This is a genomic window from Rubrivivax albus (assembly GCF_004016515.1).
In the GTDB taxonomy this organism is placed as follows: Bacteria; Pseudomonadota; Gammaproteobacteria; order Burkholderiales; family Burkholderiaceae_C; genus Rubrivivax; species Rubrivivax albus.
The window spans coordinates 1-113,071 of the sequence record NZ_SACT01000002.1 but is presented as its reverse complement, the minus strand read 5'-3'; the positions used below and the strand labels follow the sequence as shown (position 1 = coordinate 113,071).

General features: G+C 70.8%; 104 protein-coding genes, 1 tRNA gene and 2 pseudogenes (1 of these 107 cut by a window edge). 75 read left to right on the top strand and 32 right to left on the bottom strand.

Features of this window, described 5'->3' with window-relative positions:
• The 3 genes in view from prmA to ENE75_RS06720 are tightly spaced (at most 34 nt apart) and all read left to right on the top strand, a layout consistent with a single transcriptional unit that may run on beyond the window.
• Positions 1–774, top strand: partial view of a 50S ribosomal protein L11 methyltransferase gene (gene prmA / locus ENE75_RS06730; protein WP_128197121.1) — the 3' portion only. It extends 129 nt beyond the left edge of the window; only the last 774 of its 903 coding nucleotides appear in the window; its start codon lies off the left edge, out of view; its stop codon occupies positions 772–774.
• Positions 771–1,781: a zinc-ribbon and DUF3426 domain-containing protein gene (locus ENE75_RS06725; protein WP_128197119.1), complete on the top strand. Its 1,011-nt coding sequence runs from the start codon at positions 771–773 to the stop codon at positions 1,779–1,781. The genes prmA and ENE75_RS06725 overlap by 4 nt, the downstream gene beginning before the upstream one ends.
• 34 nt (positions 1,782–1,815) lie before the next feature.
• Positions 1,816–2,727 carry a carbohydrate kinase family protein gene (locus ENE75_RS06720; protein WP_128197117.1) on the top strand — a complete coding sequence of 304 codons (912 nt, stop codon included), beginning with the start codon at positions 1,816–1,818 and terminating at the stop codon, positions 2,725–2,727.
• 128 nt (positions 2,728–2,855) lie between these two features.
• Here the strand turns inward: ENE75_RS06720 and ENE75_RS25260 are convergent.
• The 8 genes and pseudogenes from ENE75_RS25260 to ENE75_RS06680 all read right to left on the bottom strand — a co-directional run.
• Positions 2,856–3,233, bottom strand: a pseudogene (locus ENE75_RS25260) (histone); the annotation flags it as partial.
• Positions 3,234–3,425: 192 nt separating this feature from the next.
• Complete coding sequence (locus ENE75_RS06710; protein ID WP_128197112.1) at positions 3,426–4,580, bottom strand: ribonucleotide-diphosphate reductase subunit beta; 1,155 nt, start codon at positions 4,578–4,580, stop codon at positions 3,426–3,428.
• A 117-nt stretch (positions 4,581–4,697) separates the two neighbouring features.
• Positions 4,698–7,589: a ribonucleoside-diphosphate reductase subunit alpha gene (locus ENE75_RS06705; protein ID WP_375138478.1), complete on the bottom strand. Its 2,892-nt coding sequence runs from the start codon at positions 7,587–7,589 to the stop codon at positions 4,698–4,700.
• A 226-nt stretch (positions 7,590–7,815) separates the two neighbouring features.
• The gene (gene ampD, locus ENE75_RS06700; protein ID WP_128197109.1) at positions 7,816–8,514 is read right to left on the bottom strand and encodes a 1,6-anhydro-N-acetylmuramyl-L-alanine amidase AmpD; all 699 of its coding nucleotides are present in this window, start codon (positions 8,512–8,514) and stop codon (positions 7,816–7,818) included.
• Positions 8,495–9,967, bottom strand: a complete 1,473-nt coding sequence (locus tag ENE75_RS06695; RefSeq protein ID WP_128197107.1) for a sigma-54-dependent transcriptional regulator — start codon at positions 9,965–9,967, stop codon at positions 8,495–8,497. Before ENE75_RS06695 ends, ampD begins: the two co-directional genes overlap by 20 nt.
• On the bottom strand, positions 9,967–11,631 hold the full coding sequence (locus ENE75_RS06690; protein ID WP_233258966.1) for a sensor histidine kinase: 1,665 nt from the start codon (positions 11,629–11,631) through the stop codon (positions 9,967–9,969). The genes ENE75_RS06695 and ENE75_RS06690 overlap by 1 nt, the downstream gene beginning before the upstream one ends.
• Before the next feature lie 197 nt (positions 11,632–11,828).
• Positions 11,829–12,059, bottom strand: a complete 231-nt coding sequence (locus ENE75_RS06685; RefSeq protein ID WP_128197104.1) for a PP0621 family protein — start codon at positions 12,057–12,059, stop codon at positions 11,829–11,831.
• A complete protein-coding gene (locus ENE75_RS06680) occupies positions 12,056–12,871 on the bottom strand; it encodes a cytochrome C assembly family protein (RefSeq protein ID WP_128197102.1) in 816 nt (271 codons plus the stop codon). Before ENE75_RS06680 ends, ENE75_RS06685 begins: the two co-directional genes overlap by 4 nt.
• A gap of 46 nt (positions 12,872–12,917) precedes the next feature.
• Here ENE75_RS06680 and ffh point away from each other — a divergent pair, with 46 nt between their 5' ends.
• Both ffh and ENE75_RS06670 read left to right on the top strand, forming a co-directional pair.
• Positions 12,918–14,270 carry a signal recognition particle protein gene (gene ffh / locus ENE75_RS06675; protein WP_128197100.1) on the top strand — a complete coding sequence of 451 codons (1,353 nt, stop codon included), beginning with the start codon at positions 12,918–12,920 and terminating at the stop codon, positions 14,268–14,270.
• A gap of 165 nt (positions 14,271–14,435) precedes the next feature.
• Positions 14,436–15,128, top strand: coding sequence for a DUF2726 domain-containing protein (locus tag ENE75_RS06670; RefSeq protein WP_128197098.1), 693 nt, complete (start codon positions 14,436–14,438; stop codon positions 15,126–15,128).
• Positions 15,129–15,229: 101 nt separating this feature from the next.
• On the opposite strand, the gene ftsY is transcribed toward ENE75_RS06670, so the two are convergent.
• Complete coding sequence (gene ftsY, locus ENE75_RS06665; protein WP_128197096.1) at positions 15,230–16,306, bottom strand: signal recognition particle-docking protein FtsY; 1,077 nt, start codon at positions 16,304–16,306, stop codon at positions 15,230–15,232.
• A 61-nt stretch (positions 16,307–16,367) separates the two neighbouring features.
• Between ftsY and ENE75_RS06660 the strand changes: the two genes are divergently transcribed.
• From ENE75_RS06660 to miaB, 3 genes are all read left to right on the top strand, one after another.
• Positions 16,368–16,444 (top strand) — tRNA-Met (locus ENE75_RS06660).
• Between the two features lie 68 nt (positions 16,445–16,512).
• Entirely contained in the window at positions 16,513–16,908 is a 396-nt protein-coding gene (locus tag ENE75_RS06655; RefSeq protein ID WP_128197093.1) for a hypothetical protein, read from the top strand.
• A complete protein-coding gene (gene miaB, locus ENE75_RS06650; protein WP_128197091.1) occupies positions 16,905–18,275 on the top strand; it encodes a tRNA (N6-isopentenyl adenosine(37)-C2)-methylthiotransferase MiaB in 1,371 nt (456 codons plus the stop codon). Before ENE75_RS06655 ends, miaB begins: the two co-directional genes overlap by 4 nt.
• Here the strand turns inward: miaB and ENE75_RS06645 are convergent.
• The gene (locus ENE75_RS06645; RefSeq protein ID WP_128197088.1) at positions 18,238–18,516 is read right to left on the bottom strand and encodes a hypothetical protein; all 279 of its coding nucleotides are present in this window, start codon (positions 18,514–18,516) and stop codon (positions 18,238–18,240) included. The genes miaB and ENE75_RS06645 overlap by 38 nt on opposite strands.
• Positions 18,517–18,590: 74 nt before the next feature.
• On the opposite strand from ENE75_RS06645, the gene hemA reads away from it, so the two are divergent.
• From hemA to ENE75_RS06600, 9 genes are all read left to right on the top strand, one after another.
• On the top strand, positions 18,591–19,907 hold the full coding sequence (gene hemA, locus ENE75_RS06640; RefSeq protein WP_128197086.1) for a glutamyl-tRNA reductase: 1,317 nt from the start codon (positions 18,591–18,593) through the stop codon (positions 19,905–19,907).
• A gap of 53 nt (positions 19,908–19,960) precedes the next feature.
• Positions 19,961–21,043 carry a peptide chain release factor 1 gene (gene prfA / locus ENE75_RS06635; protein WP_128197084.1) on the top strand — a complete coding sequence of 361 codons (1,083 nt, stop codon included), beginning with the start codon at positions 19,961–19,963 and terminating at the stop codon, positions 21,041–21,043.
• Entirely contained in the window at positions 21,040–21,879 is an 840-nt protein-coding gene (prmC, locus tag ENE75_RS06630; RefSeq protein WP_128197077.1) for a peptide chain release factor N(5)-glutamine methyltransferase, read from the top strand. Before prfA ends, prmC begins: the two co-directional genes overlap by 4 nt.
• 71 nt (positions 21,880–21,950) lie before the next feature.
• The gene (locus ENE75_RS06625) at positions 21,951–22,526 is read left to right on the top strand and encodes a hypothetical protein (RefSeq protein ID WP_128197074.1); all 576 of its coding nucleotides are present in this window, start codon (positions 21,951–21,953) and stop codon (positions 22,524–22,526) included.
• Between the two features lie 120 nt (positions 22,527–22,646).
• Positions 22,647–22,964 carry a Grx4 family monothiol glutaredoxin gene (grxD, locus tag ENE75_RS06620; RefSeq protein WP_128197072.1) on the top strand — a complete coding sequence of 106 codons (318 nt, stop codon included), beginning with the start codon at positions 22,647–22,649 and terminating at the stop codon, positions 22,962–22,964.
• 13 nt (positions 22,965–22,977) lie between these two features.
• Positions 22,978–23,541: a UbiX family flavin prenyltransferase gene (locus ENE75_RS06615; RefSeq protein WP_128197069.1), complete on the top strand. Its 564-nt coding sequence runs from the start codon at positions 22,978–22,980 to the stop codon at positions 23,539–23,541.
• A 24-nt stretch (positions 23,542–23,565) separates the two neighbouring features.
• The gene (locus ENE75_RS06610) at positions 23,566–23,991 is read left to right on the top strand and encodes a hypothetical protein (RefSeq protein ID WP_128197067.1); all 426 of its coding nucleotides are present in this window, start codon (positions 23,566–23,568) and stop codon (positions 23,989–23,991) included.
• Positions 23,992–24,004: 13 nt separating this feature from the next.
• Positions 24,005–24,475 carry a DUF6152 family protein gene (locus tag ENE75_RS06605; protein WP_128197065.1) on the top strand — a complete coding sequence of 157 codons (471 nt, stop codon included), beginning with the start codon at positions 24,005–24,007 and terminating at the stop codon, positions 24,473–24,475.
• A gap of 83 nt (positions 24,476–24,558) precedes the next feature.
• Positions 24,559–26,274 carry a PAS-domain containing protein gene (locus tag ENE75_RS06600; RefSeq protein WP_128197063.1) on the top strand — a complete coding sequence of 572 codons (1,716 nt, stop codon included), beginning with the start codon at positions 24,559–24,561 and terminating at the stop codon, positions 26,272–26,274.
• On the opposite strand, the gene hemL is transcribed toward ENE75_RS06600, so the two are convergent.
• Both hemL and thiD read right to left on the bottom strand, forming a co-directional pair.
• Entirely contained in the window at positions 26,265–27,503 is a 1,239-nt protein-coding gene (gene hemL, locus ENE75_RS06595) for a glutamate-1-semialdehyde 2,1-aminomutase (RefSeq protein ID WP_375138477.1), read from the bottom strand. The two genes, ENE75_RS06600 and hemL, sit on opposite strands and share 10 nt — an antisense overlap.
• A 52-nt stretch (positions 27,504–27,555) precedes the next feature.
• Positions 27,556–28,521: a bifunctional hydroxymethylpyrimidine kinase/phosphomethylpyrimidine kinase gene (thiD, locus tag ENE75_RS06590; RefSeq protein ID WP_233258965.1), complete on the bottom strand. Its 966-nt coding sequence runs from the start codon at positions 28,519–28,521 to the stop codon at positions 27,556–27,558.
• A 201-nt stretch (positions 28,522–28,722) separates the two neighbouring features.
• Between thiD and ENE75_RS06585 the strand changes: the two genes are divergently transcribed.
• The 7 genes from ENE75_RS06585 (at position 28,723) to ENE75_RS06555 (ending at position 40,048) form a co-directional block, all read left to right on the top strand.
• Entirely contained in the window at positions 28,723–28,875 is a 153-nt protein-coding gene (locus ENE75_RS06585; RefSeq protein ID WP_128198207.1) for a rubredoxin, read from the top strand.
• A gap of 39 nt (positions 28,876–28,914) precedes the next feature.
• A complete protein-coding gene (locus ENE75_RS06580; protein ID WP_128197057.1) occupies positions 28,915–29,340 on the top strand; it encodes a response regulator in 426 nt (141 codons plus the stop codon).
• A 66-nt stretch (positions 29,341–29,406) separates the two neighbouring features.
• Positions 29,407–29,772, top strand: coding sequence for a response regulator (locus tag ENE75_RS06575; protein WP_128197055.1), 366 nt, complete (start codon positions 29,407–29,409; stop codon positions 29,770–29,772).
• Positions 29,773–29,784: 12 nt separating this feature from the next.
• Complete coding sequence (locus ENE75_RS06570; protein WP_128197053.1) at positions 29,785–30,336, top strand: chemotaxis protein CheW; 552 nt, start codon at positions 29,785–29,787, stop codon at positions 30,334–30,336.
• A gap of 57 nt (positions 30,337–30,393) precedes the next feature.
• Complete coding sequence (locus ENE75_RS06565; protein ID WP_128197051.1) at positions 30,394–32,712, top strand: methyl-accepting chemotaxis protein; 2,319 nt, start codon at positions 30,394–30,396, stop codon at positions 32,710–32,712.
• A 34-nt stretch (positions 32,713–32,746) separates the two neighbouring features.
• Entirely contained in the window at positions 32,747–38,914 is a 6,168-nt protein-coding gene (locus ENE75_RS06560) for a hybrid sensor histidine kinase/response regulator (RefSeq protein ID WP_128197049.1), read from the top strand.
• A 99-nt stretch (positions 38,915–39,013) separates the two neighbouring features.
• Complete coding sequence (locus ENE75_RS06555; RefSeq protein WP_128197047.1) at positions 39,014–40,048, top strand: DUF2157 domain-containing protein; 1,035 nt, start codon at positions 39,014–39,016, stop codon at positions 40,046–40,048.
• 6 nt (positions 40,049–40,054) lie between these two features.
• Here the strand turns inward: ENE75_RS06555 and ENE75_RS06550 are convergent, their stop codons facing one another.
• A complete protein-coding gene (locus tag ENE75_RS06550; protein ID WP_128197045.1) occupies positions 40,055–41,527 on the bottom strand; it encodes a cryptochrome/photolyase family protein in 1,473 nt (490 codons plus the stop codon).
• A gap of 32 nt (positions 41,528–41,559) precedes the next feature.
• Between ENE75_RS06550 and ENE75_RS06545 the strand changes: the two genes are divergently transcribed.
• From ENE75_RS06545 to ENE75_RS25685, 9 genes and pseudogenes are all read left to right on the top strand, one after another.
• On the top strand, positions 41,560–42,135 hold the full coding sequence (locus tag ENE75_RS06545) for a YqgE/AlgH family protein (RefSeq protein ID WP_128197042.1): 576 nt from the start codon (positions 41,560–41,562) through the stop codon (positions 42,133–42,135).
• Positions 42,128–42,541: a Holliday junction resolvase RuvX gene (gene ruvX / locus ENE75_RS06540; protein WP_128197040.1), complete on the top strand. Its 414-nt coding sequence runs from the start codon at positions 42,128–42,130 to the stop codon at positions 42,539–42,541. The genes ENE75_RS06545 and ruvX overlap by 8 nt, the downstream gene beginning before the upstream one ends.
• The gene (pyrR, locus tag ENE75_RS06535; RefSeq protein ID WP_128197038.1) at positions 42,538–43,035 is read left to right on the top strand and encodes a bifunctional pyr operon transcriptional regulator/uracil phosphoribosyltransferase PyrR; all 498 of its coding nucleotides are present in this window, start codon (positions 42,538–42,540) and stop codon (positions 43,033–43,035) included. The genes ruvX and pyrR overlap by 4 nt, the downstream gene beginning before the upstream one ends.
• Positions 43,035–43,997, top strand: a complete 963-nt coding sequence (locus tag ENE75_RS06530; RefSeq protein ID WP_128197035.1) for an aspartate carbamoyltransferase catalytic subunit — start codon at positions 43,035–43,037, stop codon at positions 43,995–43,997. Before pyrR ends, ENE75_RS06530 begins: the two co-directional genes overlap by 1 nt.
• On the top strand, positions 43,994–45,316 hold the full coding sequence (locus ENE75_RS06525; RefSeq protein ID WP_128197033.1) for a dihydroorotase: 1,323 nt from the start codon (positions 43,994–43,996) through the stop codon (positions 45,314–45,316). Before ENE75_RS06530 ends, ENE75_RS06525 begins: the two co-directional genes overlap by 4 nt.
• Positions 45,316–46,047 carry a lysophospholipid acyltransferase family protein gene (locus tag ENE75_RS06520; protein WP_128197030.1) on the top strand — a complete coding sequence of 244 codons (732 nt, stop codon included), beginning with the start codon at positions 45,316–45,318 and terminating at the stop codon, positions 46,045–46,047. The genes ENE75_RS06525 and ENE75_RS06520 overlap by 1 nt, the downstream gene beginning before the upstream one ends.
• Before the next feature lie 9 nt (positions 46,048–46,056).
• Positions 46,057–47,625 (top strand): thymidine phosphorylase family protein, encoded by a 1,569-nt coding sequence (locus tag ENE75_RS06515; RefSeq protein WP_128197028.1) that lies wholly within the window; start codon positions 46,057–46,059, stop codon positions 47,623–47,625.
• An 11-nt stretch (positions 47,626–47,636) separates the two neighbouring features.
• Entirely contained in the window at positions 47,637–48,503 is an 867-nt protein-coding gene (locus tag ENE75_RS06510) for a ribose-phosphate diphosphokinase (RefSeq protein ID WP_128198206.1), read from the top strand.
• Positions 48,504–48,571: 68 nt separating this feature from the next.
• Positions 48,572–49,396: pseudogene (locus tag ENE75_RS25685) on the top strand (HD-GYP domain-containing protein); the annotation flags it as partial.
• Positions 49,397–49,670: 274 nt separating this feature from the next.
• Here ENE75_RS25685 and gpmA read toward each other — a convergent pair.
• On the bottom strand, positions 49,671–50,420 hold the full coding sequence (gene gpmA, locus ENE75_RS06500; protein WP_128197024.1) for a 2,3-diphosphoglycerate-dependent phosphoglycerate mutase: 750 nt from the start codon (positions 50,418–50,420) through the stop codon (positions 49,671–49,673).
• Between the two features lie 50 nt (positions 50,421–50,470).
• Here gpmA and ENE75_RS06495 point away from each other — a divergent pair, with 50 nt between their 5' ends.
• From ENE75_RS06495 to ENE75_RS06480, 4 genes are all read left to right on the top strand, one after another.
• Positions 50,471–50,878, top strand: a complete 408-nt coding sequence (locus ENE75_RS06495; RefSeq protein WP_128198205.1) for a rhodanese-like domain-containing protein — start codon at positions 50,471–50,473, stop codon at positions 50,876–50,878.
• Positions 50,879–50,938: 60 nt separating this feature from the next.
• Positions 50,939–51,202 carry a glutaredoxin 3 gene (grxC, locus tag ENE75_RS06490; RefSeq protein ID WP_128197023.1) on the top strand — a complete coding sequence of 88 codons (264 nt, stop codon included), beginning with the start codon at positions 50,939–50,941 and terminating at the stop codon, positions 51,200–51,202.
• Positions 51,203–51,283: 81 nt separating this feature from the next.
• Entirely contained in the window at positions 51,284–51,757 is a 474-nt protein-coding gene (gene secB / locus ENE75_RS06485; RefSeq protein WP_128197021.1) for a protein-export chaperone SecB, read from the top strand.
• A 31-nt stretch (positions 51,758–51,788) separates the two neighbouring features.
• Entirely contained in the window at positions 51,789–52,790 is a 1,002-nt protein-coding gene (locus ENE75_RS06480) for an NAD(P)H-dependent glycerol-3-phosphate dehydrogenase (RefSeq protein WP_128197019.1), read from the top strand.
• On the opposite strand, the gene ENE75_RS06475 is transcribed toward ENE75_RS06480, so the two are convergent.
• Positions 52,772–53,242 (bottom strand): tRNA (cytidine(34)-2'-O)-methyltransferase, encoded by a 471-nt coding sequence (locus ENE75_RS06475; protein WP_128197016.1) that lies wholly within the window; start codon positions 53,240–53,242, stop codon positions 52,772–52,774. The two genes, ENE75_RS06480 and ENE75_RS06475, sit on opposite strands and share 19 nt — an antisense overlap.
• Positions 53,243–53,255: 13 nt before the next feature.
• Positions 53,256–53,771, bottom strand: coding sequence for a ComF family protein (locus ENE75_RS06470; RefSeq protein ID WP_233258964.1), 516 nt, complete (start codon positions 53,769–53,771; stop codon positions 53,256–53,258).
• A gap of 208 nt (positions 53,772–53,979) precedes the next feature.
• Here ENE75_RS06470 and ENE75_RS06465 point away from each other — a divergent pair, with 208 nt between their 5' ends.
• From ENE75_RS06465 to ENE75_RS06435, 8 genes are all read left to right on the top strand, one after another.
• A complete protein-coding gene (locus ENE75_RS06465) occupies positions 53,980–54,852 on the top strand; it encodes a methyltransferase domain-containing protein (RefSeq protein ID WP_233258963.1) in 873 nt (290 codons plus the stop codon).
• A 126-nt stretch (positions 54,853–54,978) separates the two neighbouring features.
• A complete protein-coding gene (locus tag ENE75_RS06460; RefSeq protein ID WP_128197008.1) occupies positions 54,979–55,563 on the top strand; it encodes a DUF2244 domain-containing protein in 585 nt (194 codons plus the stop codon).
• Positions 55,560–56,726, top strand: a complete 1,167-nt coding sequence (gene coxB / locus ENE75_RS06455; RefSeq protein ID WP_128197006.1) for a cytochrome c oxidase subunit II — start codon at positions 55,560–55,562, stop codon at positions 56,724–56,726. The genes ENE75_RS06460 and coxB overlap by 4 nt, the downstream gene beginning before the upstream one ends.
• Positions 56,727–56,751: 25 nt before the next feature.
• Positions 56,752–58,392, top strand: a complete 1,641-nt coding sequence (ctaD, locus tag ENE75_RS06450) for a cytochrome c oxidase subunit I (RefSeq protein ID WP_128197003.1) — start codon at positions 56,752–56,754, stop codon at positions 58,390–58,392.
• A 10-nt stretch (positions 58,393–58,402) separates the two neighbouring features.
• Complete coding sequence (locus ENE75_RS25250; RefSeq protein ID WP_233258962.1) at positions 58,403–58,516, top strand: cytochrome oxidase small assembly protein; 114 nt, start codon at positions 58,403–58,405, stop codon at positions 58,514–58,516.
• Between the two features lie 7 nt (positions 58,517–58,523).
• Positions 58,524–59,162, top strand: a complete 639-nt coding sequence (locus ENE75_RS06445) for a cytochrome c oxidase assembly protein (RefSeq protein WP_128197001.1) — start codon at positions 58,524–58,526, stop codon at positions 59,160–59,162.
• Entirely contained in the window at positions 59,159–59,389 is a 231-nt protein-coding gene (locus ENE75_RS06440; protein ID WP_128196998.1) for a DUF2970 domain-containing protein, read from the top strand. The genes ENE75_RS06445 and ENE75_RS06440 overlap by 4 nt, the downstream gene beginning before the upstream one ends.
• 45 nt (positions 59,390–59,434) lie before the next feature.
• Entirely contained in the window at positions 59,435–60,319 is an 885-nt protein-coding gene (locus tag ENE75_RS06435; protein WP_128196996.1) for a cytochrome c oxidase subunit 3, read from the top strand.
• A gap of 52 nt (positions 60,320–60,371) precedes the next feature.
• Here the strand turns inward: ENE75_RS06435 and ENE75_RS06430 are convergent, their stop codons facing one another.
• The gene (locus tag ENE75_RS06430) at positions 60,372–60,593 is read right to left on the bottom strand and encodes a DUF2909 domain-containing protein (RefSeq protein ID WP_128196993.1); all 222 of its coding nucleotides are present in this window, start codon (positions 60,591–60,593) and stop codon (positions 60,372–60,374) included.
• Between the two features lie 48 nt (positions 60,594–60,641).
• Here ENE75_RS06430 and ENE75_RS06425 point away from each other — a divergent pair, with 48 nt between their 5' ends.
• Genes ENE75_RS06425 through ENE75_RS06405 form a run of 5 tightly spaced genes read left to right on the top strand, consistent with a single transcriptional unit; the run spans position 60,642 to position 64,669 of the window.
• Positions 60,642–61,340, top strand: coding sequence for an SURF1 family protein (locus ENE75_RS06425; RefSeq protein ID WP_310733621.1), 699 nt, complete (start codon positions 60,642–60,644; stop codon positions 61,338–61,340).
• Positions 61,294–62,001, top strand: a complete 708-nt coding sequence (locus tag ENE75_RS06420) for an SCO family protein (protein ID WP_128196989.1) — start codon at positions 61,294–61,296, stop codon at positions 61,999–62,001. The genes ENE75_RS06425 and ENE75_RS06420 overlap by 47 nt, the downstream gene beginning before the upstream one ends.
• A 4-nt stretch (positions 62,002–62,005) precedes the next feature.
• Positions 62,006–63,139: a COX15/CtaA family protein gene (locus tag ENE75_RS06415; protein WP_128196987.1), complete on the top strand. Its 1,134-nt coding sequence runs from the start codon at positions 62,006–62,008 to the stop codon at positions 63,137–63,139.
• Between the two features lie 22 nt (positions 63,140–63,161).
• Positions 63,162–64,067, top strand: a complete 906-nt coding sequence (gene cyoE, locus ENE75_RS06410) for a heme o synthase (RefSeq protein ID WP_128196985.1) — start codon at positions 63,162–63,164, stop codon at positions 64,065–64,067.
• Positions 64,055–64,669 carry an SCO family protein gene (locus ENE75_RS06405; RefSeq protein ID WP_128196983.1) on the top strand — a complete coding sequence of 205 codons (615 nt, stop codon included), beginning with the start codon at positions 64,055–64,057 and terminating at the stop codon, positions 64,667–64,669. Before cyoE ends, ENE75_RS06405 begins: the two co-directional genes overlap by 13 nt.
• 112 nt (positions 64,670–64,781) lie before the next feature.
• On the opposite strand, the gene rpoH is transcribed toward ENE75_RS06405, so the two are convergent.
• From rpoH to ENE75_RS06365, 8 genes are all read right to left on the bottom strand, one after another.
• Positions 64,782–65,714 (bottom strand): RNA polymerase sigma factor RpoH, encoded by a 933-nt coding sequence (gene rpoH, locus ENE75_RS06400; RefSeq protein WP_128196980.1) that lies wholly within the window; start codon positions 65,712–65,714, stop codon positions 64,782–64,784.
• Positions 65,715–65,804: 90 nt separating this feature from the next.
• The gene (locus ENE75_RS06395; RefSeq protein ID WP_158288874.1) at positions 65,805–68,969 is read right to left on the bottom strand and encodes a CHASE domain-containing protein; all 3,165 of its coding nucleotides are present in this window, start codon (positions 68,967–68,969) and stop codon (positions 65,805–65,807) included.
• A gap of 42 nt (positions 68,970–69,011) precedes the next feature.
• Positions 69,012–69,884: an aldo/keto reductase gene (locus ENE75_RS06390; protein WP_128196976.1), complete on the bottom strand. Its 873-nt coding sequence runs from the start codon at positions 69,882–69,884 to the stop codon at positions 69,012–69,014.
• 4 nt (positions 69,885–69,888) lie between these two features.
• Positions 69,889–70,983, bottom strand: a complete 1,095-nt coding sequence (gene ychF, locus ENE75_RS06385; RefSeq protein ID WP_128196973.1) for a redox-regulated ATPase YchF — start codon at positions 70,981–70,983, stop codon at positions 69,889–69,891.
• Between the two features lie 64 nt (positions 70,984–71,047).
• Positions 71,048–71,845, bottom strand: coding sequence for a GTP cyclohydrolase FolE2 (gene folE2, locus ENE75_RS06380; RefSeq protein WP_128196971.1), 798 nt, complete (start codon positions 71,843–71,845; stop codon positions 71,048–71,050).
• A 153-nt stretch (positions 71,846–71,998) separates the two neighbouring features.
• A complete protein-coding gene (dxs, locus tag ENE75_RS06375; protein ID WP_128196969.1) occupies positions 71,999–73,903 on the bottom strand; it encodes a 1-deoxy-D-xylulose-5-phosphate synthase in 1,905 nt (634 codons plus the stop codon).
• Position 73,904: 1 nt separating this feature from the next.
• Positions 73,905–74,795: a polyprenyl synthetase family protein gene (locus ENE75_RS06370; protein WP_128196967.1), complete on the bottom strand. Its 891-nt coding sequence runs from the start codon at positions 74,793–74,795 to the stop codon at positions 73,905–73,907.
• Complete coding sequence (locus ENE75_RS06365; RefSeq protein ID WP_128196965.1) at positions 74,792–75,049, bottom strand: exodeoxyribonuclease VII small subunit; 258 nt, start codon at positions 75,047–75,049, stop codon at positions 74,792–74,794. The genes ENE75_RS06370 and ENE75_RS06365 overlap by 4 nt, the downstream gene beginning before the upstream one ends.
• A gap of 269 nt (positions 75,050–75,318) precedes the next feature.
• On the opposite strand from ENE75_RS06365, the gene ENE75_RS06360 reads away from it, so the two are divergent.
• The 4 genes from ENE75_RS06360 to ENE75_RS06345 all read left to right on the top strand — a co-directional run bounded on the left by ENE75_RS06360 (position 75,319) and on the right by ENE75_RS06345 (position 78,742).
• Positions 75,319–76,434 carry an aromatic ring-hydroxylating oxygenase subunit alpha gene (locus tag ENE75_RS06360; protein ID WP_128196962.1) on the top strand — a complete coding sequence of 372 codons (1,116 nt, stop codon included), beginning with the start codon at positions 75,319–75,321 and terminating at the stop codon, positions 76,432–76,434.
• A gap of 33 nt (positions 76,435–76,467) precedes the next feature.
• Positions 76,468–77,361, top strand: a complete 894-nt coding sequence (locus ENE75_RS06355; protein ID WP_233258961.1) for a DMT family transporter — start codon at positions 76,468–76,470, stop codon at positions 77,359–77,361.
• 10 nt (positions 77,362–77,371) lie between these two features.
• Positions 77,372–78,220, top strand: a complete 849-nt coding sequence (locus ENE75_RS06350; protein ID WP_128196960.1) for a sulfurtransferase — start codon at positions 77,372–77,374, stop codon at positions 78,218–78,220.
• Between the two features lie 87 nt (positions 78,221–78,307).
• The gene (locus tag ENE75_RS06345) at positions 78,308–78,742 is read left to right on the top strand and encodes a universal stress protein (protein ID WP_128196958.1); all 435 of its coding nucleotides are present in this window, start codon (positions 78,308–78,310) and stop codon (positions 78,740–78,742) included.
• 37 nt (positions 78,743–78,779) lie between these two features.
• On the opposite strand, the gene ENE75_RS06340 is transcribed toward ENE75_RS06345, so the two are convergent.
• Positions 78,780–79,661, bottom strand: coding sequence for a dienelactone hydrolase family protein (locus ENE75_RS06340; RefSeq protein ID WP_128196956.1), 882 nt, complete (start codon positions 79,659–79,661; stop codon positions 78,780–78,782).
• A gap of 79 nt (positions 79,662–79,740) precedes the next feature.
• On the opposite strand from ENE75_RS06340, the gene ppx reads away from it, so the two are divergent.
• Positions 79,741–81,252, top strand: coding sequence for an exopolyphosphatase (gene ppx, locus ENE75_RS06335; RefSeq protein ID WP_128196954.1), 1,512 nt, complete (start codon positions 79,741–79,743; stop codon positions 81,250–81,252).
• Positions 81,253–81,303: 51 nt separating this feature from the next.
• Here the strand turns inward: ppx and ENE75_RS06330 are convergent, their stop codons facing one another.
• Positions 81,304–81,765, bottom strand: coding sequence for a SixA phosphatase family protein (locus ENE75_RS06330; protein ID WP_128196951.1), 462 nt, complete (start codon positions 81,763–81,765; stop codon positions 81,304–81,306).
• A gap of 10 nt (positions 81,766–81,775) precedes the next feature.
• Positions 81,776–83,815, bottom strand: coding sequence for a polyphosphate kinase 1 (gene ppk1 / locus ENE75_RS06325; protein ID WP_128196949.1), 2,040 nt, complete (start codon positions 83,813–83,815; stop codon positions 81,776–81,778).
• A 50-nt stretch (positions 83,816–83,865) separates the two neighbouring features.
• Here ppk1 and ENE75_RS06320 point away from each other — a divergent pair, with 50 nt between their 5' ends.
• Both ENE75_RS06320 and ENE75_RS25680 read left to right on the top strand, forming a co-directional pair.
• A complete protein-coding gene (locus ENE75_RS06320) occupies positions 83,866–84,741 on the top strand; it encodes a pirin family protein (RefSeq protein ID WP_128196946.1) in 876 nt (291 codons plus the stop codon).
• A gap of 178 nt (positions 84,742–84,919) precedes the next feature.
• Entirely contained in the window at positions 84,920–86,656 is a 1,737-nt protein-coding gene (locus ENE75_RS25680) for an ATP-binding protein (protein WP_128196943.1), read from the top strand.
• A gap of 18 nt (positions 86,657–86,674) precedes the next feature.
• Here ENE75_RS25680 and ENE75_RS06310 read toward each other — a convergent pair whose 3' ends face one another.
• A complete protein-coding gene (locus ENE75_RS06310) occupies positions 86,675–87,556 on the bottom strand; it encodes a DMT family transporter (RefSeq protein ID WP_128196941.1) in 882 nt (293 codons plus the stop codon).
• Positions 87,557–87,575: 19 nt separating this feature from the next.
• Positions 87,576–88,427: an MOSC domain-containing protein gene (locus ENE75_RS06305; RefSeq protein WP_128196939.1), complete on the bottom strand. Its 852-nt coding sequence runs from the start codon at positions 88,425–88,427 to the stop codon at positions 87,576–87,578.
• Between the two features lie 66 nt (positions 88,428–88,493).
• On the opposite strand from ENE75_RS06305, the gene ENE75_RS06300 reads away from it, so the two are divergent.
• From ENE75_RS06300 to ENE75_RS06275, 6 genes are read left to right on the top strand one after another with little or no spacing between them, the layout of a single operon-like run.
• Entirely contained in the window at positions 88,494–89,609 is a 1,116-nt protein-coding gene (locus ENE75_RS06300) for an FAD-dependent monooxygenase (RefSeq protein ID WP_128196937.1), read from the top strand.
• 21 nt (positions 89,610–89,630) lie between these two features.
• Positions 89,631–90,350 (top strand): DsbC family protein, encoded by a 720-nt coding sequence (locus ENE75_RS06295; RefSeq protein ID WP_128196935.1) that lies wholly within the window; start codon positions 89,631–89,633, stop codon positions 90,348–90,350.
• The gene (locus tag ENE75_RS06290) at positions 90,347–90,793 is read left to right on the top strand and encodes a DUF3429 domain-containing protein (RefSeq protein WP_128196932.1); all 447 of its coding nucleotides are present in this window, start codon (positions 90,347–90,349) and stop codon (positions 90,791–90,793) included. Before ENE75_RS06295 ends, ENE75_RS06290 begins: the two co-directional genes overlap by 4 nt.
• Positions 90,793–92,538 (top strand): M61 family metallopeptidase, encoded by a 1,746-nt coding sequence (locus ENE75_RS06285; protein ID WP_128196930.1) that lies wholly within the window; start codon positions 90,793–90,795, stop codon positions 92,536–92,538. The genes ENE75_RS06290 and ENE75_RS06285 overlap by 1 nt, the downstream gene beginning before the upstream one ends.
• Positions 92,539–92,541: 3 nt before the next feature.
• On the top strand, positions 92,542–93,807 hold the full coding sequence (locus tag ENE75_RS06280) for a DUF3108 domain-containing protein (RefSeq protein ID WP_128196928.1): 1,266 nt from the start codon (positions 92,542–92,544) through the stop codon (positions 93,805–93,807).
• A complete protein-coding gene (locus ENE75_RS06275; RefSeq protein WP_128196926.1) occupies positions 93,807–94,595 on the top strand; it encodes an enoyl-CoA hydratase in 789 nt (262 codons plus the stop codon). The genes ENE75_RS06280 and ENE75_RS06275 overlap by 1 nt, the downstream gene beginning before the upstream one ends.
• 24 nt (positions 94,596–94,619) lie before the next feature.
• Here the strand turns inward: ENE75_RS06275 and ENE75_RS06270 are convergent, their stop codons facing one another.
• Both ENE75_RS06270 and lysS read right to left on the bottom strand, forming a co-directional pair.
• Positions 94,620–95,171, bottom strand: a complete 552-nt coding sequence (locus ENE75_RS06270) for a pyridoxamine 5'-phosphate oxidase family protein (protein ID WP_233258960.1) — start codon at positions 95,169–95,171, stop codon at positions 94,620–94,622.
• Positions 95,172–95,187: 16 nt separating this feature from the next.
• The gene (gene lysS / locus ENE75_RS06265) at positions 95,188–96,696 is read right to left on the bottom strand and encodes a lysine--tRNA ligase (protein WP_128196923.1); all 1,509 of its coding nucleotides are present in this window, start codon (positions 96,694–96,696) and stop codon (positions 95,188–95,190) included.
• A 142-nt stretch (positions 96,697–96,838) separates the two neighbouring features.
• Here lysS and ENE75_RS06260 point away from each other — a divergent pair, with 142 nt between their 5' ends.
• The 12 genes from ENE75_RS06260 to ENE75_RS06205 all read left to right on the top strand — a co-directional run.
• Positions 96,839–98,137, top strand: a complete 1,299-nt coding sequence (locus ENE75_RS06260; RefSeq protein WP_158288873.1) for a lipopolysaccharide biosynthesis protein — start codon at positions 96,839–96,841, stop codon at positions 98,135–98,137.
• Positions 98,130–98,798, top strand: coding sequence for a methyltransferase domain-containing protein (locus ENE75_RS06255; RefSeq protein WP_128196919.1), 669 nt, complete (start codon positions 98,130–98,132; stop codon positions 98,796–98,798). Before ENE75_RS06260 ends, ENE75_RS06255 begins: the two co-directional genes overlap by 8 nt.
• Positions 98,795–100,159, top strand: a complete 1,365-nt coding sequence (locus ENE75_RS06250) for a glycosyltransferase (RefSeq protein WP_128196916.1) — start codon at positions 98,795–98,797, stop codon at positions 100,157–100,159. The genes ENE75_RS06255 and ENE75_RS06250 overlap by 4 nt, the downstream gene beginning before the upstream one ends.
• On the top strand, positions 100,152–101,228 hold the full coding sequence (locus tag ENE75_RS06245; RefSeq protein WP_128196914.1) for a glycosyltransferase: 1,077 nt from the start codon (positions 100,152–100,154) through the stop codon (positions 101,226–101,228). Before ENE75_RS06250 ends, ENE75_RS06245 begins: the two co-directional genes overlap by 8 nt.
• A gap of 9 nt (positions 101,229–101,237) precedes the next feature.
• Positions 101,238–102,266: a glycosyltransferase family 2 protein gene (locus ENE75_RS06240; RefSeq protein WP_128196912.1), complete on the top strand. Its 1,029-nt coding sequence runs from the start codon at positions 101,238–101,240 to the stop codon at positions 102,264–102,266.
• 4 nt (positions 102,267–102,270) lie between these two features.
• A complete protein-coding gene (locus ENE75_RS06235) occupies positions 102,271–103,008 on the top strand; it encodes a class I SAM-dependent methyltransferase (protein ID WP_128196910.1) in 738 nt (245 codons plus the stop codon).
• Positions 103,005–104,171, top strand: coding sequence for a DegT/DnrJ/EryC1/StrS family aminotransferase (locus tag ENE75_RS06230; protein WP_128196908.1), 1,167 nt, complete (start codon positions 103,005–103,007; stop codon positions 104,169–104,171). The genes ENE75_RS06235 and ENE75_RS06230 overlap by 4 nt, the downstream gene beginning before the upstream one ends.
• Positions 104,172–104,178: 7 nt before the next feature.
• Positions 104,179–104,778: a sugar transferase gene (locus ENE75_RS06225; protein WP_128196905.1), complete on the top strand. Its 600-nt coding sequence runs from the start codon at positions 104,179–104,181 to the stop codon at positions 104,776–104,778.
• Complete coding sequence (locus ENE75_RS06220) at positions 104,775–106,691, top strand: polysaccharide biosynthesis protein (RefSeq protein WP_128196903.1); 1,917 nt, start codon at positions 104,775–104,777, stop codon at positions 106,689–106,691. The genes ENE75_RS06225 and ENE75_RS06220 overlap by 4 nt, the downstream gene beginning before the upstream one ends.
• Before the next feature lie 37 nt (positions 106,692–106,728).
• The gene (wecB, locus tag ENE75_RS06215) at positions 106,729–107,844 is read left to right on the top strand and encodes a non-hydrolyzing UDP-N-acetylglucosamine 2-epimerase (protein ID WP_233258959.1); all 1,116 of its coding nucleotides are present in this window, start codon (positions 106,729–106,731) and stop codon (positions 107,842–107,844) included.
• Between the two features lie 231 nt (positions 107,845–108,075).
• Entirely contained in the window at positions 108,076–111,312 is a 3,237-nt protein-coding gene (locus ENE75_RS06210) for an ATP-binding protein (protein ID WP_158288872.1), read from the top strand.
• A 322-nt stretch (positions 111,313–111,634) separates the two neighbouring features.
• The coding region (locus ENE75_RS06205) for a Calx-beta domain-containing protein (RefSeq protein ID WP_310733618.1) at positions 111,635–113,071 on the top strand (1,437 nt) is incomplete at its 3' end.

Here is a 113,071-nt window from a genome sequence, read left to right as displayed (position 1 = left end):
CTGTTCGGTGAGCCCGGGATGCCAGCACCGGAGCCGGCCTGGGCGAGCTCGACGGTGCGTGCGCTGTTCGAGACCGAGGCTCAGGCCGAGGCGGCGGCGGCGCTGCTGCTGGCGCAGGACTGGACAACGGGTCTGCGGGTGCTGGCGATGATGCCGGTGGTGGAGCAGGACTGGGTGCGCCTGACGCAGTCGCAGTTCGAGCCGGTGTCGATCACCGAGGAATTCTGGGTCGTGCCCAGCTGGCACGAGGCGCCGGCTGCAGCGAAGACGGTGATCAGGCTCGACCCGGGGCTGGCGTTCGGCACCGGCACGCACCCGACGACGCTGATGTGTCTGCGTTGGCTGGCCACGAATGCCCGCAGCTGGCCCCGGATGCTGGATTACGGCTGCGGCTCCGGCATCCTGGCCATCGGTGCACTGCTGCTGGGCGCGCATACGGCCGATGCCGTCGACATCGATGCGGCCGCCATCCAGTCCACGCAGGACAACGCTGCCGCCAACGGTGTGACGGTGAGGGCCGGTGATCCGGCGATGGCGAGCGGCTGTTATCCGCTGGTGGTGGCGAACATCCTGGCGCAGCCGCTCAAGCTGTTGGCCCCGCTGCTGTGTGGACACGTCGAAGCGGGTGGCCGCCTGATCCTGGCCGGCATCCTGGAGCGCCAGGTCGACGAGCTTCGGCAGGCCTATGCGCCCTGGCTGACGCTGGAGGTGCTGGACAGCCTGGACGGCTGGGTGCTCATGGGCGGGCAGCGCGCGTCCCACGACGATCGATGAGCCTGGCGACGCGCTGCACCGCCTGCGGCACGGTGTTCAGGGTCGTGCAGGACCAGCTGCGCGTGTCGTCCGGCTGGGTTCGCTGCGGGCGTTGCGGCGAGGTCTTCAACGCCATCGAGAGCCTGGTCGACGCTGCGCCGGAACGGCCCGAAGGCGTGCCCAGCCAGCACGGCCCGCGCATCATGGCCGAGCTTGCCCGAGTCTCGGGGAGCGACTTCGCTCCGTCCGAGGAGGCCATCGAGCGTCCAGCGACAGCGGAGGCGGCCGCTGTCAACGGCCATGGTCTGCCTCGGGCTGCGTCTGACGCACCGACGGTGCCTGAATCGCAACAAGGCGACGGGCCGGGTCCGGACGCAGAGGCCTCTGAGCCAGCCCAAGGCCGGCGACCGTCGACATCCACCGCAGCAACGATGGTTGCGAAGGCACCGGCCGAGGTGACGGCTTCCCAGCGGCTCGGACCGCCCCCGGTGGCAGCGGGCGTCGCGGACATGGCGACGCCTGCGTTCGTCGTGCAGGCGGACCGTGCGGCTCGTTGGCGGCGTCCGTTCGTCCGCGTGGTGCTGACGACGCTGATCCTTGTCTCGGCGTCAGGGCTGGCGGCGCAAATCCTGACGTCACACCACGACTGGCTGGCTGCCCGCTGGCCGTGGATGCAGCCTGTCAGCGCCCGGTTCTGCGCGCTGCAGGGGTGCCGTGTTGGTGCGCCCCGACTGCTCGAGGGGCTTTCGGTGGACAGCAGCACGCTGACGAAAGCGCCTGCGGATGGGATCTACACGCTGACGGTGACGGTGCGCAATCGCGCCGGGCTGAGCGTCCTGACTCCGGCACTGGACCTGGTGCTCAGCGATGCAACAGGCCAACCCACGGTGCGTCGGGTGCTGACGTTGTCGGAGCTTGGCGTCGAAGCATCTGCCATTGGTGCACGCAGCAATCTGGTCGCGTCGGCCCGGGTGCGCATCGGTGCAGCGCCCGTGCTCGGCTACACGATCGAACTCTTCTACCCTTGACCCACCAGGCGACAGCCTGAACACGGAGGTTCCCATGCCAGCGCTGATCTGCGGATCGCTCGCCTTCGACACCATCACCAACTTCCCGGGCCGATTCGCTCAGCAGATTCTTCCCGACCAGGTGCACATCCTGAACGTGTCCTTCCTGGTGCCTACGCTGCGGCGTGAGTTCGGAGGGTGCGCCGGCAACATCGCCTACAACCTGCATCTTCTCGGCGGCGCACCGGTGGTGATGGCGGCGCTTGGCACCGACGGAGCAGAGTATCTGGCCCGGTTGCAGTCCTGGGGCGCGGACACGACGCTGGTGCGCCAGGTGCAGGAGATCTATACCGCTCAGGCCATGATCATCACCGATCAGGACAACAACCAGATCACGGCCTTTCATCCAGGGGCCATGCAGCATGCCCATGAGACGAGGGTCCCTGTTGATCGTTCGGACCTGAACATCGGGATCATCGCACCGGACGGCCGCGATGCCATGTTGAGCCATGCCCAACAGATGCACGATGCGGGCATCCCGTTCATCTTCGATCCGGGACAGGGCCTGCCCATGTTCAACCCGGACGAGCTCAGACACTTCGTGGCCCTGGCGCGCTGGATTGCCGTCAATGACTACGAAGCTCGCATGCTATGCGACAGGCTGGGAACGGACCTGGCCGACTTGTCCCGTGCGCCCGGCATCGAGGGGGTTGTTGTGACGCGGGGCGCCGAAGGCAGCGAGGTGTGGATGGCTGGTCATCTGACCCAATGCCCGCCGGTGGTGGCGACAGCCATTGCCGACCCTACAGGGTGCGGAGACGCCTTTCGGGCTGCACTGCTGTACGGTCTGGAAAGAGGGTGGACGCTCCAGCGCTGCGCGGCGATCGGCAATCGGCTCGGGGCCTGCAAGATCGCGTGCCACGGGCCGCAGAATCACCGGCCAAGTTCAGCCGAACTCCTGCAGTGAGCTTCAGCGGCTCTGCGCGCTCGATGCGATGCCATCCACATGAAAACACCCGGCTGGCCGTGGCCAGTCCGGGTGTCGGTGCCCCACGCTTCATTCGTCCCGGGGCAGTAGCTCTGGCAGGCCGGCTGTCAGGGCTTGTTGCCGGTCGGGAACGGCCAAGCCGCCGCTGGTGCAAGGGCAGTCTTTGCTGTTGTTGACGCCTTCGTCGGCGTTGATTTCGCAGAGGGCTTTCGGCTTGCTGCGGCCTTCTTAGCCGGGGTGGCCTTCTTAGCCGGGGCGGCCTTCTTTGCCGGGGCGGCCTTCTTGGCCGGGGCGGCCTTCTTGGCCGGAGCGGCCTTCTTGGCCGGAGCGGCCTTCTTGGCCGGAGCGGCCTTCTTGGCCGGAGCGGCCTTCTTGGCCGGAGCGGCCTTCTTGGCCGGAGCGGCCTTCTTGGCCGGAGCGGCCTTCTTTGCCGGGGCGGCCTTCTTGGCCGGAGCGGCCTTCTTGGCCGGAGCGGCCTTCTTCGCAGTTGCCATTGTTTTCTCCTTGATCAAGTTGCAAAGAGCGCCATGCAGCGGGAAGCCGCACGGTTGCTCGTCAAGGTCGACAGGTGCCCGACCTCGACGAACTCAGGTCGAACGCTGGGCGTGCTTCTGGCGTCACGAACAAGCGTCCGAATCTTTACTGCAGGCTGCCTGGCCACGAACACTGGCCAGCCTTCAATCCCATGTCAGTGCGCCCCCGGTCTGGTAGTCGATGACACGCGTCTCGAAGAAGTTGCGTTCCTTCTTCAGGTCGATCATCTCGCTCATCCAGGGGAACGGGTTCTCTTCGTTGGGGAACAGCGCTTCCAGACCGATCTGTGTCGCACGCCGGTTCGCGATGTACCGCAGATAGCCCTTGAACATCGACGCGTTCAGGCCGAGCACACCGCGTGGCATCGTGTCCTCGGCATACCGGTACTCCAGATCGACCGCCTTCATGAACAACTGTGTGATCTCGTCTCGGAACGCAGGCGTCCAGAGGTGCGGATTCTCCAGCTTGATCGCGTTGATGAGGTCGATGCCGAAGTTGCAGTGCATCGACTCGTCACGCAGGATGTACTGGTACTGTTCGGCCGCGCCGGTCATCTTGTTCTGCCGGCCCAGGGCCAGGATCTGCGTGAAGCCGACATAGAAGAACAGGCCTTCCATCAGGCACGCGAACACGATCAGGCTCTTCAGCAGCGTTTGATCGGCCTCCATGGTGCCCGTGCGGAAGTGCGGGTCCATGATGGCATCGATGAACGGGATCAGGAACTCATCCTTGTCACGGATCGACGAGACCTCGTGATACGCGTTGAAGATCTCGCTCTCGTCCAACCCCAGGCTCTCGACGATGTACTGGTAGGCGTGGGTGTGGATGGCTTCCTCGAACGCCTGACGCAACAGGAACTGGCGGCATTCGGGCGCAGTGATATGACGATACGTGCCCAGCGTGATGTTGTTCGCCGCCAGAGAATCCGCGGTGACGAAGAAGCCGAGGTTGCGCTTGATGATCCGCCGCTCGTCGTCGCTCAGACCATTCGGGTCCTTCCACAGCGCGATGTCGCGGCTCATGTTCACTTCCTGCGGCATCCAGTGATTGGCGCAGGTGGCGAGGTACTTCTCCCAGGCCCACTTGTACTTGAAGGGCACGAGCTGGTTGACGTCGGTCTGCCCGTTGATGATGCGCTTGTCGGCGACGTTGACGCGGCGCGCCGATGCGGCCGCAGCCACATCGGTCACAGACTTCGTCTCCGCAGGCGCCCTGCGGTAATCCGCTACGACGGAAGGCGTAGCCTTCACCGACGGGGCAGCGGCAGCTCGACCGCGATCTTCTTCCCAGACCAGCATGGTTGGATTCCTGATGTCTTGATTATCGGAGTGTGTGCAAGCAACACCAAGTGATGCCGCGAGCGTGGCAGATGGTGCTGTTGCGCCACCGCATCGCACCACGCTCACCGAATGCGCTCACTGGCAGGCTTCGCAGTCCGGGTTGTCGATCGAACAGAACTTGACGTCACTGCCTGGCGCGTTTCCAGCGGCCATGTCCGTTCGCGTCGCTGGCCCACCGCCCTGCGGCACGGCGTTGAGCTGCCCGCGGGACACGGTTGACTTCTCGGCCGCCGTGGCACTGGTGGTGCGCAGGTAGTAGGTGGTCTTCAGGCCACGTTGCCAGGCGAGCTTGTAGGTCTCGTCGAGCTTCTTGCCCGATGCGCCCGCCATGTAGATGTTCAGGCTCTGCGCCTGATCGATCCACTTCTGCCGACGCGCTGCGGCCTCCACCAGCCAGGCTGGTTCCACCTCGAAGGCGGTCGCATACAGCTGCTTGAGCTCTTCCGGCACCCGATCGATGGCCCGCAGCGACCCTTCGAAGTGCTTCAGGTCCATGACCATCACCTCGTCCCACAGACCCAGCCGCTTCAGGTCCCTGACGAGGTACTCGTTGATCACCGTGAACTCACCGGACAGGTTGCTCTTGACCGACAGATTGCCGAAGCACGGCTCGATCGAGGCGTCGACGCCGATGATGTTGGAGATCGTCGCCGTCGGTGCGATCGCCACGCAGTTGGAATTGCGCATGCCGTGCGTGCCGATGCGCTCGCGCAGAGCGGCCCAGTCCAGGGTGCTGCTTCGATCCACGTCCACATGGCCGCCGCGCTCCTGCGCCAGCAGGTCCAGCGAGTCCTGCGGCAGGATGCCGCGATCCCAGAGGCTGCCGCGGTAGCTGCTGTAGCGTCCCCGCTCGGCTGCCAGTTCCGTGCTCGCCCAGTAGGCGTGGTAGCAGATGGCTTCCATCGACCGATCCGCGAATTCCACCGCGGCATCGCTCGCATAGGGCAGGCGCAGCTGGTAAAGCGCATCCTGGAAGCCCATCACGCCCAGGCCGACCGGGCGGTGACGTAGGTTGCTGTCGCGCGCCTTCTTCACCGCGTAGTAGTTGATGTCGATGACGTTGTCGAGCATGCGCATCGCCGTCGACACCGTGCGCCGGAGCTTGTCATGGTCGATGTCACCGTCCTTGACATGCTGGGCGAGGTTCACACTGCCGAGGTTGCAGACCGCGATCTCGTCGTCGGAGGTGTTCAGCGTGATCTCGGTACACAGGTTCGACGAGTGCACCACGCCCGCGTGCTGCTGCGGGCTGCGCACGTTGCAGGCATCCTTGAACGTGATCCAAGGGTGGCCGGTTTCGAACAGCATGGTCAGCATCCGGCGCCAGAGATCCTTGGCGGGCATGCGCTTGTAGAGCTTGAGCTCGCCGCGGTCGACCTTGTCCTCGTAGGCCGTGTAGGCCGCCTCGAACGCGCTGCCGAACTTGTCGTGCAGATCGGGGCAGGTGCTGGGGCTGAACAGGGTCCAGTCGCCGCCCTCGATCACCCGCTTCATGAACAGGTCGGGGATCCAGTTCGCCGTGTTCATGTCGTGCGTGCGCCGGCGGTCGTCACCGGTGTTCTTGCGAAGCTCCAGAAACTCCTCGATGTCCAGGTGCCAGGTCTCCAGATAGGCGCAGACCGCGCCTTTGCGCTTGCCGCCCTGGTTGACGGCCACCGCCGTGTCGTTGACCACCTTGAGGAACGGCACAACGCCCTGGCTCTTGCCATTGGTGCCCTTGATGTAGCTGCCCAGCGCGCGCACGCGCGTCCAGTCGTTACCCAGGCCACCCGCGAACTTCGACAGCAGCGCGTTTTCCTTCAGGGCTTCGTAGATGCCGTCCAGGTCGTCGGACACGGTCGTCAGATAGCAGCTCGACAGCTGCGAGCGGCGCGTCCCGCTGTTGAACAGCGTGGGCGTGCTGCTCATGAAGTCGAAACTCGACAGCACGTCGTAGAACTCGATCGCACGCGCCTCGCGGTCGATTTCATTGAGCGCCAGGCCCATCGCCACGCGCATGAAGAAGGCCTGCGGCATCTCGATGCGGTGCTCGTCGATGTGCAGGAAGTAGCGGTCGTACAGCGTCTGCAGGCCCAGGTAGTCGAACTGCAGGTCACGGTCCGCCTTCAGCGCGGCGCCCAGCTTGGCCAGGTCGTACTGCAGCAGCCGCTCGTCGAGCAGTTCCGCCTGGACACCTTGCTTGACGAAGGACGGGAAGTAATCGGCATAGCGCGTGTGCATCTGCGCCTGGGTCACCTCCTCACCCAGGATCTCACGCCGGATCGTGTGCAGCAGCAGACGCGCCGTGGCCCGCGTGTAGCCGGGGTCCGACTCGATCAGGGTGCGCGCGGCCAGGATCGCGGCCTTGTACACCTCGTCCATCGGCACACCGTCGTACAGGTTGCGGCGGGTCTCGTTGACGATCGGCTCGGCCCTGACCTCGTCGCCGAGGCCTTCGCAGGCCGACTCGATGAGCGCGCGCAGCGCCGCCTGGTCCAGCGGCACGCGGTGCCCGTTGTCGACGACGCTCAGTTCCGGTGCACGCGGCTCCGTGGCAGCGGGCTGATGGCGCGAGCGCTCCTGCGCGCGGCGCTCGCGGTAGAGCACGTAGGCCCGCGCCACCTCGTGATGCCCGCCTCGCATCAGACCCAGTTCGACCTGGTCCTGTACATCCTCGATGTGGAAGGTGCCGCCGCCCGGCCGCGACCGCAGCAGGGCACGCACCACCGCCTCGGTCAGGCCGTCCACCGTCTCGCGTACGCTGGCCGAAGCCGCACCCTGCGTGCCGTGCACCGCCAGGAACGCTTTCATCAGCGCCACGGCGATCTTGTTCGGCTCGAACGACACCACGGCGCCATTGCGCCGGATGATCTGGTAGCCGGCATAGGCCGACACAGCGGGAACGGTACCGCTGCGGGTCAGGGCAGGTGCAAGTTTGCTGTGCTGGGCGGCGACGGTCTGCGGCATCTCTTCCCCTCGGGTCTGCATGTCGTTCGGTTCGGTGTGCATCGTGGCAATGGCTGTGCGGCCGGCTGGCAGTGGCGCGCCGGCGGGCGGCTGGTCAGATGGGAGCGCTGAAAAGCGGCGTGTCGCCGGGGACCGTCTTGGACGACGTCTCCGCACCCCGCAGAATGCGGTGGGCAAAGGGGGTCACGGGGGCCGGCGCGTTCATGAGCTTATCACGAGCGCACACTATATCTGGGGTACCGGTGCCCTACAAGCCACTAGCGGTAGTGTGTCGGACCGTGCTTCTACCTATGCCGCCTGTACGCCTGCCCGTTCGGCTGGCGGCACGCGCCGGCCTTGGTGACGCTCCATGCACCCAGAGCTGACGCATGCGCAGCAGGCGTCGAAGCCGCGCCCAGTCGAACCCTGATCCCGGGTCGCCCTTTCGGCCGGGGGCGACGTGCTCGTGGCCGACCACCGCCTCGATTTGGAGCGACCCCGCCAGCGCCCGGAGCAGGCGTGCCAGTGCGCCGTACTGCGCGGACTCGAAGGTGTCGCCCTCCAGCCCCTCGAGTTCGATCCCAACGGAGAAGTCGTTGCAGTTCGCGCGGCCCAGCCAACTCGACACGCCGGCGTGCCATGCCCGCCGGCGGGTGTCGACGAACTGCAGCACGCGCCCGTCGCGGCGGATCAGGAAGTGGGCGGACACGCGCAGACCGGCCAAGGCCGTGAAACTCTCGTGCGCCCGCGTGTCCAGCCGGCCGAGGAAGAGGTCGGTGATCCAGGGGCCCCCGAACTGCCCCGCGGGCAGGCTGATCGAGTGCAGCACCACGAGATTCACGGGCAGGTTGGCCGGCCGGGTGTTGTGATGCGGCGAGCGGACGCGCAGTGCCCAACGCCACCAGCCGCCCCGCCACGCCCCGGGCCGTCGGGCCTGCCGTGACGGGTCAGTCCGTGGTGCCGCCATCGATGCCCAGGCGTGCCATGCGGTAGCGCATCTGGCGCAGGGACAGGCCAAGGCTGGCGCCGGCTGCCGTTCGGTTGTAGCGGTGACGGTCCAGGGCCTTGATCAGGATCTCCCGCTCGACGTCGTCGAGGTGCGCCTGAAGGTCCGCCGGCAGCGCCTCGTCGGCCACCTCCGCAGACTCCGGCAGCGCGGCGTGCGTCGGGGCCACGACCTGCTGTGGCGCTGTCGTGATGTCCGCCAGGCCGAGATCTCGGGCTTCGATGCGGTCGCTGTTCGACAAGGCCAGCGCACGATGCAGCAGGTTCTCGAGCTCGCGCACGTTGCCCGGGAAGGCGTACCCGGCAAGATGTGCCAGTGCGTCGGGTGTCACCGTCGGCGCCGGTGCGACGCCCGCGTCACGGGCAATGCGCTCCAGCAACGCGCGGCAGATCGTCGGCAGGTCGGCCAGCCGCTCGCGAAGTGGCGGCACGTCGATGCGGATGACGTTGAGGCGATAGTACAGATCCTGACGGAAGCGACCTTCACGGACCTCGCGCGTGAGATCCTTGTGCGACGCGCTGACCAGACGTGCGTCGACCGCGATCTCGCTGACACCACCAATGGGGCGCACGGCCCGCTCCTGGATCGCGCGCAGCAGCTTGCTCTGCATAGCCAGGGGCAGGTCGCCGATCTCGTCGAGGAACAGGGTCCCACCGTTGGCGGCCTGGAAGAAGCCTCCGCGGTCTTCCTGTGCACCGGTGAACGCCCCCTTGCGGTAGCCGAAGAACTCGGCCTCGAGCAGCTGCTCGGGGATCGCGCCGCAGTTCACCGCCACGAAGGCACCTGCGCCGCGCGGCGACGCCGCATGCACCGCGCGCGCCACGAGTTCCTTGCCGGTGCCCGATTCCCCGTGGATGAGCACCGGCGCCATGCTGCGCGAAACCTTCTGCACCAGCGCCCGCACCTCGCGCATGGCGGCCGAGTCGCCGACCAGCCGGGCCAGTGCGGGCGCCGCCGCGCCATCGACACGCGGTGCCGTGCCTGGTGCCTGCGCCGGCTCCGGCGCTGGCCGTGCCGGCGACATCGTGGCGCTGCCCGTGCGCCCTAGCGCCGAGGCGACCACGGCCCGGAACTGCCGCAGGTCGACCGGCTTGGTCAGGTAGTCGTACGCCCCGGCCTTCAGGGCCTCGACGGCATTCTCCGGCGAGCCATAGGCCGTGATCACGATGGCCTTCTCGGGCCGCTGCGCCGACTCCAGGCGCGTCAGCAAGTCCAGGCCCATGCCATCGGGCAGCCGCATGTCGGTGATCAACAGGTCGTAGCGCTCGGCCTGCAGCACCTGCCAGGCCTCCTCGACCGAGCCGGCGCTGTCCACGTGGTATCCCTCGCGCATCAGCGTCAACTCGTAGAGCGTGCGCAGATCGGGTTCGTCGTCGACGACGAGCAGTCGAGGGGGTGGCGAGTTGGCGGTCATCAGGTCAGCGCAAGCATGGCATCGGGGGCGGGTAGCGTCGCCTGCCGCATGGTCACCACGAACTCGTTGCGTCTCGGTTCATGGGCGGGCCTTGCCCTGTACTCGATGTTGGCGCCATAGCGTTCGCACAGTTCACGGCAAATATACAGACCCAGCCCCGATCCCCGGCTGCGCGTGGAGAAGAACGGCTCGAACAGGTGCCGCTCCACCTCCGGTACGATGGGCTCGCCACTGCTGAGGACCTGAAGCACGACGGCATGGCCGTCGTGCGGCGCCAGCCGCAGCAGCACCGCCCCGGCTTCCGGGCCGGCGTGCCGCGACGCGTTGTCCAGCAGATTCACGAGCACGCGCCGGAGGTGTTCGGCGTCGAAGTGCACGCCGACGGGCTCGGCCGTCAGCTCGGTGTGGAGCCGGCTGGCCGGCCCGAGATCGATCGTCTCGGTCTGTGCCCAGTCCACCGTCGTCGCCGCCACGACGGCGCGCGCATCGATGATGCTCTCGGCCTCGTCGCGCGCCGGCGCCAGTTCCATCACGTCGTCCACGATGCGTTGCAGCCGTCGCACGTTGTCCGACACCATGCGCGCCAGCCGCTGCTGATCGGCGCGCAGATCATCTTCCAGCAGCAGCGCGTTGGCCTGCGAGATGGCGGCCAACGGATTGCGGATCTCGTGCGCGATGCCGGCCGACACCCGGCCCATGGCCGCGAGCTTTTCCTGCCGCAGGCGTGCCTGTGCCGTGCGCAGGTCCTCCAGCAGCAACACGCAATAGGCATCACCCAGGTCGCCGTGTGTGTTGCCAGGGGTGAAGCGCGCACGCAGACGCAGTCGCCGTGCCTGACCATCGTCCAGCACGAGTTCGATGTCGCGGCCCACCGAGGGCCATCGCCGGTCCGCGATGGCCTGGCGCGCGGCCTGGGCCAGTGGCCGCCACTGCGCGCGATCCTCGAGCCCGAAGGGTACGGACGGGCCCGGGCCGCTGACGACCAGCAAGGCCCGACCGGCCGGGTTGGCGGCGCGCACGCGGAGCCCGGCGTCGACGATGAGCACGCCGTCGGCCAGTTCCTGGATCACGAGCCGGTTCAGCTGGGCCTGCCGGCGCGCCAGTTCCATGCTTTCGCGGGCAGCAGTCTCCTCGCGCACCAGGCGGGCGGCCAGTTCGCCCGCAAGCACGGCGATCGCGAACAGGCCGATACCCGCGAGTCCGGCGCGTGTCAGTGCCAGCGTGGTCGCGTCCAGCCCGGTGGGGCTGTCCCAGGCCCCGAACAGCAGCAGTAGCGCCGACGCCGCCGCGGCGGCCAGCGCGGCGATGCGCGGCAGCAGCACGCCAGCCATCAGCACCGGCAGCACCAGCAGCGCGGCGAAGTTGAACCCGGAGGCCCGGTCGAGCAGGTGCAGCGCCACGAACGTGGCGATGTCCACACCGATGGTGGTCACCCACCGTTGACGCCCCGCGCCACCGGTGGCGGATGCGCGCACCATCGACTCCGTCAGGCCACGGAACCTGGGCAGCAGCCAGATGATCAGGGCCTGCCCGGCGTAGGCCACGCACAGGGTCGCGACCAGGGCGTTGCTGCCTTGCCCGGCCATCGAAGCCGCTGCCTGGGCAAGCACCAGGGCCACACCGAGCAGGGCGCGCGCAGCGGCGTAGGTGCGCGCGACCCGCAAGAGGGCAGGGTCGCCCTGCGTCGGTGGTGCGTCGCTGCGCGGCGCGAATCTTGAGTCGGCGGCCTGGGTGTCCGGGCCGGCGTCGCCAAGGCCGGCATGGCCTGCGTCGGCGGTGCGGCGGCCGCCCTGCCGTCGGTCGCTTCGCCGCCGGTCGCCTTGACGCCGGTCGGCGTATCGACGGTCGATCCCGCCAGTGCTCACCGTGGCCCGGAACGCCGATGGGCGTCGCCGCAGTACGGCCGCCCCTGCGGGTCGAACAGTGCGTCGGCGCGCGGCAGCCGCAGATCGCAATGCGCGCAGGCCACCATCTCGGCGGGCCGAGTGCGCCCGGTGCCGGTTCGGCCGCGTCCGGCAGCTTGCCCGGGCTTCGGGCGCCAGAGCAGCCACAGGACCACGACCACCACCAGCACCACCAGCAGGTACTTCATCCCGCGCGCTCCAGCACCACTTCCAACACGAAGCGCGACCCTGCATAGGCCAGCAGCAGCAGCGCGGCGCCGGCGTAGAGCCAGCGTGTGGCCTGCCGCCCACGCCAGCCGTTGCGCCGGCGTCCGGTCAACAGCGCGGCGAAGACGGCCCAGCCCAACAGTGAGAAGACCGTCTTGTGATCCCAGGTCCAGTGGGCACTGGTCAGCATGCCGAGCAGCAGCGTGGCCGAAAGCACGGCAAAACCAGCCTCGACGAACCGGAACGTCATGCGCTCGAGTTGCAGCAGCGGCATGCCCCCACCGGCGGGTTCGGCCAGGCGCAGCCGCAGTCGGCGCTCGGCACCGTCCAGGAGCAGCGCGTGCAGCACGGCCGCCCCGAACAGGCCGTAGGAAGCGACGCCCAGCACGAAGTGCAGCGGCGCCCAGGGGGACGACATGACCCGCGGTTCGCCCGGGAACAGCCACGCCAGCGCCACCGCCGCAGTGCCGGACGCCGCGAGCATGCGACGCACGCCGGGCAGCGGCACGAGCCGGCTCTCGATGCCGTGCACCGCGATCACGAGCCACACCGTGATCGACAGCACCGGCGCGAACCCCAGGCGTGCGCCTGGCGCCTGCTGCCCCCAGCCGCCGATGTCCAGCAACAGCAGGACAAGGTGCAGCCCCCAGCCGGCCACCAGCACGGGTGCCGACCAGCCCGCCGTGCGACCGGCGGGTGGCAGGGCCACCGCGAGGTAGGCCAGCAAGGCCAGGGTGGCCACTGCCAGCGGGGCAGGGCCGCTCCAGGCGGCAGGCCCGGTCGATAGAATCATGCGCTGAAGTGTACCGATCCGGGCCCTGCCAAACGGGCCCCAGCGCATGGCCTCCACCCTCACCGACCGCCTGTCGCGCCTGGTCAAGACCATGCGCGGGCAGGCCCGTATCACCGAGAGCAACGTGCAGGACATGCTGCGCGAGGTGCGCATGGCCCTGCTCGAGGCCGACGTGGCGCTGCCGGTGGTCCGCGACTTCATCCAGCGTGTCAAGGACAAGGCGCTGGGCCAGGAGGTCGCCGGTTCGCTGAACCCGGGCCAGGCCCTCGTCGGCATCGTGCACAAGGAACTCGCGGCGACGATGGGCGCGGGCGTGGCCGACCTCGACCTCGCCACGCAGCCGCCCGCGGTGATCCTGATGGCCGGTCTTCAGGGCGCCGGCAAGACCACCACCACCGCCAAGCTGGCGAAGCTGCTGATCGAGAAACGCAAGAAGAAAGTGCTGACGGTCTCGGCCGACGTCTACCGCCCGGCCGCCATCCAGCAGCTCAAGACCGTGACGGGCCAGGCCGGCGCCGAGTGGTTCGCGTCCACACCCGAGCAGCAGCCGCAGGACATTGCACGAGCCGCGCTCGACCACGCCCGGCGCCACCACTTCGACGTGCTGCTGGTCGACACCGCGGGCCGCCTGGCCATCGACGAGGCGCTGATGGCCGAGATCCGCGCGCTGCACGCCGCGGTGCATCCGGTCGAAACGCTGTTGGTGGTTGACGCCATGCAGGGCCAGGATGCGGTCAACACCGCCAAGGCCTTCAAGGAGGCGCTGCCGCTGACCGGCATCGTGCTGACCAAGCTCGACGGCGATGCGCGTGGCGGTGCCGCGCTGTCGGTCCGCCAGGTCACCGGCGCGCCGATCAAGTTCGCCGGCGTCTCCGAGAAGATCGACGGGCTGGAGGTCTTCGACGCCGAGCGCCACGCCGGTCGTGTGCTGGGCATGGGCGACATCGTGGCCCTGGTCGAGGAGGTCCAGAAGGGCGTCGACTTGGCGTCGGCCCAGCGGCTGGCCGACAAGGTCAAGAGCGGCGGCTTCGACCTCAACGACTTCCGCGACCAGATCTCCCAGATGAAGAAGATGGGCGGCCTTTCCGGCCTGCTGGACAAGCTGCCCAACCAGATCGCCCAGCGCGCCCAAGGGGCCGACATGGACCGTGCCGAGCGCGACGTCCGCCGCATGGAGGGCATCATCTGCGCGATGACGCCGCTGGAGCGCCGCAAGCCCGAACTCATCAAGGCCAGCCGCAAGCGCCGCATCGCCGCTGGTGCCGGCGTGCAGGTGCAGGAGGTCAATCGCCTGCTCAACCAGTTCGAACAGATGCAGGGCATGATGAAGAAGATGAAGGGCGGCGGCCTGATGAAGATGATGAAGCGCATGGGAGGCCTGCCGGGCATGCCGCGCTGAGCACGTGGGCCAGTCAGTGACGGCCGGGCGGCTGCGTGCGAAAGTGCACGGGTGGCTGGTTCTGGCAGCGGCCTGTTGCGACTGGATACGCCTTTTCCCCGGGCAAGGCTGGAGTTGAGGCTGGAGCGGCCGTAATTTCCGTCACTCACCCCGTACAGCCGACGCATGGAACTCCTCGACCCTCTCTTCGCCGTGGCGCTGGCTGTCGCCGGCTTGCTGATGCTGAGCCTGATGGCCCTGCGCCGTCGCCAGCGTCATGGCCGCGGGGGGGCGACGGCGCGGCAGGAGGCGCTGGATACGGTGGCTGGCTGGCCGCCCGAGGCGGCGCGCATCCTCAGCGTCACCGAGCGCCAGGCGTTCGACCTGCTCAAGCGTGCCCTGCCCGGTTTCATGGTGCTGGCGCAGGTGCCGTTGTCGCGCTTCGTCCGGGTGCCGATGCGGCACTCCTACAACGACTGGCTGCAGCGCGTCGGTCAACTCAGTGCCGACCTCGTGATCTGCGACATCGGCTCGCGTGTACTGGCCGTCGTCGACATCCGATCTGCCGAGGAATCGCCCCGGAGTCGCAAGCGTCACGAACGCATGGCCCGCGTGTTGAAGGCGGCCGGGATACGGGTGCACGTCTGGCGCGAGGGCGACCTACCGTCGGCCAGCGAGGTGCGCAACGTGATCGGTGCGGCCCTGGTCGACAACGCGCCGCGACCGGTGGGAAGCACCTCGCGGCCGGTGCCGCTGATCCCGGTGGCCGAAGCCGCCGAGATCGACGACCTGCTGGCCGCCGGTGACAAGCTCGACTACGGTGCCGGCATGGAGCCGGTGGCCTCCGCCTTCTTCGACGAGCTCGAGACGGTCAAGTAGCCACCGTCGCCGTGCGGCTCGGCGCTCCCACGGTCTCGCAGAGCCCGACCGCTTCGGCAGGCTGATGCCACCCAGCAGCAGGGACTGGCTTCAGTTCAGCCTCAGCCCAGCAGCGCCTGCGCGAACTCGCGGGCGTCGAACGGTTGCAGGTCCTCGAGCTGCTCGCCGACCCCGATGAAGTAGACCGGCACCTCGCGCCCGGTCTCCTTCTGCCAGGCGGCGATTGACGCCAGCACCCCGCCCTTGGCCGTGCCATCGAGCTTGGTCACCACCAGGCCCGTGAGCTGCAGCGCCGCGTCGAAGGCCTGAACCTGCGCCAGGGCGTTCTGCCCCGTGTTGCCATCCACCACCAGCAGCACCTCGTGCGGCGCGCCGTCCATCGCCTTGCCGATCACGCGCTTGATCTTCTTCAACTCGTCCATCAGGTGAAGCTGAGTCGGCAGTCGACCGGCGGTGTCGGCAATGACGACATCGCAGCCGCGCGCGCGGCCGGCCTGCACGGCGTCGAAGCTCACGGCCGCGGGGTCGCCGCCTTCCTGCGCCACGATTTCCACCCGGTTGCGGTCGGCCCAGACGCCGAGCTGTTCGCGCGCCGCCGCGCGGAAGGTGTCGGCCGCGGCCAAGAGCACCTTGCAGTCACCTTCGGCCAGGTGGCGGGTCAGCTTGCCGATGGTCGTGGTCTTGCCGGCGCCATTGACGCCGGCGACCATGATCACGGTGGGCGTCGTCTCACCGATCTCGAAGGGCCGCTGCAGCGGCGAGAGCCAGTCGGCCACGACGTCGGCCAGCAGCGCCTTGACCTGCGCCGGGTCGGTGGCCTTGGCGGCCTTGACGCGCCGCTTCAGGTCGTCGAGCAGCGCGGCGGCGGCCTTGACGCCGGTGTCGGCCATCAGCAGCGCGGCTTCCAGTTCCTCGTACAGCGCCTCGTCGATGCGGGTGCCGGTGAAGACTTGGGCGATGCCGCTGCCGGTGCGCGACAGCCCTTGCCGCAGGCGGCTGAACCAGCCGGGCCGGCTGGCGGCGGGCGAAGGCTCGACGCTTGCCGGCTCACTGGCGGCAACGGGTGGCGACGGTGGCGTCGGGGCACTGGCCGCCGCCGGGATCGCGGCGACGGCGGGGGGCGGTGGTGCGCTCGGTTCGGCAGCGGCCGGTGCCTTCTTGCGGAAAAAGCTGAACATGCGTGGAAAGTTTGAGGCGGGCCTTTGCACCGGGCTGCGCCCCGCTATAATGCGGAGTTCAGGCGCTTTAGCTCAGTCGGTTAGAGCGACGGAATCATAATCCGCAGGTCCGGGGTTCGAGTCCCTGAAGCGCCACCAAGATCCCGGCCCGAGGCTGCCACCGCAGTTCCTCGGGCTTTTTGTTTCACAGCCCCTGGATCCACACCATGCCCCGCTGTGCTTCCCTGGCCCTCGCGGCCGTGCTCCTGGCCGGCGTCGTCACCGTGCCGCCCGCCGTCGCCCAGATGCAGCGCCCGTTCCCGGCCACCGCGCTGCGCGGCGACATGCGCTTCGATCAGCCGCCGCAGGTGCTGCTCAACGGCCAGCCGGCGCGGCTGGCGCCCGGGGCGCGCATCCGCGGCGCCGACAACCTGCTCAAGCTCTCCGGCGCGCTGGCGGGCCAGGCCCACACCGTGCACTACACCGTGGACCCGTACGGCCTGGTGCTGGACGTGTGGTTGCTCACCGATGCCGAACGTGCCCGCCAGCCCTGGCCGCGCACCCCCGCGGAGGCGGCCAGCTGGCGTTTCGACGCCGCCGCGCAGGCCTGGAGCCGGCCATGAAGAAGGTCTACATCCGCACCTTCGGCTGCCAGATGAACGAGTACGACTCGGACAAGATGGCCGACGTGCTGCGCGCCGCCGACGGCTACGAACCGACGCCCGATCCCGAGCAGGCCGACCTGATCCTCTTCAACACCTGCTCGGTGCGCGAGAAGGCGCAGGAGAAGGTGTTCAGCGACCTCGGCCGCGTGAAGCACCTGAAGAAGAACGGGGTGCTGATCGGTGTCGGCGGCTGCGTGGCCAGCCAGGAGGGCGATGCCATCGTGCAGCGCGCGCCTTTCGTCGACATCGTCTTCGGCCCGCAGACCCTGCACCGCCTGCCGCAGATGATTGCGCAGCGCCAGGTGCAGCAGCGGCCGCAGGTGGACATCAGCTTCCCGGAGATCGAGAAGTTCGACCATCTGCCGCCGGCCCGGGTCGAGGGCGCCTCGGCCTTCGTGTCGATCATGGAAGGCTGCAGCAAGTACTGCAGCTACTGTGTCGTGCCCTACACCCGCGGCGAGGAGGTCAGCCGGCCGTTCGACGACGTGCTGACCGAGGTCGCCGGCCTGGCCGACCAGGGCGTCAAGGAAGTGACCCTGCTGGGCCAGAACGTCAACGCCTACCGCGGGGCGATGGGCGACAGCGGCGAGATCGCCGACTTCGCGCTGCTGCTGGACTACGTGGCCGAGGTCCCCGGCATCGAACGCATCCGCTACACCACCAGCCACCCCAACGAGTTCACGGGCCGGCTGATCGAGGCCTACGCGCGCATCCCCCAGCTGGTGAACCACCTGCACCTGCCGGTGCAGCATGGCTCCGACCGCATCCTGATGGCGATGAAGCGCGGCTACACGGCGATGGAGTACAAGTCCACGATCCGCAAATTGCGCGCCGTGCGGCCCGACATCAGCCTGTCGTCGGACTTCATCGTCGGCTTCCCCGGCGAGACCGAGGACGACTTCGGCCGCATGATGAAGCTGATCGAGGACGTCGGCTTCGACGCCAGTTTCAGCTTCATCTTCAGCGCGCGGCCCGGCACGCCGGCGGCCAGCCTGGCCGACGACACGCCCAAGGACGTCAAGCTGCAACGCCTGCAGCACCTGCAGGCCACGATCGAGGCCAATGTCCGACGCATCTCGGCGGCCCGTGTGGGGACGGTGCAACGCATCCTCGTCGAAGGCCCGTCACGCAAGGACCCGCGTGAACTGATGGGGCGGACCGAGTGCAACCGCATCGTCAACTTCGACGGTGGCCCGCTGCGCGACCGCCTCGTCGGCCAGATGCTGGACGTGCAGATCACCGAGGCATTGCCGCACTCGCTGCGCGGCCGCGTGGCCACGGCCGAACTCAGCGCCGGCGCAGGAACACCCGCCACCACAGCGTGAGCGCCGCGGCGAGCACCATCGCGCCGTAGGTGGCCATGCGGCCGTCCTGCCCGTAGAACAGCAGGCCGGCGACGGTCACCCCCGCGGCTGCCACGGCCGTGGGCACGGCCAGCCGCCACCAGGCCAGACCGCGCGTCTCCTGCCGCCACAGCAGCTTGGTGGCTGCAGCGGCCACGGCACCCAGCCCGGCAGCGGGCAGGAACAGGTTCAGCAGGTGCCAGAAGGCGTCGATCGGGCCCATCGCGAGGTCTCGGCTTGACGCCGGTCAAGCCGAAAGGCTGGGCGTCCGCAGGGGCTGGATCCTACAATCGGGTCGTGAGCGTTGTTGCCCTCGGTTTGAACCACACCACCGCGCCGCTGGATCTGCGTGGCCGGTTCGCGTTCGCGCCCGACCAGCTGCCGATGGCGCTGCGAGGGTTCCGCGACCGGCTGCAGCGCGTGGCGCCGGAGGCGGCGCTGGTTTCCACCTGCAACCGCACCGAGCTCTATGTCGCGGCCGACCCGCGCGTGGCGCAGGAGATCGCGCGCCCGGCGCTGGACTGGCTGGCCGAGCAGGGCGGTGTCCAGGGCAGCCTGTTGCAGAGCTACACCTACGTCCGCGAGGACCGTGAAGCGGCCCGCCATGCCTTCCGCGTGGCCGCCGGGCTGGATTCGATGGTGCTGGGCGAGCCGCAGATCCTCGGCCAGATGAAGGAAGCCGTGCGCCAGGCCGACGAGGCGGGCACGCTGGGGTCCACGCTGCACCAGCTGTTCCAGCGCAGCTTCTCGGTGGCCAAGGAAGTGCGCACCGCCACCGAGATCGGCGCGCATTCGATCAGCATGGCCGCCGCCTCGGTGCGCCTGGCGGCGCAGCTCTTCGAGGACCTGCGCGACATCCGCGTGCTCTTCGTCGGCGCCGGCGAGATGATCGAGTTGGTGGCCACCCACTTCGCCGCCCGCCAGCCCAAGGCGATGGCGGTGGCCAACCGCACGTTGGAGCGCGGCGAGAAACTGGCCGGCCGCTTCGGTGCCCAGGCGCTGCGCCTGTCGGACCTACCTGACCGCCTGCACGAGTTCGATGCCGTGGTGTCGTGCACCGCGAGCTCGCTGCCCATCATCGGCCTGGGTGCGGTCGAGCGTGCGCTCAAGGCGCGCCGCCGCCGGCCCATGTTCATGGTCGACCTGGCCGTGCCGCGCGACATCGAGCCCGAGGTGCAGGCGCTGTCGGACGTCTACCTTTACACGGTGGACGACCTCTCCGCCCTCGTGCAGTCGGCCGGCGAGAAGCGGCGTGCCGCCGTGCAGCAGGCCGAGGCCATCATCGATGCCGGCGTGCTCAGCTTCGAGCACTGGCTGGACCAGCGCGCCGCCGTGCCGCTGATCCAGGCCCTGCACCAGCAGACTGACGACTGGCGGCAGGCGGAGATCCAGCGCGCGCGCAGGCTGCTGGCGCGCGGTGCCGATGTCGACGCGGTGCTGGAGGCGCTGTCCCGGGGCCTCACGCAGAAGCTGCTGCATGGCACGATGGCTGAACTGCGCAGCGCCGAGGCGCGTGACCGCGAGCAGCTCGCCGCCACCGTCTCGCGCCTGTTCCTGCGCAGCCGCGGCGCGGCCGAAGGCCCGGACGCCGGCGACGCCGGCGAACCCCGCTAGCGCCCCTGCGGCCGCGCCGGCACCCCGCGGTGCCGGTCCACCGTGCAGTGCCCATGGATCTTCCCCGCCCCCCGTTCGAACGCCTGGAGATGCGCCTGGCGGAGCTCGATGCCGCGCTGGCCGACCCGCAGGTGCTCGCCGACGTCACGCGCTGGCGCCGGCTGTCCCAGGAGCAGGCCGAGGTGGCGGAGGTGGTCACGCTGTGGCGTCGCTTCCGCCAGCGCGAGGACGATCTGGCCACCGCGCGGGACATGGCCGCCGACCCGGAGTTCGCCGAGATGGCGGCCACGGAGATCGCCCAGGCCGGCGAGGACATCGCCGCGCTGCAGGCGCGTCTGCGCCTGGCCCTGGTGCCGCGCGACCCCGACGACGAGCGCAACGCCTTCCTCGAGATCCGCGCCGGTACCGGTGGCGACGAATCGGCCCTGTTCGCCGGTGATCTGGCGCGCATGTACCTGCGCTGGTGCGACCGCCAGGGCTGGCGGGTGGAGGTCCTGAGCGAGAGCCCGGCCGAGCTGGGCGGCTACAAGGAGGTGGTGTTCCGCGTCGAAGGCCGTGGCGCCTACGGGCGTCTGCGCTTCGAGAGCGGTGGCCACCGCGTACAGCGGGTCCCAGCCACCGAGAGCCAGGGGCGCATCCACACCAGCGCCTGCACGGTGGCCGTGCTGCCCGAGCCGGACGAGGCCGAGGAGATCACCCTCAACCCGGCCGACCTGCGCATCGACACCTTCCGTGCCAGCGGGGCTGGTGGCCAGCACATCAACAAGACCGACAGCGCGATCCGGATCACCCACCTGCCTACCGGCCTGGTGGCGGAGTGCCAGGACGACCGCAGCCAGCACCGCAACAAGGCCAAGGCGATGGCCGTGCTGCAGGCGCGGCTGCGTGACCAGGATCGCAGCGAACGCGCCGCGAAGGAAGCCGCCACGCGCAAGGGTCTGGTCGGCAGCGGCGACCGCAGCGACCGCATCCGCACGTACAACTTCCCCCAGGGTCGCGTCACCGACCACCGCATCAACCTGACCCTCTACAAGCTGGGCATGGTGATGGACGGTGACCTCGACGAGCTGGTCGATGCGCTGGCGTCGGCGCGCGCCGAGCAGCAACTGGCGCAGCTGGAGACCGGCGGCGCATGACGCCCACCGTGGCAGGTGCCCTGGCCGAGGCGCGCCGGCGCGGCGTGGACCGGCTGGACGTGCAGTTGCTGCTGAGTGCGCTGCTGGGCCGGCCGCGTGCGTGGCTGATTGCCCACGACGACACGCCGCTGGACGCAGCCCAGGTGGCCCGGCTCCAGGCGGCCTTCGACGCCCGCCTGGATGGCGTGCCGCTGGCCTACCTGACTGGCGAGCAGGTCTTCTGTGGTCTGACCCTGGCCGTAGGTCCGGGCGTGCTGGTGCCGCGGCCGGAGACCGAGGGGCTGGTCGAGTGGGTTCGGTCTTGTCTGCACGACCGGGCCGACGCGGCCGTGGCCGACCTGGGCACCGGCAGCGGTGCCATCGCGCTGGCGATCAAGGCGACGTGCCCGGCGGCGCGGGTCACGGCGGTCGAGCGCAGCCCGCAGGCGCTGGCCATCGCGCGGGACAACGGCAGACGTCTGCAACTGGACGTGGACTGGCGCCACGGTGACTGGTGGCAGCCGCTGGTGGGCCAGCAGTTCGACGTCGTCGTGGCCAACCCGCCCTATGTGGCCGACGGCGACCCGCACCTGGTGGCCCTGCATCACGAGCCGGCGTCGGCGCTGGTGGCGGGTGCCGACGGTCTCGACGACCTGCGTGACATCGTGGCCACCGCACCGGCTCATCTGCGGCCCGGGGGCTGGCTGTTGCTGGAGCACGGCCACGACCAGGGCGCGGCCACGCGCGGGTTGCTGGCTGCCGCGGGGTTCGTGTGCGTGTGCACCCGGCCCGATCTGGCCGGCCTGGACCGTTGCAGCGGCGGGCAGATGCCGGAACTGGGTGTGGAAACGGCCTGAAACCGTGCCCCACGGGCTCCGGCCCCGGGTCTACGATGTTCCCGTGCTAGCTGCTCTCGCGGGAGGTCACGATGCGGATTCCAACCCCGGCCCGGGTGGTGCTGTCCACGGCGGCGCTGTCCGCGGTCATGGCTGCCCAGGCGGCCGATGGGCTGCAGCTGACATCGGCCCAGGCCTGGCCGGTCCTGCAGGCGCGCGTGAACCTGCTGCTGGCGCGCCCCGAGTCCGGCCGCAGCCTGACGCTGCAGCATGCCGCACTGCTGGGGGATGTCTATCTGGAGCGTCACGGCGGTGATCCTGACGCGCGCTGGCGTGGCGGCTTCCGTGCCACCAGCGGGGTCGTGCTCGGCGGCATCGGGCCGTCGGTGGCAAGCGCGGCCGGGCCATGGTCGCCATCGCTGCTGGCCGTGCCACAGGACGCCCCGTCCGCCGACCGTGAGGTCTGGCCCTACGTCGGCTTCGGCTATTCCGGGCTCGCGCCGCGCGGCGGGTGGGGGTTCTCGGCCGACCTGGGCATCGCCTTGCGCCAGGGCGCGGCGGCCGCTGAACTGGGTCGCGCGATCTTCGGCCTGCGCGGCTGGGAGGGTACGCTGCGCCGGCTCGACGCCATGCCAATGTTGCAGCTGGGCGTGCACTACCGCTTCTGACGGTCGCATCGGCGCCTCCCGGTACCGACCGCGCCAGCGGGGGTTTCGACGGTGCGGCGTGGCGCCCACGGCTTCTGTGTGTACAGTGCTGCCTTTCGATCCCTGACCACCGCCTCCGCCATGTCCGACACGCAGCAACGCATCGACGAGATCGTCAAGGGCCACCCCGTGGTGCTCTTCATGAAGGGCACGGCGCAGTTCCCCATGTGCGGCTTCTCCGGCCGCGCCATCCAGATCCTCAAGGCCTGTGGCGCGCAGAACGTGGCCACGGTCAACGTGCTCGAGGACGAGGGCATCCGCCAGGGCATCAAGGAATACGCCAACTGGCCCACCATCCCGCAGCTGTACGTGAAGGGTGAGTTCGTCGGTGGTTCGGACATCATGATGGAGATGTACGAGTCGGGCGAACTGCAGCAGGTGCTCGGCCAGGGCACCTGATCACCGACCCCGGATGACACGCCGCCTCGTCGTCGGCATCACCGGCGCGACGGGCGCGGTCTACGGCCTGCAACTGCTTCGCCGGGCACGCGTGCTCGGGCTGCGCACCCACCTCGTGGTCACGCCGGCCGGCGTGCTCAACGCCCACCACGAGCTCGGCCTGGACCGCCGGGCGCTGGAAGCCGAGGCCGATGAGTCGCACGCCCCGGGCGACGTCGGCGCCTGCGTGGCCAGCGGCAGCTTCGACGCCGCGGCCATGGTGGTCGCACCGTGTTCGATGAAGACGCTGGCCGCCGTGGCGCACGGGCTGTCGGACAACCTGCTCACGCGTGCGGCCGACGTCATGCTCAAGGAGCGGCGTCGGCTGGTGCTGATGGTGCGCGAGACGCCGTTGAACCTGGCCCATCTGCGCAACATGACGGCCGTCACCGAAATGGGTGGCGTGATCTTCCCGCCGCTGCCGGCCTTCTACCACCGGCCTGCGAGCATCGACGAGATGGTCGCGGACACCGTCGAGCGTGTGCTGGCGCTGGTCGGGGCCGATGGCGCCCAGCCGCAGCGCTGGCAGGGGCTGTAGCGACCTACGGCCTGCGGGCCAGCCATGCAGGGCCTGACCGCGATCGCCGAGCACCCCTGGGCCTACCCGGCGCTGGAGGTGGTGCACATCGTGGGCATTGCCCTGCTGCTGGGCAACCTCGTGCTGGTGGAACTGCGCCTGTGGGGCGCTGCGCCGGCACTGCCGCTGCGCCCCCTGGCCCGTCTGGCGCTCGCGATCGCGGTGGCCGGCTTCGGCCTTGCGGCGGCCAGCGGCCTGCTGATGTTTGCCGCGGCGCCGGGTGAACTGCTGGCCAACCGGCTGTTCCTGCTGAAGATGGGGTTGCTGGCCGCAGCCGGGGTCAATGCGGGCCTGTTCCATGCCCGCGATGGACTGCATCGCGCGGACGCCGTGGCGCGGGCGCAGACCGTACTCTCGCTGGGGTTGTGGCTGGCGGTCATCATGGCCGGCCGCTTCATCGCCTACCTCTGAAGGAGAGACCGCCATGCAACGACGATCCCTGCTGCTGGCTGCCGGCATGGCGCCATGGGTACACACCGCGCAGGCCCACCACGGCTGGAGCAGCTTCGACCAGAACCGGCCGATCTACCTGGAGGGCACGGCGGCGGACGTCCGCTGGCGCAACCCGCATGTCGAACTCATGCTGGTGCCCGCCGCCGAGATGGCCCTGCCGGCCGACCTCACCAGCCGGGCGCTGCCGGCGCAGACGGCCCCGGTCGACGGTGCCGCCTTGTTGAAGGCGGCGCGTCTGTCGCAGCGGCGTCACCCGCGCTGGACGATCGAACTCGCCCCGCTGTTCCGCATGAACGCCTGGCAGGTGGCCGAGATCCGGGATGGTGACAGTCTGGCGGTGATCGGCTTCACCTTTGCCGGGGAGCAGGGTGACCCGGTGCTGCGGGTGGAGTACCTGTGGTCAGGTGGTGGCACCTACGGGCTGCGCTCGTCGCCGGCCTGACGCGCGCGGGAGGACATGCCGCGCAGGGCTGTTCCGACGAGGCAGAATGAACAGACACCACCGACCGAACGGCCCCCGACGCGATGGAAGCGCTTGCCCTCCTCCGACCGGTCTGCGACACGCTCGACAGCCTGGGGGTGGCGGCCTGCGTGCTCGATGAACACGACAGGACACTGACCTGGAACCGGAGCTTCCTGCGGTTCTTTCCGGAGCATGGCGGGCACATCTATTCCGGTGAGCCGTACGAGGCCAACCTGCGCCGGTTCTTCGAGGCGCGCACGCCAGGCCTGCCCATGGCACAGCTGGCACAGCGGGTGACGGACGCATTGGCGCGCCACCGGGCGCAGCACCGCGCCCTTGCCTTCGACCATCGGGGAAGGCGGCTGCGCGTGGGTTCGCTGCCGCTGCCGGGCATCGGCCGCATCCGCATCTGGACCGAGCATGCCATGCCTGTGCTGGGCGGCCCGGTGGATCCCGGCCGGACCGAACTGGGTCTGTTCGACCACCTGCCCGATGCAGTCATGGTGACGACCGAAGACGGCCTGATCGCCTGGGTCAACGAGACCTTCGTCCATGCCTACGGCCTGCCCGACCGCGAGGCTGCAGTTGGTCAGCGTTTTGAGGTCCTGTACGCCGAGGTCTGGAGCGACAAGCCCGATCGTCATCGGTACCGCGAAGGCAGCGCCGCCCTCGTCGATCGCCTGCGCCACATCGGCGCCCCCTTCGAGTTGCCGTTGCCGATGGACCGCTGGGTCCGCATCGTCGGCCAGGCCGGGCCGGAGGGGCGCGGCATCTACGCCCATGTCGACATCACCGAGCTCAAGCGCAATGAACGCCGGCTGATGGAGGCGGAACAGCGCACCAAGGCGAGTGAGGCCGCACTGCAGCACAAGTCCACGCTGCTGGAGGCCATGCTTGCGCGCATGGAGCAGGGCGTGATGATGGTCAATGCCGACCACGTGGTCGAGGTGTGCAACCCGCGGGCGATCGAACTGCTGGGGCTGCCGCCGGACCTGATGGCCTCACACCCCCGGTTCCAGGACGTGCTCGAGTACCAGTGGTCGACCGACGAGTTCCGTGACACGTCGGAGGACCTGAAGGCCTTTGTCCGAGCCGGTGGCATCCTGGACATACCCCAGATCTACGACCGCGCGCGCCCCGACGGCCGCATCATCGAGGTGCGCAGCGTGCCGCTCGAAGGCGGCGGCGTGCTGCGCACCTACACCGACGTCTCCGACCGCCGGCGGCGCGAGGACAGCATCCGCCAGCTCGCGCAGCGCGACGACCTCACTGACCTGTTGAACCGCGCGTCTTTCCGTGAGCGGCTGGCAGGCCTGCTGCCGGTGACGGCCGAGGATGGCTTCGCGCTGCACTTCATCGACCTTGACCACTTCAAACCGGTGAACGACCGCCATGGCCATGTCGTCGGCGACCGGGTCCTGGCGGCGCTGGCCGATCGCCTGCGCGGCTTGGCGCGCGATGGCGACACCGTCGCACGTCTGGGAGGCGACGAGTTTGCCGTGCTGCAGATGGGGGTCCGGCGCGCTGACCACGCCCTGGGCCTGGCCCATCGCATCGTCTCCATGCTGTCTCAGCCGCTGGTCGTCGACCGCATCATGGTGCAGGTCGGGGCCTCGGTGGGCGTGGCACTGGCCCCGCACGCCGGTGGCGATGTCGAGACGCTGATCCGCCATGCCGACGATGCCATGTACGCTGCCAAGGCGTCGAGGCGTGGCACGGTCCGCATACATGGCCATGATGGCGCGGCCGCCGTGCCGGCCGCGGGCGATCAGCCCTGACGCAGTGCCTCGCGCGCTGCCTGCAGCGTGGCGGCGATGTCGGCCTCGGTGTGGGTGGCGCTGACGAAGCCGGCCTCGTACAGCGCCGGCGCCAGGTAGACGCCGCGGTCGAGCATGGCGTGGAAGAAGCGGTTGAAGCGCTCCTTGTCCGTGGCCATCACGGCCGGGTAGTTCTGTGGCAGGTCAGCGGCAAAGAAGAAGCCGAACATGCCGCCTTCGCTGTCCACCGCCATCGGCACGCCGGCATCGCGCGCCTCCGCGGCCAGGCCGTCGACCAGCGCTCGCGTGCGGGCGGCCAGGGCGTCGAAGAAGCCGGGGCGCGAGATCTCGCGCAGCGTGGCCAGCCCGCAGGCCGTGGCCACCGGGTTGCCGCTGAGCGTGCCGGCCTGGTAGACCGGGCCCAGCGGAGCCAACTGGGCCATCACGTCCCTGGAACCGCCGAAGGCGGCCAGCGGCATGCCGCCGCCGATGACCTTGCCGAACACGCTCATGTCCGGCTGGAAGCCCGGGATCAGCCGCGCGTACAGGCTCTGCGCACTGCCCAGCGCGACGCGGAAGCCGGTCATGACCTCGTCGAACACCAGCAGCGCACCGTGCTGCGTGCAAAGCTCGCGCAGGCGGGTCATGAACGGCACGCTGGCGCGCACGAAGTTCATGTTGCCGGCGATGGGCTCGATCATCACGCAGGCGATCTCGTGCCCGCGTTCGGCGAAGGCCTGCTCGAGTTGGCCGACGTTGTTGTACTCGAGCACCATCGTGTGCTGCACCACTTCCGGCGGCACGCCGGCGCTGGTGGGGTGGCCAAACGTGGCCAGGCCGGAGCCGGCCTTGACCAGCAATGCATCGGCGTGGCCGTGGTAGCAGCCCTCGAACTTGACGATGGCCGAGCGCCCGGTGGCGCCGCGCGCCAGGCGCAGGGCGCTCATGCCGGCCTCGGTGCCGCTGGAGACCAGGCGCACCTGCTGCACCGACGGCACCTGCGCGATGATGGCTTCGGCCAGTTCCGCCTCCGCCTCGGTGGGCGCGCCGAAGCTCAGGCCGTCGCGTGCCGCCTTCATCACCGCGTCGAGCACCGCCGGATGGCCGTGGCCCAGGATCATCGGCCCCCAGGAGCCGATGTAGTCGATGTAGCGCCGGCCCTCGACGTCCCACAGGTAGGCGCCCTCGGCGCGGCGGATGAAGCGCGGCGTGCCGCCGACAGCGCGGAAGGCCCGCACCGGCGAGTTCACGCCGCCCGGGATCACGCGCTGCGCGCGCTCGAAGGCCTGGACGTTGCTGCGTTCAGTGGACACGGCGGGAAGCTCCCTTGCTCTTGGGTTCGTCGGCGGCTGCGGCTTCGGGTGGCGTGGCGTCGTCCGCCTGGCCGGCGGCGTCCTCGTCGGCCGGCGGCAGGGCCCAGAAGAAGCGGTCGGGCACCACATGCCCCATGCCAGGGCGGAAGCCGGCATCCAGGCTCTGGTCCAGGAAGGCCAGCGCCTCCCCCACCGCGGCCTGCAGTTCGCTGCCGGCAGCCAGCAGCGCCGCGAGCGCGGCGGCCAGGGTGTCGCCGCTGCCGACGAAGCTGGTGTCGAAGCGCTCGAACTTCTCCCCCGTGAGTGCGCCCTGCGGCGACGCGAGCACGTTGTCGATGAACTGCTCCGTGCCCTTGCTCGGCAGCAGCACGCCGGTGACCAGCACGTAGCTGGTGCCATGTTCGCCGGCGGCCACGGCCAGTTCGCGCGGCGACGGCGGGCGTTCGCTGTCCCAGTCGGGCAGCAGCAGTTCCATCAGCGTCTGGTGGTTGCCCACCAGCACCTCGGTCGCTGGCAGGATCAGTTCGCGGAAGGCTTCCAGGTAGTTTTGCTGCTGGTCCTCCTCGAGCCACGACAGGCTGGGCAGGTAGGACACCAGGGGGGCGTCGGGGTAGTCCGACAGCACCTCGGCCACGGCGCCGAGCACCTCGGCACTGCCGAGGAAACCGACCTTGAAGCCGGAGAGCGTGACGTCCTCGAGCACGCCACGGGCCTGTTCGACCACCACCTCGGGGTCGAGCAGGTGCTGGTCGAACACCTCCGCGGTGTCGCGCATCACGATGCTGGTCACCACCGGGAGCGCGTGTGCCCCCATGGCCGCCACGGTGGCGATGTCACCAGGCAGGCCGCCTGCGCCGCTGGGGTCGCTGGCGTTGAAGCACATCACGCAGGCCGGTGGCGGGGCCTCCTGACCCGGATCGAGGGTGTCGGCGACCGGGGGGGATTCGGGGTTCATGGGAAATTCCAACGGGCGTGCCGGACCGGCGTTCGGCATCGGGAAACAAGGTGTGGCAATCGGCCTGCAAACTTCCAGCGAAACTCGAGGAGTGTTGCCTATGTGCTCACAATTCCTTGATTTTCGGGCAGACGCCGTCGCTACAATGCATCGTCATTGTAGTGATCGAAGTGCCCTCACGTGAGCGAACCTCGCACCTGGATGTGCCTGATCTGCGGCTGGATCTACGACGAGGCGGCCGGTGACCCCGAGCACGGCATCGCCCCGGGCACGGCCTGGGCCGACGTGCCGATGAACTGGACCTGTCCCGAGTGCGGTGCCCGCAAGGAGGACTTCGAAATGGTCCGCATCTGACCCGGCAGGCCCAGCGGCGTGTCGGAACGAGGAGTCCAAGTGGAACTTCCAGCGGAGTCTGAGGCGGCCGGCGCGGCTGCGGCACCGGCCGCGGGTGCGCGCGTGCTGGTGGTGGACGACAGCAACACCATCCGCCGCAGCGCCGAGATCTTCCTGCGCCAGGGCGGGCACCAGGTGGTGCTGGCCGAGGATGGCTTCGACGCGCTGTCCAAGGTCAACGACCACGCCCCCGAACTGATCTTCTGCGACATCCTGATGCCGCGCCTGGACGGCTACCAGACCTGCGCCATCATCAAGCGCAACCCCCGCTTCGCGCACGTGCCGGTGATCATGCTGTCCTCCAAGGACGGCCTGTTCGACAAGGCGCGCGGGCGCATGGTCGGCTCGGAGGACTACCTGACCAAGCCGTTCACCAAGGAACAACTGCTCAAGGCCGTGGAGGCCTTCCGGCGGCAGCCGACCTGAGGCCGATCGCGGCCCGCGTTCCATCGGCCACGCCGCCCCGCGCCGAGCACCACGAGGAATCCAGCCATGCCCATCCAGAAAGTCCTGGTCGTCGACGATTCCAAGACCGAGCTCTACCACCTGTCCGACCTGCTCGGCAAGAAGGGCTACGCGGTCCGCACCGCCGAGAACGGCGAGGAGGCACTGCGCCGCCTGGCCGAGGAGAAGCCCGACCTCATCCTGATGGATGTGGTCATGCCGGGCCAGAACGGTTTCCAGCTCACGCGCACGATCACCCGCGATCCGCGGTGGGCCGACGTGCCGGTCATCATGTGCACCAGCAAGAACCAGGAAACCGACAAGGTCTGGGGCATGCGCCAGGGTGCGCGCGACTACATCGTCAAGCCGGTCAACGCGGACGAACTGTTCGCGAAGATCAAGGCCTTCGACTGAACCCGGCAAGCGATGGCACGCCACGACGCGCTCCGTGACCTGCAGGCCCGTCTGGCCGAGCGGCTGCAGGCCGTGCAGTCGACGACACAGCGCACGGCCTGGCTGGCGGTCGAGTGCGAGCGGCAGGGGCTGTTGTTCCCGCTCGCGACGGCCGGGGAGATCTTCGCCGTGCCCACCCTGCTGCCGGTGCCGCACACCTTGCCGTGGTTCGTGGGCGTGGCCAACCTGCGCGGCGGTCTGCACGGCGTTGTCGATTTCGCGGCCTTCCTCGGTCTGCGCGGCCCGCGCCCGGCTGGCGAACCCTGGCGTGAACAGGCCCGCGTGCTCGCTCTGAACCCTGCGCTCGGCAGCCATGCCGCGCTGATCGTCGACAGGCTGGCCGGCCTGCGCAGCCCCAACCAGTTGCAGGCCGAAGCCGCGGCCGACGGGCCGCGGCCCGCGTTCGCCGGAGGGCGCTGGCGGGACGAAGCCGGCCGGGTATGGCAGGAGATCGACCTGGCGGCGCTGGCCGTGCACCCCCAGTTCCTGGGCATTGCCCAGGCGTTGCCGACCGTTCACGCCTGAAGCCGGCTCGCCGCCCCCCCACAGAGACGAACACAAGAGCACCGAGAGAGGACCTCCATGAGCTTCCTGGACAGGATCAAGGGCAAGTCGCGCAGCAATCCGGCCCCCGACTCGGTGCCACCGGTGCCGTTCGAAGAGGTCGCCGACGCGGCATCGCCCATGGAGCAGACGGTGCGGCTGGGCCCCGGCGGCGCCACCCTGGCGCCCGACGAGGGCCGCAGCACGATCGGCGAGACCTCCATCATTTCCGAGGCCGCACCCTCCGAACTCGCGCCCGACTACGGCGAGGCCGCGGCGGCCGCCGCGGCTGGCGCCACGGCTAGGCCGCTGCCGCTGATCGGCCACCTGCCGGCGGCGCGCCAGCAGCGCCTGCTGGTCTTGGGTGCCGTCGCTGGGGTCGCGCTGCTGGTGGCGGCGGCATCGCTGGCGCTGGTGGCGGCCAACCGCAGTGCGGCGCAGGTGGATGCCACGGGCCGTGCGCAGACGCAGTCTCAGCGGCTGGCCAAGTCCGTCTCCCAGGCTCTGGTCGGTTCCGCCACCGCCTTCCCCGAGGTGAAGGAGAGTGCGGCCATCCTCGCCGGCAACCTGCGTTCGCTGAAGGACGGTTCGGGCGCCGCACCGGCGGTAGCGACGGGTCTGCAGTTACTGGTGGACCCGCTGCTGCCGCTGGTGGATCGTGCCGAGAAGAACGCGCAGGTCGTGCTGGCGCAGGAAAAGACGCTCACGCAGGTCGGCCAGGCGCTGCGTGCCATCAACCGCCAGTCGGCCGACCTGCTGGAGATCGCCGAGACGCTGTCCTCCCTGAAGCTGCAGCAGGGCGCTTCGCCCGCGGAACTGTCGGCCGTGGGCCAGTTGGTGATGCTGACCCAGCGCATCGGCAAGAGCGCCAACGAGTTCCTGACCATGGAGGGCGTCAGCCCCGAGGCCGTGTTCCTGCTCGGCAAGGACCTCAACAGCTTCCGTGAGATCGCCGACGGCCTGGAGTCCGGGAACCCCGAACTGCGCCTGCCTGGCACGCGCGACCCGCAGACACGCGAGGTGCTGGCCGAACTGGTCAAGCAGTACGAGCAGACGCGCACGCAGGCCGGCGCCATCCTCGGCAACCTGCAGGGCCTGGTGCAGGCCCGCGAGGCGCAGACCAGCATCGTGGCCGACAGCGAACCGCTGCGCCAGGGTCTGGATGCGCTGCAGGCGCAGCTGACCGGCACCGGCGGCCTGTCGCTGCCCTACCTGGCCGCCGGCCTGCTGGGCCTGGCACTGCTGGCCGGCAGCGGCTGGGGCCTGCTGCAGCTGTTCGTGCAGGACCAGACCACCCGGGCGCGTGCCGCGGAGGCCCAGCGCCAGGAAGCCGAACGCCAGGAGCAGGAGGCCAAGCGCGTCAACGACGCCAACCAGGCCGCCATTCTTCGCCTGATGAACGAACTGCAGACGGTGGCCGAGGGCGACCTGACGCAGCAGGCCACCGTGACCGAGGACATCACCGGCGCCATCGCCGACTCGGTGAACTACACGGTGGAGGAACTGCGCACCCTGGTGTCGCAGGTGCAGACCACGGTGGAGCGCGTGACCGAGACGACGCAGCAGGTGGAGCAGACCTCCACCGAACTGCTGGCCGCGTCCACCGAGCAACTGCGCGAGATCCGCGAGACCGGCGAATCGGTGCTGCAGATGGCCGGCCGCATCAACGACGTGTCGGCGCAGGCGCAGGAAACGGCCCAGGTTGCGCGCCAGTCGCTGCATGCGGCCGAGACCGGCCTGCAGGCGGTGCAGAACACCATCGGCGGCATGAACACGCTGCGTGACCAGATCCAGGAGACGTCCAAGCGGATCAAGCGGCTGGGCGAGTCGTCGCAGGAGATCGGCGAGATCACCGAGTTGATCTCCGACATCACGGAACAGACCAACGTGCTGGCGCTCAACGCCGCCATCCAGGCCGCCAGCGCCGGCGAAGCAGGCCGAGGCTTCTCGGTGGTGGCCGAGGAAGTGCAGCGGCTGGCCGAACGCTCCGGCGACGCGACGCGGCAGATCGCGGCCATCGTGCGCACGATTCAGACCGACACCCAGGACGCCGTGGCCGCCATGGAGCGCTCGACGCAGGGCGTGGTCGAGGGCGCGCGCCTGTCCGACGCCGCCGGCACCGCGCTGGCCGACATCGACCGCGTGACGCGCGAACTCTCCGACCTCATCGAGCGCATCTCGCGCCAGGCGTCCGAGGAGGCCAGTTCGGCCAACGTGGTGGCCGAGAACATCCAGCACATCTTCGCCGTGACCGAGCAGACCGGCGACGGCACGCGCTCGACGGCGCAGATGGTGCGCGAACTGTCGCGCACCGCCGAGGAGCTGCGCCAGTCGGTGGCGCGCTTCAAGGTCAGCTGAACGGCGGGCGCGCAGCGCACGCGAAAGAGGCCCCATGAGCCAGGAAGCCGAACCGATCGCCGGCGACGACCTCAGTGCCCTGGCGTGGGTGCAGGGGGAGTTGCGGCGCACCTTGGAGACTGCGCACAAGGCGCTGCGACGCTATGTTCGCGAGGTCGAAGGGGTCGGTGGTTCCGACGTCGACAGCGCCGACCCGGCTGTGCTGCGCAACGCGCGCGTGCAGCTGCACCAGGGTGTCGGTGCGCTCGAACTGGTTGGCCTGCCTGTGGTGGCACAGGTGCTGCGCGCCGGCGAGGCTGCCGTGCAACGCATGGTGGCGCGGCCCAAGCTGGCCACGCCGAAAGCCGTGGAGACCATCGAGCAGGCCTCGTTCGCCGTGCTCGACTACCTGGGGCGCGTGCTGGCGGGCAAGCCGGTGTCCACGCTGGCGCTCTTCCCGCAGTACGCGGCCGTGCAGGCCCTGGCCGGTGCCGAGCGCGTGCATCCGGCCGACCTGTGGTCCAGCGACTGGCAGTGGCGCCAGCTGCCTGTCGACGCGCGGGTCACCCCGCGTGCCGCCGACGACGCAGCGCGCGGCGAGATGGAAGGGTTGGTGCTGGCGCTGATGCGCGGCACCGACCCGGCCGCGCCACTGCGCATGAGCCACCTCTGTTCAGAGCTCGGCGCGGGCACCCAGGGCGAACTGGCCACGCTGTGGCACCTGGCAGCGGCCTTCTTCGAGGCCCAGGCGGCCCGCCTGATCGAGCAGGACCTCTACACCAAACGCATCGCGTCCAGGCTGCTCGCGCAGCTGCGCGGTGCGATCAAGGGCGATGCGGCCGTGTCCGAGCGCCTGGCGCAGGACCTGCTCTTCTACTGCGTGCGCGCGGAACCCACCGATCCGGCCAACCAGCTGCGCCTGATGGCCGTGCAGTCGGTTTGGCCGGGCGACGACCAGGCGCGCGCCGACTACGACACCCCGCGTCTGGGCCTGTTCGACCCGGCCGTGATGCTGCAGGCGCGCAAACGCGTGGCTGGCGCCAAGGATGCCTGGTCCGCCGTCGCCGGCGGCGAACTGCAGCGCCTGGCGGGCCTCGGCGAGTCCTTCGCGCTGCTGGCCGATTCCGTGCAGCGCTTGTTCCCTGGTGGCGAGGCGCTCGCGCAGGCCCTGCAGGCGGCCGCGGGCCGCAGCGTGCAGTCCCAGCGCCAGCCCGAGCCGGAACTGGCCATGGAAGTGGCCACCGCCGTGCTCTACCTCGATGCCGTGCTCGAGGACGGCGAGCTCGACCAGCCCGTGCTGGCCGAGCGCGTGCAGCGGCTGGCCGAACGCATCCGTGACGTCGATGCCGGCAACGAGCCGCAGCCGCTCGAGTCGTGGATGGAGGACCTGTACCGGCGCATCTCCGACCGCCAGACCATGGGCAGCGTCGTGCAGGAACTGCGCTCGTCGCTGTCCGAGGTCGAGAAGCAGATCGACCAGTACTTCCGCAACCCGGCCCAGCGCGAACTGCTGATCCCGGTGCCGGCGCAGCTGTCGGCGATGCGTGGCGTGCTCACCGTGCTCGGCATGGACCAGGCTTCGCAGGCCGTGCTGCACATGCGCGACAGCGTCGATCAACTGGCGCAGACCGAGGTCGACCCGCAGCGGGCGGTGCAGGCCGGCACCTTTGACCGCCTGGCCGACAACCTGGGCGCGCTGAGCTTCCTGATCGACATGCTCAGCGTGCAGCCGCAGCTGGCCAAGACGCTGTTCCGCTTCGATTCCGCCACTGGCACGCTCAGTGCAGTGATGGGGCAGAGCGAGCGCACCTCGGCCTTCGCCGCCTTCGAGCCGACGGCGCTCGAACCGGTGGCGACGAACGTGGTCCCCCTGGCCGAGGGTGAGGCCCCGACGGTCGCGCCTGCGACGGTGGCGCCGGCACCCGTGGCGGCACCGACGCCAGCACCCGCGCCTGCACCCGCCGCGGCGGCGAACAGCGGCCTGGAAGACGACGCCGAGATGCGCGAGATCTTCCTCGAGGAGGCGCGCGAGGTGATCGCCGGTGCCCGCGCGTCGCTGGCGCACCTGGGTCAGTCGCCGGACGACGTGGCCGAGCTGACCACCGTCCGGCGCGCCTTCCACACGCTCAAGGGCAGCTCGCGCATGGTCGGCCTCAAGGCCTTCGGCGAGGCGGCGTGGGCGTGCGAGCAGCTGTACAACGCGCGCCTGGCACAGAACGCACGCCTGGACGACCCGCTGGCCCAGTTCAGCACCCAGGCGCTGGACTACTTGGCCGACTGGGTAGAGGCCATTGCCGACGGCGTCGACCGCGGCCATGAGACCGCTGCCGTGGCCGAGGCGGCGGACGCCTTGCGCATCGACGGCCGATCGGTGCCGGTGCGTGCCGTGGCGACGCCGGCCGACAGCGACGATGCCGCTGCGCTGCCGGACTGGCCGGTCGAGGAAGAATACGGCGACATGGAGCGCACGGCGGTGCTGCCACCTGCCGTGGAGCCGCTGGTGGACCGGGTGCCCGACCTGCCCTCGGCCGGCGACCTCGACCTGCTGTCGCTGGATCTCGAGCCAGCGTCGGAACCCGGGGCTTCGGCGGATGCGGTGCCGACGACGGCGGAGGCGCCGCTGGCCGACACGCTCGACCTCTCGGCGGTGCCTGGCACCGAGTCGGCGATGGACGGCGGCACCGACGATCTGCTGCCGACGCTCGACGAGGTGGCCGAAGAGTTGGCAGAAGAGGTGGCCGAAGCGGTACCCGCCGCGGAAGCCCCCCTGGCGCCCGACGACCAGACGGCCGACTTCACGCTCGACCTGGAGGCGCTGGACGACGCCGAGCCCGCCACGCCGGCCATGACGGAACTGCCTGTCGAGGCCGCGCAGCCCGAGTCCGCGCCGGAAAACCTGACGGCGCTGCCCGACCTGCCCCTGCCCGAACCGGAGGCGCTGGAGGAGGTGGAGCTGTCGGTCGCCGAGTTCGACCTCGTGTTCGACACGCCGGCCGAAGTGACCGCGGTACCGTCGGAGGTCGTGCCAGTCGAGGCCGCTGCGCCTGCACCGCTGGACGAACCGCACGAGCTTCCCGAGGCGACACCCGTTGCACCGGAGATCGGGGCCGAGGCCGAGGTCGCGGTGGACGCGGGACCGCCACCCGAGACCGAACCCGCCGTCGAAACGGAAGCCGCCCAGCCACCGGTTACCGATGCGGCGGCGGAGCCCGCCGACGACGAAGTCAAGATCATAGGCCCGCTGCGCATCGCGATCCCGCTGTTCAACATCTTCCTCAACGAGGCGGACGAGCAGTCGCGCCGGCTGGGCACCGAGATCGCCGAATGGTCGCTCGAGCCGCATCGGCCGGTCGGCGATTCCACGATCGCGCTGGCGCACTCGCTGGCCGGCAATTCCGGCACCGTCGGCTTCACCGACCTGTCGGTGCTGGCGCGTTCGCTGGAACATGCGCTGATGCGCAGCCGCGCCATCGGCCACGCCAGTGAAGGCGAGCCGTCACTCTTCAGCGACGCGGCCGAGGAGATTCGGGCGCTGCTGCACCAGTTCGCCGCCGGGTTCCTGAAGCCGGTCAGCGAACCGCTGATGGCGCGCCTGCTCGACCACGAGGTGGCCACGTCGAATCCGGAGCGCGACACCGAGTCGCCGATGCTGGACGACGACGAACTCGCCGACCTCACGCCCGCGCCGACCGCGCCGGTGGCGACGACAGTGGCGCCGCCAGTCGAGCTGGATTGGGCCGACGAGGTCGATGCCGTCGATGCCATCGACGCCGACCTGTTCCCGATCTTCGAGGAGGAAGCCGACGAACTGCTGCCGCAACTGCGCGCCCGGCTCGGCGAGTGGGCGCGGCATCCCGGCGACGACGGTGCGGCATCGGCCTGCATGCGTACGCTGCACACCTTCAAGGGTGGCGCACGACTGGCGGGCGCGATGCGCGTGGGCGAACTGGCCCACCGGCTGGAAGGCGAGATCGAGCGCCTGATGGCGCGCGAGGACGTCGACGCCCAGTCCGTGGAGCGGCTGCTGGCCCGCGCCGACACCATGGCCGCGGTCTTCGAGCGGCTGCGTACCGCGCCCGCCCCGCAGCCGGTGGCGCCGGCGCCTGTCGTCCCGCCCGAACCCGAGGCCATCGTGGCACCGGCGCCGACCCAGCCAGAGGACGAAGCCGAGGTCGAGGCCACGCTGCCGCTGCCGCCAACTTCGGAGGCTCCTGCCGAACCTGCATCGGCGCTGGCGCCTGCGGTCGATGCCGCGCCCGCGGGTCAGCAGGCCGAGCGTGCGCCGGCACCGGCCGCGGAGATCGACTGGTCGCGCTTCGCCGAGATTGAAGCGCTGGTGGCGCCGGAGACGGAATCGGCAGAGGCCACGGCCGGCTCCGGCCAGGCGGCCACGGTGCGCGTGCGCGCCCCGCTGCTCGACCGCCTGGTCAACCAGGCCGGCGAGGTGAGCATCACGCGGGCGCGCATCGAGTCGGAGATGCGCACGCTGCAGGGCTCGCTCGGCGACCTGACCGACAACCTCGAGAAGCTGCGGCGCCACCTGCGCGACATCGAACTTCAGGCCGAGACCCAGATCACGTCGCGCATGGAGGCGGCCAAGGCCGCGGCCGAATCCTTCGACCCGCTGGAGATGGACCGCTTCACGCGCTTCCAGGAGCTCACGCGGATGATGGCCGAGTCGGTCAACGACGTGGCCACCGTGCAGCGCGGGCTGCAGCGCGCGCTGCAGGCCTCGGAAGACGAACTGGCGATGCAGGCGCGCCTGACGCGCGAACTGCAGGGCGACCTGCTGCGCACGCGCATGGTCGAGTTCGAGAGCCTGTCCGACCGCCTGTACCGCGTGGTGCGGCTGGCTGCCAAGGAGACCGGCAAGTCGGTGCGGCTGGACATCGTCGGCGGCTCGATCGAAGTCGACCGTGGTGTGCTGGAGCGCATGGTCGGCCCGTTCGAGCACCTGCTGCGCAACAGTGTGGCCCACGGCATCGAAGGTGCCACCGAGCGGCACAAGGCCGGCAAGCCGGAGGCCGGCGCCATCACCATCACCACGGTGCAGGAAGGCAACGAGGTGGCGGTGGAGGTGCGTGACGACGGCGCCGGGCTCAACCTCGCGCGCATCCGCGCCCGGGCCATCGAGCGCGGACTGCTGGCCGCCGATGCCGATCCCAGCGACGCCGAGGTCGCGCAGCTGATCTTCGTGCCCGGGTTCTCCACCGCTGATGCCGTCACCGGCCTCTCCGGCCGTGGCGTGGGCATGGACGTGGTTCGGGCCGAGGTGCTGGCCATGGGCGGCCGCATCGAGACCGACACCCGGGCCGGGCAGGGCACGGCCTTCCGCCTGCTGCTGCCGCTGACGACGGCGGTGACGCAGGTCGTGATGCTGCGTTTCGGCGAACGCCAGGTGGCCGTGCCGTCGACGCTGGTCGAGGTGGTGCGGCGCGAGAAGCCGGCGGTGGTCGAGGCCAGCTATGCCAGCGGCCACTTTGCCCACGATGGCGAGGACGTGCCGTTCTACTGGCTCGGTGCCCTGCTGCAGGCCGAGGGCCGCGGTGTGGGCGGAGCCCGCTCGCAGACCGTGATCGTGCTGCGCTCGGCGGCGCAGCGTGTGGCGGTGCACGTCGACGAGGTGCTGGGCAACCAGGAAGTGGTGGTCAAGAACGTCGGCCCGCAGCTGTCGCGCCTGCCGGGCCTGGCCGGGGTGACCCTGCTGCCGTCCGGCGCCGTGGCCACCATCTACAACCCGGTGGCGCTGGCGGCGGTCTACGGCGACGAGGCGCGCCGGCGCATGCAGGCCATACCTGAGCCGCTGGCAGCGGTTCCGGAACAGGCCGCGCTGCCGGTGGCGCTGTCGCCGCTGGTGATGGTGGTCGATGATTCACTGACCGTGCGCCGGGTGACCCAGCGCCTGCTGGTCCGCGAGGGCTACCGCGTGGTGCTCGCCAAGGACGGGATGGACGCCCTGGAGCGCCTGGCGGAGGAACGGCCGGCGATCCTGCTGTCGGACATCGAGATGCCGCGGATGGACGGCTTCGACCTCGTCCGCAACGTGCGCGCCGATCCGCGGCTGGCCGACCTGCCGGTGATCATGATCACCTCGCGCATCGCGCAGAAGCACCGCGACTATGCGGCCGAACTGGGCGTGGACCACTACCTGGGCAAGCCCTATTCGGAAGACGAGTTGCTGGCGCTGGTGGCGCGCCATGTGCAGGCCGACATCGCGTTGTGAGCGGCCCGTGAGAGCGCCTTGGGCCGGGTTGTCCGCAATCCGGTCTGGTTTGCAGTGCACGGCTGAACGTCGGGCACCACCACCTCGCCCGGGCCGACCGTGGACCTGAAACGCACCGACTTGCAGGCCGCCGAAGCGCAGGGGTTGATCCCGGCTGGCCAGGCCGACGCCCTCTGGACGTTCCTGCAGGCGCGGCACGCTGACCGGCCGGGCTTCCGCACGTCGCACATCCTCTACTACCTCGGGGGGCTGATCGCGATCAGCGCGATGTCGCTGTTCATGACCCTGGGCTGGGAGCGCTTCGGTGGCACGGGCCTGGCCGCCATCGCGGTCGCGTATGCCGTGGCGGCCCTGGCCACGGCCGATCACCTGCTGCGCTCCCGTGGCCAGCCGATCCCGGCAGGCCTGCTGGCGGCGCTGGCCGTGGCGCTGGTGCCGCTGGCCGTGTACGGCCTGCAGCAGGCCGCCGACTTGTGGCCCGAGGGCGAGGCTGCGCGCGACTACCACCGCCACATCGACGGCCGCTGGCTGCTGATGGAACTGGCCACGCTGGCTGCTGGCGCCGCGGTGCTGTGGCGCTGGCGGCTGCCGTTCTCGGTGATGCCGGTGGCCGTGACGCTGTGGTACCTGACGATGGACTTCGCGCCCTTCCTGGCCGGACAGCCCGACGTGGACTGGGAACTGCGCAAGCTGGTGTCGCTGGTCACCGGCCTGGCCCTGATCGGCCTGGCCTTCTGGGTGGACCTGCGCAGCCGGCACGGGCCCGATTTCGCCTTCTGGCTCTACCTGGCCGGCGTGCTGGCGTTCTGGGGCGGCCTGTCGCTGATGCGCTCGGACAGCGAGTGGTCGAAGCTGGCGTACTGCGGCATCAACCTGGTCATGATCGGCGTCGGCGCGCTGCTGTCGCGCCGGGTCTTCGCGGTCTTCGGTGGGCTGGGCGTGGCCGGCTACCTCGGCTACCTGGCGCAGGTGCTGTTCAAGGACAGCCTGGTCTTTCCCTTCGCGCTGACACTGGTCGGCCTGGGCGTCATCGGCGCCGGCCTGTGGTGGCAGAAACACGAGCAGTCCCTGGCCGCCCGGCTGCGTGCGCCGCTGCCGCGCGCACTGCGCGAACTGCTGGAAGCCCGCGGCTGACCTGTTTCAACCGCCCTTGACCACCGCGTAGCGCTGCAGCGTCTGCGCCCGCGCTTCGGCATGGTCGACGATGGGCTCGGGGTAGTCCACGCCCAGCCGCAGGCCTGCGGCGGCCAGGTCCACCGGCCGCGCCAGCCAGGGCGCATGGATCAGCTTGTCGGGCAGTTTCGCCAGCGCCGGCAGGTAGCGGCGGATGAAGCGCGCCTCGGGGTCGAATTTCTGGCTCTGGCTGACCGGGTTGAAGATGCGGAAGTAGGGCTGGGCGTCGCAGCCGCTGCTGGCGGCCCATTGCCAGCCGCCGTTGTTGGCGGCCAGGTCGAAGTCGTTGAGGTGCAGCGCGAAGTAGGCCTCGCCCCGCCGCCAGTCGATGCCGAGGTCCTTGGTCAGGAAACTGGCCACCACCATGCGCAGCCGGTTGTGCATGTAGCCGGTCTGGTTGATCTGATGCATTGCCGCGTCCACCAGCGGGTAGCCGGTGCGGCCCTCGCACCAGGCGTCGAAATGGGCGTCGGCCGCCTTGCCATGGGCCCAGCGGATGCGGTCGTACTCCGGGCGGAAGGCATGGCCCACCACGTGCGGGTGGTGGTGCAGCACCTGGTGGTAGAAGTCCCGCCAGACCAGTTCCGACAGCCAGACCTCGGCGCCGCGCTGGCCGGCCACCATGCGCTGGTGCGCCTCCCGCGCCAGCCGGCGGATCGATACCGTGCCGAAGCGCAGGTGCGTGCTCAGGTAACTGGGGCCCTTGACGGCCGGGAAGTCGCGCGCCTCGTGGTAGCGGTCGATGCGGCCCAGGAAGTCGTCCAGCAGTTCCTGGGCGCCGGCCGGGCCGCTGGGCAGCTTCAGCTGGTGCAGGTTGGTGCGCTCGAACCCCAAATCCTCCAGCGCCGGCACGCCCGCTTCGCCCGGCGGCCGCGGTGCCAGTGCGCTGGCGTGTCTGGCCACCGGGTAGGCCTTGAGGTAGAACGGGGTCAGCTTCTTCAGCCACGCGTTCTTGTACGGCGTGAAGACCGAGAAGGCGCCGCCGGCCTGCGTCAGGACCTCTTCGCGCTCGAAGACGACGTGGTCCTTGCTGGTGTGCAGCACCACGCCGGCCTCGGCCAGCGCACCGCGGGCCGCGGCGTCGCGGGTCAGCGCCGCCGGCTCGTCGTCGTGGCTGGCGTACACCGCCTGCACGTGCAGTGCACGCGCCAGCGCGACGATCTCCGCCACCGCCTGGCCGTGGCGCACGATCAGCCCCGCGCCGTCCACGCCGTGGGACGCCGCCAGCGCGCGCAGTTCGGCGTCCACGCCGACCAGGCTGTCGCGGATGAACTCCACCCGCCGGTCGCGGCGCGGCAGCGGGTCCAGGATGGCGCGGTCGAAGACGAACACGCACCACACCTGGCGGGCGGCGCGCAGCGCGTGGTACAGGGCGGCATGGTCGTCGGCGCGCAGGTCGCGGCGCAGCCAGACGAGGGCGCGGTCGATGGGCTTTTCCACGGCAGGAGTGTGCCCGCGCCTAGAATCCCTGCATGCCCGGCAATGACTTCACCAACCAGTTCCTGATCGCCATGCCCGGCATGGTCGACGAGAACTTCGCCGGCAGCGTGGTCTACCTGTGCGAGCACAACGACAAGGGCGCGCTGGGCCTGGTCATCAACAAGCCCATCGACATCACGCTGAAGAACCTGTTCGAGAAGGTGGAACTGCCGCTGGACCGTGACGAGCTGGCCCGCCAGCCGGTGCTCTTCGGCGGCCCGGTGCAGACCGAACGCGGCTTCGTGTTGCACGAGGGCCATGCGCCGGACGAGGAGAGCGGCTACAGCTCCACGCTCAACATCCCAGGCGGCCTGGCCATGACGACGAGCAAGGACGTGCTCGAGGCCGTGGCCGATGGCGCCGGCCCGAAGAAGCTGCTGATCACCCTGGGCTGCAGCGGCTGGGAGCCGGGCCAGCTGGAGGACGAGATCGTGCGCAACGGCTGGCTCACCGTGCCGGCCGACCCGGCGGTGATCTTCGACACCCCGATCGAGCAGCGCTACGACCGCGCGCTCGGCCTGCTCGGGGTCGACCCGCGCATGCTCAGCGGCGAGGCGGGGCATGCCTGAGGGCAGTCCTGCCGTTGCCCGTGCCCCGCAATCCTTCCTGGCCTTCGACTTCAGCCTCCGCCGGGTGGGCGTGGCCGCGGGCAATGCCCTCACCGGCACGGCCCAGCCACTGAAGACGCTGACCGCCGAGGGCGATGCGCGATTCGCTGCCATCGCCGCCCTGATCGCCGAGTGGCAGCCCGACGCCCTCGTGGTCGGCGTGCCGCGTCACCCCGACGGCGCACCGAACGACAATACGGCGCGCGCCCAGCGCTTTGCCCGCCAGCTGCACGGCCGATTCCGCCTGCCGGTGCACGAGGTGGACGAGCGCTGGACGACCACCGCCGCCGCCGAGGCCGGCGCCCGCGACCTCGACGCGGCGGCGGCGGCCCTGATCCTGGAACAGTTCCTGGGGGAGTCCCGATGAACCTCTCGCTCGATGCCGAGGCGCTGGTGAGCCAGCTGCGCGACGGCGTGCGCGGCCTGATGTCGCCGGCCACGCAGCTGGTCGGCATCTGGTCCGGCGGGGCCTGGCTGGTGCAGCGGCTGCAGGCCGACCTGGGCCTGGACGCCGTGGGCACGGTCTCCAGCCGGATGCACCGCGACGACTTCGGTGAGCGTGGCCTGGCCGCCGGCGCCGACGCCACCGCGCTGCCGTTCGCGGTCGACGGCGCCGACATCCTGCTGGTGGACGACGTGCTCTACACCGGCCGCACCATCCGCGCCGTGCTCAACGAGCTCTACGACTACGGTCGCCCGGCCCGTGTGCGCCTGGCGGTGCTGGTGGACCGCGGCGGGCGCGAGCTGCCGATCGAAGCCGCGTTCGCCGCCGCCCGCGTGACCCTGGCGCCGACCCAGCGGCTGCGCCTCGCACGCGACGATGCCGGTCGCTTCAGCTTCGACACCGAGGAGGGCCGCTGATGCTGAGCAAGCGCAACCCCCAGCTCAACGCCCATGGCGAGCTCATCCACCTGCTGTCCATCGAAGGCCTGCCCAAGGCCGTGCTGACGCAGATCCTGGACACCGCCGGCACCTTCCTCAGCGTCAACGAGCGCGACGTGAAGAAGGTGCCGCTGCTGCGCGGCAAGAGCCTGTTCAACCTGTTCTTCGAGAACAGCACGCGCACGCGCACCACGTTCGAGATCGCGGCCAAGCGGCTGAGCGCCGACGTCATCAACCTCGACATCGCGCGCAGCAGCACGGCCAAGGGCGAGAGCCTGCTCGACACCATCGCCAACCTGTCGGCGATGCAGGCCGACCTGTTCGTGGTGCGCCACAGCGAAAGCGGTGCGCCCTACCTGATCGCCCAGCACTGTGCGCCGCACGTGCACGTGGTCAATGCGGGCGACGGGCGCCACGCCCACCCCACGCAGGGGCTGCTGGACATGTACACGATCCGGCACTTCAAGCAGGACTTCACCGGGCTGACGGTGGCCATCGTCGGCGACATCGTGCACTCGCGCGTCGCGCGCAGCGACATCCACGCGCTGGCCACGCTGGGCGTGCCGGAGATCCGTGCCGTGGGCCCCAAGACCCTGGTGCCGGGCGACCTGCGCGAGATGGGCGTGCGCGTGTGCCACGACATGGCCGAGGGCATCCGGGACGCCGACGTGATCATCATGCTGCGGCTGCAGAACGAGCGCATGAGCGGCGCCATGCTGCCCAGCGCCGGCGAGTTCTTCAAGAGTTTCGGCCTGACGCCGGAGAAGCTGGCGCTGGCCAGGCCGGACTGCATCGTCATGCACCCGGGCCCGATCAACCGCGGCGTGGAGATCGCGTCGGAGGTGGCCGACGGCGCGCACAGCGTGATCCTGCCGCAGGTGACCTTCGGCATCGCGGTGCGCATGGCGGTGATGTCCATCATTGCGGGGAACGACGCATGAATATCCTGGTGCAGGGTGGCCGGGTGGTGGACCCGGCTTCGGGCCGCGACGAGGCCGCCGACATCGCCATCGCCTCCGGCCGCATCGTCGCCATCGGCGCCGTCAGCCCCGACTTCACGGCCGACCGCCGCATCGACGCCCGCGGCTGCATCGTCGCCCCGGGCCTGGTGGACCTGGCGGCTCGGCTGCGCGAGCCGGGCCACGAGCACGAGGGCCTGCTGGAAAGCGAACTGGCCGCGGCCGCCGCCGGCGGCGTGACCAGCCTGGTCTGCCCGCCCGACACCGACCCCGTGCTCGACGAGCCGGGCCTGGTGGAGATGCTGAAGTTCCGCGCCCGCAAGCTCAGCCGCTGCCGTCTGTTCCCGCTGGGGGCGCTCACGCGTGGCCTGGGGGGCGAGGCGCTGACCGAGATGGCCGAGCTCACCGAGGCCGGCTGCATCGGCTTCTCGCAGGCGGAGTCGCCGGTCACCGACACCCAGGTGCTGTGGCGCGCGCTGCAGTACGCCAGCACCTTCGGCTACACCGTGTGGCTGCGCCCGCAGGACCGATGGCTCGGCAAGGGCGTGGCTGCCAGCGGGCCGGTGGCCACGCGGCTGGGGCTGTCGGGCGTGCCGGTGGCCGCCGAGACGGTGGCCCTGGCCACACTGTTCGAACTCGTGCGCGCCACCGGTGCGCGTGTGCACCTGTGCCGCCTGTCCAGCGCCGCGGGCGTGGCCATGCTGCGCGCCGCCAAGGCCGAAGGCCTGCCGGTGACGGCGGACGTGAGCATCCATTCGCTGCACCTGACGGACATGGACATTGGCTACTTCAACCCCGCGATGCGCCTGGTGCCGCCGCTGCGCAGTGCGCGCGACCGCGACGCGCTGCGGGCGGCGCTGGCCGACGGCACCCTCGACGCGCTGGTCTCCGACCACATGCCCGTGAGCGCCGACGAGAAGACGCTGCCCTTCGCCGAGGCCGTGCCCGGCGCCACCGGGCTGGAACTGCTGCTGGGCCTGGCGCTGCACTGGGGCGAGGCCAGCGGGGTGGGGCTGCAGCGCGCGCTGGCCGTCATCACCCAGGGCCCGGTGCAGGTGCTGGGCAAGGCACTGGGCTCGCTGGCCGCGAGCGCCGGGCGGCTGGCGGAAGGCGGCGTGGCCGACATCTGCGTGTTCGACCCCGACGCGCGCTGGCCAGTGAAGCCGGAACTGCTGAAGAGCCAGGGCACGCACACGCCGTTCGCCTTCGAGCACAGCGGTTTCGAGCTGCCGGGCCGCGTGCGTGCCACGCTGGTGGCCGGCACCGTGGCCTACGAGGCGACCTCGGCTCCTGACGCCTGATGCTGCGCGCCGTTTGGCGGCTGCTGCGTGCGCTGGGCCATGTGCTGCACGGCATGGCCATCGTGCTGCTGCGCTTTCCGTCGCTGGCGCCGGCCGCGCGCGAGGCACGCGTGGGCTGGTGGGCGGCGAAGATGCTGCGCTGCCTGGGCCTGGAACTGCGCGTGCAGGGGCGGTTCAAGCCAGGCGCCAAGCTGATCGTCGCCAACCACGTCTCGTGGCTGGACATCATGGCGGTGCACGCGGTCTGTCCCGAGGCGCGCTTCGTCTCCAAGGCCGACGTGCAGGGCTGGCCGCTGCTGAACCGGCTGATCGACAGCGCACGCACGCTCTACATCCGCCGCGAGAGCCGGCGCGATGCGCTGCGCGTGGTGCACGACATGGCCGCGGCGCTGCAGGCTGGCGACACGGTGGCGGTGTTCCCCGAAGGCACCACCGGCACCGGGCCCGACCTGCTGCCGTTCCACGCCAACCTGCTGCAGGCAGCGATCGCCACCGGCGCGGCCATCCAGCCGGTGGCGCTGCGCTATGCCGACCCTCGGCACCGCTTCAGCCCAGCGGCCACCTGGGTCGGCGACGCGACGCTGCTGGACAGCCTGTGGGCGCTGGCGCGCGCCGACGGCCTGGTCGTGCACCTGGACGTGATCGAACCGCAGGCCAGCGCACACGCCGACCGGCGCGCGCTGGCGGCCTCGCTGCAGACCCTGATCGGTGAGCGCCTGGCGGCGCAGTAGAGTCGCGCGATGAACGGCAAGGGCCCGGCGCAGACGCTGCAGATCCGCCGGGTGGGCATCGACACCTGGCGCGAGAGCGTGGTCTACCTGCACCGCGACTGTCCGGTGGTGCGTGCCGAGGGCTTCCAGGCGCTGTCCAAGGTGACGGTGCACGCCAACGGCACCACGCTCACCGCCGTGCTCAACGTGGTGGACGATGAACGCATCGTCGCGCGCTGCGAGCTCGGCGTCAGCGAGGACGCGTTCGCTCGCCTGCAGGTGGCCGAAGGCCACGCGGCCCGGGTCGACCATGCCGAGCCGCCGCCGTCGATCGCGGCGCTGCACCGCAAGATCGCCGGCGACCGGCTGGGGCGCGAGGACCTGCAGGCCATCGTGGCCGACATCGCCGCGGCCCGCTACTCGAAGATCGAGCTCGCGGCCTTCGTCGTCGCCACCCACCAGTTCGAGCTCGACCGCGACGAGGTGCTGCACCTGACGCAGGCCATGGCCGCCGTCGGCCAGCGCCTGGATTGGGCCCACGACGTGGGCGCTGGCCCGGTGGTGGACAAGCACTGCATCGGCGGCATCCCGGGCAACCGCACCTCGATGCTGGTGGTGCCCATCGTGGCCGCCCATGGACTGTGGTGCCCGAAGACCTCGTCGCGTGCCATCACCTCGCCCGCCGGCACGGCCGACACCATGGAAGTGCTGGCCGACGTGGCCCTGCCCACGCAGCGCCTGGCGGAGATCCTGCGCGCCACGCGCGGCTGCCTGGCCTGGGGCGGCACGGCGGGCCTGTCGCCGGCCGACGACATCCTGATCTCGGTGGAACGCCCGCTGGCGCTGGACTCCCCCGGGCAGATGGTGGCCTCCATCCTGAGCAAGAAGCTCGCGGCCGGCTCCACCCACCTGCTGCTGGATATTCCGGTGGGCCCGACGGCCAAGGTGCGTTCCATGCCCGAGGCGCAACGGCTGAAGAAGCTGTTCGAGTTCGTGGCCGACCGCCTGGGCCTGCATCTGGACGCAGTGATCACCGACGGCCGCCAGCCCATCGGCCGTGGCATCGGCCCGGTGCTGGAGGCGCGCGACGTGATGCAGGTGCTGGGCAACGCCCCGGACGCGCCCAACGACCTGCGGCAGAAGGCGCTGCGACTGGCCGGCCGCATGATCGAGTTCGACCCCGACGTGCGCGGCGGCGACGGCTGGCGCATCGCGCGCGACATCCTCGAATCGGGCCGCGCGCTGGAGCGCATGAACGCCATCATCGACGCCCAGGGCCGGCGCACGCCACCGCCGCCCGGGCCGCTGACCTTCGACGTGGCCGCGCCGGTCTCGGGCACGGTGGTCGGCGTGGACAACCTGCGCCTGGCGCGCATCGCGCGGCTGACCGGCGCGCCCCAGGTGCCGTCGGCCGGCGTTGACCTGGCCGTGCGCCTGGGCGACCGTGTCGAGGCCGGGCAACCGCTGTACCGGCTGCACGCCTGCTACGAGGCCGACCTGGCCTTTGCCCGTGCGATGGCCGAGGCCGACAGCGGCTGGCGCATCGGTGACGCCGCCACGTTGCCGCGCGACATCGTCGATGGGCGCGGCCTGTCGTGAAGGCCCGACGAATGCTGCTGCACTTCGACGACGAACAACCGCTGGCCGAAGCGCTGGCGGCAGCCCTGGACTGGCCCAGCATGCTGGTGCAGCGACATGCCTTCCCCGACGGCGAGACGCGACTGCGGCTGCCCGCCAAGCTGCCGCCGGACGTGATCCTGCTGCGCGGGCTGCAGCAGCCCAACGCCAAGCTCACCGAGCTCTGGCTGGCCGCAGCCGGCGCGCGAGAACTCGGCGCACGGCGGCTCACGCTGGTCAGCCCCTACCTGGCCTACATGCGACAGGACATGGCCTTCACGCCGGGCGAGGTGGTGAGCCAGCGTCACGTGGGCGCGCTGCTGGCGCAGGCCTTCGACCGCGTGGTCACCGTGGACCCGCACCTCCACCGCGTGCCGACGCTGGACGCTGTGCTGCCCGGCCGCCGAGGCACGGCGCTGACCGCGGCGCCGCTGCTGGGCCGCTGGATCGCGCAGCAGGTGCCTGGCGCGCTGCTGCTAGGCCCGGACGAGGAGGCCGGCCAGTGGGTGCGTGCCGCGGCCGAGGCCGCGGGCCTGGACCATGCCGTGTGCCTGAAGCAGCGGCACGGCGATCACGACGTGGCCGTGTCGCTGCCCGCGGCGCCGGTGGCCGGCCGTGCCGTGGTGCTGCTCGACGACGTGGCCAGCACCGGGCGCACGCTGGTCGGTGCCGCGCGCGGCGCGCTGGCCGCCGGCGCGGCGAGCGTGGACGTGGCGGTGACGCACGCGCTCTTCGTCGGCGATGCCGAGGCGCAGGTGCGGGCGGCCGGCGTGGGGCGTGTCTGGAGCACCGACTGCGTGCCGCATGCGAGCAACGCGGTGTCGGTCGTGCCGCTGTTGGCACAGGCCCTGAGGCACTGAGCGGCCACGGTTTCCCGGGGCATCGGCGCGCGCTAAAGTCGGCCGCTCATCAGCCCTGGGGGCAGGCCATGGCGCAACTCGGCGACGTCACGGGCGAGATCCGCGTCGTCGAACCGCTGCAGTTCGACATCCTCAATGCCAACGGCGTGCTGCTGCTGGCGCGCGGGCAGATCGTGGCGTCGGCCCGCCAGCTCGAGCAGCTGGTCGAGCGCGGCTCGACGGTCGAGGACGCGGACGTCGAGCGCGTGCGTGCCGTGAAGGCGGCGAATCCGGATAGACCGCTGACCCTGTTCGACCTCTGGGCGCAGGCGCCAACGCGGCTGGAACAGCTGCTGGCCGGACTCGCCGAACCTGGCTTCGGTGAACGGCTGCAGGCCTTCGCCCTGGACTTCGTGGCGCTGGCGCGACGCGACGTGGACATCGCGATCTACCTCACCATCCGCCAGGACCCGGCGCGCCTGCAGCGCTATGGGCTCGCGCATGCGCTGCACACGGCGCTGGTGGCCGAGCTGGCGGCGCAGCGGCTGGGGTGGTCGGACGACGACCGCCTGCGCTTCGTGAAGGCGGCCTTGACCATGAACATGGCCATCGTCGACCTGCAGGGCCGCCTCGCGGCCAGCGACAACAGGCTCACCGAGGCACTGCGCGCCGAGTTGAGGGCCCATCCCGAAGCCGCAGCGGCCAGCCTGCGGGGCGCGGGCATCGACGACACCGCCTGGCTCGACGCCGTGGCGCAGCACCACGAGCGGCGTGGTGGCACCGGCTACCCGGCCGGCCTGGACGCGCCCACGCCGCTGGCGGTGGCACTGCGCCTGGCGGATGTGTTCATGGCCAAGATCAGCCCGCGCGCAGCCCGTCCGGCGTTGCCGATCCAGGAGGCGGCACGGCAGATGTTCCTGGAAGCCGACGGCAGCCCGGTGGCCGCCGCGGTGATCAAGGAATACGGCATCTACCCGCCCGGCGACTTCGTGCAACTGGCCAGCGGCGAGCGTGCCGTCGTGGTGCGCCGCGGCGCCGATGCGCGGACGCCCCAGGTGGCGGCCATCACCAATGCCGCAGGGGCCGCGATCGTGGACACGATTGCGCGCGACACGCGCGAGAAGGCACACGCGTCGTCGGCCCGGCGGCCGAACGCAAGCTGGTTGTCCGCGTGCCGCCGGAGCGGCTCTACGGCCTGGCCTGACCCTGCGCGGCCACGGCGGCGGCCGCAGCAGCCACCGCCTCGGCATCACCGAGATAGCGCTTGGCGACGGGCTTCAGGTCGACGTCGAGCGTGTAGACGAGCGGGATGCCGTTGGGGATGTTGACGCCCACGATGTCGGCGTCGCTGATGCCGTCGAGGTACTTCACCAAGGCGCGCATGCTGTTGCCGTGGGCGGCCACGAGCAGCCGCTTGCCGCTGCGGATCTGCGGCGCCAGCTCCTCGTGCCAGAGCGGCAGCACACGCGCCACCGTGTCCTTCAGGCATTCCGTCAGCGGCACCTGTTCGGTGCTCAGCCCCGAATAGCGCGGGTCGCTGCGTTCGCAGCGCGGGTCCTCTGCCGTCAGCGGCGGCGGCGGCGTGTCGTAGCTGCGGCGCCAGACGAGCACCTGCGCGTCGCCGTACTGCTGGGCCATGTCGGCCTTGTTCAGGCCCTGCAGCGCACCGTAGTGGCGCTCGTTGAGCTGCCAGCGGTTGACCACCGGCAGCCAGGTGCGGTCCATCGTGTCCAGGCAGTGCCACAGCGTCCAGATGGCACGCTTGAGCACCGAGGTGTAGCAGAGGTCGAACTCGAAGCCTTCGGCCTTCAGCAGCCGGCCGGCGTCGCGTGCCTGGGTCACGCCGGTGGGCGTGAGGTCCACGTCGGTCCAGCCGGTGAAGCGGTTCTCGAGGTTCCAGGTGGATTCGCCGTGACGGAGCAGGACCAGGGTGTGCATGCACTGAATTCTATAATCCCAGGTTTTCCTGATTGGACGCCTTGCCCGTGTTGGACTTCCTGCGCGAGAACTGGATGCTGGTGCTGCTGGCGGTGACGTCGGGCGCGATGCTGCTGCGGCCGTCGCTGGCAGGGGCCGGCGGTGGCAAGGTTTCGGCCAACGAGGCCGTGCGCCTGATCAACCGCGAGAAGGGCGTGCTGATCGACGTCTGCGAACCGGCGGAGTTCGCGGCGGGCCACCCGGTGGGGGCGAAGAACGTGCCCTTTGGCAGCCTCGACGGCGCCAAGGCCCTGCCGTCCAACAAGTCCACGCCCGTCATCGTGACCTGCGCCTCCGGCGCGCGCGCCGGCCGGGCGGCGGCGCTGCTGCGCAAGCAGGGCTACGAGAAGGCCGTGGCGCTGGCCGGCGGCAACCGCGGCTGGGCCGATGCCAGCCTGCCGGTGGAGAAGACGGCGTAGTCCACACGGGCTTGTGGCCGCCGGCAGCACGAAATGCCCGTCGTGCGCACAATGCAGGGGATGAGTCCGGTCCGCATGTACACCACGCAGGTCTGCCCCTACTGCGTGCGCGCGAAGATGCTGCTGCAGAAGCGGGGCGTGGCACAGATCGAGGAGATCCGGGTCGACCTGGACCCCGGTGCCCGCGACCACATGATGCAGATCACCGGCCGGCGCACCGTGCCGCAGATCTTCATCGGCGACACCCATGTCGGTGGCTGCGACGACCTGTTCGACCTCGACCAGCGCGGCGGCCTGATGCCGCTGCTCGGCGCCGCCACCTGATCCGGGGCCCCGGCGCCGGCTGGCGCCACCGGGGCGTCAGGGCTGCCGGGTGATAATCCGCGATTCAACCGGAAGACACCCATGGCCGAAGACAACACCCCTGTATTCAACATCCAGCGCATGTACCTCAAGGACCTGTCGCTGGAGCAGCCCAATTCGCCGCAGATCCTGCTCGAGCAGCAGCAGCCGCAGGTCGACATCAACCTCGGCATGGCGGCCGAGGCCGTCGCCGAAGGCATCTTCGAGGTCACCGTCACCGCCACCGTGACCACCAAGGTGCAGGACAAGGTGCTGTTCCTCGTCGAGGCCAAGCAGGCCGGCATCTTCGAGATCCGCAACGTGCCGCAGGAGCAGATGCAGGGCATCGTCAGCATCGTCTGCCCGCAGATGATCTACCCCTACCTGCGCGCCATCGTCTCCGACGTCTGCACGCGTGCCGGCTTCCCGCCCATCCTGCTGACGGAAGTGAACTTCCAGGCCATGTTCGAGGCCCAGCAGCAGGCCCAGGCTGCAGAGGCCAACGGCGGCTCGCGCATCATCACCGGCGCAAACTGAGCGCCGCGGCGCCGCAGCGTCCCACCTCGCCATGCGCATCGCCATGCTCGGGGCCGGTGCCTGGGGCACGGCCCTGGCCATGGCCGCCGCGGCACGCCACGATGTGGTGCTGTGGGCACGCGACGCGGCGCAGGCCGAGGCGATGAGCCTCGGCCGCGAGAACACCCGCTACCTGCCCGGCGAGCCGCTGCCGGCGGCGCTGCGCATCACGGCTGATCGTCACGAGGCCCTGGCCCATGGGGTCGGCGGCCTGACCGTGGTGGCCACACCCATGGCCGCGCTGCGCGGTCTGCTCCGGGCCGTGCCCGACCAACGCGGCCTGCTGTGGCTGTGCAAGGGCTTCGAGCAGGGCAGCGGATGCCTTGGCCACGAGGTGGCGCGCGAGGAACGCCCCGATGCGCCCTGCGGCGTGATCTCGGGTCCGAGTTTTGCGCTGGAAGTGGCCCGCGGCCAGCCCACGGCCCTGGTGGCGGCCAGCGCCGATGCCGAACTTTCCGCGGCCGCCGTGCAGGCCTTCCACGGCGACAGCCTGCGCGTCTACAGCAGCGACGACGTGGTGGGCGTGGAGGTGGGCGGTGCGGTGAAGAACGTGCTGGCCATCGCCACCGGCATCGTCGACGGCATGCCCCAGCCGGGGCTCAATGCGCGAGCGGCCCTGGTCACCCGCGGGCTCGCGGAGATGACGCGGCTCGGGCTGGCGCTCGGCGCGCGGGCCGAGACCTTCATGGGGCTGTCGGGCCTGGGCGACCTGGTGCTGACGGCCACCGGCGACCTGTCGCGCAACCGGCGTGTGGGCCTGTTGCTCGCGCAGGGCCTGGACCTGCCGCGCATCCTGGCCGAACTCGGCCACGTCGCCGAAGGCGTCTACAGCGCGGCCACCGTGCTGGCCCGGGCGCGTTCGCTCGGCGTCGAGATGCCGATCACCGAGGCCGTGGTCGAGGTGCTCGAAGGGCGCCTGACACCTGGACAGGCCATGTCCCGCCTGATGGGGCGCCCGACGCGTCCGGAAGCGATTCAGCCGCCGCCGGCGTAACCCTGCTGGCGCCAGGCCTCGAAGACAGCCACCGCGACCGCATTGCTCAGGTTCAGGCTGCGCTGGGCCGGGCGCATGGGCAGGCGCACGCGCTGCGCAGCGGGGAAGCGCTCGCGCAGCTCAGGGGCCAGGCCACTGGACTCGCTGCCGAAGACCAGCCAGTCGCCCGGTTGCCAGGCCACCTGTCCGAACGGACGGCTGCCGCGGGTGGTGAAGGCGAAGCGCCGGGCAGGGTCACCGCCGACCGCGGCACACAGCGCCGCCCAGTCGCCGTGGCGCTGCACCGGTGCGAACTCGTGGTAGTCCAGCCCGGCGCGGCGCAGCAGCTTGTCGTCCATCGAGAAACCCAGCGGTTCCACCAGGTGCAGGGTGCAGCCGGTGTTGGCGGCTAGGCGGATGACGTTGCCGGTGTTCGGCGGGATCTCCGGCGCGACGAGCACGATGTGGAACATGGGAGATCGTCGTTCAGGGCGTACGGGCCAGCACCCAGGCCTGGACCGACGCGGCGCCCGCGTCGTGCAGCGTCTGCGCTGCCTCGGCCAACGTGGCGCCGGTGGTCATCACGTCGTCCACCAGCGCCAGGTGGCGCCCGGCCACGCGCTGCGGCTGCGGCACGGCAAACACCCCACGCAGGTTGCGTCGGCGTTCGGCGCGGTCCAGCCCGGCCTGCGGGTCGCGCTCCAGCGGGCGCTGCAGCAGGTGTGCGTCGGCCCTACGCCGGTGCCGCCGCGCGACGCGGCGTGCGAGTTCCCAGGCCTGGTTGTAGCCGCGCTGGGCCAGCCGCTGCCGGCTGAGCGGTATCGGCAGCACGAGGTCGACGGTCGCGGCATCGGCGGCGGGCACGGCGTCGGCCAGGCGTGCGGCCAGCGCGGCCGCCAGGTCCACGGCGCCGTGGTACTTGAACTGCACGATCAGTTGGTCCCACGGTGCGCGGTAGTCCACGGCGCAGTGGCAGCGCTGTAAGGGCAGGGGATGTGCCATGCACGCTCCGCAGTGTGCGTCGTCCGTGGCCAGCCGCAGACCACAGCCGAGGCAGCGCGTGGCGGACGTCCGTGGCCCGCAGTCGCCGCACAGCCGTCCACGCGTCCAGCGCCGGCAGCTTTCGCACTGGCCGGGCAGGCGGGTCGGGTCGATACGTGGCAGCGGCGGCATGGAGGCGGCCAATATACTGACCCGCATGGCCGATCCGATGCGTGCCCCCCCGACCCGGCGCGCGGTCGACGATGCGGCACTGCGGCGCATCCGGCGCCGTCTGGCGGCGGCCGCTCAGCCGCCCTGGCTGCACGGCGAGGTCGCGCGCCGCATGGTGGAGCGCCTGCCGATCTTCCGTCGCCCGCCGCTGCGCATCGTCGACTGGTACGGGCGCGATGGGTCCAGCCTGCCGCTGCTGAAGCGGGCCTGCCCGAAGGCGGAGATCGTGCGTGTGGACCCAGAGGCGACGGAGTCTGCAGCCGTGCCGACGCCGTCCCGGTGGTTGCCGTGGCGGCGGCAGGCCGCTGCCGCGCTGACGCCGGCGGTGTCGCTGCCGTCCGATGCTGGCGACCTGCTGTGGGCGAACATGGGGCTGCACTGGTGCGCGGATCCGCTGGTCGAGATGCGGCGCTGGCACCGCGTGCTGCCGGTGGATGGCGTGCTGATGTTCACCACCGTGGGCCCGGGCACGCTGCCGGCGCTGCGCCAGCACTACGCGGCGGCCGGCTGGCCACCAGCGGCCGCCGCGCTGGTGGACATGCACGATCTCGGCGACATGCTGGTCGAGGCCGGCTTTGCCGAACCGGTGATGGACCAGGAAACCCTGACCCTCACCTGGCCCGATGCGGCGGCGCTGCTGCAGGAACTGCGCAGCCTGGGCGGCAACGCCGACCCCGGCCGCTGGCCCGGTCTGCGCACGCCCCGCTGGCAGCGCGAACTTCTGAGCGCGCTGACGCCAGCCGATGGCGCCAAGCCGGCGATGGCCTTCGAGATCGTCTACGGTCATGCCATGCGCGGACGGCTCAAGGTGCCCGTGTCGGGCGAGACGCGGGTGGAGCTGGAAGCCATGCGATCTATACTCCGCCGTTGATCTCTGGTTTGATCCAGGTCGAAGCGCATAGAATTAGCCGAGACTGATATTTGGTACCCCTGACCGTGTCAGGTGAATGCCGAAGATCAGGCCGAGGATCGAACCACTGCAGCCCGTTCCGTGTCGATGAGCACCGTCACCGCCCCTTCCCCCTGGCCGGCCCCCGCGGCCGCGCCTGCGTGGCGGTTCGGGCGGGTGATGTCTGCGGCCAACGGGCGCGAGGGGCTGCAATGGGTGCTGCGGCGCAACTGCTCTATCACGCCGCGCCAGCTGATCGGCGTCTACCTGTCGCTGTGTGCCGTGTCGCTGGTGATCGGCGCCGCGTTCTGGTGGCACGGCGCGCCGTTCGTGATGGCGTTTGCCGGCGTGGAAGTGCTGCTGGTGGGTTTGGCGCTGGTGATCTACGCGCGCCACGCGGCTGACCGCGAGACCGTCACGCTCAGCGGGCGGCTACTGGTGGTGGAGCGCTGGCTAGGCCCGCAGGTGGAGCGCGCGGACTTCCGCGCGGAATGGTTGAGCGTCGAACCCGCGCAGGCGCAGGGTTCGCTGGTGGAATTGGCCGGTGAGGGCCGGCGCATCCAGATCGGCCGCTTCGTGCGGCCGGAACATCGGGCGGCCCTGGCGCAGGAACTGCGCCGGGCGCTGCGCCGGGCGCAGTCGGGGCTGCCGCCGCTGGAGACACAGGAATCGGAACTGGAATCGCAACGATGATCACGACAACGATGAAACTGCTGCGTCGCGTCGCTGCCGGCGGCATGCTGGCCGGTTGGGCTGCATCGGCCCTGGCGCAGGTGAACGACCTGCCGGGCGGCCCGGCCGTCAACCAGCTCAACCTGCACCCGCCGGCGAGCCAGATCGCCGAGCAGCAGCAATGGCTGCACTGGATGATGCTGATCATCTGCCTGGCGATCTTCGTCGCCGTGTTCGGCGTGATGTTCTATTCCATCCTCAAGCACCGCAAGTCGGTCGGCCACAAGGCGGCCAACTTCCACGAGAGCCTGACGGTCGAGATCGCCTGGACCATCGTGCCGTTCATCATCGTGATCGCGATGGGCGCGATGGCCACGCGCACGGTGGTGGCGCAGAAGGACACGTCCAACGCCGACATCACGGTCAAGGCCACCGGCTACCAGTGGAAGTGGGGCTACGACTACCTCAAGGGTGAAGGCGAAGGCATCGGCTTCCTGTCGACGCTGGACAACAGCCACCGCGAGATGTCCGACGCCGGCGCGCCCCAGGGCGACGACTACCTGCTGAAGGTGGACAACCCGCTGGTGGTGCCGGTGGACAAGAAGGTCCGCATCGTCACCACCGCCAACGACGTGATCCACGCCTGGATGGTGCCGTCGCTGGGCGTCAAGCAGGACGCCATCCCCGGTTTCGTGCGAGACACCTGGTTCAAGGCCAACAAGACCGGCGACTTCTATGGCCAGTGCGCCGAGCTCTGCGGCAAGGAGCACGCCTACATGCCGATCCACGTGAAGGTGGTGACGCAGGCCGAGTACACCGCCTGGGTGGACGGCAAGATGAAGGAAATGCAGGCGCTGGCCGACGACCCGAGCAAGGTCTGGGAACTGGCCGATCTGGTGGCCCGTGGCGAGAAGGTCTACCAGGCCAACTGCCAGGCCTGCCACCAGGCCAACGGCAAGGGCGCAGGCCCGATCAAGGCCCTGGACGGCAGCGCGCTGGTGCTGAACGACCCGGCCGCGCAGATCCAGATCTTGCTCAACGGTGCGGCCAACGGCGCGATGCCGGCCTGGCGCCAGCTCTCGGACACCGAGATCGCCGCCGTCATCACCTACACGAAGAATTCGTGGAGCAACCAGACCGGCAAGCTCGTGCAGCCTGCCGAGATCGTGGCTGCCCGCAAGTAATCCAGCATCCGCCCAGGAGAATCGCATGAGTGCAGTCCTCGACCACCACGGCGGTCACGCGCACGACGACCACGCGCACGACCATCACCCGACCGGCTGGCGCCGCTGGGTCTTCGCGACGAACCACAAGGACATCGGCACGATGTACCTGTTGTTCTCGTTCACGATGCTGATGATCGGCGGCGTGCTGGCGTTGGGCATCCGCGCCGAGCTGTTCCAGCCCGGCCTGCAGTACGTGAACCCGCAGCTGTTCAACCAGCTGACCACGATGCACGGCCTGATCATGGTGTTCGGCGCCATCATGCCGGCCTTCGTGGGCTTCGCGAACTGGATGATCCCGCTGCAGATCGGTGCCGCGGACATGGCGTTCGCGCGCATGAACAACCTCAGCTTCTGGCTGATGATCCCGGCGGCCCTGATGCTGGTGGCGTCGTTCTTCATGCCCGGCGGTGCGCCGGCGGCTGGCTGGACGCTCTACGCGCCGCTGACGCTGCAGATGGGCCCGTCGATGGACGCCGGCATCTTCGCGATGCACATCCTCGGCGCGAGCTCGATCATGGGCTCGATCAACATCATCGTCACGATCCTGAACATGCGCGCGCCGGGCATGACGCTGATGAAGATGCCGCTGTTCTGCTGGACCTGGCTGATCACGGCCTACCTGCTGATCGCGGTGATGCCGGTGCTCGCCGGCGCGATCACGATGACGCTGACCGACCGCCACTTCGGCACCAGCTTCTTCAACCCCGCCGGCGGTGGTGACCCGGTGATGTACCAGCACATCTTCTGGTTCTTCGGTCACCCCGAGGTCTACATCATGATCCTGCCGGCGTTCGGCATCGTCAGCGCCATCATCCCGGCCTTCTCGCGCAAGAAGCTGTTCGGCTATGCGTCGATGGTCTACGCCACGGCGTCGATCGCGATCCTGTCGTTCATCGTCTGGGCGCACCACATGTACACGACCGGCATGCCGGTCACCGGCCAGCTGTTCTTCATGTACGCGACGATGCTGATCGCGGTGCCCACGGGCGTGAAGATCTTCAACTGGCTGGCCACGATGTGGAAGGGCGAGATGACCTTCGAGGTGCCGATGCTGTGGGCGGTCGGCTTCCTGTTCGTGTTCTCGATGGGCGGTTTCACCGGCCTGATCCTGGCCATGGCGCCGATCGACATCCAGCTGCAGGACACCTACTACGTGGTGGCGCACTTCCACTACGTGCTGGTGGCCGGCTCGCTGTTCGCGCTGTTCGCCGGCGTGTACTACTGGGGCCCGAAGTGGACCGGTGTGATGTTCTCCGAGACGCGCGGCAAGATCCACTTCTGGGGCTCGCTGATCTTCTTCAACATCACCTTCTTCCCGATGCACTTCCTCGGCCTGGCCGGCATGCCGCGCCGCTATGCCGACTACCCGATGCAGTTCGCCGATTTCAACGCGATCGCCTCGGTGGGTGCCTTCGGCTTCGGTCTGATGCAGGTCTACTTCTTCTTCTTCATCGTGCTGCCGATGATGCAGGGCAAGGGCGAGAAGGCGCCGCAGCGCCCCTGGAACGACCCGGACGGTCGCGGTGCCGAGGGCCTGGAGTGGGAAGTGCCGTCGCCGGCCCCCTGGCATACCTTCGAGACCCCGCCGAAGCTCGACGCGACCGCCACCAAGGTGGTCGGCTGAGGTGAACACGATGGACGAACGCCAGCGCAAGGCCAATGTCCGCCTGGGGCTGATCCTGGCCTCGGTGGCGCTGGTCTTCGCGCTGGGCTTCGTGGCCAAGATCGCCTTCCTGGGGCCGAACTGAGCCGATCATGTCCGAGCGCGACCCCGCCTCGACGGCCGCCACCGTCGGCACCGACAACCGCCGCATGCTGGGCAAGCTGGCGGTGATCGTGGTGCTGATGTTCGGCTTCGGCTACGCCCTGGTGCCGATGTACCGCGCCATCTGCGATGCCCTGGGCATCAACGTGCTGTCGGTGTCGGAACAGCGCATCTCGCAGGGTTGGCTGGGCGGCAGCAAGGCCAAGGGCAACACGCAGGTCGACACCACGCGCACCATCACCGTGGAATTCGATGCCAACGCGCGCGGCCCTTGGGACTTCAAGCCGGCTGCGTCGTCGGTGCAGGTGCACCCGGGTGAACTCGCGACCGTGATGTACACCTTCCGCAACGTGCAGAACCGGACGATGGCCGCGCAGGCCATCCCCAGCTATGCGCCACGGCAGGCGTCGCCGCACTTCACCAAGCTGGAGTGCTTCTGCTTCAACGAGTACGTGCTGCAGCCGGGCGAGGCCAAGGAGTGGCCCGTGGTCTTCGTCATCGACCCCAAGCTGCCCAAGGACGTGACCACCATCACGTTGTCCTACACCTTCTTCGAGGTCGGCGGCAAGGTGCCGGCGGCGCCCGAAGGTGGTCTGGCCCGCGCGCCGGCGGACGGAGCGCGCCTGTGACGCAGGACCTGAAACACGCGGCACAGCGCCCGCTGTCCTTCGGTCAGACGGTCAAGGCGGTGGCCTGGTCCTTCATCGGCCTGCGCAAGGGCGCCGGCTATCAGCAGGACATCCAGAAACTCAACCCGGTGCACGTGATCGTCGCCGGCATCATCGGCGCGGCGTTGTTCGTGCTGACCCTGGTGCTGATCGTGCGCTGGGTGATCAGCAGCGGCGTGGCCGGCTGACCCATTCAAAGACAATCGGATTTCGCTTCGAGGAGAGAACGTTCCATGGCGGCCACGACCCCTGCGGGCAGCACCCCGTACTACTTCGTCCCCGGTCCATCGCGCCATCCGGCGATGGTGGCGCTGGGCATGTTCTTCGTCATCCTGGGTGCCGGCCAGTGGGTCAATGGCGCCGGCTGGGGTGCGTACTCGCTGCTGCTGGGTGTGGTGATCTGGCTCAGCGTGCTGTTCCAGTGGTTCCGCGACGCCATCGCCGAGAGCGAGGGCGGGCTGTACTCCGACCGCATCGACGTCAGCTTCCGCTGGAGCATGAGCTGGTTCATCTTCTCGGAGGTGATGTTCTTCGCGGCCTTCTTCGGCGCGCTGTACTGGGCCCGCGTGCACGCGCTGCCCATGCTCGGTAACCTGGATCACCAGATCCTGTGGCCCGATTTCAAGGCCATCTGGCCCAGCGCGGGTGGCGGGGCGACGGCGTCGCCGGCCGGCACCGTCGAGCCTTTCCAGACCATGGGCCCGTGGCCGCTGCCGACCATCAACACCGCGCTGCTGCTGACCTCCGGCCTGACGCTGACGATCGCGCACCACGCGCTGATCGCCAACCAGCGCGCGAAGACGATCTTCTGGATGTGGATCACCGTGATCCTGGGCGCCACCTTCGTCGGCGTGCAGGCCTACGAGTACATGCACGCCTACCGTGACCTGAACCTCAAGCTCAGCTCCGGCATCTTCGGCAGCACCTTCTTCATGCTCACCGGCTTCCACGGCTTCCACGTGCTGGTCGGCATGCTGATGCTGCTCTTCATCACGCTGCGCCTGATGAAGGGCCACTTCACGCCGCAACGTCATTTCGGCTTCGAAGGGGCGGCCTGGTACTGGCACTTCGTGGACGTGGTCTGGCTGGGCCTGTACTTCCTCGTGTACTGGCTCTGAGGCCCAACGCCCGGAACGAGCGCCGCCGCGGGCGGCGCTTTGTTTTTCCGGCTCAGGAGCCGATGGGCACCCCCCCCGGCTTCACCCACCCCATGTACCAAGACAGCAGCACGAACAGGAACAGCGCGATGGACAGCGCCACGCGCAGCGCCAGCGCCCGCGCCATCGGCCGGTTGGTGTCGTCGGGCGCACGGCCCTTGCGCAGCATCAGCAGGCCGGCACTGGCCAGTGCGCCGAGCACGGCCACCAGCATCACGACGATGATCGTTTTCATCGGACCCGATTATCCGCCGGGGGGGCGATGAGCCGCTGGCGCCGGGCCTTGCTGCTGCTGGCCACGGTGGGCGGCGCCGTGCTGACCGCCCGCCTGGGCGTGTGGCAACTCGACCGGGCCGCGCAGAAGGAGGCGCTGCAGGCGGCGATCGAAGTCCGTGGGCAGGAGACGCCGCTCGACGGGGCCGCTGCGCTGGCGATGACGGCTCCCGCTGCCGACGCGCAGGACCATCGGCGGGCTCGGGTGAGCGGCACCTGGCTGCCGGCACGGACCGTGCACCTGGACAACCGCCAGATGGATGGCCGCCCGGGCTTCTACGTGCTGACCCCGCTGGTGCTAGACGATGGCACGGCGTTGATGGTGCAACGTGGTTGGCGCCCCCGCGACTTCGAGGACCGAACCCGTCTGGCGCCGCTGCAGACGCCTGAGGGCCGGGTGACCGTCGAGGGACGTTTGGCCCGCGGCGTGGCACGGTTGTATGCCTTCGACGGCGCGGATACCGGCCCGATCCGGCAGAATCTTGACCTGCTGTCTTACGCCACCGAAAGTGGCCTGCGCCTGCGGCCGCTGCTGTTGCTGCAGACCTCACCGGCCGACGACGGCCTGCGGCGCGACTGGCCGTTGCCCGCGGTCGACGTGCACAAGCACTACGGCTACGCTTTCCAGTGGTTTGCGCTCTGCGCGCTGATCCTTGCCCTGCATGTCTGGTTCCGAGTCCTCCGCCCCCGCTGGGCAAGCCGCACCTGAAGCCCTGAGCTTCACCGTGCATTCGATGCCGCAGCCGTCGCTGGCCGACCGCCGTTCGCGCGTGCTCGGCGGCCGACTGCGGCTGCTGCTCGTGCTGCTGGCCTGCGCGGCCCCGGTCATCGCCTCGTACTTCACGTACTACGTGATCCGGCCGGACGGCCGCACCAACTACGGCACGTTGATCCAGCCGTCGCGCGGGTGGCCGGCAGACCTGGCCCTGCAGGCCATCGACGGTGCGGCGGTTGCCCCGGCGGCGCTGCGTGGCCAGTGGCTGCTTGTCACCGTGGGTGACGCCGCCTGTGACGCCTCTTGCGAGAAGCACCTGTACATGCAGCGACAGCTGCGCGAAATGCTGGGGCGCGAGCGCGACCGTGTCGACCGCGTCTGGCTGATCACCGACGGCGGCACCCCGGCTCAGGCGCTGCGCGAGGCCGTCGAAGCCACGGGCCCGGTCTGGATGCTGCGCGTGGACCGGGCCGTCCTGGCCCGCTGGCTGGCGCCGGCGGACGGTCAGGCCCTGGGCGACCATCTCTACATCGTCGACCCCATGGGCGAATGGATGATGCGCATGCCGGCCGACCCCACGCCGCAGCAGGTCAAGCGCGACCTCGACCGCCTGCTGCGCGCCTCGTCGTCCTGGGACCGGGCCGGACGGGAGTGACACCGTGGACGCCAATGTGCCCGTCGTCGATCTCGCCCCCACGGTGCAGCTGCTGCTGCTGGCGGCGCTGCTGGCGCTGCTGCCGCTGTCCTGGTGGTGGCTGCGCCAGCGCCGGAGCAACCCGCGCGCCCGTGTTGCGGCGCTGACGGCGCTGACCCTGTTCCTGACTTTCGACCTCATCGTCTTCGGCGCCTTCACGCGGCTGACCGATTCCGGCCTCGGCTGCCCGGACTGGCCCGGGTGCTACGGCAGTGCCAGCCCGCTGGGCGCACACGAGGAGATCCACGCCGCGCAGACCGCCATGCCCACCGGCCCGGTCACGTTCTCCAAGGCCTGGATCGAGATGGTCCACCGCTACCTGGCGATGACCGTCGGCGCGTTGATCCTGGTGCTGGCGGCGTTCTCGTGGTTGGCCCGCCGCGAACTCCCGCATTCCCCGTGGTGGGCGTCGGCCACGCTGGCCTGGGTGATCGTGCAAGGCCTGTTTGGCAAGTACACGGTCACGCTGAAGCTCTATCCAGCCATCGTCACGCTGCACCTGATCGGCGGCCTCGTGCTGCTGGCGCTGCTGGTTCACCAACTCGCTCGCTTCCGTGCGTCGCCGCTGCCGGCCGATGGGATGCTGCGTCGTGGCCTGCTGGCCGGGCTGGTGGTCGTCGGGGTCCAGGTGGCGCTGGGCGGCTGGGTCAGCACCAACTATGCGGTGCTCGCCTGCAGCGGCTTTCCCACCTGCAACGGGCAGTGGTGGCCGCAGGCGGATTACGAAGCCGGCTTCACGCTGCTGCGCCACCTGGGACAGGACGGTGCCGGCGGGCTGATCGAGTTCCCGGCCCTGGTGGCCATCCACTTCGTGCACCGCCTGTTCGCGCTGGTCGTGACCGCGGTTCTGCTCTGGCTGGTCTGGCGTCTGGCGCGAGCCGGCGCCCGCAGCGAGGCCCGCGTGCTCGGGGCCTTGCTCGTGCTCCAGATCGCCAGCGGACTGTCCAACGTCGTGCTCGGCTGGCCGCTGCTGGCGGCCCTGGGCCATACCGCCGGCGCGGCGGCCCTGGTCGGGTGGCTGGTGAACCTGCATGCGCGGGCCAGCCTGGGCACCAAGGCCGCCCGACATGGGGCCGCGCTGCGGCCCGCGGTGGCCTGACCGCCAGGAAGATCTCGAGGCCATGTCCACCACCGCCGTCACCACACCGCCCGCCGGCTCGCGCTGGAGCCAGTACGTAGCCCTGACCAAGCCGCGGGTGATCCAGCTCATCGTCTTCTGCGCGCTGATCGGCATGCTGCTGGCCGAGCCCGGCTGGCCTGATTGGACAGCCGTTGGCCTGTCCTGTGCCGGCATCTGGCTGGTGGCCAGCGCGGCGGCGGCGTTCAACTGCCTGGTCGAGCAGCAGATCGACCGCCGCATGGCGCGCACCGCCTGGCGGCCTACGGCCAAGGGCGAACTGAGCACCACGCAGGCGCTGCTGTTCTCCACGCTGTTGTGCGCCGCGGGCAGTGCACTGCTGCTCTGGGGCGTCAATGCGCTGACGATGTGGCTGACGCTGGCCACCTTCGTGGGCTACGCCATCGTCTACACGGTGGTGCTCAAGCCGCTGACGCCGCAGAACATCGTCATCGGTGGCGCGTCGGGTGCCATGCCGCCGGTGCTGGGCTGGGCGGCCATCCGGGGAGACACCGGGCCCGAGGCCTGGATCCTGTTCCTGATCATCTTCCTCTGGACGCCGCCGCACTTCTGGGCGCTGGCGCTGTACCGTGCCGAGGACTACCGCCGCGCCGGCCTGCCGATGCTCCCGGTGACGCACGGCCCCGAGTTCACGCGGCTGCAGGTGCTGCTGTACACGCTGGTGCTGTTCGCGGCCACGCTGCTGCCCTTCATCCAGGGCATGAGCGGCGCGATCTACCTGGCCGCGGCCATCGTGCTTGGCGGCATGTTCATCGCCTACGGCTGGCAGCTGTGGCGCGAGTACAGCGATGCCCTGGCCCGCCGCACGTTCCGCTTCTCCATCTGGCACCTGTCGCTGCTGTTCGCGGCGCTGCTGCTCGACCACTACCTGATGCCATGGCTGTCCTGAAGATCCGTCGCGCGCTGTTGTGCGGTGCCGCCGTGCTGGCGCTGGCCGGCTGCGACCAGGTCGGCAACGGTGCGCCGGCCTTCAAGTCGGTGGACATCACCGGCGCCGACTACGCCCGGGAACTGAACCTGCCCGACGCAGACGGCCAAGTCCGCTCATTGGCCGACTTCCGCGGCAAGGTGGTGGTGGTCTTCTTCGGCTTCACGCAGTGCCCGGACGTCTGCCCGACAACGCTGGCGGAACTGGCGGCGGCCAAGCAACTGCTGGGGCCGGCCGGGGCCGACGTGCAGGGCATCTTCGTCTCGGTGGACCCGGCGCGCGACACGCCCGCGGTGCTGAAGTCCTACGTCGGCAGCTTCGGCACCGACATCGTCGCGCTGCACGGCGACGAGGCGCAGATCAAGGCGGCGGCCAAGGCCTTCAAGGTCTACTACGCCAAGGTGCCCGGCAAGACCGAGACCACCTACACCATCGACCACACGGCGGCCAGCTACGTCTACGACCGCCAGGGCCGTGTTCGCCTGTTCACGCGCTACGGCACCGGGCCCGAGGCGCTGGCGCACGACCTGAAGATCCTGCTCGACGAAAAGCCGAGGGGCTGAGCCTTGACGCAGAACCGTGCCTGCGGACGGTTTTTGCGCATGGCGAAGCGGCCCGGCCTGCAAGCCGGGCCGTGGGAGCATCCGGACGCGAGACCGTCCCTGTCGCCCGTTGTCAGAGCGCCTCGACGGTCTCCAGCGCCTTGCGCATCTTCTTCATTGCCGCCACCTCGATCTGGCGGATCCGCTCGGCGCTGACGCCGTACTCGGCGGCCAGTTCGTGCAGCGTCATGCCGCCGCTGCCGTCGTCGTTGACCTTCAGCCAGCGCTCCTCGACGATGCGGCGGCTGCGTGCGTCGAGCACCTCCAGCGCCTGGCCGATGCCGTCGCCGGCCAGCCAGTCGCGGTGGCGGGCCTCCAGGGCCCGTGTCGGCTCGCCTCGGTCGTCGGCCAGGTACGCGATGGGGGTGTAGGCCTCGTCACCGTCGTCAGCAGGTGGATCGAGCGCCACGTCGCCGCCGGACAGGCGGGTCTCCATCTCGACCACTTCCTCCGGCTTGACGTTCAGTTCACCTGCCATCCGTGCCACCTCGGACGGCGTCAGCGTGCTGCGGTAGCTGTCGGCATCGGCCGCATCGCCCTGGCCTTGCTTGAGCGCCTGCTTCATCGAGCGCAGGTTGAAGAACAGCTTGCGCTGCGCCTTGGTGGTGGCCACCTTGACCATGCGCCAGTTGCGCAGGATGTACTCGTGGATCTCGGCCTTGATCCAGTGCATCGCGTAGCTGACCAGGCGCACACCCTGCTCCGGGTCGAAGCGCTTGACCGCCTTCATCAGGCCCACGTTGCCTTCCTGGATCAGATCGCCCTGGGGCAAACCGTAGCCCAGGTACTGGCGCGAGATGGACACCACCAGCCGCAGGTGCGACAGCACCAGACGCCCGGCGGCCTCGATGTCGCCGTGGTCGCGCAAACGACGCGCCAGCGAGCCTTCCTCCTGCGGCGTCAGCATCGGCAGCCGGTTGACGGCGCTGATGTACGCGTCCAGGTTGCCAAGCGACGGCACCAGCGACCAGGGGTCGCGAACCGAGAGGGCGGTGGAGGTGTTCATGCGCTGTCGGATCCAGGTTGAAGTCCGGAGTTCCGGCATATTAGCACTCGTGGCTGGAGAGTGCTGATCGTCATCAAATGATGTGTGCAATCACTCACCCCATTCCGTGTTGCCTTGCTCGAGCAGGGCATCGACATGCTGGAGCAGTTCGGTCAGGTTCAGCGGCTTGGACAGGTAGGCCTCGGCGCCGGCATGGAGCGCGCGCGCGACGCGCTCCGGCGTGGCGTCGGCCGACAGCACGATGACCGGGATGCCCGCGGTGCCGTCGTCGGCCTTCAGATGGGTCAGCAGGTCCAGCCCGTCGATGTCGGGCAGGTGCATGTCCAGCAGCAGCAGGTCCGGGCGCTCGATGCGCACGGCGGCCAGCGCGTCCAGACCCATGGTAGAGACGGACAAGGCGATCTGCGGCCGCTGTGCCAGCATGCCGCGCATCAGCGCCACGTTGGTCTCGTTGTCCTCCACATAGTGCACGCGCCGCTGCCGGTACCGGCCGTCGCTGGCCGGCGACGCCTTGCCGGGCGTCACGTCCGGGCCCGTGGCGGCGCGTGGCAGCCGGAGCTCGAACATCGAACCCCGGCCCACCTGCCCGCTGGCGGTCAGGCTGCCGCCCATGCATTCGACCAGCCGGCGGCTGATCACGAGGCCGATGCCCGTGCCTTCGACGCCCGATGATTCCCGGCCCAGCCGGTCGAAGGGGTGGAACAGGCGGTCGATCTGTTCGGCCGACAGGCCGATGCCGGTGTCGCTGACACGAAAGACCACCTGCTCGGGCACGGTGTCCGGGTCGACATCCACCTGCACGGCGATCCGGCCGCCGTCGACGTTGTACTTGACGGCGTTGGACAGCAGGTTGGTCAGGATCTGCTTGACGCGCGTCTCGTCGCCCAGCACCGGCGGTACGCCCGGTGCGATGTCTGCCGGCACCACCTGCAGAGCGCGCCTGTCCGCCGCTGCGGCGATCATCGACAGGGTGGCCTCCAGCAGCGCCCGCGGGTCGAGGGCCACCGGGGTCAGGCGCAGGGCGCCGGACTCGATCATCGACAGGTCCAGCGTGTCGTTGATCATGTTCAGCAGGTGCCAGCCAGCGTCCTGCACCTGGTCGATCCAGCGCCGCTGGTGGGCCGCCAGGGGTGCGCTGTTGTCGCGCGACAGCAACTGGGAGAAGCCCAGCATCGCGTTCAGCGGCGTACGCAGTTCATGGCTCATGCGGCCGACGAACTCGCTCTTGGCCTGGCTGGAAGCCTCGGCGGCGCGCCGGGCGCGCTCGCTGGCCTCCAGCTGCAGGTGTTCACCGATGTCTTCGACGACACCCACCAGCCGCTGCAGCTGGCCGTCGGGGCCGCGCAGTGGCGACAGGCCCAGCCGCACGGTGCGTTCGCTGCCGTCGGCGGCGACCAGCCGGACCTGCATGCGGGCCGGCGGTTGCTCGCCAGTGCGCACCTGCTGCAGGAAGGCCTCCACCTCCGCCCGATCGTCCACATGGACCCAGTCGGGCAGGGCCGGCGGGGGCGCTGGCAGCACCACCCGGCCCAGCATCGCCAGCAGGTCGGGATTGGCTTCGCGCAGGCGACCGCTGGCGTCGGCATAGATGATGCCGATGGGCACGTGGTCGACGATGTTGCGCAGCCGGTCCTGGCTTTCCTGCAGCGCCAGGCTCGCGGCACGAAGGTCGGCCGTGCGTTCCGTGACCGCCAGTTCGATGCGCCGCTGTCGCCCCGACACGGTCAGCAGCAGCGCCCCCAGCAGGCCAGCAGTGATCAGACCGGTGGTCGCGAACAGGGTGGTGCCCGCCTCGCTGACCCCTGGCAGCTGTGAGGGCTCGGCCGCCACCTGCCACTGCAGGGCCCTCGGGCCAAGGGTCAGGTTGCGCAGGTAGCGCAGCGTCGCCCGCGGCCGCGCCTCGCAACCCGGGGCCCCGGCCAGGCGTGGACGCTCGGCCCCGGGGTCCAGATCGACCAGGCACCACGCCAGATGCATCGGCACCTGGCGCTGCATGTCGGCCACGAGCGTCTCCAGACGCAGCGTGACGAACACGACCCCGGTGAAGGCGGCGCGGCGTTCGGCATCGGTCCGCGGGTCGCCCTGGTACAGCGCCCGGTAGATCACGATGCCGGTTTCGTCGCCCGTGGCCTGCGTCAGCCGGAAACCCGCCGTGGCCGCCGGTTGGCCCGTGGCGGCCGCACGCTGGATGGCTGCGCGAGCAGCCCGGATGGTCATCGCATCCACCCCCAGCGCAGGACGGTTCGTCGCCAGTGGCTCGATCAACCGGATCGCCACCACGCCGTGCCGGGAAGGCGGCAAGGTCTGGGCGTCCTCGCGTGCAAAGACCCGGTAGTCGGCCACTGGCCCTTCGGCACGTGCGCGCGCCTCGAAATCGGCCACATCGGCTGGATCGACACGGGCGCTGTAGCCGATGGCGGCGATGAAGGGCTGGTCGCGCAGCCAGGGTGCGGTGGCCCGCTGCATCTCGACCGGATCGATGTGCTGCTGGGTGTCGAACAGGCCGTGCATGGCCTGCAGGACATCCAGCGGGCGCCGCAACTGCGCGTCGAGCGCATCGGCCAGGCTCCAGGCGTCGCGCTCGAAGGCCGTGCGCACCCGTTCGCCGTGAGCATGGGCGGCCCAGCCGATGGCCCCGGCCAGCATGGCCGTGGTCAGCAGCATCGGCACCACGAGCGTCAAGCGCCTCGGCGCCCATTCCTCCCGCGGCTGCCCCACCAGCGCCAGCACCACGGGTGCGGCCAGCAACACGCCCAGCACGTCGCCGAGCCACCAGGTCCACCACGACACAGAGACACCCTGCAGCGGCATCTGACCGGCGGCCACCAAGGCCGCGTGAGCCACGCTGGCACTCACGAGGCAGGCCGCCGGGCCGCCCAGCAGGTAGAAGCGGACCACGTCGGCAAATTCGGCGAGCACCAGCGGCTGCGACACCCAGCGCCGCACGAGCGCGCGGCCGAATGCCGCCTGGGCGGCGGCACCGGCGCCGATGGCCGCACCGGCGGCGAGCTCGGTCGCGCCAGGCTGCCCGTGCCAGACCATCAACCCGACGTTGACAGCCGCCGCACCCAGCGCGGCGCCCAGCAGCGCGGGCCAACCGTAGACCAGCGCCACGGCCAGTGCGATGCCGGCGGAGGGGTAGACCGCCACCGCGTGCCCCGGGTGCACGGCCAACTGCACCGCTGCTGCACCGACGATGCCGTAGACCAGCGCGGTCAGCAGGACCACGGTGAGGGGGGCGGCCGGGCGTCTCACCAACTCAGCCTAGCACGGGCTGCCGAGCGGCGACAGCCCTTGTCATGCCACCTCTTGGCCGGCGCCAGCCTGCCAGATTTCGGTCCAGGCCTCGGCATCCAGCCTCAGGCTCAGGGCTGCCAGCGCCTGCTGCAGCCCCGCTTCACGCATCGTGCCCACCACCGGGCGCGGGTGCGTCGGGTGGCGCAGCAGCCAGGCGTAGGCCACGGTGGCCGGCGCCACACCCAGCTGCGCGCCGAGGGCGCCCAGCACCCAGCGCACACGCTGCGCGGCGGGCGACTCGTCGCCCGCCAGCAGCCGCCCGCCGGCCAGTGGCGACCACACCATCGGCCGGCGCCCGCGGCGCTGCAAGGCATCCAGCGTGCCGTCATGGAGCGGTTCACGCCTCAGCGGGTGCAGCTCGATCTGGTTGGTGACCAGCGGGGTGGCCGCGTCCAGCAGTTCGAAAGCCTGCGGCCCGAAGTTGCTGACGCCGAAGGCCAGGATCTTGCCCTCGCGCTGCAGCGCGGCCACGGCGTCGGCCACCTCGGCCGCGTCGAGCAGTGGATCGGGCCGGTGCAGGAGCAGCAGGTCCAGGCGGTCGGTGCGCAAGGCCCTCAGCGAATGCTCGACGCTGGCGCGGATGTGCGCTGCACTGCTGTCGTAGTGCTTGATGCGCGCGGCGCCGCGCGCGTGGCCCGGCAGGCGGATGCCGCACTTGCTGACCAGCTGCAGCCGTTCGCGCAGCGCCGGCCGCAGGGCCAGCGCCTCGCCGAACAGCGCTTCGACGGTGTAGCCGCCGTAGAGGTCGGCGTGGTCAAAGCTCGTCACCCCCAGATCGGTGCAGCGCTCGATCCAGCGCAGCCGCTCGGCCGCCGACCACCCCTGCTCGTGCAGCCGCCAGGTGCCAGCGACGAGCGGGCTCAGGTTCGGCACGGGTTCAGACGTTGAACAGGAAGTTCATCACGTCGCCATCCCTGACGACGTACTCCTTGCCTTCGGCGCGCATCTTGCCGGCGTCCTTGGCGCCCTGCTCGCCGCCGTGGGCGACGAAGTCGTCGAAGGCAATGGTCTGCGCGCGGATGAAGCCGCGCTCGAAGTCGGTGTGGATCACGCCGGCAGCCTGCGGCGCGGTGTCGCCGATGTGGATGGTCCAGGCACGCACCTCCTTCACCCCGGCGGTGAAGTAGGTCTGCAGGCCCAGCAGCGTGAAGGCGGCGCGGATCAGGCGGTTCAGGCCCGGCTCGTCCTGGCCCATCTCGGCCAGGAACAGGGCGCGGTCCTCGTCGTCCATGTCGGCCAGCTCGGCCTCGGTCTTCGCGCAGATGGCCACCACCGGTGCGTTCTGCTTCGTCGCGTAGTCCTTCAGGCGGTCGAGGAAGGGGTTGTTCTCGAAGCCGTCCTCGGCCACGTTGCCGACGAACATCGCCGGCTTGGCGGTGATCAGGCATAGCGGCTTCAGCACCACCAGCTCTTCCTTGCTGAAGTCGATGCTTCGCACCGGGCGCGCCTCGTTGAGTGCCGCCTCGCATTTCTTCAGCACGTCCACCAGGCGCGCGGCGTCCTTGTCCTGGCCCGCCTTGGCCACCTTGGTGTAGCGCACCAGCGACTTTTCCACCGTGGCCAGGTCGGCCAGGCAGAGCTCGGTCTGGATGACCTCGATGTCGGCGATCGGGTCCACCTTGCCGGCCACGTGGATGACGTTCTCGTCCTCGAAGCAGCGCACCACGTTGACGATGGCGTCGGTCTCGCGGATGTGGCTGAGGAACTGGTTGCCCAGGCCCTCGCCCTGGCTGGCGCCGGCCACCAGGCCGGCGATGTCCACGAACTCCACGATCGCCGGCACGATGCGCTCGGGCTGCACGATCTTGGCCAGCTGCGCGAGCCGTGGGTCGGGCAGTTCCACAACGCCGACGTTGGGCTCGATGGTGCAGAACGGGTAGTTCTCGGCCGCGATGCCGGCTTTCGTGAGCGCGTTGAAGAGGGTGGACTTGCCGACGTTGGGCAGTCCGACGATGCCGCACTTGAGGCTCATCGGGGGCTTTCGCAGGGTTCGGGTGAACCCGCGATTTTAGGTGGCCCGGCGCAGGGCGCCGCAGCTACCTTTCGATGCGCGCCCAGGCCGAGTGGTTGTGGATCGACTCGAAGTTCTCCACGTCCACCAAGTAGCGCCCGATGCGGGCGTCCCTGTTCAGCGCCAGCGCCACGTCGCGCACCAGGTCCTCGACGAACTTGGGGTTCTCGTAGGCGCGCTCGGTGACCCACTTCTCGTCGGCGCGCTTGAGCATCGGCCAGATCTCGCAGCTGGCGGCATCCTCGGCGAAACGCACGAGTTCGTGCCATTCCATCGGCTGCAGCAGCTCCACGCGCACGGTGACCAGCGAGCGCTGGTTATGGGCGCCGTAGTCGGAGATCTCCTTGCTGCACGGGCACAGGCTCTTGACCGGCACGGCCACCTCGGCCCAGACCGTGGTGACGCCGGCGCGGGTCTCGCTGATCCAGCGGCCCTGGTAGTCCAGCAGGCTGCTCAGTCCGGAGACCGGCGCCCGCTTGCGCAGGAAGAACTCGAACGCCGCCTCGATGCGGCCTTCGGTGGCGTCCAGCCGGTCCAGCATCTCGGCGTGGCGACGACGCAGGCTGGCAGCGTCCAGCGCCTCGCCGGATTCGGCCAGCGCGTCCAGCCAGGCCACGAAACGCGACATGTGCGTGCCCTTCTGCTCGGCGGGCAGGGCCACGTCCAGCGCCCAGCGGGCCGACGTGCTCTGCACAGCACCGGCCACGCGCACCTGCAGCGGGTAGCGCACGTCCTTCACGCCCACGCGCTGGATCGGCAGGTGCCGTTCGTCGCGCGCGCTCTGCGTGTCGGGGATGTGGAGGGCGTCGGTGAGGTTGTTCATGTCAGTTCCGCCCGGCCGCTCCGAAGGAACCGAGCGCCCCTTCGGCGGGAAGCGGACGAAGTAAGCTTGCGGGCAGTTTCATCACGGTGCCGATCGTCGCACCGATCGACCGACCCTGTCGTCGCCACGGCGTCATCACGCCGTTCGAAAAATTCAATGGTTGGCGGCCGGCCGCAGCAGCGCCGGCCGGCTGCCGAAGCGCTCGCGGATGCCGTGCTCTATGCCGGCCGCGTCCAGACCGTACATCGCCAGCAGCTTGGCCGGGTCGCCGTGGTCGGTGAAGAGGTCGGGCAGGCCCAGCTGCAGCAGCGGCACCGTCACGCCCGCGGCGGCCAGGCATTCAGCCACCGCGCTGCCGGCGCCGCCCATCACGCAGCCTTCCTCCACGGTCACCAAGGCCTCGTGGCTGCGCGCCAGTTCCAGCACCAGGTCGGCGTCCAGCGGCTTGACGAAGCGCATGTCGGCCACCGTGGCGTCCAGCGTCTCGGCCGCCTTGAGCGCAGGGTGGAGCAGGGTGCCGAAGGCCAGCACCGCGATGCGGCTGCCCTTGCGGCGCACCACGCCCTTGCCCCAGGGCCACTCGGCAAACCCGGTGCCGGGCTCGACGCCGACGCCGGCGCCGCGCGGGTACCGCACCGTCACCGGGTGGCTCTGGCGGAACGCGGTGGTCAGCGCCTGGCGGCACTCGGCCTCGTCGGACGGCACCAGCACGCTCATGTTCGGGATGCAGCGCGTGTAGGCGATGTCGTAGGCGCCGGCGTGCGTGGGGCCGTCGGCGCCGACGATGCCGGCGCGGTCGAGCGCGAACACCACCGGCAGGTTCTGCAGCGCCACGTCGTGGATCAGCTGGTCGTAACCGCGCTGCAGGAAGGTGGAGTAGATGGCGACCACCGGTTTCAGACCTTCGCAGGCCAGGCCGGCGGCGAAGGTGACCGCGTGCTGCTCGGCGATACCCACGTCGTGGTAGCGGCGCGGGAAGCGCTGGTGGAACTCGACCATGCCCGAGCCCTCGCGCATCGCCGGCGTGATGCCGACCAGGCGCTCGTCGGCCTCGGCCATGTCGCACAACCAGTTGCCGAAGACCTGCGTGAAGGTGGGCTTGGCCGGCTTGGCCGCCTTCGGGAAACCCTCGGCCGGGTTGAACTTGCCGCTGGCGGCGTGGTATTTGACCGGGTCGGCCTCGGCCAGCCGGTAGCCGTAGCCCTTCTTCGTGACCACGTGCAGGAACTGCGGGCCCTTTTTGGCGCGCAGGTTCTCCAGCGTGGGGATCAGCGAGTCGAGGTCGTGGCCGTCGATGGGGCCGACGTAGTTGAAGCCGAACTCCTCGAAGATCGTGCCCGGCACGACCATGCCCTTGGCGTGCTCCTCGAAGCGGCGCGCCAGCTCGAACAGCGGCGGTGCGTTCTTCAGCACCGCCTTGGCGCCTTCGCGCGCGGCAGCGTAGAACTGGCCGCTCATCAGCCGCGCCAGGTACTTGTTCAGCGCGCCCACCGGCGGGCTGATCGACATGTCGTTGTCGTTCAGGATCACCAGCAGGTCGGCGTTGACGCCGGCGTGGCTGACGCCGGCGTTGTTCAGCGCCTCGAAGGCCATGCCGGCGCTCATGGCGCCGTCGCCGATGATGGCCACGGCCTTGCGGTCCTCGCCCTTGAGCTGCGCCGCCAGCGCCATGCCCAGCGCGGCGCTGATGCTGGTGGAACTGTGTGCTGTGCCGAAGGCGTCGTACTCGCTTTCATCGCGCTTGGGAAAGCCGGCCACGCCGCCGAGCTGGCGCAGCGTATGCATGCGCTCGCGGCGGCCGGTCAGGATCTTGTGCGGATAGGTCTGGTGGCCCACGTCCCAGACGAGGCGGTCCCAGGGTGTGTTGAACACGTAGTGCAGGGCCACGGTGAGCTCCACCGTGCCCAGGTTGCTACCCAGGTGGCCGCCGGTCTGCGACACCGTCTGCAGCACGAACTCGCGCAGCTGCGTGGCCACGGCCGACAGGTCACCGCGGCCCATGCGGCGCAGGTCGGCCGGGGTGTGGATGCGTTCGAGCAGGGGGAAGACAGCAGCCATTTCAACTTTCCCGGTCGACGACCTTGTCGGCCAGCATCGCCAGCTTGTGGGCCGCGGTCAAGCCGCTGGCAGACAGTGCCGCCTGGGCCTGGGCGTGCAGCGCGGCGGCGCGTTCGCGGGCGCGGGCGAGGCCGAGCACGCTGACATATGTGGGCTTGTTGGCGTCCAGGTCCTTGCCCGCGGTCTTGCCCAGGGTTTCGGAGGCCTGTGTCACGTCGAGGATGTCGTCCACCACCTGGAAGGCCAGGCCGATGGCCGCGCCGTAGTCGGACAGGGCCTGCCAGGCGCGCGCGTCGGCCTGGCCGCAGGCGGCACCCATCAGCACGCTGGCCTGCAGCAGGGCGCCGGTCTTGCGCCGGTGCATGTCCTGCAGCCGCTGTTCGTCCAACGCCTGGCCGGTGGCGGCGAGGTCGATGGCCTGGCCACCAGCCATGCCGGAGTGCCCGGCCGAGCGGGCCAGCAGGCCCGCCAGCCGAGCCTGCAGCGCCAGCGGCACCAGGCTTTCGTCGGGCGTCAGTACCTCGAAGGCCAGGGCCTGCATGGCGTCGCCGGCCAGCATGGCCTGGGCCTCGCCGAACTGCACGTGCACCGTGGGCTTGCCCCGGCGCAGCACGTCGTTGTCCATGCAGGGCATGTCGTCGTGCACCAGCGAGTAGGCGTGGATCAGCTCCACCGCCACCGCCGCGCGCATGGCCGCCTCGCGGTGGCCGCGGGTGGCGTCGCAGGCCGCCAGCACCAGCAGCGGGCGCAGGCGCTTGCCGCCGTCCAGCACGCCGTAGCGCATGGCCTCGCCCAGGCCGGCCGGCGCGTCAGCCGGCACCCAGGCCGACAGGGCGCCCTCGACCTCGTCGAGCGCCTGTCGACACCAGGCGTCGAACTCGGCATCGGTCATGCGTCGCCCTCGCCCTGCCAGGGCTTGAGCTGCCCGTCCTCGAGCACCTTGACCTGCTGCTCCACGGCATCAAGCCGGCTGCGGCAGAACTGCAGCAGGTCCGCGCCTCGCCTGTAGCTGTCCAGCAGGCGGTCCAGCGGCAGCTGCCCGGTCTCCATCGCCTGCACCAGACGGTCGAGTTCGGCCAGCGCGTCCTCGTAGGACGCCGGCGCCGGACCCGGCGGTGATGCTGTGCTGGCGGTGCTCCTGGCCATTTCTCAACGTGAAATCAACCTGTCATTCTAGTCGGACACCTGCGGGCGAATGTGCCCAGGCGTGACCTCTGGAGGCAGGTCTCCAGAAGGGCTTGCCCTGCGCGCCCACGGGGTGGACCCCCCTGGCTACAATTCGCGCCCCTGCAAAGCGGTCGGATCGCCAATGCCGGTCTCTCGCAGGTTCCGTTGTCGGGTCGGGCCGTTCAGGGCTGTTCCTGCGGCCGGGTCCGGCGTCATGACTTCTTGGGCATGGAGGATCCGTTCGGATCATGTCGGACCTGAGCATCAGTCTCGATTCCCTGCACCACAGCCGCACCCAGCTGTCGGTGTCCTCGTACTTCGACGAGGCGTTGTTCCGCGAGGAACAGCGACTGATCTTCGAGTCCGTGCCGAAGTACGTGGGCCACGCGCTCACGGTGCCCGAGGTCGGTGACTACCACGTGCTGCAGCACGAGGGCGACGGTCGTGCGCTGATCCGCAACTCGCAGGGCATCCAGTTGGTGTCCAATGTCTGCCGCCACCGGCAGGCCGTGATGCTCCGGGGCCGCGGCAACACCGGTGGACAGGTGGTCTGCCCGCTGCACCGCTGGACGTACGGGCTGGACGGTGCGCTCAAGGGCGCGCCGCACTTTGCCGAGGACCCCTGCCTGAACCTTAGGACCTACCCGCTGCAGCAGTGGAACGGCCTGCTCTTCGAGGGTGGGCGGCGCGACGTGCGCGCGGATCTGGCCGCACTGGGGCCGGCGGCGGAACTGAACTTCGACGGCTACGTCTTCGACCGCGCCATCGTGCACACCTGCGACTACAACTGGAAGACCTTCATCGAGGTCTACCTCGAGGACTACCACGTCGGCCCGTTCCACCCGGGGCTGGGCAACCTGGTGACCTGCGACGACCTGCGCTGGGAGTTCGGCGAGCAGTACTCGGTGCAGACCGTGGGCCTGAAGGCCACGCTGGACCGCCCCGGCTCAGGCACCTATCGCCGCTTCCACGACGCGCTCAAGCGCTGGCAGGGCGACGCTCGCCCGGCCCAGGGTGCCATCTGGCTGACGCTGTACCCCACGGTGATGGTGGAGTGGTACCCCGGTGTGCTGACGGTGTCCACGCTCTACCCGGTGTCGCCGCAGAAGACGGTCAACGTCGTCGAGTTCTTCTACCCGGAGGAGGTCGCCCTGTTCGAGCGCGAACTGGTCGACGCGCAGCAGGCGGCCTACATGGAGACCTGCGACGAGGACGACGAGATCGCCGAGCGCATGGACGCCGGCCGCCGCGCGCTGATGCAGCGTGGCGACGACGAGGCCGGCCCCTACCAGAGCCCGATGGAAGATGGCATGCAGCACTTCCACGAGTGGTACCGGCGCATGATGGGCAGCGCGCTGCGTTGAACGGCGCTTGACGACCCAGGGGCGGCCGACGTCATGACCAGGCCCGCCGCGGCGCCGTGGCTGATGCTCGGCGCCGCTTTCCTGTTTGCGCTGATGGGCGTGTGCGTGAAGCTCGCGTCGCTGCGCTACGGCGCCGGCGAGATCGTCATGTACCGCAGCCTCGTCGGCGTGCTCTTCATCGCGCTGTGGGTGCGCAGCCGTGGCGGCAGCCTGCGCACGCGCGTGCCGGGCATGCACGCCTGGCGCGCCACCGTCGGCGTGATCTCGCTGGCCCTGTGGTTCTACGCCATCGGCAGCGGCCTGCCGCTGGCCACGGCGATGACCCTGAACTACATGTCCTCGGTGTGGATGGCGCTGTTCCTGATCGGCGGCGCGGTGATCATGGGCGGCGCGCGCGTGGACGGCCGGCTGATCGCCACCGTGCTGGCCGGCTTCGTCGGCGTGGCGCTGGTGCTGCGGCCGACGATGGCACAGGACCAGCTCTGGCACGGTCTGGCCGGGCTGGGCTCGGGCATGATCGCCGCGCTGGCCTACCTGCAGGTCTCGGCCCTGGGCCGGGCTGGCGAACCCGACTACCGCATCGTCTTCTACTTCTCCGCCGGCGGCGTGCTGGTCGGCGCCGCATTGGCCCTGCTGCAGGGTGGCTTCACCGGCCATGACCTGCACGGTGCCGCCCTGCTGCTGGCCGTGGGCGTGCTGGCCACGGTGGCGCAGCTGATGATGACGCGCGCCTACGCCATCGGCACGCCGCTGATCAACGCTTCGCTGCACTACACCGGCATCGGCTTCGCCTTCCTCTTCGGCGTGCTGTGGTTCGACGAGGCGGTGTCGGCCATGGCGCTGGCCGGCATCGTGCTGATCGTCGGCGCCGGCGTCGCGGCCACGCTGCTGCGCGCACGGCTGGCGGCCCAGCCGGCACCCGAATGACAATGCGCGGATGGACACGTACCGCACCCTGATCGACGTCGAGGCGCTGGCCGCCCGGCTGGCCGCCAGCGCGCCCACCGTCGTGCTCGACTGCCGCTTCGATCTCGCCGACCCCTCGGCCGGCGAGGCCGCCTACGAGGCGAAGCACCTGCCCGGTGCCCGGTACGTGCACCTGGACCGCGACCTGTCGGGCCTGAAGACCGGCCGCAACGGCCGCCACCCGCTGCCCGAGCGCGTCGCGCTGGCCGCCTGGGCCGGCCGCATGGGCATCGCACCCGGTGTGCAGGTGGTGGCCTACGACGACCAGGGCGGGCCGTACGCCGCCCGCTGCTGGTGGCTGCTGCGCTGGCTGGGCCATGAGGCGGTGGCGGTGCTGGACGGTGGCTTCTCCGCATGGCGGGCCGCCGGCCAGGCCTTCGAGGACGACGAGCCGGCGCCGCTGACCGGCACCTCACCCTACCCGGCGGCGGCCAAGCCGGCCATGCCCACGGTGGACGCCGATGCGCTGCAGAGCGCGCTCGGCCGGGTCCGGCTGGTCGACGCCCGCAATGGCGCGCGCTTCCGCGGCGAGACCGAGCCGCTGGACCCCGTGGCAGGCCACATCCCCGGCGCAACGCTGCGCTTCTTCCAGGACAACCTGGTGCCGGGCGGGCGTTTCAAGCCTGCGGAGCAGCTGCGTGCCGAGTTCGACGCCTGGGCCACGCCGACCGACCGGGTGGTGCACCAGTGCGGCTCCGGCGTCACCGCCTGCCACAACCTGCTGGCGATGACGCATGCCGGGCTCGAGGGCTCGGCCCTGTACCCGGGCTCGTGGAGTGAGTGGTGTGCCGACCCGGCGCGCCCGGTGGCAACCGGCTGAACCGGGCCACCGCCATCGGTTGACCGATGTCAAGGCGGTGAACAGCCCGGGGTGCACACTGGCAGGCACATCCTCAAGGAGCCTGCCATGTACAAGCGCATCCTCGTCCCCACCGACGGTTCCGAGATCACCGGCAAGGCGGTGCAGACCGCCATCGAACTGGCCGCGATGAGCAAGGCCCAGTTGTTCGCCATCGGCGTCAAGGAGCCGTTCCCCTACAGCGCCATCTCCGAGATGCAGCCCGTCCCGCCGCAGGAGTTCTACGATGCGCAGGAACGCATCGCCAGCGGCCACGTGAAGGCCGTCGTGGAAGCGGCCAAGGCGGCCGGCGTGGCCTGCACGGCGCACACGGTGGAAGCGCTGCACCCCTGGGAAGCGATCATCGACCACGCCAAGGCGCAGTCCTGCGACCTCATCGTGATGGCCTCGCACGGCCGCCGCGGCGTGGCTGCGCTGCTGCTGGGCAGCGAGACGCAGAAGGTGCTGACGCACAGCACGCTGCCGGTGCTGGTGGTGCGCTGAACCTGCCCCGGGTGCAGGCGCAGCGGCGGCCTGCCGGTCAGACCACGCCGTGTTGCGCGAACCAGGCGCGGCAGCGTGCCCAGCCGTCCTCGGCCGCGTCCTTGCGGTAGCTGGGGCGGTAGTCGGCGTGGAAGGCGTGCGGCGCGTCGGGGTAGACGTGGAAGGTCGACGCCTTGGCCGCGGCGCTGCCCGTGGCCAGCGCGTTCTGCATCTGCGCCACCGTGGCCATCGGGATGCCGCCGTCCTGGCCGCCGTAGAGACCCAGCACCGGGGCTTTCAGGTCGGCCACCAGGTCGACGGGGTGCTTTGGCTGCAGCGGGTTGCTCTGGCCCACCAGGCGTCCGTACCAGGCCACACCGGCCTTCAGTGCCGGGTTGTGCGCCGCATACAACCAGGTGATGCGGCCGCCCCAGCAGAAGCCGGTGATGCCGAGCTTGCCGGTGTCCGCGCCCTGGCCCTTGGCCCAGGCCACCGTGGCGTCCAGGTCGGCCATCACCTGCGCATCGGGTGCCTTGGAGACGACCTCGGCGATCAGCTTGGCGATCTCGCCATAGGCCGCCGGGTCGCCCTGGCGCACGAACAGTTCCGGCGCCACCGCGAAGTACCCCGCCTTGGCGAAGCGGCGCGCCACGTCGGCGATGTGCTCGTGCACGCCGAAGATCTCGCTGACCACCAGCACCACCGGCGCGCCGGTCCTGCCGGCGGGGGCGGCCCGGTAGGCCGGGATCGAGTCGCCGCCAACGGGGATCATGACCTCGCCCACCTCCAGTCCCTGGCTGTCGGTCTTGATGGTCTGCGCCGTCACCGGCAGCACGGCGGCGGCAAAACCGCTGCCCACCGAGGTGCGCACGAAGTCGCGGCGCGAGAAGGCGCGCGTGGGCAGCAGGCTGTCGATGTCGGCGGTGTCGGCAACGGGCATCGTGTCTTCCGGGTGTGAAACCGCCGATTAGATGCGGCTGCCGATGCCCGCACCGGCATCACGGGCACAATGCGCAACCATGCCGTCCGCGACGCCCCTGCCGCCTTCGCTCGCCGAACCGCTCGCAGCCATCGACATGGGCTCCAACAGCTTCCGGCTGGAGATCGGCCGGCTGCAGCACGGGCGCTACCGGCGCATCGACTACCTCAAGGACATGGTGCGCCTCGGCGGTGGCCTGGACGCCCAGGGCATGCTCACCGAGGAGGCCATCGAGCGCGGGCTGGGCTGCCTGCGCCGCTTTGCCGACCGCCTGCAGGGCTTCGACAGCGCCCGCGTGCGTGCCGTGGCCACGCAGACGCTGCGCGAGGCGCGCAACCGCAATGCCTTCCTCGAGCGCGCGCAGGCGGCGCTGGGGCATCCCATCGAGGTCGTCTCCGGCCGCGAGGAGGCGCGCCTGATCTACGCTGGCGTGGCCCACCTGCAGCCGTCGGACGAGCCACGGCTGGTGGTCGACATCGGTGGCCGCTCCACCGAGATGATCCTCGGCCGGGGCCGCCTGCCCGGCACGGCCGAGTCGTTCCAGGTCGGCTGCGTCAGCCTGTCGATGCGCTACTTCCCGGACGGCGTGATCACTGCCGACGGTTTCCGCGCCGCCCAGGTGGCGGCCGGGGCCGAGCTGGAGGAAGGGCTGCAGCCCTTCGCGCCGCGCCACTGGCGCTCGGTGCTGGGCGCGTCGGGCACCGCCGGTGCGGTGGCGCAGATCCTGGCCGCCGCCGGCGTCACCGACGGGCGCATCACCGCCGACGGCCTGCGTTGGTGCATCGCCCGCTGCATCGAACTGGGCCACGTCGACCGACTGCAGTTCCCCGGCCTGAAGGCCGAGCGCCGTGCCGTGCTGCCTGGCGGGCTGGCCATCCTCTACACGCTGCTGGCCAACTTCCGCATCCCGGAGATGGTGGCGGCCAAGGGCGCTCTGCGCCAGGGCGTCATCGTCGACCTGCACGAGCGCATCGCCGCGCTGCACCACACGCGGCCCGACGACATGCGCGACCGCTCGGTGGAGGAGCTCCAGCAGCGGTTCAGCGTCGACCGCGAACAGGCCGCGCGCGTGCGCAGCGTGGCGCTGGCGTTGCTGGACCAGGCCCTGCCCGAGGCCGACACCGACACCCGGCGCGAACTGGGTTGGGCCTGCGACCTGCACGAGATGGGCCTGATGGTCTCGCACCACGACCACCACCGCCACAGCGCGTATCTGGTGGACCATGTGGATGCACCGGGCTTCTCTCAGAGCCAGCAGCGGCGGCTGGGCCAGATGGTGCTGGGCCAGCGCGGCGGACTGCGAAAGCTCGACAGCGTGCTCGACAGCCCGGTCTTCGCGGCGCAGGTGCTTTGCCTGCGGCTGGCGGTGATCAAGTGCCATGCTCGCGGCCCGGTTGACGCGCACGCCTTGAACCTGCGTCTGCAGGGGCGCGACGCGCACCTGGGCTACAGCGCTGCCTGGGCTGAGACGCACCCGCGCACGCTGTATCTGCTGGACGAGGAGGCCGCGGCCTGGGCGCGCAGCGGCGCGATGCGGCTCACGCACGGCTGACGCAGGGCGGCCCCCATGAGCCGCTCGGCCGTCCAGCCGCGCGGCGTCCAGCTACAGCAGGTCCACGCCCAGCGCGGCGTGCAGCACCACCTGCGCCTGACCCTCGCGCTCGCGGTGGCGCAGCCACAGGATCGCGCCCTTGCGCAGCGCCCAGGGTGTGGTCGAACCGGTCAGCAGGTAGGCGGCAGTCAGCCCGAGCGTGGGCTGGTGGCCCACCACCAGCACCGGCTCGCGGGCCTCGGGCCAGCGCGCCGCGGCCAGCAGGCCTTCCACGGTGCCGTCTGGGGCCAGCGCCGGCACCGTCTTCGTGCGCCGGTCCAGCGCGGCGGCCGTCTGCTGCGTGCGCCGCGCCGGGCTCACCAGCACGCGGGTGCCCGCGGGCAGCTGGCGGTTCAGCCATTCGGCCATGCGCTGAGCGTGGCGCTCGCCCTTGGGCGTGAGCGCGCGGTCGAGGTCGTCGCTCAGCTCCCGCAGGTCGAAGGCTTCGGCGTGGCGCCAGAGGATCAGGTCCATGGCAGGCGCCTCAGCGGTAGCGGTCCATCAGCGCACGCTGCGCGCTCGGCCCGTCGCTGCCCACGCGGTGGTAGCGGCCGTCGGCATCCAGCGCCCAGGCATCGCAGGCGTCGTGCAGGTAGGGCACCAGGCATTCGTCGATCACGCGCTGGCGCAGGCCGGCGTCGCGCACCGGCCAGGCCACCTCGATGCGGCCGAACATGTTGCGGCTCATCCAGTCGGCGCTGGACAGGTACAGCGATTCATCGTCGTCCCCGGGGCCCCAGCGGAAGTACATCACCCGCGAGTGTTCGAGGAAGCGGCCGATCACCGAGCGCACGCGGATGTTGTCGCTGATGCCCGGCACGCCGGGTGGCAGCATGCAGGCGCCGCGCACGACCAGGTCGATGGACGCGCCGGCCTGGCCGGCGCGCAGCAGCGCGTGGATCAGCCCGGGGTCGGTCAGCGCGTTGAGCTTGGCGACGATGCGCGCCGGGCGGCCGGCGCGCGCCGCGTCGGCCACCTGGTCGACGAAGCCCACCATGCGCTTGTGCAGCTGGAACGGCGCCGACAGCAGCTGTGCCTGGCGGCGCAGCCGGGTCTGGCTGGCGATCTGGTGGAACACCGCGTCGGCGTCGGCCGTGAGGGCTGCATCGGCCGTCAGGTAGCCCACGTCGGTGTACAGGCGCGCCGTCTTCGGGTTGTAGTTGCCGGTGGACAGGTGGGCGTAGCGGCGCAGGCGGCTCCCCTCGCGCCGCGTCACCAGCAGCAGCTTGGCGTGTGTCTTCAGTCCGACGACGCCATAGACCACCTGCGCGCCCACGGCCTCCAGACGCTCGGCCCAGTTGATGTTGGCCTCCTCGTCGAAGCGCGCCTTGAGCTCGACGACGGCCGTGACCTCCTTGCCGCGCCGCGCGGCCTCGAGCAGCAGGTCCATCAGCACGCTCTGCGCGCCGGTGCGGTAGATGGTCTGCTTGATGGCCAGCACGTCGGGGTCGTAGACCGCCTCGCGCAGGAACTGCACCACCGGCTCGAAGCTCTCGAACGGGTGGTGCAGCAGCAGGTCGCCGCGCTTCAGGCGCGCGAACACCGAGGTGCCGCGCGGCAGGCGCTTCTCCGGCCAGGCCGGCTCGTACGGCGCAAAGCGCAGGTGGTCGGCGTCGGACTGGTCGATCAGCTGGTTCAGCCGCACCAGGTTCACCGGGCCGTTGACGCGGTACAGCGCCGAGGCGGGCAGCGCGAACTGCGCCAGCAGGAAGTCCGACAGCTCCGCCGGGCAGGTGGCCACCACCTCCAGACGGATCGCCTGCCCGTAGTGGCGCGTCGTCAGCCCGCTGCGCATGGCCTGGCGCAGGTTGGTGACCTCGTTGTCGCGCACTTCGAGGTCGGAATCGCGCGTGACGCGGAACTGCGAGAAGGCCTCCACCGTGCGGCCGGGGAACAGTTCCTCCAGGTGCGCCCGGATCACGCTGGTCAGCAGCACGAAGGCCTGACGGCCGCCACTGACCTCGTCGGGCATGCGGATCACGCGCGGCAGCACGCGCGGCACCTTGACGATGGCGATGCCGCTCTCGCGGCCGAAGGCATCCTTGCCCGTGACGCGGGCGATGAAGTTCAGCGCCTTGTTGGCCACCTGCGGGAAGGGGTGCGACGGGTCCAGCGCCACCGGCACCAGCAGCGGCCGCACCTGCTGCTCGAAGAAGCGCTGCACCCACTCGCGCTGCGCCGGGTTGCGTTCGGCGTGGTTGATGATCTCGATGCCCTCGCGCTGCAGCGCCGGCATCACCACCTCGTTGAAGACGCGGTACTGCTCGTCGATCAGCTCGTGGGCGGCGGCGGCCACGTGCTCGAAGTCGCCGCGGGTGCCACTGGCGCGCGCGGCCTCCAACACGTCGGCCACGCGGACTTCGAAGAACTCGTCGAGGTTGGACGATACGATGGTGATGTAGCGCAGCCGCTCCAGCAGCGGCAGGTCCTCGCGCTGCGCCTGCGCCAGCACGCGGCGGTTGAACTCCAGGATCGACCGCTCGCGGTTGAGCAGGGCCACCGGGGCCGGGACGGGTTCGGACATCGCCACAGTGTACGAACGCGCAAAGACAACTTCATGACACTGGAGCCCACATGACCCTCCCCACGACAGGTCGCACGCTCGTCACCCCCCGCGCCCACGACCTGGGCGGCGGCTTCACCGTGCGCCGCGCGCTGCCGGCGGCGGCCGTGCGCAGCGTCGGCCCGTTCGTGTTCTTCGACCACTTCGGGCCTGTGCAGGCCGGCCCGCAGGACAACCACGATGTGCGGCCCCACCCGCACATCGGCCTGGCCACCGTGACCTACCTGTACGAGGGCGCGATGCAGCACCGCGACTCCACGGGCGCGGTCCAGCGCATCGAGCCCGGGGCCATCAACTGGATGACCGCCGGCCGCGGCATCGTGCACTCCGAACGCACGCCCGAGGACCTGCGCACCGTCCCACGCCGCAGCCACGGCCTGCAGCTGTGGGTGGCGCTGCCCGAGGCCATGGAGGAGACCGAGCCGGGCTTCGCCCACACGCCGGCCAGCGCGATCCCGACGCTGGAGGTGGGGGGCGCACGGCTGCGGGTGCTCGTCGGCGAGGTGTTCGGTGCGGCCTCGCCGGTGGCGGCCGCCTCGCCGACGCTGTTCCTGGACATCACGATGGCCGCCGGCGACGCCTTCCCTGCACCACCGGCCACGGAACGCGCGCTCTACGGCGTCGACGGCCCGTTCACGCTCGACGGTCAGGCCGTGCCGGCGCAGACCCTGGTGGTGCTTGCGCCCGGCGAGGAACCGCTGGTGGCGGCCGACACCGACGTGCGCCTGGCCCTGGTCGGCGGCGAGCCGCTGGGTCCGCGCTTCGTGTGGTGGAACTTCGTGTCCAGCCGCAAGGCGCGCATCGACCAGGCGGCCGACGACTGGGCCGCCGGCCGCTTCCCGGCGGTGACGGGCGAGACCGAGTTCATCCCGTTGCCGGCCCGGTGAGGGCGTCGGCGCGGCGCCGACCTTCAGCCCGACGGCAGGGAAGCCGATACCCCACAGCGCACCGGTGACGTGGCACGCTTGAGTGGCCGCCCGCTGGGGCCCGACCGGGCCTGCCAGGCGTCAGTGCATGCCGTCTTCTTCCACCGCTTCGCCGCCTTCGATCCACGCTGCCGTCGCCTTGGCCCGGCTGAGCGCGATCTACCGCCTGGCGCCACAGCCGCAGATCGGCGCCGCCGTGTTTTCGCTGGTGGTGGCCTTCGCGATGTGGGGCCGCATCGCAGCGGCCTGGGTCGTCGGCTGGGTGCTGGCGAGGCTGGCCATCGGTGCCATCCGAGGCCTGGACACGGCGTTCTTCGAACGCGACCCCGACCGCGGACAGCGCCTGGGCTACTGGCAGGCGCGTTTCGGCGTGCTGATCGCCATCGACAACCTGTGCTGGAGCGTCATCGCCCTGGTCTTCGTGCCGGCGGTGCGCGACACCATGCTCGGCGCCCTGCTGTTTGCCGCCTATGTGGGCATCGCGGCCATCGGCGTCTTCCTGCTCGTCAGCAACTTCCGCGTGGCCGTGCTCAACATCCTGTCGATGCTGCTGCCGGTGATGCTGCATGCCATCTGGACCGGTGGGGAGGACGCCTGGGTGGTGGCCGTCAGTCTGCTGATCTACGGCGTCGTGCTGGTGCAGGAAAGCTGGCGCAGCAGCCGCGACTGGACGGAGATGACCCGCCTGCAACTGGAGGCCGCGTCGGTGGCCGAGGCGCGCGAGCAGGCGCGCCAGGTGGCGGTGGAGGCCAGCCAGGCCAAGAGCCGCTTCCTGGCCAACATGAGCCACGAGATCCGCACGCCGATGAACGGCATCCTCGGCATGTCGGAGCTGTTGCAGGCCAGCACGCTGGACGCCGGTCAGGCCCGCCAGGTGCAGGCCATCGCCACGGCGGCACGCTCGCTGCACGAACTGCTGGGCGACATCCTCGACCTGTCCAAGATCGAGGAAGGCAAGGTCACGCTCGAACGCGTCGACTTCGACCCTGCTCAGTTGCTGACCGGCGTGGGCGCCATCTACGGCGAACTGGGGCAGGCGCGGGGCACGACGGTGCAGGCAACGGTGGCGCTCGATGCGTTGCCGCCCGTCAGCGGCGACCCGACCCGGCTGCGCCAGGTGGTGACCAACCTGCTGGGCAATGCCCTGAAGTTCACCCCGGCGGGCGCCGTGACCTTGCGTGCAGGGCCGGCCAAGGCGCCAGACGGGGACACCCGCCCGTGGCTGCGGGTCGAGGTGCAGGACACCGGCATCGGCATGACGGCCGAGCAGGTCGGCGCGCTCTTTCAGCGCTTTTCCCAGGCCGACAGTTCCACCACGCGGCGTTTCGGCGGCAGTGGCCTGGGCCTGGCGATCTGCAAGCACCTGGTGGAGCTGATGGGCGGGCACATGGGCGTCGACAGCGCGCCGGGGCAGGGCAGCCGGTTCTGGTTCGAGGTGCCGCTGTGGCCGGCGGTGGGCCAGGCGGACGCCGCCGCGGAAGCCTCGCCAGGACCGCCACGCCCGGCGCAGGTGCTGGTGGTGGAGGACAACGCGGTCAACCGCCTGGTGGTCCAGGCGATGCTCGAACGCCTGGGCATGACCGTGATGCTGGCACCCGACGGACAGCAGGCGCTGGACATCCTGGCCACGCACGACATCGACCTCGTGCTGATGGACTGCCAGATGCCGGTGATGGACGGCTACGAGGCCACGCGCCGGATCCGCGCGGCCGGCCATCCTGGCACCCGGCTGCCCGTGATCGCGCTGACGGCCCACGCGCTGGCCGAGGACCGCCAACGCTGCCGGGACGCCGGCATGAACGACTACCTGCCCAAGCCGGTCACCGGCGACATGCTGGCCCGGACACTGGCCCGGCACCTGGGAACCGCAGGCTGACCGGGCCGGCGCGCCGGGTCAGCGCCGCAGCATCAGCACGTTGCCCGCCACCGTCAGCGCGGCGCCGGTCAGCGTCAGCAAGCCCGGGCGGAAGCCCTCGAAGGCGGTGGAGACCACCAGCGCCACCACCGGCGTCATGACGCCGACGGTCGCGGCCTTGCCCGGCCCCAGGCGGTGCTGCAGCGTCAGGAAGGCGCCGAAGGCCACCACCGTGCCGGCCACGGCCAGATAGGCCAGCGACAGCCACCACGACGGCGCCGTCGGCCACGCGGTCGGCAGCGGTTCGGTGAGCAGGGCGACGGCCGCGGCGGTGCCCGCGCCCCAGGCCAGGCCCCAGCCCACCGTGGGCCAGAACGGCAGGCCATGGTGGCCGTTGCGGCTGGCCGACAGCGCACCCACGGCCGACAGCGCCACGGCGGCCACGGTGAAGGCCAGCCCGGTGCCGGCGGTGGGGCTGCGGTCCACCGTGGCCAGCTCGGGGGCGAAGATCAGTGCCACGCCCACCACACCCAGCACACCGCCGACCAGGAAGCGCACCGTCAGCGGCGTGCGCCACAGCGCCCACGCCCCCAGCCCGGCCAGCAGCGGCGAGGTCGCGTATCCCACGGCCACCAGGCCCGACGGGACGTGGCGCTCGCCGTGGTAGACGCACAGGTAGGCCAGGCCGTACATGAACACGCCCTGCAGCGCCACGCGGCGCTGCTGCCCGGCCGGTAGGCGCAGCGCCTCGCCGCGCCACAGCGCGACGCCGAAGACCACCAGCGCGGCCAGGCCGAAGCGCGCGGCCACGCCGTATTCGGGCGGCCACACGGCCAGCTGGTAGAGGATGGCGTGCCAGGTCGTGCCCCAGACGAGCACGGCCACGGCAAACAGCTGCCACGAGGGCAGGCGGGTGGGCACGGGCGCGGCCGCCGCGGGTTCAGACGGCGAACGACGCGCGCACGGTCTGCCCGGCGCGCAGCGTGCGCCCGGCGCCGTCGAGCACGATGGCGTTCATGCCGAAGGTCACCGCGCCCTTGACGCGACCGTCGACGCGGAAGCCCGCCAGCGTGCGCCCGGGCTCGCGCTGCATCTCGCCGGTGGCCGGATCCACGTTCGGGATCTGGCAGCGGCCGCAAGGCTTGACCAGCTTCAGCCGCACCGGGCCGTCGTCGGTGTCGATCTCGAGCACGTCCAGGTGGTCCTCGTCCCAGGGCTGCAGGCCGGAGAGCACCAGGTTGGGCCGGAAGCGGGCCATCGTCACCGGCGCGGCGCCGGCCTCGGCCAGGCGGTGGTTCAGGTCGCCCAGCGAATCCAGCGACGCCACCAGCAGCGGAAAGCCGTCGGCAAACTCCACCGGTGCCTCGGCCTCGCCGGTCCAGGCGCGGTCGGCCAAGCGGGTCTCGTCGGGGTCGAAGCGCACCACGCGTGCCGGCGTGCCCAGGTAGTCGCTGAACCACTGCGCGGCCAGGTTGCCCATGTCCCAGGCCTTGACGATGTCGTCCCACACGCGCACGCGGGTGGCTGTCTCCACCGCGTCCAGTGCCAGGTGCAGGCCCAGCATGCCCGGCGCCTTGAGCAGCAGGTCGGACAGGCGCAGCGTGGGCTTCACCAGCGCCAGCTTCGGGTGTTCGCGCTGGGTCAGCATCTCGCCCTGCGGGTCCACCACCATCCAGGCGCGGTCGAGGTCGAAGCCGGTCTCCACCAGCAGCGCCTCGCGCGGCGCCAGCGCGCCGCAGCTCTTGACCGGGTGCAGGCCCAGGGCGGCCAGGGTGCAGGTGATGTCGCTCACGAAGGTTCCGTCGGGGTACTCGCCAGGGCGGGGACCGGGATTGTGCCGGCTTCCTACAATCGCGCGATGAACGCTCCGGTCGTCTGTGTGCGAGGGTCCGGCGCCGTGGCCCTGACCGCGGCGCTGGCGTTGGCGCGCCGTGGCTGCACCGTCCGCCTGCAGGCCCGCATGCCGACGGGCAGCGCCGACGTCCGCACCTACGCCCTGGGCGCCGCCTCGGTGGCGCTGCTGCACTCGCTCAAGGTCTGGGACGCCTTGCCCGCCGACGCCCGCACCCGCGTGCTGGACATGCGCATCACCGGCGACCAGCCCGGCCACACGCTGCACTTCTCGGCCTGGAGCGGTGCGCTCGACGCGCTGGCCTGGATCGTCGACGCCGCCGAACTCGAAGCGGCGCTGCGCTCGGCCGTGCGCTTCGCGCCGCACGTGGACCTGATCGACCCCGACACCGAACCGCCCCCCGCGGAACTGCTGGTGCTCGCCGAAGGCCGCGACTCCGCCCTGCGCGAGCGCCTGGGCGTGCGCATGCCGCGCCAGCCCTACGGTCAGCGTGGCGTGGCCGCGCGTCTGGTGGCCGACGCGCCGCATGGCGGTCTCGCGCGCCAGTGGTTCCGCAGCCCGGACGTGCTGGCCTTGCTGCCGTTCGACCGCCCGCAGCCGGGATCCAGCTACGGCCTAGTCTGGTCGGTGCCCGACGCCCGCGCCGACGAGCTGCTGGCGCTGGACGGCGCCGGCTTCGAGGCGGCGCTGATGGACGCCACCGGCGGCGCCGCCGGCACGCTGAAGCTGGCCGGTGAGCGCGCCGCCTGGCCGCTGCTGCTGGCGCAGGCCGATCCGGTGTGCGGGCCCGGCTGGGTGCTGTTGGGCGACGCGGCGCACCTGGTGCACCCGCTGGCCGGCCAGGGCCTGAACCTGGGCTTGGCCGACGTGCAGGCGCTGGACGCCGTGCTGGCCGAGCGCCAGGCGCACGAACCCTGGCGGCCGCTGGGCGACCTGCGCCTGCTGCAGCGCTACGCCCGCCGCCGCGCCGGCCCCACCGCCGCGATGGGCCGCGTCACCGACGGCCTGCTGCACCTGTTCGCCAGCGACCAACCGCTGCTGCGGGAACTCCGCAACCGCGGCCTGACTCTGGTGGATCACCTGCCGCCGCTGAAGCGCTGGCTGGTGGCCGCCGCCCGTTGACCCTTCACAGGAACCCTGCCCATGACCGCCCCGACCCTCCTCGCCCTGGCCGCCGGCCTGCTGCTGTCCGGCGCCGTGTTGGCGCAGGAGGCGCAGATCCGCAAGAACCTGGCCGAGCGCCTGCCCAACTTCCCGAGGATCGACGAGGTCAGCAAGACGCCGATCCCGGGCGTCTACGAGATCCGCATCGGCACCGAGGTGCTCTACACCGACGAGCAGGGCAATCACGTCATCCAGGGTCAGATCATCGACACCCGCACGCGCGCCAACCTCACCGAGGAGCGCATCGAGAAGCTCACCGCCATCGACTTCTCAGCGCTGCCGCTGAAGGACGCGATGGTCGTCAAGCAGGGCACCGGCGCGCGCAAGCTGGCCGTTTTCGCCGACCCCAACTGCGGCTACTGCAAGCGCTTCGAGCGTGACCTGCTGAAGGTCAAGGACGTCACCGTCTACACCTTCCTCTACCCCATCCTGGGGCCGGATTCCAATGTCAAGTCGCGCGACATCTGGTGCGCCAAGGACCCGATGCAGACCTGGCGCGACTGGATGATGGACGGCAAGACGCCGCCCAAGGCCATGGGCAACTGCGACACCGCCGCGCTGGACCGCAACATCGCCTTCGGCCAGAAGTACCGCGTGCAGGGCACGCCGGCTCTGGTGTTCGAGAACGGTGTGCGCAAGCCCGGTGCGCTGCCCGTGGCGCAGGTGGAGATCCTGCTGGCCGAGGCAGCCAGGAAGTGACCGCAGCGCGTCGGCCGAGCCCGACGGCCTGGGCGCTGGGCTTGTCGGGGCTGATCCCGTTCGTCGCCGGCGCCGCCGGCATGCTCTGGCCGGCGGCGCTGCCCTGGCCCGTGCCCGGCGGCGCAGCGGCGGCGCTGGGCGCCTACGGGGCCGTCATCGTCTCGTTCCTGGGCGGCATCCACTGGGGGCTGGCCATGGCCGGGGCGGGCGGCCCGTCTACGCTGCGCCTGGCCTGGGGCGTGGTGCCGTCGCTGATCGCCTGGCCGGCGCTGCTGTTGCCGCCCGCCTGGGGCCTGGCCGTGCTGGCCGCGGCGCTGGTGCTGTGTTTCATGGTCGACCGCCGCAGCTACCCGGCGCTGGGCCTGGCGGGCTGGTTGCCGCTGCGGGGCCTGCTGACGGCCGTGGCCGCGCTCAGCTGCATGGCCGGCGCGGCCCTGGCCTGATGGCCAACGCCAGATCCGGCCCGCACTACCGCGTCGCCTTCGACGACCGCGCGCAGCACCTGCTGCGGGTGTCGCTCACGCTGCCGGCGCCGGCGGCACGGCAGGGGCTGTCGCTGCCGGTCTGGCTGCCGGGCAGCTACCTGCTGCGCGAGTTCGCACGCCACCTGCAGGACCTGCGCGGCACGCAGCGTGGCCGCCCTGTGCGCATCGAGCAGGTCGACAAGACGCGCTGGGTGGCCCATTGCAGCGGCACTGCGGCGCTGGAGCTGAGCTGGCGCGTGCATGCCCTTGATGCTTCGGTGCGCGGCGCCTGGCTCGACGGCGAACGCGCCTTCTTCAACGGCAGCAGCCTGTTCCTGGCCGCCGAGGGCCGCACTGACGGCCCGCAGCGCCTGAGCCTGGGGCGCCTGCCGGCGGGCTGGGACGTGGCCACCGCGATGCAGCGTACCGCGCCCACCGGCCATCAGTTCGAGGCCGGCGACTACGCCGAGCTGATCGACCACCCGTTCGAGCTCGGGCGCTTCTGGTGCGGCCAGTTCGATGTCGCCGGCGTGTCGCACGAGCTCGTCGTCACCGGCGCCTGGCCGGGCTTCGACGGCGCCCGTCTGCTGGCCGACGCCACGCGCATCTGCCGCGCCCAGGTGCGGCTGTGGCACGGCCGCGGCAAGCCGCCGTTCCAGCGCTATGTCTTCCTGCTGCGAGCCGGCGACGACGGCTACGGCGGGCTGGAGCACCGCGCCAGCACCGCGCTGCTGGCATCGCGGGCCGACCTGCCGCGTGTAGGCACTGTCGCGGGCACCGCGGCCGACGACGCCGGCTACCTGCGCCTGCTGGGCCTGATCAGCCACGAGTACTTCCATGCCTGGAACGTCAAGCGCCTGACCCCGGTGGAGCTGGCGGCGCCCGACCTCGGCCGCGAGGCCTACACGCGGCTGCTGTGGTGGTTCGAGGGCGTCACCTCGTACTACGACGACCTGACCCTGGTGCGCGCCGGCCTCGTCGCGCCGGCGGCCTACTTGGGCCTGCTGGCGTCGCATGTGCAGACGGTGGCGGCCACACCCGGCCGCCGCGTGCAGAGCGTGGCCCAGGCCAGCTTCGACGCCTGGACGCGCTACTACCGGCCGGACGCCTACACACCCAACGGCACCGTCAGCTACTACGCCAAGGGCGCGCTGGTGGCCGCCTGCCTGGACCTCACGCTGCGGCGCGAAGGGCGCGGCACGCTGGACGACGTGCTGCGCCACCTGTGGCTGCTGCGCCGGCCGATCGCCGAGGGCGACATCGCCCAGGCCCTGGCCGCCGTGGGTGGCCGGGCCTTCCGGCTGGAACTGGACGACTGGGTGCACGGCGTCGGTGAACTGCCGTTGCCGGAGCTGCTGCGCCACATGGGCGTGGCCGCGCGTGCCGAGGTGCCTGGCCTGGCGGGCCGCTGGGGTCTGCGCGTGCAGGAAAGTCCGCTCACCGGCGTGCGCGTGCGCCACGTGCTGCGCGGCGGCGCGGCCGAAGCCGCCGGTGTGCACCCGGGCGACGAACTGCTCGCCATCGACGGCTGGCGCCTGCGCCGGCTGGACGATGCCGCGGCCTGGCTGACACCCGGCGCGCCGGCCACGCTGCTGCTGGCGCGCGACCAGCGCGTGCTGAGTTGCCGAGTGTCTGCTGGCGATCCGCTGGTGCCAACCTGGCGCCTCACGCTGGCCGACGATGCCGACGCGCTCGCGCGCCGGCGGGCCTGGCTGGGCGCCTGAGCCATGTCGGCCGGGGCGGCGCCGCGCCGTCCGACGCCGCGCTGGCGCCGCCGCCTGGCCGCGGCCGCGGTCACCCTGCTCGTGGTGCTGGTGCACGCGCTGCTGGCCCAGCGCATCGTCGAGGCCTGGCCGCAGCCGGCCGACGCCGGCCCGGCGCGGCTGGCGGTGACCTTCGTGCGCACGCTGCAGCCGCAGGCACCGGTGCCGGTGGTGGTGGCGCCGGTACCGAAGCCCAGGGTGGCGCCCCAGCCGGCCGCGGTCGACCGGGCCGACGATCCGGCGGTGGCCGAGGCGCCCGATTTGCCAGCCTCCGCGCCACCGCAGCCGCAGGTCATGGCCGATGCGGCGCCGGCCGCGCCCGAGGCCACCGCGGCCGCACCTGCGCCGGATGAGCCACCGTCGGCGCCGCCCGCGGGCGCGCCTCCAGCGCTTCAGGTGCAGGGCGAGGCCGTCGCCACCGGCCCGAAGGCCGACCAGGTGGCCGAGGTGGCTGCTGCCCCTGCGCCGGCGGGCTCGGCCGTCGCCTTCAGCTGGCCGCCGTCCACCCGCATGCGCTATGTGTTGACGGGGAACTACCGCGGCCCCATCGACGGCAGCGCCCAGGTGCTGTGGCTGCGCGAGGGGCCGCGCTACCAGGTGCACCTGGACGTGCACATCGGCCCGCCCTTCGCTGCCCTGATCGAGCGTCAGATGAGCAGCGATGGCCGCCTGGGCCCCGAGGGCCTGGTGCCGCGGCGCTACGACGAGCGCACCCACATCGCCTTCCGCCCGCCGCGCGCGCTGACCCTGCACTTCGACGCCGACGGCGTGCAGCTGGCCAATGGCCGCCGCGTGCCACGCCCGGCCGGTGTGCAGGACGCGGTGAGCCAGTTCGTGCAGCTGACCTGGCGCTTCACGCTCGACCCCGGGCTGCTGAGCACCGGCCGCGTGATCGAGATGCCGCTGGCGCTGCCGCGCCGGGTGGAGACCTGGGTCTACGACGTCGGCGGGCTGGAGACGCTCACCACGCCGCTGGGCGCGGTGGAGGCGGTGCACGTCAAGCCGCGCCGCGAACCGCGCCCGGGCGGCGACCTGGTGGCCGAGATGTGGTTTGCGCCCACGCTGCAGCACCTGCCGGTGCGCATCGTCATCCGGCAGGATGCCGAGACCTGGATCGACCTCGTCGTGCAGCAACTGCCCGAGCAGGCGCAGGAGACGCCGGCAGGGCCGGCGCCAGCCGTACCATCGGCACCCACACCACCACCCGAAGACAGCCCCCGGAGACCCTGATGTCCGACGAGACCTTCATCCTCACCGCCCTGCATGGCGACGGCGACCGCAAGACCGCGCTGATCACGCTGAACCGGCCCAAGCAGCTCAACGCCCTCAACGATGGCCTGATGGACCAGCTCGGCGAGGCGCTGCTGCGCTTCGATGCCGACCCGGCCGTGGGCTGCATCGTGATCACCGGCAGCGAGAAGGCCTTCGCCGCCGGCGCCGACATCGGTGTGCTGGCGCAGCACGACTTCATCTCCGCCTACACCAGCGACCTGATCACGCGCAACTGGGAACACATCCGCCGCGTGCGCAAGCCGGTGATCGGCGCCGTGGCCGGCTTCGCGCTGGGCGGCGGCTGCGAACTGGCGATGATGTGCGACGTGGTGCTGGCCGCCGACACGGCCAAGTTCGGCCAGCCCGAGATCAAGCTTGGCATCATTCCCGGCGCCGGCGGCACGCAGCGCCTGCCGCGCGCCATCGGCAAGGCCAAGGCCATGGACCTGGTGCTGTCGGGGCGCATGATGGGTGCCGAGGAAGCCGAGCGCGCCGGCTTGGTGTCGCGCATCGTGCCGGCCGACAAGCTGCTCGACGAGGCGCTGGCGCTGGGCGAGCTGGTCTGTGCGCTGGGCAACGCCAGCGTCATCGCGGCCAAGGAGTGCGTCAACCGCGCCTACGAGAGCACGCTCAGCGAGGGGCTGATGACCGAGCGCCGGCTGTTCCATGCGCTGTTCGGCACCCCCGACCAGAAGGAGGGCATGGACGCGTTCCTGGCCAAGCGCAAGCCGAACTTCGCGCGCTGAGGTGCGGCCCCGGGCACGGGCCCTTCAGGGCGTCAGCCAGGTGCTGGCGTCGCCTGCCAGCCGTGCGCGGCGGTGGCCGTTCTCGTGCAGTTCCAGCCAGTCCATCTCGTCGATCTGCGCCGTGACCACCGCGAAGTGCTCGCGTGAGCCACGCTCGGGCTGAAAGCGCTCCACCGGCGTGCCCGGGGGCAGCGCGGCCAAGTAGTCCTGGGCCGACGGCGAGAGTTTCACGCGCGCCCAGCGCGAACTCACGTCCAGCCCGCTGGTCTGGACCGACAGGGTCACGCTCAGGCGCAGCTGCCAGCCGGGTTTGGGCCACCAACCCACCAGCGTCGCCCGCGGATGCGCGTGCATCTGCGCGATCTTCGCACTGCGCGCGTCGGTGTAGAAGATCAACCGGCGTGCCGCCTCTTCCACGTCGCGGATGACGACGCTGCGGGCGTCGGCGCGGTCGCGGTCCACCGTGGCCAGCGTCATCACGCGCCACGGGTGCGCGCGGTCCTGGGCCGCATGGCCCAGTTCGAGCCAGCAGGCCCGCTCGATCATGTGCAGTGATTCGAGGCGGGCGGTGGCCACGGCAGGATGCCCGCGCTCAGTCCGCTTCGCGGCGCAGCGCCGGGAAGAGGATCACGTCGCGGATGCTGGGGCTGTCGGTGAGCAGCATCACGAGGCGGTCGATGCCGATGCCGCAGCCGCCGGCCGGCGGCATGCCGTACTCCAACGCGCGGATGAAGTCGGCATCAAAGTACATGGCCTCGTCGTCGCCGGCGTCCTTGTTGGCCACCTGCGCCTGGAAGCGGGCCGCCTGGTCCTCGGCGTCGTTCAGCTCCGAGAAGCCGTTGGCGATCTCGCGCCCGGTCATGAAGAGCTCGAAGCGCTCGGTCACCGTCGGGTCGGCGTCGGAGGCGCGCGCCAGCGGCGAGACCTCCACCGGGTAGTCGACGATGTACGTGGGCTGCCAGAGCTTGTCCTCCACCGCCGCCTCGAAGAGGCCGAACTGCAGTTCGGCCAGCGTCCAGTGCGCCGGCGGTTCCTCGCCCAGCGCCTTGAGCTTCGCGTGCAGCACCGCGGCGTCGGTGGACTCGGCGTCGCTGAGCCCGGCATGCACGACCAGCGATTCGCGCACCGACAGGCGGGCGAAAGGCTGCTCCAGGTTCACCTCGCGCCCGCCGTAGCCGAGCACCGCCGAGCCGGTGGCCTGGCGCGCCGCGTGGCGCAGCACCTGCTCGGTGAAGTCCATGATCTCGCGGTGCGTCCAGTACGCCGCGTAGAACTCCATCATCGTGAACTCGGGGTTGTGGCGGACGCTGATGCCCTCGTTGCGGAAGTTGCGATTGATCTCGAACACGCGCTCGAACCCGCCCACCAGCAGCCGCTTGAGGTACAGCTCCGGCGCGATGCGCAGGAACATCTCCTGGTCCAGCGCGTTGTGGTGGGTGCTGAACGGCCGCGCGTTGGCCCCACCCGGGATCGGGTGCAGCATCGGCGTCTCGACCTCGAGGAAGCCGTGCTCGACCATGAAGCCGCGGATCGAGCTCACGGCCTTGCTGCGCGCGACGAAGCGCGCACGTGCCGCGTCGTCGGTCATCAGGTCCACGTAGCGCTGGCGGTACTTCTGTTCCTGGTCGGTCATGCCGTGGAACTTGTCCGGCAGCGGACGCAGGCTCTTCGTGAGCAGGCGCACCGAGGTGGCCTTGACCGACAGTTCACCGGTCTTGGTGCGGAACAGCGTGCCCTCGCAGCCCAGGATGTCGCCCAGGTCCCAGTGCTTGAAGGCGGCCAGCACGTCGGCGCCGACGGCGTCCTGCGTCACGTAGAGCTGGATGCGGCCCGAGGCGTCCTGCAGCGTCGCGAAGCAGGCCTTGCCCATCACGCGCTTGAGCATCATGCGGCCGGCCACCGCCACCTTGACGGCCTGCGGCTCGAGCTCCTCGTTGGGGACCTGGCCGTGGCGGTGGTGCAGGTCGGCCGCGTGGTGCGTGGGCCTGAAGTCGTTGGGGAACGCCACGCCCTGCGCGCGGATGGCGGCCAGTTTCTGCCGGCGCTCGGCGATGAGCTGGTTGTCGTCGGCGGGGGCGGCGGGGATGGGCGGCTGGGACATGGAGCGTGCTCGGTCAGGACCGCCGATTCTAGGCGGCACCCCCTCGATAGAATCCCCCGACCCCGAAGCCGCCCATGCATCCCAGCCCCTGTCGTTGCCGCATCGCGTCTGCCCGCCGGACCGGTGCCAGGCCCTGAGGCCGATGCTGCGCAGCGACACCGCGATGTACGGTGGCGCGGTCTTCATCGACCGCCTGCTGGCGCTGCTGCTGCTGCCGCTGCTCACCCGTGCCATCGGAGAGGCCGACTACGGTGCCTGGACGCAGACCCTGGTGGTCTCCAGCCTGCTGATGCCGCTGGTGCTGTTCGCGCTGCCCACCACCATCGTGCGCAGTTTCGCCCCCGCGGCGCTGGCGCGCCTGCGCTGGCTGGCCTTCGGCCGTCTCGGCGGCGTGGTGCTGGCCCTCTTCGCCGTGGCGGCGCTGGCCGGCTGGGCGGCCCGCGAAGGCGTGGCCGAACTGGCCTGGGGCGACGACGGCCGGGCTGTCCTGCTGCCCGGCCTGCTGCTGGTGCTCGCGGCCGACGCCGGCATCGAGTTCGCCAATGCCTGGCTGCGCGCGGCGGGCCGCATCGGCTGGATCGCCTGGGGTCTGCTCGCACGCAGCGCCTTGCGCTACGCGGTCGTCTGGGCGCTGGTGGCCGATGGCAGCCGGGCGCTGCAGGCCTGGCTGCCGGTGTACGGGGTCAGCCAGCTGGCGCTGGCCGCCGCTCTGCTGATCCTGGCGGCGCGTGTGCTGCAGGCGGAGGCGCAGGCACCGCCCGCGCAGCCGCCGGCCGCCGAGGTGCCACGCATGGCCGAACTGCTGTCGTTCTCGGCACCGTTGGTCGGGCTCGCCCTCTTTGGCGCGCTGAACGCCAGCTTCGATCGCTTCCTGCTCGTGCAGGCCCTGGGCCTGGAGGCCGTGGCCACGTATGCGGCGGCCGTGTCCCTCAGTGCCGTGCCCGCCGTGTTCTACAGCGTGCTGGGCTTCACCCTGTTTCCGGTGCTGGCGCGGGCCTGGCACGGGCAGCGGCGCGACGAGGCCGCGCGCCTGACCGGCCAGGCGTTGGCCGTGTTCGTGGGGCTGGCCCTGCCGGTGGGCCTGGCCCTGGCCGTCGCCGGCCCCTGGCTGCTGCCTTGGCTCACCACGGCGAGCTATCAGGCGCCTTGGCCCGTGTTCGCCGGCCAGGCGGTGGCGGTGCTGGCCTTCGGCATCTACCAGGTCCTGCTGTACACCCTGCTGCTCGACGGCCGCAGCCTGCAGGTCCTGGGCATGGCCATGGTGGCAGCGGCGCTGAATGCCGTGGCCAATCTCTGGCTGCTGCCCCGCTTCGGCATGAGCGGGGCCGCGGCCGCCGCCGCGCTGGCCAATCTGGCGGTCATGGGCTGGGCCTGGCAGGCTGCCGGCCGCGTGCTTGGGCGCGTGCCCGCCCCCTGGCGCTGGAGGTCAAGCCTTGGCTGAGTTCGACGCACAGTTCCGCATGCAGCCGCGCGATTTCATCGCGGGGCTGGACTTCTACACCTGGACGCGCCACTTCCACGTGCTGCACGACCTGCTGGCACGCGAGCACGGCGACGTGATCGAGGTCGGCACCGGCGATGGCGTCGTGCGCCGCTGCGCCGGACCGTTCATGCGCAGCTATCGCGTGATGGACATCAACCCCGCGCTGCAGCCCGACATCGTGGGCAACCTGCTCGACCCGCAGCCTGCGCTGGCGGCGAGCGCGGACGCCGTGGTCTGCACCGAAGTGCTGGAACACCTGCCGTTCGAGGCGCTGCCGCGGGCACTGGCGCAACTGCAGGGTTTCCTGAGGCCCGGCGGACGGCTGTACCTGACCTTGCCGCACCGCAAGGCGCACGTGCTGTTTGTCTCCCCGCGCCAGCGCCTGTGGCCACTGCGGTTCCCGGTGGGGCTGCTGAGCCTGTCGGAGGCCTGGAACCGCTTCGTGCGCCGGCGCATCTGGATCGACCCGCACCACTGCTGGGAAATCGGCGACGGCCGCGTCCGGCGCCGCGACGTCGAGCGCCTGCTGGCCGAAGGCGGCTGGCGGGTGCAGGCCTTCCGCGAGCTGCCCTACTGCGACTGCTGGATCCTGGCCCACGGCCAGCCGCCCGCGGCATGAGGCTGCTGCTGGTCAGTCACCACTTCCCGCCGATGGGCGGCGCCGGCGTGCAGCGGGCCCTGAAGTTCGCGCGCTACCTCGGCGATTTCGGCGTCGCGGTGACGGTGCTGGCTGGCGACGACCCGGGCTACCTGCAGGACGCCTCGCTGCTGTCCGAACTGCCGCCGACGGTGCCGGTGCACCGTGTGCCGCACCGCACGCTGCTGCAGCGTGCGATGGCATGGCGGCGCGGTGCCGCGGCGAGCCAGGGCGCCGCGCCGGCACCTGCTTCGGAGGCGTCGAAGCCCACCGTGCCAGCCCCGCCTCGTTGGCGCGACGCCGTGCTCACCGCCTGGTCGGCGCTGCAATGGCCCGACGAGCGCGGCGGCTGGGCCCGTTCGGCCCTGCCGGTCGGCCGGGCGCTGATGCGTGACGGCGGCTTCGATGCCGTGATGAGCACCGCGCCGCCGGTGGCGGCACACGCGCTGGCGCGCCGGCTCGCGCGCGAAGCGGGTGTGCCGTGGGTGGCCGACTGGCGGGACCTGTGGGCCGACAACCCTGGTAACGCCGCGCCCGCGTGGCGGCGGGCGATCGACCGGCGCACCGAGGCGCACTGGTTGCGCGATGCGGCCGGCGTCGTCGTCGTGACGCCGTCCTGGCAGCGGCGCTATGCCGCCGCGCTGGACGGCCGCTGCCCGGTGGCCTGGATCCCGAACGGCTACGACGAGGCCGACTTCGCCGACGCGCCCACGCGCACGCCGGCGGCCGACGGCGCCTTCCGGCTGGTGCACGTCGGCAGCTTCTACGGGCCGCGCGATCCGGCGCCCGTGCTCGACGCGCTGGACCGTTGCCTCGCGGCAGGGGCGGCCGGGCCGGGGCGGCGCGCGCTGCGTCTGCGGCTGGTGGGCGCCGTCGGCCGGCGATTCGATGCGGCCCTGGGGGCCTTCGCGTCGCGCCACCCGGGGGCGGTCGAGCGGGTGCCCTATGTCCCGCACGCGCAGGCGCTGGCCGAGATGCGGGCGGCCGATGCGCTGTTGCTGGTGGTCGGCGCGGGTGCAGGCCGGCAGGACGTGCGCGACGTCGTCGCCGGCACGCTGCCAGGCAAGCTGTTCGAATACCTGCGCAGCGGCCAGCCCGTGCTGCTGCTCGGCGACCCCGGCGGTGATGCGGCGGCACTGCTGCGCGCGCACGGCCGCGGGTGGGTGGCCGACGAAACCGACCCGGCCGCCATCGCCCAGATGCTGGAACGGATGCTGGTCGAGTCCCCGCCCTTGCCGGCCGGCGCGCAGGTGGCACGGTTCGAGCGCCGTGCCCTGGCCGGCGAACTGGCCGCCTTCGTGCGCGACGTGCGGCAGCGTTTCGATGCGCGCGGCCATGGCTGAACACCTCTGCCTGCTCGGCGACGCCAACAGCGTGCACCTGCGACGCTGGGCGCTGGAGATGGCCACGCGTGGCTTTCGCATCAGTATCGTCACCGCGCGTCCGCAGCCGCTGGAGGGCATCGAGCAGATCGTGCTGCCCCCGGTGCGCCGCTCGGCCGACTGGCTGTGGCGCGTGGGCGCGGCGCGCCGCGCCGTGGCTGCGCTGGCGCCGGACCTGGTGCATGCGCACTACGTGACGTCCTACGGCTTCCTGGCCGCACGCATCGGCCGACGCCCGCTGGTGATGACGGCCTGGGGCAGCGACCTGCTGCTCACGCCCGAGCGCAGCGCGCTGTTGCGCGCGCTGACCGGCTGGACGCTGCACCGGGCCGACCTCGTCACCGGCGACTCGCTGGACCTCGTGGCCGCGGCAGACGCCTATGGCCTGCGCCGGCCGGCCGTCCAGCTGCACTGGGGCGCTGACATGGCGCGCTTCGCGCCGGCGGACTGGCCGGCACGCGCGCCGTTCGAGATCGTCAGCCTACGCAGCTGGGAGCCCAACTACCGCATCCCGGTGATCCTGCAGGCGGCGGCGGCGCTGCACCACGAGGCGCCGCAACGGCCGCTGCACCTGCACCTGCTGGGCGGGGGGCCCGACGAAGCGGCGCTGCGCGCGCAGGCGCAGGCGCTGGGGCTGGCTCAGGTGGTCAGCTTTCATGGTCGGCTCGACGACGCCGGCATGGCCGCGGTGCTGGCGCGCTGCAAGGCCTCGGTCTCGGTGCCGGCCAGCGACGCCACCTCGGTCAGCGTGCTCGAGAGCATGGCCGCCGGCGTCCCGGTGGTCGCCAGCGACCTGCCGGCCAATCGTCAGTGGCTGGATGCCGACCGGCGGCTGATCGTGCCGGTGGACGACGCCACCGCGCTGGCCGGTGCGCTGCGCCTGCTGCGTGACGACGACACGCTGGCACGCCAGGTGTCGGAGCACCAGCTCGCGCGGATGCGCATGGACGGCGACCGCCGGGTGCAGATGGACCGGATGGCGGCGCTTTACCGCGAACTGCTGGCCGACCAACACCCATTGCGCCGATAGGATGTCGGGGTGACCTCCCTCGTCAGCGTGATCGTGCCCTGCCGCAACGAAGCCGCCCACATCGGCGCCTTCGCGGCCAGCGTGCTCGCGCAGCGGCTGCCGGCCGGTCTGGCGCTGGAGGTGGTGGTGGCCGACGGCCGCAGCGACGACGGCACCCGCGACCGGCTGGCGGCGCTGGCCGCGGCGGATGCCCGGCTGCGCTGGATCGACAACCCGGCGCGCACCACGCCGGTCGCGCTGAACCGCGCCATCGCGGCGGCCCAGGGCGAGTGGATCGTGCGCATGGACGTGCACACCACCTACGCCGACGACTACGTGGCGCAGTGCGTGCAGGCACTGCAGGACACCGGCGCCAGCTGCGTCGGCGGGCCCTGGCGGGCCGCCGTGGTGGATGACGGCGTGGTCGCGCCGGCCGTCGCCGCCGCCTTCGGCAGCCGCTTCGGCGCTGGCGGGGCGGCCTCGCGCCGGCTGGACCACACCGGCGAGGTCGACACCGTTTACCTGGGCGCGTGGCGGCGCGACACCCTGCTGCGCCTGGGCGGCTTCGACGAGGCCCTGGTGCGCAACCAGGACGACGAACTCGCGCTGCGCATCGTCCGCGGCGGCGGGCGCGTGTGGCAGAGCGCGGCCATCCGTTCGAGCTACGTGCCCCGCGCGTCGTTCCTGGCGCTGTTCCGCCAGTTCTGGCAGTACGGCTACTGGAAGGTCGCCGTGATCCGCAAGCACCGCCTGCCGGCGTCGCCACGGCACCTGGTGCCGTTCGCCTTCGTGGCCACGCTGACTGTGCTGGCGCTGGCGGCACCGTGGTCCGGCATCGCGGCGTCGGCGGGCGCCGTGCTGCTGGCGGTGTACGCCACCGCGGCGCTGGCGATCGCCGCAGTGCCGATGCCGCCGTGGCAGCACCCGTGGCGCTGGCTGGCCGTCGCGTGGGCGTTCGCCTGCATGCACGCCGGCTACGGCCTGGGTTTCGCACGCGGCCTGCTCGACCATGTGCTGCGCCGGCGTGCCGGCGCGCAGGCCACCACGTTGACGCGATGACGCGATGACGCCGCAGCAGCACTCCGGTGACGCCCAGGCCGCCACGCCCGACGAGCCGGCCGCAGTGGCCGCGCGCTACGCGCAGCGCGTCGACGACGGCCGCTATGACCCGCTGAAGCCCGACGTGCTGCTCGCGCGCCAGGAGCGCGAGCGCGCGCTGGTGGCGCTGCTGCGCCGCCATGCGCCGCGGCCGCTGCGCGAACTGGACGTGCTCGAGGTCGGCTGCGGCCACGGCGACAACCTGCTCGAACTGATGCGCCTGGGCGCCGACCCGGTACGCCTGGTGGGCAATGAACTGTTGCCCGACCGCTGCGCGGCCGCGCGCCGGCGGCTTCCTGCAGCGCTGCGCCTGATCGAAGGCGACGCGATGGCGGCGCCGCTGCCGGAGGCCGGCTTCGACATCGTGTTCCAGTCCACCGTCTTCACTTCGCTGCTCGACGACGACTTCCAGCACCGGCTGGCGGCCCGGATGTGGCAGTGGGTGCGTCCCGGAGGAGGCGTGCTCTGGTACGACTTCGCGTTCGACAACCCGCGCAACACCCACGTGCGCGGTGTGCCGGTGTCGCGCATTCGCGCGCTGTTCCCAGCGGCCACAATCGACGTTCGCCGCCTCACGCTGGCACCACCGCTGGGGCGCCGCGCTGCGGCATTGCACCCGGCGCTGTGGCGCGCGTTGAACGCCATGCCTTGGCTGCGCACCCACCGCCTGGCCTGGATCGCCAAACCGCTGTCACCCCGATGACCGACACGCCACCGCCCTTCCTGCCCTTCGCGCTGCCCGAGATCGGTGACGAAGAGATCGCCGAGGTCGTCGACTCGTTGCGGAGCGGATGGGTCACCACCGGCCCGAAGGCGCGGCGCTTCGAGCAGGACTTCGTCGCCTTCCTCGGCGACCCGTCACTGCACGCGGTGGCGGTGAACTCGGCCACCGCCGGCCTGCACCTGGCGCTGGAGGCCCTGGGCATCGGCCCCGGCGACGAGGTCATCACCACCACCCACACCTTCACCGCCACCGCCGAGGTGGTGCGCTACCTGGGCGCCGACGTGAAGCTGGTCGACATCGACCCGGCTACCCTGAACATCGACCCGGCGGCGGTGGAGGCGGCCATCACACCGCGCACCAGAGCCCTGATCCCGGTGCACTATGCCGGTTTGGCCGCCGACATGGCGACGCTCGGCGACACCGCCCGCCGGCACGGCCTGGCCGTGGTGGAGGACGCGGCGCACGCGCTGCCCACCACGCACGCCGGCCACCTGGTCGGCACGCTGGACAGCGCGGCCACGGTGTTCAGCTTCTACGCCAACAAGACCATCACCACTGGCGAAGGCGGCATGCTGGTCACCCGCGACGCGGCGCTGGCGAAGCGGGCCCAGGTGATGCGCCTGCACGGCATGAGCCGTGATGCCTTCGACCGCTTCCGGTCGGACAAGCCGAGCTGGTTCTACGAGATCGTGGCCCCGGGCTTCAAGTACAACCTGACCGACATTGCTGCCGCGCTGGGGCTGCACCAGCTGAAGAAGGCGCGTGCCTTCCAGGCCCGGCGTGCGGCCATCGCCGAGGCCTACGATGCGGCTTTCGCCGGGCTGCCGGTGATCACGCCACCAAGGCCGGCCGAAGGCGACCTGCATGCCTGGCACCTGTATGTGCTGCGCCTCGCCGATGACGTCCATGTCAGCCGGGACACGCTGATCGAACGCCTGTTCGCCGCCGGCATCGGCTGCAGCGTGCACTACATCCCGCTGCACCTGCAGCCCTATTGGCGCGACCGCTACGCCTTGTTGCCGGAAATGTTCCCACACAGCCAGCACGCCTACGAACGCATGCTGAGCCTGCCGATCTACACCCGCATGACCGACGCCGACGTGGCCCGCGTGGCGCTGGCGGTGCGCGAGGCCCTGCGCTGATCCAACGATGGCCAAACGCCTGTTCGACGTGCTGCTCGCCGGGATGGGCCTGCTCTTGTCGTGGCCCCTGCTGCTGCTGCTGGCGGTCTGGGTGCGACTGGACTCACCCGGCCCGGCGCTGTACCGGCAGCTGCGCGTTGGCCGTTGCGGCGTGCCGTTTCGCATCCGCAAGTTCCGCACGATGTTCGTCGACGCCGGCGGCCCGCCGCTGACCGTGGGTGACGACCCACGCATCACACGCGCCGGCCGCATGCTGCGCCGCACGCGGCTGGACGAACTGCCGCAGCTGCTGGACGTGCTGCAGGGCACGATGAGTCTGGTCGGTCCCCGCCCCGAGGTACCGCGCTACATGGACGCGGCCCCGGCCGACCTGAAGGCCCGCGTGCTGGCCGTGCGCCCCGGCATGACCGACCCGGTGGCGGTGGCCCACCTGGACGAGTCCGCACTGCTGGCGCAGGCGGCCGACCCGGAGCAGGTCTACCGCGACGTGCTGCTGCCGGCCAAGCTGCGCGCCGCGGCCGAATACGCTGACCGTGCCACGCTGGCCACCGACCTGCAGGTGCTGTGGCGCACGGCCAGTGCACTGTGGTGGGGGCGCGCGCGATGAGCGTGGACCCCGTGGCGCACCCCACCGCCTGGCACCGCCTGGATGCCTGGTTGGCGCGGCTGCGCCCGCACCGGCGCGGTCTGGCGTTGACCATCGACGCGGCCACGGTCTTCTTGTGCTGGAATGCCACCTACCTGTTCCGCCTGGGCTTCGAGCGCTGGCTCCGTGTCCGGCCCGACTACGACCCCTGGGTGATCGCCGGCATCGTGGTGGCCTACGCAGCGGCCTTCCTGCTGCTGCGCGTGCCCCAGGGCCTGTGGCGCTTCTCCGGGTTCGGCGAGGTCAAGCGCCTGGCGCTGGCCTGCGCGCTGGCCGGCACGGTGTCGGCGGTGGTCGTGATGGGCCTGGGCCTGGTCAAGGTCCCGCGTGCGGTGCTGGCGCTGCACCCGGTGGTCACGCTGATGGGCGTGGTGCTGGTGCGCATGGCCTACCGCATGCTGTACGAGCATGCGCGCCAGCGCATCACCGGCAGCGACCGCGAGATCCGTCGCGCCCTCGTGCTGGGCGCGGGCGGCGCGGCGCGGCGGTTGCTGGCCGGCATCCACCAGCACGGCTGGGTGGTGCTGGGCCTGCTGGACGACGACCCGGCCAAGCAGGGCGCCAGCATTGCCGGCGTGCCGGTGCTGGGCACGCTGGAGGCCGTGCGGGATGCCGCCGTGCGTGGTGCCGCCACCCACGTCATCGTGGCCCTGCCCACCGCCACGGCGGCGCAGCGCCGGCGTGCGCTGGCGCTGGCCGCCGACAGCGGGCTGCCCGTGGTCACCGTGCCCGGCGAGGACGAACTGCGCACCGGCCGCGGGCGGCTGGAGCGGCTGCGCGAGATCGAGCCCGACGACCTGCTGGGCCGCGCACCGGTGGTGCTGGACGAAGCGGGCGTGGGGGCGCTGGTGCGCGGCCGCACGGTGCTGGTCACCGGTGCCGGCGGCAGCATCGGCAGCGAACTCTGCCGACAGCTGGCGGCGCTGTCACCGGGGCGGCTGGTGCTGGTGGAACTGTCGGAGTTCAACCTGTATGCCGTCGACGAGGACCTGGCGGCACGCTCGCCGGGCGTTGCGCGCGTGCCGCTGGTGGGGGACGTGAAGGACGCGGCCCGCATGCAGGCGCTGATGCAGGCCTGGCGCCCGGCGGTGGTCTTCCACGCCGCGGCCTACAAGCACGTGCCGCTGATGGAGCACCACAACGCGCTGGCGGCGTTGCGCAACAACACGCTGGGCACGCAGGTCACGGCCCGGGCCGCGGCCGAGGCGGGCGCCGAGGCCTTCGTGCTGATCAGCACCGACAAGGCCGTGAACCCCACCAACGTGATGGGCGCGACCAAGCGCGCGGCGGAGATGGTGGTCAGCGCGCTGGCCGCACAGCACCCGGCCACGCGCTTCGTGGCGGTGCGCTTCGGCAACGTGCTCGGCAGCAGCGGCAGCGTGATCCCGAAGTTCAAGGAGCAGATCGCGCGCGGCGGGCCGGTGACGGTGACGCACCCGGAGATCATCCGCTTCTTCATGACCATTCCCGAGGCGGCGCGCCTGGTGCTGCAGGCCGCGGCCATCGGCGGCAGCGGCCAGGTGATGGTGCTCGACATGGGCGAGCCGGTGAAGATCGCCGACCTGGCGCGCCAGCTGATCCGGCTGGCGGGCCACACACCGGAGGAGATCCGCATCGAGTACACGGGCCTGCGTCCGGGCGAGAAACTCTACGAGGAACTGCTGGCCGACGCCGACGACACGCTGCCCACCGCGGTGCCGCGGCTGCGCGTGGCGCGGCTGGCGGCACGCGGGGTAGACGATCCTGCGATGCAGGCACTGGGCTACCTGCTGGTGCTGGCCGACGCCGCCCAGGACGCCGAAGATGCCGCCGTCCGTGCCAGCCTGCACGCCGCCGTGCCGGAGTACAGGCCGGCCGGCGATGCCCCGCGCTAGCATGCCCGCGCCTCAGAAAGATCCGACAGGACCGCCCGTGACCGCTCCTTGCCTGCACCTGATCGCCGGTGCCCGCCCCAACTTCATGAAGATCGCGCCCATCGTGCGCGCGCTGCAGGCCGACGGCCGGCTGCGCTGGAAGCTGGTGCACACCGGCCAGCACTACGACCGCAACATGAGCGACGTGTTCTTCGAGGAACTGGGCATCCCGGCCCCCGACGTGCACTTCAACTGCGGCGGCGGCTCGCACGCGGTGCAGACCGCGCGCATCATGGAAGCCTTCGAGCAGCACATCGCCAACGACCGGCCCGATGCCGTGGTGGTGGTGGGCGACGTGAACTCCACGCTGGCCTGCACCATCGTGGCCAAGAAGGCCGGCATCCCGGTGGCCCACGTGGAGGCGGGGCTGCGCAGCGGCGACATGGCCATGCCCGAGGAGATCAACCGCATCGTCACCGACAGCCTCAGCGACTGGTTCTTCGTCACCGAACCCAGCGGCGTCGACAACCTGCGGCGCGAGGGCCAGGCCGAGGCCAAGATCCACCACGTCGGCCACGTGATGGTGGACAACGTGATGTACCAGGCCGAGCTGCTGGGCCGCAGCGACACGACTGGCTTCCCGACCGATGCCGTCAAGCGAGAGCTTCAGGCGAACGGCGGGCGTTATGGCGTCGTCACGCTGCACCGGCCCTCGAACGTCGACGACGCGGCCAACCTGGCGGCCATCGCCGGTGCGCTGAAGACCGTCGCCGCCGACGTGCCGCTGGTCTTCCCGGTGCACCCGCGCACGCGCGGCACGCTGCAGAAGGCGGGGCTGGACCTGGGCCCGCGCATCCATCTGATGGACCCGCAGCCCTACATGAGCTTCCTGCACCTGTGGAAGGACGCAGCTGTGGTGCTCACCGACAGCGGCGGCCTGCAGGAGGAGACCACGGCGCTGGGCGTGCCCTGCCTGACGCTGCGCGAGAACACCGAGCGCCCGATCACCATCGAAGAAGGCACCAACCACCTGGTGGGTACCGACCCGGCGGCCATCGTCGCTGCGGCGCGCCAGGTGCTGGGCGCGGGTGCGCCGCCGGCACGCAAGCCCGCGCTGTGGGACGGGCAGGCCGCCGGGCGCATCGTGGCGGTGATGGCGGGCGACCTGCTCTGAACGGATCGGGCCCGGCGCCGGGTCGGAGCGACCGTCAGAGACGATATGCTCGGCTTCCCGGCGGGGAGGCTGGGCGGGCGAGGCCATGTCGTGGGAGACCGCCACGAGATGCCGGCATGGCCAGGCGTCCCCGACGCCACCCGATGAGCCCTGTCCCCCAGCCACATGGATCCGCCGTCGATCGAACCTGACCAACCGGTGGTCGGCTTGTGCTTCCTGCAGTCACCTTCCGTGACGATCGCAGGTCAGGCGTCGCAGGCGCTGACGCCGGTGAATGCGCTGTTGCTGGCCTGTGTGGCGCTGGGCGGTCCCCGCGACCGTGACGCCCTGGCGGTGCTGCTCTACCCCGAGACGCCGCGGACGACGCGGCGCAGCAATCTGCGTCAGCGCCTGCGTCAGATCCGCTCCCTGCACCCGGCGCTGCTGGTCGACGACGGGAACCATCTCGCGCTCGGGCCCGACGTGCGCCACGACCTGGAGTCCCCGGAGCAGACTCTGGCCGCGAACCCTGCGGCACTGACGGGTTCGCTGCTGGGCAACATCGAGTTCGGCACCTTGCCGGAGATGTCGGCCTGGTTGCGACGGGCCCGCGAGTCCTGGGCCGAGCGGCGGCGTGACGTGCTGACCGGTCTGGCCGTGGCGCGCGAGGCCGATGGACGGATCAACGAGGCTCTGTCCTACGCCACCCGGCTGGTCCACGACGACCCCACCCACGAGCACGCCGTGCGCCTGCTGATGCGGCTGCACTTCCGGCGCGGAGACCGAGGCGCGGCCCTCGCGGTCTACGAACGCTGCGTGACCGCCATGCACCAGCAGTTCGGCGAGGCGGTCAGCGAAGAGACCGCGCGGCTGGGCGACCTGATCGGGCGTGAGGACCGTCAGGCTCCGGCGCCGGTGACGCCACTGCCGGTTCAACTGCGGCACCCGCCGCGCACGATCGCCCGCGACGTCGAGCGTGACGCCATGCACCGGCGCTGGCTGTCGTGCGGCGTGGTGGTGCTGACCGGTCCGCCCGGGATCGGCAAGACCCGGTTGTTCGACGACTTCTGCCGCCTGGCAGGGCTGCAACGGGTGGTCCGTCTGGCCTCCGGCGATGCCGAACAGCCGCTCGGTCTGCTGCGGCGGATCGTTCGTGCGGCCGGGGTGCAGGCCGCGGGCGGCGAAGGTCGCGAGAACCTGGTCGCGGCGCTGACCCAGGCGCTGGGGGCCGCGACCTCGGAGCAGCCGCTGTGGCTGGCGGTGGACGATCTGCACTTCGCCGACGACGAGAGCCTGGAGGCGCTGTGCCGCCTACTGCCCGTGAACGAGCCGCGGCACGCCGTGCGCTGGTGCCTGACCTGTCGGGACCACCCGGTGCCTGCCCCGTTGGCCGCCTGGCTCGACCGCGAGGACGGCCCGCTGCCGGCCGAGGCCCTGGTCGACATGGCGCCGATGACACCTGATGACGTGGGGGCCTTCGCCGCGGCGTTGACCGACGACGACATCGACGCGACCGCCTGGGGCGCGGCGCTGCATCGGCACTGCGGTGGCGTGCCGCTGCACCTGATGTGGGTGCTGCGCACCCTTCACGAACAGCGCACCTGGCCCGCGCCGCAGCCCCCGACGACCCTGCCGGAACCCGCCGAACTGACGCGTCGCCTGGTTCGCCGCCTGGACGGCGGCGATCCGCGCATCCAGCAGCTGGCCTTCGTGGCGGCGCTGGCAGGCCCGGACTTCGACGCCCGCCTGGCACGACATATCGTGGGCTGCAGCGTCTCGGAACTGTCGGTGCAGTGGCGCCGGCTCGAACTTGCCGGCGTGCTGCGTGGCCGGCATTTCAGCCACGACCTCATGCGTCGGGCCGTGCTGGACAGCGTGCCGGACGCCGTGCGGCCGGACCTGCACGCCGAGATCGCCGCGGCGCTGGGCGACCGGCCGGTGTCGGTGCAGCGCCGTGCCGGCCACTGGGCCCGGGCCGATCGCCCGCTGCAGGCCGCGGCCGACTACCGCCAGGCGGCCGAAGAGGCCATGACCGCGGGCCTGTCGATGCGGGCCATCACGCTGCTGGAGGAGGCTTCGGCCCAGTTCGAGCGCGCCGGCGAGCCCGACGCCGCGTTCGAGGCCATCTGGCGGGCCGGACGCCTGCGTGTGGCGCGCGCTTCGGCCGGCGCCGGCCAGGACACGGCTGTGCAGTTGTCCGCCCGCGCGCGTGACGACCGCCAGCGGGCGATGGCCTTGTCGTTGCTGGCGTACGCCAAGAGCCAGCGCCACGTGGCCGGCGGTGAAGACGACGCATCGCAGGCCCTGGCGCACGCCACCGCAGCAGGTGATCAGGCGCTGCAACGCGAAGCCCTGCTGCGCCTGTGCATGTGCTGGCACGTGGCCGGGCGCTGGTCCGAGGTGATCGCCATGCTGGACCGCATGGACGCCGGCGAATGGGGCCCGGTCGGCCCGCTGGAACGGCCGGATCTCGAGGACACCCGGGCGCTGGCCTTGGCCGGGTTGGGCCGTCGCAGCGCCGCGGTGACCGCGCTGTATGCGGCGCGCGATCGTGCGCTGAGTGCGCAAAACTGGGAACGGGCCGCAGACGCCTGCAGCACGGTGTCCGTGCAGCTGGCGTACCTGTGCCGCATCCCGGAAGCCGTCGAGGCCAGTCGGGCCGCCATCGAGCTGTCGCGTCGCGCAGGTGCCGAAGAGGGCTCGACCCTGATCGACGTCATGTCGCTGGCCGGCGTCTCACTGGATCAGGGGCGCTTCGGTGTCGCGGTGGAGCTCGGCGAGCAGGCGGCCGAGGGGCTGAAGAACACCGGGTACGACGCCTGGATCGCCAACGCCGACAACTGCCTGGCATCGGTGTTCGCGGTGCTGGGGCGGCACGACCTGGCCGAGCGCCGCCTGCGCGAGCTGCCGCCGGACGCCCCGTTGTGGACGCGCGTGGCGCGCCAGAACATGCGCGCGTCGCTGTACCAACGGCGCACCGGCAAGTCGCCGCTGGCGCACTACGACAAGGTGCTGGACCTGCTCACGTCGGTCGGCGAGTTCGTGCCGCCGATGATCACGCATTCCATTGCCACCGAGCGTGCACGCTGGATGGCCCCGGCCGACGGCTGGCCGCTGGTCGAGGCCGCAGCACGATGGGCCGCCGAGAACGAACACGTCGCGCTGCAGCGTATCGTGCTCCGCGCCCAAGGGGAGATCCTGCGCGCCGCCGGAGACCTGGCCGGTGCCGCCCGCACGGCCGACGCCCTGTTCGACCACTTCGGCGGGCAGTGGCACATGTACAACGGCTACCTGCCCGAGTACTGGAAGGCCATGATCGAGGCCTGGGACGGGGTCGGCGACCAGCAACGCACCGAAACGGTGCTCGACCAGGCCATCCGCTGGATCGACGAGCGCGTGGCCCACGACGTGCCGGACGTGTTCCGGGTCAGCTTCCTCGAGTCCAACCGGGCCAATCGCTGGCTGATGCGCCGCGCCGGGCGGGCCTGACCGGCGCGCCCGGGCGAGTCCCGGCGCCGGCCATCACGCTTTCATCACGCTGGCTCCGTAGGCTTCGTGTCCATGGTTCCAGGGCGTCGCGTGCATGTCGCCGCAACTGCCCTGGCACCGAAGCTTGGACTCAGGAGGAAGCGTCATGGCCAGCAGCACCGATCTCCGTTCCCTTGCAGGGGTGTTTGTCGACTCGGAGGCGGTCGACCAGACTGGCTTCGCCTTGAGCGTGGAGGCCTTGGCACTGCCGGCGGATGCTGACGTCGAGACGACGGCAGGGGCCCAGCCGTTGAGGGCGGACCAGGCGGCGTCCACGGATCCCATGGCCGAACCTGGCCTGGCAGCCGCGCAGGGTCTGCTGGCAGCGAGCGAAGGGTTTGCCGCGCCCCAGCCCGGCAGGGCGCCGTCGCCGACCTTCGGTCCCGAGGGTGCGCTGAACGAGCCGGCGGCCACGCCGGTGGCGAACCCGTTGATCAGCGTGTCGGATTTCGTGGCCGGTGAGGCCGATGGCACGGCCGAGTTCGTGGTGAGCCTTTCCGCGCCAGGCATCAATGCCGTGTCGGTCAACTACGCGACCAGCAGCTTCACGGCCTTGTCCGGAAGTGATTTCACGGCTGCCAGCGGCACGTTGAACTTCGCACCCGGCGAGACCAGTAAGACGGTAGTGATCAGCATCCTCAACGACACCAGCGTCGAAGGGCTGCAGTCGCTGCGCTTGACCTTGAGCGGCGCCTCTGGCGGATCGATCTTCAATGGTGTGGGCACGGGCCTGATCGTCGACAACGACGATGTGCAGGCGACACCGGAGATCTACGTCCGCGACATCGTGGTCGACGAGAAGCAGGGCACGGCGACCTTCATGGTCACGCTGGGCGAAGCGGTGGGGCAGCGTTCGGTGAGCACCGTGACGGTGGACTACGCCACGGCCAACGGCAGCGCGGTGGCGGGCAGCGACTACGTGGCCGCGAGCGGCACGCTGAGTTTTGCGCCTGGTGAGTCGGTCAAGCTGGTGACGGTGGACCTGATCGACGACGGCACGGCCGAAGGGGCCGAGAGGTTCTACCTGAACCTGAGCAACGCCAGCGGCGGCAACATCGTGCAGGGGCAGGCGCTGGCGACGATCGGGCTGAGCGACGGCAGCACGTCGGCCAACCCGCTGATCACGGTCAAGGACATGGTCGTCGACGAGACCGACGGCTTCGTGGACATCGTGGTGAGCCTGAGCGCGCCGAGCGCCTCGACGGTGACGGTGGACTACGCGACGGCGAGTTGGACGGCACTCAACGGTAGCGACTTCGAAGGTGTGAGCGGCACGCTGAAGTTCCTGGCCGGCGAGACCACCAAGACGGTCCGTGTGGAGTTGATCAACAACACTGACGTCTCGACCTTCGAGAGCTTCAAGCTCAACCTGAGCAACGCCAGCGGGGCGACGATCCACGACGGCATCGGCGAAGTGCTGATGGTGGACAACGATGACAACGAAGCCTCGCCGCAGATCTACGTGCGCGACATCGTGATCGACGAGAAGGCGGGCACGGCGACCTTCATGGTCACGCTGGGTGAGGCGGTGGGGCAGAACAGCACCAGCACGGTGACGGTGGACTACGCCACGGCCAACGGCAGCGCGGTGGCGGGCAGCGACTACGTGGCCGCGAGCGGCACGCTGAGTTTTGCGCCTGGTGAGTCGGTCAAGCTGGTGACGGTGGACCTGATCGACGACGGCACGGCCGAAGGGGCCGAGAGGTTCTACCTGAACCTG

Bases quoted from the DNA above. Each gene is read 5' to 3' on its own strand.
- ENE75_RS06710 (WP_128197112.1), bottom strand. From the start codon at position 4,580: ATGCTGGTCTGGGAAGAAGATCGCGGTCGAGCTGCCGCTGCCCCGTCG.
- dxs (WP_128196969.1), bottom strand. From the start codon at position 73,903: ATGGCTGCTGTCTTCCCCCTGCTCGAACGCATCCACACCCCGGCCGAC.
- ENE75_RS06720 (WP_128197117.1), top strand. From the start codon at position 1,816: ATGCCAGCGCTGATCTGCGGATCGCTCGCCTTCGACACCATCACCAAC.
- ENE75_RS06320 (WP_128196946.1), top strand. From the start codon at position 83,866: ATGACCCTCCCCACGACAGGTCGCACGCTCGTCACCCCCCGCGCCCAC.
- ENE75_RS06245 (WP_128196914.1), top strand. From the start codon at position 100,152: ATGGCTGAACACCTCTGCCTGCTCGGCGACGCCAACAGCGTGCACCTG.
- ffh (WP_128197100.1), top strand. From the start codon at position 12,918: ATGGCCTCCACCCTCACCGACCGCCTGTCGCGCCTGGTCAAGACCATG.
- ENE75_RS06465 (WP_233258963.1), top strand. From the start codon at position 53,980: ATGCGTGCCCCCCCGACCCGGCGCGCGGTCGACGATGCGGCACTGCGG.
- ENE75_RS06520 (WP_128197030.1), top strand. From the start codon at position 45,316: ATGCTGCGCGCCGTTTGGCGGCTGCTGCGTGCGCTGGGCCATGTGCTG.
- ENE75_RS06545 (WP_128197042.1), top strand. From the start codon at position 41,560: ATGCCCGGCAATGACTTCACCAACCAGTTCCTGATCGCCATGCCCGGC.
- ENE75_RS06725 (WP_128197119.1), top strand. From the start codon at position 771: ATGAGCCTGGCGACGCGCTGCACCGCCTGCGGCACGGTGTTCAGGGTC.
- lysS (WP_128196923.1), bottom strand. From the start codon at position 96,696: ATGTCCCAGCCGCCCATCCCCGCCGCCCCCGCCGACGACAACCAGCTC.
- ENE75_RS06250 (WP_128196916.1), top strand. From the start codon at position 98,795: ATGAGGCTGCTGCTGGTCAGTCACCACTTCCCGCCGATGGGCGGCGCC.
- secB (WP_128197021.1), top strand. From the start codon at position 51,284: ATGGCCGAAGACAACACCCCTGTATTCAACATCCAGCGCATGTACCTC.
- ENE75_RS06300 (WP_128196937.1), top strand. From the start codon at position 88,494: ATGAACGCTCCGGTCGTCTGTGTGCGAGGGTCCGGCGCCGTGGCCCTG.
- ENE75_RS06680 (WP_128197102.1), bottom strand. From the start codon at position 12,871: ATGATTCTATCGACCGGGCCTGCCGCCTGGAGCGGCCCTGCCCCGCTG.
- ENE75_RS06295 (WP_128196935.1), top strand. From the start codon at position 89,631: ATGACCGCCCCGACCCTCCTCGCCCTGGCCGCCGGCCTGCTGCTGTCC.
- ENE75_RS06605 (WP_128197065.1), top strand. From the start codon at position 24,005: ATGCAACGACGATCCCTGCTGCTGGCTGCCGGCATGGCGCCATGGGTA.
- ENE75_RS06705 (WP_375138478.1), bottom strand. From the start codon at position 7,589: ATGCAGACCCGAGGGGAAGAGATGCCGCAGACCGTCGCCGCCCAGCAC.
- ENE75_RS06445 (WP_128197001.1), top strand. From the start codon at position 58,524: ATGTCCGAGCGCGACCCCGCCTCGACGGCCGCCACCGTCGGCACCGAC.
- ENE75_RS06370 (WP_128196967.1), bottom strand. From the start codon at position 74,795: ATGACCGATGCCGAGTTCGACGCCTGGTGTCGACAGGCGCTCGACGAG.
- ctaD (WP_128197003.1), top strand. From the start codon at position 56,752: ATGAGTGCAGTCCTCGACCACCACGGCGGTCACGCGCACGACGACCAC.
- ENE75_RS06475 (WP_128197016.1), bottom strand. From the start codon at position 53,242: ATGTTCCACATCGTGCTCGTCGCGCCGGAGATCCCGCCGAACACCGGC.
- ENE75_RS06565 (WP_128197051.1), top strand. From the start codon at position 30,394: ATGAGCTTCCTGGACAGGATCAAGGGCAAGTCGCGCAGCAATCCGGCC.
- ENE75_RS06685 (WP_128197104.1), bottom strand. From the start codon at position 12,059: ATGAAGTACCTGCTGGTGGTGCTGGTGGTGGTCGTGGTCCTGTGGCTG.
- grxC (WP_128197023.1), top strand. From the start codon at position 50,939: ATGAGTCCGGTCCGCATGTACACCACGCAGGTCTGCCCCTACTGCGTG.
- ENE75_RS06585 (WP_128198207.1), top strand. From the start codon at position 28,723: ATGTGCCTGATCTGCGGCTGGATCTACGACGAGGCGGCCGGTGACCCC.
- ENE75_RS06515 (WP_128197028.1), top strand. From the start codon at position 46,057: ATGAACGGCAAGGGCCCGGCGCAGACGCTGCAGATCCGCCGGGTGGGC.
- ENE75_RS06610 (WP_128197067.1), top strand. From the start codon at position 23,566: ATGCAGGGCCTGACCGCGATCGCCGAGCACCCCTGGGCCTACCCGGCG.
- ENE75_RS06435 (WP_128196996.1), top strand. From the start codon at position 59,435: ATGGCGGCCACGACCCCTGCGGGCAGCACCCCGTACTACTTCGTCCCC.
- ENE75_RS06560 (WP_128197049.1), top strand. From the start codon at position 32,747: ATGAGCCAGGAAGCCGAACCGATCGCCGGCGACGACCTCAGTGCCCTG.
- ENE75_RS06480 (WP_128197019.1), top strand. From the start codon at position 51,789: ATGCGCATCGCCATGCTCGGGGCCGGTGCCTGGGGCACGGCCCTGGCC.
- ENE75_RS06345 (WP_128196958.1), top strand. From the start codon at position 78,308: ATGTACAAGCGCATCCTCGTCCCCACCGACGGTTCCGAGATCACCGGC.
- ppx (WP_128196954.1), top strand. From the start codon at position 79,741: ATGCCGTCCGCGACGCCCCTGCCGCCTTCGCTCGCCGAACCGCTCGCA.
- miaB (WP_128197091.1), top strand. From the start codon at position 16,905: ATGAAGAAGGTCTACATCCGCACCTTCGGCTGCCAGATGAACGAGTAC.
- ENE75_RS06525 (WP_128197033.1), top strand. From the start codon at position 43,994: ATGAATATCCTGGTGCAGGGTGGCCGGGTGGTGGACCCGGCTTCGGGC.
- ENE75_RS06670 (WP_128197098.1), top strand. From the start codon at position 14,436: ATGGAACTCCTCGACCCTCTCTTCGCCGTGGCGCTGGCTGTCGCCGGC.
- ENE75_RS06405 (WP_128196983.1), top strand. From the start codon at position 64,055: ATGGCTGTCCTGAAGATCCGTCGCGCGCTGTTGTGCGGTGCCGCCGTG.
- ENE75_RS06645 (WP_128197088.1), bottom strand. From the start codon at position 18,516: ATGGGCCCGATCGACGCCTTCTGGCACCTGCTGAACCTGTTCCTGCCC.
- ENE75_RS06220 (WP_128196903.1), top strand. From the start codon at position 104,775: ATGAGCGTGGACCCCGTGGCGCACCCCACCGCCTGGCACCGCCTGGAT.
- ENE75_RS06615 (WP_128197069.1), top strand. From the start codon at position 22,978: ATGACACGCCGCCTCGTCGTCGGCATCACCGGCGCGACGGGCGCGGTC.
- ENE75_RS06330 (WP_128196951.1), bottom strand. From the start codon at position 81,765: ATGGACCTGATCCTCTGGCGCCACGCCGAAGCCTTCGACCTGCGGGAG.
- ENE75_RS06430 (WP_128196993.1), bottom strand. From the start codon at position 60,593: ATGAAAACGATCATCGTCGTGATGCTGGTGGCCGTGCTCGGCGCACTG.
- grxD (WP_128197072.1), top strand. From the start codon at position 22,647: ATGTCCGACACGCAGCAACGCATCGACGAGATCGTCAAGGGCCACCCC.
- ENE75_RS06355 (WP_233258961.1), top strand. From the start codon at position 76,468: ATGACCAGGCCCGCCGCGGCGCCGTGGCTGATGCTCGGCGCCGCTTTC.
- ENE75_RS06570 (WP_128197053.1), top strand. From the start codon at position 29,785: ATGGCACGCCACGACGCGCTCCGTGACCTGCAGGCCCGTCTGGCCGAG.
- ENE75_RS06600 (WP_128197063.1), top strand. From the start codon at position 24,559: ATGGAAGCGCTTGCCCTCCTCCGACCGGTCTGCGACACGCTCGACAGC.
- ENE75_RS06225 (WP_128196905.1), top strand. From the start codon at position 104,179: ATGGCCAAACGCCTGTTCGACGTGCTGCTCGCCGGGATGGGCCTGCTC.
- prfA (WP_128197084.1), top strand. From the start codon at position 19,961: ATGGATCTTCCCCGCCCCCCGTTCGAACGCCTGGAGATGCGCCTGGCG.
- ftsY (WP_128197096.1), bottom strand. From the start codon at position 16,306: ATGTTCAGCTTTTTCCGCAAGAAGGCACCGGCCGCTGCCGAACCGAGC.
- ENE75_RS06340 (WP_128196956.1), bottom strand. From the start codon at position 79,661: ATGCCCGTTGCCGACACCGCCGACATCGACAGCCTGCTGCCCACGCGC.
- ENE75_RS06365 (WP_128196965.1), bottom strand. From the start codon at position 75,049: ATGGCCAGGAGCACCGCCAGCACAGCATCACCGCCGGGTCCGGCGCCG.
- folE2 (WP_128196971.1), bottom strand. From the start codon at position 71,845: ATGAACAACCTCACCGACGCCCTCCACATCCCCGACACGCAGAGCGCG.
- ENE75_RS06470 (WP_233258964.1), bottom strand. From the start codon at position 53,771: ATGGCACATCCCCTGCCCTTACAGCGCTGCCACTGCGCCGTGGACTAC.
- ENE75_RS06575 (WP_128197055.1), top strand. From the start codon at position 29,407: ATGCCCATCCAGAAAGTCCTGGTCGTCGACGATTCCAAGACCGAGCTC.
- ENE75_RS25250 (WP_233258962.1), top strand. From the start codon at position 58,403: ATGGACGAACGCCAGCGCAAGGCCAATGTCCGCCTGGGGCTGATCCTG.
- ENE75_RS06360 (WP_128196962.1), top strand. From the start codon at position 75,319: ATGTCGGACCTGAGCATCAGTCTCGATTCCCTGCACCACAGCCGCACC.
- ENE75_RS06625 (WP_128197074.1), top strand. From the start codon at position 21,951: ATGCGGATTCCAACCCCGGCCCGGGTGGTGCTGTCCACGGCGGCGCTG.
- ruvX (WP_128197040.1), top strand. From the start codon at position 42,128: ATGCCTGAGGGCAGTCCTGCCGTTGCCCGTGCCCCGCAATCCTTCCTG.
- prmC (WP_128197077.1), top strand. From the start codon at position 21,040: ATGACGCCCACCGTGGCAGGTGCCCTGGCCGAGGCGCGCCGGCGCGGC.
- ENE75_RS06230 (WP_128196908.1), top strand. From the start codon at position 103,005: ATGACCGACACGCCACCGCCCTTCCTGCCCTTCGCGCTGCCCGAGATC.
- gpmA (WP_128197024.1), bottom strand. From the start codon at position 50,420: ATGCACACCCTGGTCCTGCTCCGTCACGGCGAATCCACCTGGAACCTC.
- ENE75_RS06280 (WP_128196928.1), top strand. From the start codon at position 92,542: ATGTCGGCCGGGGCGGCGCCGCGCCGTCCGACGCCGCGCTGGCGCCGC.
- ENE75_RS06510 (WP_128198206.1), top strand. From the start codon at position 47,637: ATGCTGCTGCACTTCGACGACGAACAACCGCTGGCCGAAGCGCTGGCG.
- ENE75_RS06530 (WP_128197035.1), top strand. From the start codon at position 43,035: ATGCTGAGCAAGCGCAACCCCCAGCTCAACGCCCATGGCGAGCTCATC.
- rpoH (WP_128196980.1), bottom strand. From the start codon at position 65,714: ATGAACACCTCCACCGCCCTCTCGGTTCGCGACCCCTGGTCGCTGGTG.
- ENE75_RS06285 (WP_128196930.1), top strand. From the start codon at position 90,793: ATGGCCAACGCCAGATCCGGCCCGCACTACCGCGTCGCCTTCGACGAC.
- thiD (WP_233258965.1), bottom strand. From the start codon at position 28,521: ATGAACCCCGAATCCCCCCCGGTCGCCGACACCCTCGATCCGGGTCAG.
- cyoE (WP_128196985.1), top strand. From the start codon at position 63,162: ATGTCCACCACCGCCGTCACCACACCGCCCGCCGGCTCGCGCTGGAGC.
- ENE75_RS06350 (WP_128196960.1), top strand. From the start codon at position 77,372: ATGGACACGTACCGCACCCTGATCGACGTCGAGGCGCTGGCCGCCCGG.
- ENE75_RS06420 (WP_128196989.1), top strand. From the start codon at position 61,294: ATGTCTGGTTCCGAGTCCTCCGCCCCCGCTGGGCAAGCCGCACCTGAA.
- ENE75_RS06655 (WP_128197093.1), top strand. From the start codon at position 16,513: ATGCCCCGCTGTGCTTCCCTGGCCCTCGCGGCCGTGCTCCTGGCCGGC.
- ENE75_RS06460 (WP_128197008.1), top strand. From the start codon at position 54,979: ATGAGCACCGTCACCGCCCCTTCCCCCTGGCCGGCCCCCGCGGCCGCG.
- pyrR (WP_128197038.1), top strand. From the start codon at position 42,538: ATGAACCTCTCGCTCGATGCCGAGGCGCTGGTGAGCCAGCTGCGCGAC.
- ENE75_RS06275 (WP_128196926.1), top strand. From the start codon at position 93,807: ATGTCCGACGAGACCTTCATCCTCACCGCCCTGCATGGCGACGGCGAC.
- ENE75_RS06695 (WP_128197107.1), bottom strand. From the start codon at position 9,967: ATGACCGCCAACTCGCCACCCCCTCGACTGCTCGTCGTCGACGACGAA.
- ampD (WP_128197109.1), bottom strand. From the start codon at position 8,514: ATGGCGGCACCACGGACTGACCCGTCACGGCAGGCCCGACGGCCCGGG.
- ENE75_RS06260 (WP_158288873.1), top strand. From the start codon at position 96,839: ATGCTGCGCAGCGACACCGCGATGTACGGTGGCGCGGTCTTCATCGAC.
- ychF (WP_128196973.1), bottom strand. From the start codon at position 70,983: ATGAGCCTCAAGTGCGGCATCGTCGGACTGCCCAACGTCGGCAAGTCC.
- ppk1 (WP_128196949.1), bottom strand. From the start codon at position 83,815: ATGTCCGAACCCGTCCCGGCCCCGGTGGCCCTGCTCAACCGCGAGCGG.
- ENE75_RS06235 (WP_128196910.1), top strand. From the start codon at position 102,271: ATGACGCCGCAGCAGCACTCCGGTGACGCCCAGGCCGCCACGCCCGAC.
- coxB (WP_128197006.1), top strand. From the start codon at position 55,560: ATGATCACGACAACGATGAAACTGCTGCGTCGCGTCGCTGCCGGCGGC.